Here is a 111602-nt window from a genome sequence, read left to right as displayed (position 1 = left end):
CTGTTATGGGCAAACCACAAATCGCCGTCCGAATTCCCCCACCTCTCCTCGCCGAACTCAACCAGTACGTCGAGCGGGTTGGCACGTCCAAGACGAATGTGATCATCAGCGCGATTGCTGCTTACTTGGGCTGTGCCGAGACTGTGCCGTTGAGTCAGAGGATGGCTGAGGTTGAGAGAAAGATAATGGAATTAGAAAGTTTGGCTAAAGGTAAGCGAGATAACATTTAGGGGAAATCAACACAATGACCGAAGATATCGCGACTCCCAGCAAAATATGGATTATTACGGGTGAATCTGATCTTCAAAAAACGCCCGCCGGCGCTAGAAGTAGCAGTGATATCGGGGGACGGCTCGGTGAACAGGAAAGATCGCCCGAAGTTGCGGCCACCGAAAGAAGTCAAGTGGATGTGTCCAAACTGAAGCTAGAAATGCAGGGCTTTCTCAAAGCGATGCGGGAAATGCTCGATGAAGCCGATCCTCCAAGCGCTAAAATCCGGCTCGATGAAGTGGAACTGTCTGTAGAAATTAATGGGGAAGGACAAGTTAGCCTGTTTGGGGTCGGGGGCAAAGCAGGAGGGAAAGGAGCGATGACGTTTAAGTTCAAGAGAAAAGATGGCTAAAAACTGGGTGATAGCGATCGGCATCAACGAGTATGACAACCTCAAGCCGCTGAAATACGCCAAGAAAGATGCGGAAGCGATCAAAGCTTGGTGTGAAGGGGAGGGAGGATTCGATCGCAGTGGGATATTTCTCTTTACCGAAGATTCTCCACCCATTCCTGCTAGTCCCCCCATTCCCACGCAGCCAACCTACGGTCGTCTCAAGCGGTTTCTTCAGAAGCAGTTCGAGACTCCCCTGCTTAAGTCTGGAGACAATCTCTGGTTTTTCTTTGCTGGTCATGGCAGGCGCTATCAAGACAAAGACTATCTGATGCTGCCGGATAGTGATCCGGGTAATGTAAGAGAAACGGCTGTATCGGTGGATTATGTCACCGAGCGGCTGCGGCGGTCTGGGGCCGATAACGTCGTACTATTATTAGATGCCTGTCGAGATGAAGACAGCCGAGGCGGTCTGGGCATTGGAGAAGAGGAGCATCAGGGAGTCATAACCTTTTATTCCTGTACTGCCAATCAGCAATCTTGGGAGATCGATGAGTTGCAACAAGGCTCATTTACTCATGGGCTGCTGGAAGGATTGCGGCGGCAAGGAGAAGCCAATTGTGCTACGGTCGAGCGTCTAGACGAATATCTGCGCCGTCAAGTCGAGCAAACTAACGCTAGATATGGGAAACCGAGACAGAATCCCTATCTAAAAGCAGAACCGCCCCACAAGCTCTATTTTATTTTGTTAGAACAAGTTGCCACGCTTAGGGACGTGCAACCCCTAAAATATCAGGCTTCCTTAGCAGAAAATAGGGGCGACCTTGACTTAGCTGAACAGTTATGGATTCGTGTCTTAGGAGCATCTCGTGGCGATTTAGAGGCGATCGAAGCTATCAAGCGCATCGCTCTAAGACAGTCTTCGATTCCTGCTACGGGTCGCGAATACGTCACGGGGTCCGAGGGAAATAGGTCATCGACCCCTAAACCTTCTCAAGAAACTGGACTCAAGGTATTTAACTTTGAGATCGTGGGAGTAAATGCGAAGGGTGAGCAAATCAAAAAAGAGTCGAAACAGTCCCAATATTTCAGCGAAGATTTGGGCAACGGCATCACCCTAGAAATGGTCGCCATCCCGGGGGGTACATTCACGATGGGAACAGAAGACGAGGAAATCGAAAGACTGGTTAAAAAATTTAATTGGGAAGGATTTAGAAAGGAAAGACCACAACATGAAGTAACTGTCCCACCCTTCTTTATGGGCAAATATCCCATCACCCAGGCTCAGTGGAGAGCGATCGCCTCTCGTACCGATTTAAAAGTTAAACAAGACCTTGATCTCAACCCGGCCCATTTTAAAGACCGTCCCGATAGCGATCGCCGGCCCGTGGAACAAGTCAACTGGTACGATGCCGTCGAATTCTGTGCGAGATTATCTAAATTAACGGGAGGGGAATACCGACTTCCCAGTGAGGCGGAATGGGAGTACGCCTGTCGTGCTGGAACCACCACCCCGTTTTACTTTGGGGAAACCATTACGGGGGAATTGGCTAACTACGATGCCAGCTATACCTATGCCGATGAACCCAAAGGAGAATGTCTGAACGAAACAACTCCCGTGGGACAATTTCCCCCAAACGCCTTCGGACTGTACGATATGCACGGCAATGTCTGGGAGTGGTGCGCCGATACCTGGCACGATAACTATGACAGTGCGCCCACCGATGGCAGTGTCTGGATAGAAAATGGGGATGATAATCGTTCTTCTCTGCGGGGCGGTTCTTGGTACAACAATCCAAATGTCTGCCGTTCTGCTTTCCGCAGCAGCTACAACCGCCGCGACTACAACTTCAGCAGCGGTTTTCGGGTGGTGTGCGGTGCTGGGAGGACTCTGTAACCCTTTTTCCCTTTTTTTCCCTTTTTACCCTCATTCCCTATTTTTTCTTTTTCCTTTTCTTTCCCGCCCTTAGGCGGGTCGATTTTTTTGAGAAAATGGCGTTAATGTTAAATTTTATTAAGGCAATCAAAGAATTAGCTGAAAATTCACCCGATCTCGCGTAGCGAGCGCGTTGCGACCAAAAGTCAACTTTTTGCCACTAAATACGGTGCTAGTTTCCTCGGTTTTCGTATTCTACCCGACCGAGTTCGCGTCAGGAATAGTAACCTTCATCGGGGTAGGAGAAGACTCAGACGATTGCAACAAGATTATGCGATCGGTACAATTGAATGGCAAGATGTAGAACGATCTCGCGTAGCGATGTTCGGTTGCTTTATCTTCAAAAAATTGAGGAAATAAATACAAGGCCCGGGAGACAAATCCCAATCCGTTCAGGATAATTGCTTTGACGACTTGCCCCGCTGTGACAATTTCTCCTCGCTCAATTGAGACTTGTTCGTTGATAATTTCAACGATTCCTATTTCATCGATAATTCCGGCTACTAATCCCAGATGGTCTAGATTTTTGACTTCAATTTCTGTTGATTGATTCCTGGTCGAACAGTCCACTCGCCTCAGTTTTCCAACAATTCCTATTTTTTCATAATTAGGGGTTTCAAGACCCCCCTAGCTGGTGCCGAGAAAACCTTCACCAGCTAAGTATTTTTACTCAAGTCTCTGGAGGGGGACAGCTTATGTGACAGTTGAAGGTGCGGAATGTGGGTTAAAAAACCTAGAAATCAGTTTTTAGGATGGTAAACAAGTTGAATATCGATTTTATTTTTCTTGAATTCCCACTCTTGATCTCTCAGCCTTCTGATCTTCCAGAAATTTTCCTTGTTGCCAGAGAACTATGATACAATGGCATCAAAAAATAGAGAAAAAATTTTTTTATCATGGACAAGGTGTCAACACCAAGCCTATCAATTGTTATTCCCACTAGAGAAGGATTCGCTGACCACTGGTTTAATGCGCTGACCGAGGTCAAGGGAGAAGTAGAATTTATCTTGGTTCATCCACCGGGAGCCCCTAAGTATCCCACTTCCGACCCTAGGGTACAGCAAATAGTCAGTCCCTTGCGGGGAGAAATTATTCAACGTGCCACAGGTTTGATCAATGCTACCGCTCCCTATACATTGACAATTAATTGTGATGAGTATATCAATCCCGACATTTCAGAAATTAGCCGTCAATACTTTTCCCGATTTCCTGATAGTTGGGTCATGAGACTTAGCCGGAAAGATGTTGAATTTGGTAAAAAAGAAATTCTAGAAGCTCCTTGGCTTTCACCAAAACTGATCGAAAAACTAGAAGTTTGTGGTAGGTCTCAAGGTAACTCTAAGCTATACGAACAAGGCAACTACCTATTGGAAATTCCCATTACTCCTATCGATAATAAATTTGACGTAATGTGTATTTTTAGAGGAAGAAGAGATCATCGAGGTCCGCATACAGAGAATTTTGACAAGAAGGTTTGGAAAACTTCTATAGCACAGGAAACCCTGAAGGATCTGGTGGGGTTAATGCCTTTTATGGGTCCGTTTAAGTATATTCCCTTTTGGTGTCTTGATCGAGTTTTGGGACTAGCTATACAAGCGAAGTTTTTTGAGCAAGGAAAAGGCAAAATTATTGGTCATCTCTTACCGATGCCAGAACAAATTCGTATTGAAAATAATCCACCTGAATACATACGATTTAATCGTTATGGTGTACTTTCTGAACTTTACTTAATCAGACGTTTTCCCCAGTACGGATATATGTGGAATCTCGTTATTCCCAACATCTTAAATGTGCCGCGAATCTTTATTCGTTCTCGCTTGGGTAAAGAGGTATGAAATATCAGTCTATCTGTAATCTGTCAAGGAAGTAAGTATTAAGACTTGCTTCCTATTTTTTAGCTGTTAACCTTAATTTAGCTTTTTAAATATTTGCCTAATTTTAATTTTCACACCGTTGTAAAATTCTTCAAAAAATAGATTCCAAAAGTAGCCATACTGGGGAAATTGTTTCACTAACAACATCTCTACCAACACTAACAATCGCACTGTTTTTAAGGAATAAGGCCTAACAATATATCTGATTTGACCAGGTTCGGGCATCCAATGACCAATACAAGCACCTGTTTGAAAAAATTTAGCTTGAATATATAGTCCGATTGCCCTATCTAATCCCCAAAGAGGCAACCAAGTTAAAAGTTCCGCCATTCTTGTCCCTTGAAACATTTCTGTGAGAGCTTCTTTAACTGCTGGACTTTTCCAAATGGTATTATTAAAAGGTTCCACATGACTTCCATGAATGTCTTTTCTCTTAGCGTAGGGCCAGAGAGCAACTTTTATATCAAAATGATTTTCTAGAGGAGCAATGGGAACCTCTATCAAATCCTGATAGGAATCTTCTCTTTTTCTGGCAATCCTAAGTTGCTCAAGAGATGGCAATTGCTGCCAAGGTCTTTTAATTTTTTCTTCATCTAAGTAGTTTATTTTTTCTTTAAACAAACGCAGCATCCAACTCTGAGGAAATTTCTCAAAGTATTCAAGAGTTAGAGATACAACATCCGGATGCACGAAGTCATCATCATCTAAAGCCAGTATATACTGACCGGTGGCGTTCATTAAACCGAAGGCTCTTTGAGGTGTTTCTCCTTTGTAGAGACTGTATAAAATTTTTACTCGTGGGTCAGCTATGAAGGCTGCAGTTGCGCCAGGAGGGTAAACTAAGATAAATTCTACGTTTCCCTGTACGGATAAAAGTTGTTGCAACCAATATCCGGAAAAATTTCCGATGGTCGGGCTAACAATAGATAATATCGGTTGATTGAAACTAGCAAGCATCTCTGGTGAATTTATTTAGAAATAATTTGACGATACAAACATAAATTTGCTGAACTTAGGTGACTACCAAGACTCTCTCAAAAAAATACTTTTCAGATGAGAGATGGTAATTCTTGTTGACTCTTATTGTAATCTTGGGGAATGCCTATGTCAATAAAATATTCGTCAGAAATCAAGGCATACAACCGAGTCGGAATTGAGGATCGACCAGCGATTGCTGAAGAAAAAACTGAGATTGGTCATTGGGAAGGAGATACAATCATCGGGGGCAACCATCTCGGGGCGATCGCTACCTATCTATGTAGATAAAACCTCCAAGTTTTTAGTGGCACGAGTCATGAAGACTCAGACTACCGCCGAACTCAATAGCACCACTGAAGTGGCTTTTGCGGGCCTACCAGCCTCTCATCTCAAGACTTTCACCTTCGATAATGGCCAGGAGTTTAGTGGGTACGAGCAGGCGGCTGGCTTAGGGGTTGAATAGACATCTCCAAAAATTATAACCCAGTCATAGCTTGCTTTTGGTCTGCGTACTAACCGAATGGTTCGATGGCTGGAATGTATATCTATCGTTGCTAATTCAATTTCACTGAAAAAATATGCGGCAATTAAAATAATTTTTATTCGGGTAGATTCCTTAACTAGAAAGACTTTGGGTCTTGAGATAATATTAGGTTGAGGTCTAATGTTATTTTGCCAATCTTTATCATTTTTGGGAGCGAGGACTGAAAAGACCTCTTGCAAAAGTCTTAAGTCGATCCTTGTACAGCAACATTTTTGAAGATTATCAACTACTAATAAATAATTAACTGAAAGTCCCTCCCATTATTGTTTCTATCGTTTGTTTTCGGATTTATGCAAGAGGTCTAAAGAACACACCAACGATCTCATGCGGCAGTTTTTCCCGAAAGGGACAAATTTCTCTCATCATCAAACAAACTCAGGTAGACCAAGCGACGGACTTAATCAACCATCGACTGCGAAAAGCCCTTGACTATAGCACTCCGTCTGAGGTATTCTTTAGTCAGACAGGTACTCGTACACTTCAAACTTGAGTTAGCCCTTGTTTGGCTCGTCGCTACGGGCAAATGCTCAAACAGTCACTGACTCACAAAGTTTTTTGGTATCATGTTTACAAAAACATCTAGAATTTTGCTTGAGTGAAGGAATCTATGTTTGACACAACAAAACCAATCAATCAAAAACAAATTATACACATTGGTCCAAGGTGTCATGAAGATTTTAACGTTACTTTAGCTGAAGCAATTAGGTCGGAAACTGGTATAGTAAGCCGCTTGATCGACTATCAATCTCTCAAGAATATGGACGCTTCCAGTGTTTTGTCTTCATTGATAACTCCAGATTGTTTAGGGGTTCTCTTACATTATAACTGTAGATACTACGATGTTCCCGATTGGCTCTTGAGAGTATTACAAAATCTCACAAGAACTAGAGACTTTAAATTAATTATCCTAGTCCATGAGTTCAACGCAACTTACACAAGAAAAGGGATAATTTTCCCCGCTTTCAGATTTTTAATAACTTCTTATCAAATCTTCAGATTAGCTGATTTAATCGTGACTACTACTTCCAGAATTAAAAATATAGTTTCACGATTGACTGGAAAAACCGAAGTTATTTGCTTACCAAATTTTTCTACTATGGGTGAACCTCAATGTATTCTTCCTCTCAAGGAACGCCCACCCTACTTTATTGTTTTCGGTTCCAAGTACACTCGTCCCCTAGTTTATACAAAATTCAGTAAAAACCTCCTAAAAGCCTGTCGAGCTTTAGGCATTGAACGCATTTATGATGTTGGTTATCCCTGTGATTTGAGTACCACAGAAGGTCAATTCAAAGGAATAGAGATAGTCCCTATGGGATTTCAGTCTAATCAGGTTGTTAGTGAATTGATGTTAACTTCACGGGGGGGGGTTCTGGATTATAGCCATTTTCCAAAAGATTTAGGCAAATCCACTGTCTTTGCCGCCTATGCCGCCCACGGTTTGGTTCCAGTTCTAACAGACTATAACCCTTCTGAAGCGGATGGAGTAGAAAATAATAAACATTATTTAGTAGCTGATGAAAATCTGTCTAGTCTCGATTTGAGTCAACTTCAGCAAATTGCTGACAACGCTCACAGATGGTATCAAGACCATAATTTGATCAAAGTCGCCAAGTTTTACGGTTCGTATTTTAATCCTGAGGTTAAACCTGATTTCGGAAATTAAAAAGTTCAGGTAATTCAATCTGACTTTTTTCGTAATCTTGGGGAATGCCTATGTCAATAAAATATTCGTCAGAAATCAAGCCATACATGGGAATTTTCTCGGTATAAACTTTGAGAAAGTCGTCCTCAAAAGAAAATTTTGATGGCAGATCAAAGCTGGATAATATGTTTTTCCCTGCACAATATATGCCGCCATTAATATAGCCCTTATCTTGATATTTTTTGGATTCAAACCCGATAATTTTTTGGTCATCGTCTAGCAGAACATTATTATAACGATCAAAGTCAGTTAGGGGCTTCAGAGCAACAGTTATCAGGGATTTCTTTTGACTATGTAAATTAATTAAGGCGGATAAATTGACATTAAACAAGGTATCTCCGTTAACAATTAATGCTTGTTCGGTTTCAATTTTATTGAGTGCCAACCGGATTGCTCCTCCAGTTCTCAAGGGTGTATCTTCTATCAAATAAGTTAGCTCGTATTCCTTGTATTTATAACCAAAATGATCGATAATTTTCTGATGTTCATAGCCCACAGAAACTAAAAATTTGTTGGTAATTTTTTGAGAGATTAGGTAATCTAATAGATATTCTAAAAAAGGCCTGTCGGCAACGGGAGCCATAGGTTTTGGTAAACTGTTGATGACTGATCGCAACCTAGTTCCTAACCCACCCGCCAGAATAATTACATCCATAGATACACCTCAAAAATTTGAATTATTGCCAATCTTTTAAAAACTATTTTTAGGGTTACAGGGATAATCCTTCCCCGTTGATGCTTGGTTTGCTATAATGTCCATGCTTGGGTTCCGTATTTGGTAAAATGAAAATTAATCACTTGGCCTCCTTCTGATTTCAAAGCTTTTATTACTTCGATTTTCTTGGTAGGATCGACCATAAAGATAATAAAACCACCGCCACCAGCTCCTGATATTTTGCCTGAATAGGCCCCGGTTTCCCTAGCTACCCGATAAATGCGATCAATCTGCGGATTACTAATTAATTTGGATAATTTCTTTTTCGCTTCCCAAGAAGTTCTCAGAATTTCTGCTATCCCCATAAAATCTGATTTAAGCAGTGCTTCTTTAAAGAGAATTGCCTCTTTTTTGAGTTGATGGGTAGCGGCGATCGCTTGTTCATTTTTTTCTTGGACATTCTGAATTTGATCCTCAATTACTTGAGATGAGTAGCGAGAAATGCCTGTATAGTAGAGGATCAGAGAGACTTCCAATTCATTGATCACCCAATTTTTAATCCGCAAAGGATTAACTATGACTCGATCTTGTTCATAAAATTCCATAAAATTAAAACCGCCAAAAGTGGCAGCGTACTGATCCTGTTTGCCCCCTAACCAGCTTAGATCAATTCGTTCGATCTCGTAGGCTAAATGGGCGATATCATACTCACCTAGGGGTAATTTTAACAGTTCCACAAAGGCTTTAACCATGGCTACCGCTAGGGTAGAAGAAGAACCTAATCCCGAACCAGCCGGCGCATCGGAAAAGGTAGTGATTTGCAGCGGCAAAGGTTGCCCTTGATTAAAGTCTTTAATCAAACGATTATAGACCGCTTTATGCAGATCGAGAACGCCGTTATAGGGGAGAGGAAACTGGAGGGTTTCTATTTGTTGTTCTCCTCGATCGGCGGCAACAAAAATGACTTGTTTGTCAGTAATTTCCGTGACTGTACAGTAGGCATAGAGATCGATAGTAGCGTTGAGAACGTAACCCCCATAAAGACTACAGTAGGGCTCCACATCGGTACCACCACCACCTAAACCTAATCTTAAAGGAGCTTTGGTTCTGATGATCATAGGTAGGCTGTTTAGGTTGATTTTTTGCTAGGAGATTTTAGTTAGGAAAGAGCGCTTCTTCGATCGCTAAACAAATAGTATGGAGAACAAAACCATGACCTTCTTGAATGCGCGGGGTACTGATACTAGGAATCATCAAACAATAATCGGTTTTTTGCTCTAGAGCTAATCCCTTCGCCCCAGTTAAACCGATGCTAGTGAGACCTTTTACTTGACAAACTTTGAGAGCTTGATGGATATTAGCGGAATTTCCCGAAGTGGAAATACCGATAAACACATCGCCAGGGTTTCCTTCCGCTTCTATCTGGCGGCTAAAAATATATTCGTAGCCATAATCGTTGGCAATCGCTGTTAAACTGGCGATATCGCTATTGAGGACGCGAACTGGCAAAGACTGTCTTTCTTTCAGAAATCGGCCGTGCAGCTCACCGCCAAAATGGATAGCATCGGCGGCACTGCCTCCATTACCAGCCACTAATACTTTGTGGTTATTGCGATAAGCATTGATACATACTTGGCAAATCTCTTGGATTTTTTCTAGATATTTTGTCTCGGTTAGTAGGTTTTTTTTCAGGACATAAGCTTCCTCCAATTCAGTCTTGATTAAAATTGACAGAGACGGATCACTCTGGAAACTATCCAATTTTTTGTTTGATTTTTCCACCATTGGCATAGGTTTGATTTTCCAATTTTTATTAGTTGAATAAATTTAACTCTCAATCATTCTGTCATTATATTGAATAGTATCAAAAGACGAGAATCGCTCTCCATTAATTGGGTATAAAACCCCTAGCACGGTAGAATTGATCACGGGACAGGAAAAACAGGCCAATGATAGTTCTAGAAAAACCTAGAGCGATCAAGTCAAAAGAGTGATTTTTTGCCAGTTATTCTGGGAATATACCACAAACGCCCCAACCCTAGCACAATTTGTTTTGTTTGTGAATAAACTTTTGATCTATTCTGGCCGAGACGAGGGATTTCTGAGCGGGGGTTCAACCTTTGCCAGTCTTGGCCTTTTGTTTGGCTGGACAAAAATGTTAACAATTCCTGACAATACCGCCGATATAATCAAAAGCCCAAAGGCCTGACAGCGTATAATATGCCCTGATTGCTATACCCTGACATCTAGATAGTAAAGAGAAGCAATTTAGCCGAGAAAACTAGCACAAATCGCGACAATCCCTCGAATTTTGTCTGTCCATCGGTTCAAGCTCTCGTTTCTGACAGAAGAACTGAGAATTCTAGTCCCCGACTCGAAAAAGTCCAACATCAATGAATCCTTTCCCCGCAATTTCCGTCAATGACGGCCACCAGAAATATCCGTCTCCGCCACATCTTGGCAATTCTGACCGCGAAAGCGAAGATAGAGCAAAAAAGAACAAAGCCTTATTTCTCGATCGAGATGGGGTAGTTATTGACTATATTCCCTATCTGAGTAAACCAGAACAGGTGAGCATTCCCGCCGGGGCAGCGGCTGCCTTAAAACAGTGGCAGGATGCGGGTTATCTGCTGATCATCATCACCAATCAATCGGGACTTGCTAGGGGCTATTTCACTTGGGACGATTTGGCGGCGATTCACGGGCGTATGATTGAGGAATACCGACAATTGGGCGTGCATTTTCACGATCTTGCCATCTGCCCGCACCATCCCGACGAAGGTTGTCCCTGCCGCAAACCCTCCCCCTATCTGCTGCTGACAGCCGCCCAGCAATACGGAATTGACTTAGCCGGCTCGTTGTTCATCGGCGATGCGCCCAGTGATCTAGAATGCGCCCTAGAAGCTGGTTGTCAGCCCGTATTACTCTTAACAGGGCGAGGAAAAGTCACTTTTGGGGAGATCGAGAAATACCCAGTTGAGATTCCCGTATATAGCCAACTAAAGGAAACGGTAGAATTATTGTCAAAAACCGCTGCCGAACCAGAATTATGAGAATATTAGTCCTTTTTTGCAATAACTTTCCCTATCCACCTAGTCGCGGGGCAACGGAGGGGAGAACTTTTAACCTGATCAAATGTCTTCACCAAAACCACGATGTCACCCTGTTTGCTCGTCGGGTAGAAAATGTCACGGAAACTCAGATCGAAGAATTAAAAACCTTTACCAATCATCTTGTCTTATTTCCGCCCCAGGAAATTCCCGAACCAGGCAAGGGACTGACAAAACTAATCGGTCAAACAGGGCGCTTTCTGGAGGCAATAGTACAGATGACCCCTGCTAGTGTTCTTAGTTATCGTTCGCCGCTAATTCAAGAGCGAATAGATGAATACGTCGAGCAGCAAAAATGTGATGTAATTATCTGCGCTCAGAGTATCAGCGAGATTTTTATCCGGCCAGAATACCGTCAGCGAGTCAAAACCGTAGTAGATATTCACAGTTCCGTGTATGGTTGGACACGCAATCATTTGGATAGAGGAGCCTCCACCTATCCCCTGCGGGATTTTCTCTATCTGCCCCTACTCTATCAGTACGAAAAACGTTACTGTGCCAAGTTTTCGCAATTGGTGGCCACTACCGATTATGATCGCGAACAATTATTAAAAATCCTCCCGGATGCACGGGTGGATATCGTGCCTAATGGCGTGGATTTAGCCCTGTTTCCCTATCGTCCTCGGGATCCCGGCGGTCATAAATTGGTCTTTGTCGGTGCCATGAGTTCCACCCATAATATCGATGCCGCCCGTTTTTTTGTTTTAGAAGTCCTGCCAGTCATTCAACAGCGATATCCCGACACCACTTTAACCCTAGTGGGGGCCAACCCAGCACCGGAAGTTCTCGAACTGGCCAAGTATCCCGGTGTGAGGGTGACGGGAACCGTTCCCTCGACAGTGGAATATTTACACCGAGGAACCGTTTGTGTGGTTCCCCTGCGGGTGGGATTGGGAATCAAGACTAAAACTCTAGAATCCATGGCCGCGGGGATTCCGATTGTCGCCAGCGATCGCGGTTTAGAGGGTTTAACGGTGGCAGCAGCGGGAATTCCCCCTAGGGCGCTGCGGGCTAATAGTGTTGCTGAGTACGTTGCAGCGATCTCTAGGTTGTTCGATGATCCTTCTGTGCGAGAACAACTGTCCCATAATGCCCGGGCGATGGTGGAATCGGAGTACACCTGGGAGCGAGCGGGACAAAGATACGAGGAAATTTTGCAGGACTAATATTATTTCTTAACCCCGAAATTTCCCTCGAGACTGTTAGAGGGTTTTACCGCTATAAAAATTGATTTTTTGGAGCCTAATCATGAAAGTTTTAATAGTAGGAAATTACGTCAACGATCGGCAGATTAGTATTAATCGTTTTGTCGGTTTAGTGGAGAAAGGACTCAGACAAAAAGGACACGAAATTCGGCGAGTGCAAGCACAGCCTATTTTCGGTCAACTGAAGCCTTCTCCCCAGGGAATCGGCAAGTGGTTAGGGTACATCGATAAGTTAATTATTTTCCCAGTGCAGTTACGTCAGCAGCTTGATTGGGCTGATATCGTCTGCATTTGTGATCAAGCTTTATCCTATTTAACTCCCTATCTAAAAGATCGCAAATATTTTATCATCTGTCATGATCTGCTGGCCATCCGTTCCGCCCTAGGAGAAATTCCTGAAAATCCCACCAGTTGGACGGGAAAACAGTATCAGGCGATGATTTTGCGAGGATTAAAACAGGCTAAATATGTTGTCTGTTCTTCCGAAGCTACTCGTGCCGATGTTCTCCGTTTAACTAAAATTGCTCCCGAACAAACGGAAGTAATTGAGGATTGCTTGAATCAGGGATACAGTCCGATGACAAAAGCAGCAGCAGTAGCTCTGGTGGGCAAATTTAATATCAACCGTGATTATCCTTGGCTAATTCATGTTGGAGGCCGCCAATGGTATAAAAATCGATTGGGATTGCTGAAAATATTCAAGAGGTTAATCACTTTCTCTGGTCTGGAAAATTGCCGATTGATCCTGATGGGAAAACTTTTGCTGCCAGATATGCGAGAATTTGTTAATCAGAATAACTTGTCCGCACAAGTAATCGAATTAGGAACCGTCTCTGATGATGACTTACGCGCCTTTTATTGCCTAGCAACTGCTTTAATTTTTCCCTCCTTTCAGGAAGGATTCGGTGTTCCCGTGATTGAAGCTCAATCCTGTGGTTGTCCCGTCTTTACCTCCAATCGTCTCCCCATGACTGTTATCGCTGACGATGCGGCAGTGTATTTCGATCCCACCGAACACGAGGCTGCCGCTACTATTATTGCAGAAAATCTTCTCGCTCCCGATCGCCTGGAAGATTTGAGGCAAAAAGGTTTTATCAATGCCACTCGCTTTACTTACGAAAGAATGATCCAATCCTACGACCAATTATTGCCAAAATTGTAGTCTAGAGCTTTTTGGCGACTCATTAAGTACCTAAGCAAAATTAATTACACATTTCGATAAAGCTTTTGCCTTTTGCCTATCCTAACCAAGAAATTAATTTTGCACGACTACTTATCATCATTCCTTACATCAAAACAGCACAATTACCTGTTATCTCCCGAAATAACAAACTACCATCGGTCAAATTGAGCAGCGGATCGGCAGCCCGTTCGGGATGGGGCATCATTCCTAGCACATTTCCTGCTTTATTGGTAATTCCTGCAATATTATTTAACGATCCGTTAGGATTTCCTGACTCATTTACCTCTCCTGTGGGAGTGCAGTAACGAAAGAGAATTTGACCGTTATCCTCCAGGGATTTTAACGTATCTTCTGCGGCATAATAACGCCCTTCCCCGTGAGCAATGGGCAAATTAAGCACCTGTTGTGGTTGATAGCCTCGCGTCCAGACAGATTGATTATTTTCCACTTTTACCGGCACTCGATCGCAAATAAAATGTAAATCGCGATTACGAATTAACGCACCGGGTAGCAGCCCAATTTCCGTTAATACCTGAAAACCATTACAGATGCCTAAAACTAATTTACCTTTTTCGGCTTCTTCTCGGACAGTTTTCATCGCTGGCGAAAATCGAGCGATCGCACCACAGCGCAAATAATCGCCGTAACTAAATCCCCCCGGCACCACAATCACATCCACATCCCCTAGATCCGTCTCTTGATGCCAAATATAGCGGGTGGGTTGCTGAAAAATACCCTCTGTCACCGTTGCCACATCTCGATCGCAATTCGATCCGGGGAAAACAATAATCCCAAACTTCATAATTTTTAACTTGGTTAAGTTTTTTAGCAGAAGGTGACAGATAAATTTTAATTATTTGCCCTACCTCCCGTCTTCTGACTTCTATCTACTGACAATGCAAATCAAAGCGATAATTTTCAATTACAGGATTAGCCAATAGTTGATCGCACATTTGATCCAATTGTTCGCGGGCGCTGGTTTCGTCTGCTGCTGTCACGGTAAGCTCAATATACTTACCAATTCGCACCCCGGCCACAGTATCATAACCTAATTGCTTTAATCCCGACTCTACCGCTGTACCCGCCGGATCGAGAACCGAAGGGCGCAGGGTAACATAAATAAAGCACTGATAATTTTTTGGCATAGAATTAACTTTGATCGCTGACCTTTTTGATATGAAATCCCAACGCACCCGATCGCAAGAGCGCATTATCCACTTACTCAAAACCTTAAATCGGGCAGTATCCGCTCAGGAATTGTTTGTGGAACTCCGTCAGCGTGACCAAAATATGGGGTTAGCCACTGTTTACCGCGCCCTAGAATCCCTAAAATTACAGGGTGCAGTGCAGGTGAGAACCCTAGCCACAGGAGAATCCCTCTACAGTTCCGTTCAGCAGGATCAACACCATCTTACCTGTATTCATTGCGGTCGGTCTATCGTCTTTAATGAGTGTCCCGTTCATGAATTGGAAGAAAAACTCGAAAAATCCCACCAATTCAAGGTTTATTACCATACTCTCGAATTTTTTGGACTTTGCGATCGCTGTCAACCCAGCTAAGTGTGGTGTGTACTACATTTAAACTGCTGATCGGGAAAATTTTAGTACAAATGCTCGGGCTGGCAACTCCAGAGCCGTCTTAGAACAGTTAAACTGTTGTTTGTCCCTGGGCTGTTTTCAGGGGGATTAACTCCGGTTGACTGTATTGATGATGACTGTTGAGGGGGGATAACAAGGGGAAAAAGAGCTGATGTAAACTAATTAATTGAGCGAGGGTTTTCTTGAGATGGGTACGGGGAACGATCGCATCGACAAACCCGTGTTTTAACAAGTATTCCGATGTTTGGAAACCTTCCGGTAATTTCTCGCGCAAAGTCTGTTCAATTACCCGTTTACCAGCAAAACCGATAGTAGCCTTTGGTTCAGCAATAATAATATCTCCCAACATGGCAAAACTGGCCGTGACTCCTCCCGTGGTGGGATTAGTCAAGACGGGAATATAAAGTAACTTTGCTTCCCGATGCCGGTTAAGAGCGCCAGAAATCTTGGCCATCTGCATTAAACTTAACATTCCTTCCTGCATTCTCGCCCCACCGGAAGCGCAGATGATCACCAGGGGCAAACTTTCATCGGTAGCTCGTTCCGTCAAACGACAGAGTTTTTCTCCCACCACCGATCCCATGCTACCCCCCATAAAACGGAAGTCCATCACCCCTAAAGCTAAGGGTAAACCATCGATCGTCCCCGTTCCCGTCTGGACAGCATCCGTCAGACCAGTTTTTTCTTGGGTTTCTCGCAGGCGATCGCTATAACTTTTCCGATCGCGAAATTTGAGCGGATCCGTCGGTCGAATCTGTTCATCAAGGGAATTCCAAGTATTAGCATCCACTAACTGGCGAATTCTTTCTTCACTTTCCACCCGATTATGATGACCGCAATCGAGACACACCAGTTGATTAGCTAATAAATCCTTCGTATAGGCCAAAACGCCGCAATTGGGGCATTTTGTCCATAAACCGTCGGCTATTTCCCGCTCCTGTTGTTGTTGAACCTTGGGTTCTGTTTTTTGGCGATTTGCAAACCAATCAAATAGAGACATAGTTTAAAATAAAGATAATTTATCGACTTTCTTCTAGAGGACTTAATAACAAAAGTGCTGTCCAGCGATCTTGGGGACGTACTTGTAGAGCGGACTGATGACCCTGGCCGCAATAAATACCAGGGCCAATAGCGATAACGCGACTGGGGATGTCGTGAGCTTTGAGCATTTCCTGCAGCCAATCGGCTTCCCAACTACTGGGGGTTGTTCTAATGGTGATCCAAGACACGGAAGACTATTGTATCAAGATTTAATTACAGGATAACTTTTTTACAACAAAGGGAAAAAAATGGTTTGATAGGCTGAGATGATCTTATCACTCCAAAAGACACTCATCAGAGCGCCGAGGGCAAGAAATGGCCCAAAGGGTATAGCTTGTTTTTTCCCCATTTTACCAAGAAAAATGCCCATAATACCGATCGCCGCCCCAATAGCGCAGGCCAGAAAAGCGGTGACTAATAATGCTTGCCATCCTAACCAAGCACCGATCATGGCCGCTAATTTCGCATCTCCTCCCCCCATGGCCTGTTGTCCGAGAGCAAAACTCCCCCCCCACCGGATTAGATCAAATAACCAGACTCCTAAAACCGCACTAGCGATCGCTGAAAAAAGATAGACAACACTTTGATTATTTTGCCAACCTAAAAGAGTCTGAAAAACTATCCCTAAAACTAATCCCGATTGGGTGAGGGAGTTAGGAAGCGTCATCGTGTCAAAATCAATCAAAGCTAAAGCTAATAACCAACTGAGGAGAATCCAATAGCCGAGGGTCTGCCAAGAAAAGCTAAAATCTCCTAAAACCAGACAAAATAACAAACCGGTAAAAGTTTCGACCGCTGGATAACGGACAGAAATCGGGGTTTTGCACCAGCGACAGCGACCCCCTAGCCATAACCAGCCGAAAACGGGTATATTCTCGCTTTTCCCCAACCTATGGTGACATTTCGGACAGTGGGAAGGGGGATAAACTAGAGATATCCCCTGAGGTAATCTATAGATGACCACGTTTAAAAAACTGCCCACCGAGGCACCCAAAGCGAAGACAAAGGCAAAAGTAACTAGATGAAAGAGGGTTTCCATCCTTAAACTGGCAGATAATTGATTAGTTTGTCATCGCCTATTATAGGTGATAAAGATGCCACTATCTCCCCTCTTAAGCATCCAGTAATAATATTTCAGGTTCATCCCTAAAGGTGAATTTTCTTCTGGGCTTTTTTAGTGGATAATTAGCGGGGATAACCCTACATAATGGGTGTAAAACCGCACTATCAGCCCCAAGGGGAACCTGACAAAATTAAACTATCGCAGTCAACGAGGACAAATTAATGAAACCGATTGTTGAATCTTTTTACAACTGGTACAGCAGCAAAATTACTCACCCTAAATATCGTTGGATTATCATTCTGGGAACTATGGTTTATCTTTTTAGCCCCCTCGATATTTCTCCTGACATTTTCCCGATTATTGGTTGGATCGATGATGGTATTGTCCTCACCCTTTTAACCACGGAATTATCGCGATTAGTTCTTGATTATCGCACTCGCCGTCCCGGGAGAGTAAATAATCAAACTGAAGTTTCTTCCCCAACCAATACCGTTGATACCGATGCTGTGGAAGTCAGAAGTTAGAATTCGGAAGTCTCAATTTTGACTTCTGAATTCAGGAGATTGCTGTTATTTACTCTCCCCCCGCAACGCCCACGAATTGGTCTCCTCACACCCCACAGCCCATCGGGAGCATCTCACCTTTGTAACCCCTAAATCAGGTTTTTATGTCAAGCTATTTTGAAAGCATTGCTAGAAACCAGTTTTATGGATAAGTATAATTACTCGCTTGCATAAATGAGATGCTCTCCCCTCGCCCCGCGTTCGGTCAGCTTTTTTTAGTTCGAGCAATGCCATACGCCAGTGTGGAAATTTTCTTACCCATCGCATCATACAGGTTCAATTCATCGCCAGCGTCATTCCAAATAGCCGTTTTACTGGCAAAAGAAAAACCACCAGTTTCAGAATGTACTTCGTTGGTATAAACCCGAAAAGTCTTGCCAGACGCTAAAACAGTATTTGCTGGGAAAGTAAATTGCTGCCTGGCACTGCCGACCGAAGTGATTTTCCAACCTGAAATATTGACGGGATGATTGCCGCGATTGCTAAGCTCAACATATTCGTCAGATTGTGTTTTCTTAACCAGTCCTTTATAAACCAAGTTAGACATAAACACGTCATCCTCTGCGGTGATGCTAAACTCTTCTGTTTCGATGGTCTTCGGTTTAGGTGGCTCAGAAGTTGCTGGCGAAGGCGTAGGTTCAGACCGTGCTGGTGCATTTGGATTAATATAGTCTGCGGTTGCAATCAGCCCTTGATTACTACCAGTCATTACAATGTTGGCAGTGGCATTTGGTAATAAACTGATTGAATTGCCGTTGTTTTGATAAAGGGTTTTCACATTGCTAAACAATGGATGGCTTGGGCTGGTAACCGCTAGGCTACCACTGATGTTGTTATAAACGCCGTCAAATTTCAAACCAAAAGCTGTCAAAAACGTATTCCATTGACGCGCCTCTGCTTGGCTGCCACCATGCCCTGTGCCTGCGCAAAGATAGACTTTACCGCCGTTTTTGACATAATCAATTAATACTTGATTATCAACTGGGTCGCCACCTACAAAAATGGCATCATATTGAGCCAATGCTACCGCATTAATGGCAATGTTCATGCCTTTTGTCCAAGTATGCCCAGCACCAGTCATGGTACGCTCAAGCGTTGCGCCGACCAATCCAAAGTTATTGGACAAAACATGAAATTTTCCCTGTGTCGTTCCTACAAAATATGTGGCAACATTCAACGCAAAAGTCGCGGTATCAGATACCGATTGAAAACCAGCATCGCTTAAAACCCACTCGTCATTATGAACAATAATTCGACCATTGGCTGGTTTTTCGATTGGTACAAACACGGGGGCATCATCGCCGCCCGTAATGGTTGATTTTGATTTTGTCATAATAATTTTCTCCAATGACTAACTGCATAATATACGGAAAAGTGGCTCTTCGGTAATTTTTATCCTACATTCCGCACCTAGTCATTGAAATCAACAGTTGCTCTAGCCCTTGTATAGTAAAACTTTTAGCGATTACTAAGAATTATGAAGTGTCACACTCTAGTCAGCGATCGCTGGTTTAATGAGAGTTTATCTAGCCCATCTCCCTAAACTGAAATCAAAGAACTATCGACGGTGGACAAAAGTGTTTGCACCTCCTCATCGCTGGTTTGGGAAAAGTCCTCGTACCAAAGAGAAATTGATCTCAATTCGTAGGGTTTATGTAGGCAAATTACTCGATCAACTAATTTTTCTAATTGATCACAGACTTCCGGCGGGGCAACAGGAACAGCAATAATAATAGCAGCGGGATTTTCAGCCTTAAGGGTCAGAATCGCCGCTTTAATCGTTGCTCCCGTAGCGATCCCATCATCTACTAGAATAATCGTTTTTCCCGTCACGTCCGGAAAGGGGCGTTCACCTCGATACAAACGATCACGTCGCTCTAATTCGATCATTTCTTCCTTTGCTACCCGTTCCATCATCGCCTCCGATAGGTGCAAGTCTTCAACAACACTTTCATTGATTACCCGCACCCCATTCTGACCGATCGCCCCAAAAGCTAACTCTTTGCGCTCCGGTACACCTAATTTTCGCACCAAACACAGATCTAGCGGTAAATGTAACCTTTGGGCAATTTCAAAGGCGATCGGAACCCCACCCCGGGGCAAAGCCAACACTAGCGCTCTAGCACTATTGGTATATTCTGTCAAGTAAATAGCTAACAGTCTCCCAGCCGACCGCCGATCTTTGAGCAGATAAGTCATAATGCCCTCCTAGGGGCTAATCCCCATGGGGATCCCTAGTTTCCCCTGCCTTTATTCTATATTTCTCCGCTCATCTCTAGGGGAAATGTTAAGAAATTTAGCGAAGGCTTGACATTTTTTCAGCTAACCGCAGTTTTTCCAGGCTGGAGATCGGCTAAAATCTTAGGCAAAAGGGTTTTGTAAAGTTAGGTAACAAACATGAATCAAAGTTTAAGTGATGCGCTAGAGCCGATCGCCGCTGCCTTTCGCAGTCTCGGAACTCCCGAACCGATCGTTCATTGGGGACATCCAGTCATGATGGGGATCGTGGTTTTAGTTATGGGTAGTTATACTGCCTATGCCGGTTGGCAAAGCCGTTTAAGCCAAGATGGGGAAGTAGTAGCCAAAAATCGGGCTGATCACCGCAAACTCGCCCCCTGGCTGTTTTTATTTATCACTCTCGGTTACACCGGCGGTATTTTATCCCTAGTCATGCAGAAACATCCCATCCTCGAAAGCAGCCATTTCTGGACAGGATCGATCGCCATCGGTTTATTAGCTTTTAATGGATTATTGTCCCTAACTGGCTTCGCTGGCGGGAAAAAAGAACTTTTCCGGACTGTTCACGCCTATATCGGCAGTATTGCCCTAATTTTACTGCTGGTTCACGGTGTTTTTGGTCTTCAGTTAGGATTATCTCTCTAGTTGGTTTATTTATGGCTGCGGGTGGGCCAATTCCCACCCAGAAATTTTTCACGGTGAAGACTGTGGCCAAGGCCAATAATTGAAGAAATCATGACTTTAAGCGCTATTGTCGGGATTCTGCGTTTAGAATTAACAGTTAATTCACCAAGAAGGTATCGTCACGCAACGAGGAGATAGATATTTTGAAGAAAGTAGAAGCGATTATCCGACCCTTTAAACTGGAAGAGGTGAAACTCGCCCTAGTTAACGCGGGCATTGTCGGCATGACTGTCTCCGAAGTTAGAGGTTTCGGTCGTCAGAAAGGTCAATCGGAACGTTATCGCGGTTCCGAGTACACCGTCGAATTTCTCCAAAAACTCAAGATCGAGATCGTCGTCGAAGATAAGCAAGTCGATATGGTCGTCGATAAGCTGATTTCGGCAGCCCGTACCGGTGAAATCGGAGACGGTAAAATCTTCATCTCCCCCGTGGAACAGATCGTCCGCATCCGTACCGGAGAAAAAGACCTGCAAGCGATTTAACGTCCAAACAAGGGATGATAGTACAATCCTGTCATCCCCCCCATTGAAACTAATCCCCATCAAGCAGTGTAACCTAATTTGATAGCGACCACCAACGACCGATTCCCCCAAACCAAAACTTTGTACCTCACCATTAAGATAAATACTATAATTGCAATCTGCTGAATATCAGTTTAAGCCTTGCTATAAAAGAGTTTTGCGAATTTTTTGGCTAAAAAAGTGCCAGAAACCTGAAGGGGTGACAAGCAGATTGAAAGTAAGACAGGGTGTGGGGGATAGGGAAAAACCTTGAGACTTTCCCCGCAATGAAGACGAGAGAATTAAGTTAATCAATTTCAAGGGTGACAGCGAGGAGATTTTCCCAAAAAACCACAGGCTAGACCCTGCACCCAGCCTAGACTTCAACCTCATTGTCCCCCCTTCCTTCAGCCAGACTAGATAGGATCATTGCCGGTGACTGAAAAAACCTCTTGCCTAAAAAGTCACAAATGTTATATAATGTTTGATCGTGGCCAAAATCGGTCTTAGGTGGTGCTAAAGGCACTACTGAGCAGAACCGCCTTGGTCGCTCGGTCTTCGCCGGGATACTGAAGATAAACCCTTTAAGTCCCCAAGAAACAAAGACCAGCAACAATCTAGGCAGAACCAGCAACCCTGTCTAGTCCTACTTACGAATTTAACGGGATGCCAGCTTAAATAACTCCAAAAAAGTCATTCAAGTTGGGCAGGCTGATAAAGCGGGAAAGATTTTTCTCGCTCCTATAGCCACGGCCACGTTATTTTTGATTGTCGTCTAGTAAAGATAAAGAGAACAATCCGTGTCTATCGGTATCCTCGGTACAAAACTGGGCATGACCCAAATCTTCGACAACAAAACGGGAGTCGCCATTCCCGTCACCGTCGTTCAAGCCGGTCCGTGTCCCGTCACCCAAGTCAAAACGAAAAAAACCGACGGTTATGAATCCATCCAAGTGGGATACAAAACCGTCAAAGAAAAAGCCCTCAACAAACCGCTACTCGGTCATTTAGCCAAAGCCGGTGTCTCCCCCCTGCGGCATTTAATCGAATACCGCCTCGAGGACGCATCCGCTTACACTTTAGGCCAAGAAATTACCGCCGCTATCTTCCAAGAGGGCGATTTAGTCGATGTGGCTGGAACCACCATCGGACGGGGTTTCTCCGGCTATCAAAAACGCCATAACTTCAAGCGCGGTAACATGACCCACGGTTCCAAAAACCACCGTCTCCCTGGTTCCACCGGTGCCGGTACTACCCCCGGCCGGGTTTTCCCGGGTAAGAGAATGGCCGGACAATACGGAGCCACCCAAGTGACCATCCGCAAACTGTCCGTGGTCAAAATCGATAGCGAACGCAACCTAATCCTGATCAAAGGAGCCGTCCCGGGTAAACCAGGAACCCTGTTAAACATCACCCCCGCCAAGAAATTTGGTAAATAGGGCAAGGAAAGATTAAAGCCATGGTTAACTACACAGTCAAAAATTGGCAAGGGGAAGAAGCGGGAACAGGCACCCTGGAACTGAAAACCGCTAAACCCGAAACCGCCAAACATCTAATTCACCGCGTCGTCGTCAGCCATCTAGCGGCGGCCCGCCAAGGTAATGCCTCCAGCAAAACCCGCTCGGAAGTGCGCGGCGGTGGTCGCAAACCCTGGCGGCAAAAAGGCACCGGTCGCGCCCGGGCCGGTTCGATCCGTTCTCCCCTCTGGCGTGGTGGCGGTGTCATATTCGGACCAAAACCGAGAGATTTTGAGGTTAAGGTGAATCGCAAAGAGAAAAGATTAGCCCTGAGAACCGCTTTGATCAGCCAGGCCGATAACTTTATCGTGGTGGAAAGCTTCGCCGAACAATTCTCCCAACCCAAAACCAAAGAACTCACCGCTGCCTTAAGTCGCTGGGGAGCCAGTCCAGAGGAAAAAATTCTGCTGATTTTGACGGAAATTCCCGAAAATGTCTATTTATCGGGACGTAATATCTGCAATCTCAAAATTATTCGCGCCGATAGTCTCAACGTCTATGATGTCATCCTAGCCGATCGAGTTATCGCCACCGCCGCAGCCCTAGCTAAAATTGAGGAGGTCTATGGTGCTTAGAACTGAAGCCAGACAACTCGCCGATCTGATCCTAAAACCGATCGTGACCGAGAAAGCCACCCTACTCCTAGAACAAAATAAATACGTTTTCGATGTCGCCTTGAAAGCGACCAAGCCGGAAATTCAAGCGGCGATCGAATTGCTGTTTGACGTGAAAGTAACGAAAGTGAACACCAGCCGCCCCTCTCGTCAGAAAAAACGCGTCGGCCGTTTCCTCGGTTACAAACCCCAATACAAACGTGCGATCGTGACCCTAGCAGCTGGCGACTCGATCGCCCTCTATCCCGACGTATAACCACCAAGAAACCCGATAACGGAAAACTAAACTATGGGTATTCGTTCTTTTAGACCTTTAACCCCCGGGACAAGGCAGGCGGCCATCTCCGACTTTAAGGAGATCACCAAAACCGAACCGGAAAAGTCCCTAACTCATCGCAAACACAGCAAACAAGGGCGTAATAATCGCGGTGTCGTCACCAGTCGTCACCGGGGCGGCGGCCATAAGCGCCTCTACCGGATTATCGATTTTCGTCGCGATAAACGGGATATTCCCGCCACAGTAGCGGCGATCGAGTACGATCCTAACCGTAACGCCCGCATTGCCCTACTTTTCTACAAAGACGGGGAAAAACGCTACATCATCGCCCCCGCCGGTTTAGGCGTTGGTGATACCGTCATCGCCGGAGAAAACGCTCCCTTCGAGGTCGGTAATGCCCTACCCTTAAGTCGCATCCCCCTAGGGACAGAAGTTCATAACATCGAACTCGTCCCCGGTCGCGGTGGTCAAATGGTGCGGGCTGCCGGTGGTTTCGCCCAAGTGGTAGCCAAAGAAGGCGATTACGTTACCATCCGCCTCCCCTCCAAAGAAGTACGCATGATCCGGCGTGAATGCTACGCCACCATCGGAAAAGTCGGTAACGCCGAAGCGAGAAACATCAGTCTCGGTAAAGCCGGCCGTACCCGTCACCGCGGTCAACGGCCTCATGTTCGGGGTAGCGTCATGAACCCAGTCGATCACCCGCATGGAGGTGGAGAGGGTCGCGCTCCGATCGGACGTTCCGGCCCGATGACTCCCTGGGGTAAACCCGCCCTCGGTCGCAAAACTCGCAACAAGAAAAAACGCAGTAGCGATCTGATCGTGCGCCGTCGTACCCAGGGTTAGAAATTATTACTTTACTTTTGACTGAAAATTATGGGTCGTTCACTGAAAAAGGGGCCATTTGTCGCCGGCCACCTGATGGAAAAAATCGAAAAACTCAACGCCCAGGGCAGTAAACAAGTGATTAAAACTTGGTCCCGGTCCTCGACAATCATTCCCGATATGGTCGGTCACACGATCGCCGTTCACAACGGCAAACAGCACGTTCCCGTCTATGTTTCCGAGCAGATGGTCGGTCATAAACTCGGTGAATTCGCTCCCACCCGCACCTTCCGTGGCCACGCCAAGAGCGACAAAAAAGCAGGACGGAAATAAATCAGCCGCTACTCCCTCAGTCGTCAGCTAGATAGTCGTGATCATAAACCACCAAGTTAGCTAATTTTCAAAAAATAAAAGCTGATAGCTGATGACTGATAACTGATAACTGATAACTGATAACTGAAATGACCATCGATACCTCTAACGAAGTCAAAGCGATCGCCCGCTATATTCGGATGTCACCCCTGAAAGTCAGACGGGTACTCGATCAGATCCGCGGTCGCTCCTATCGGGAAGCCCTAATTATTCTCGAATTTATGCCCTACCGGGCCTGTGATCCGATTCTGAAAGTCCTGCGTTCCGCCGTTGCCAACGCCGAAAATAACGAAGGACTCGATCCCGCCACTTTGGTGGTTAGCCAAGCCTTTGCCGATGGCGGACCGACCCTAAAACGTTTTCGACCCCGGGCCCAAGGCCGCGCCTACCAAATTCGCAAACCCACCTGTCATATCACCGTCGCCGTCGCTCCTAGCAACAAAGACTAATCACCTTAACTAAAAAAACCACAATGGGACAAAAAATCCATCCCCTCGGTTTTCGTCTCGGCGTTATCAAAGATCACAAATCTTGCTGGTATGCCGACGCGAAACGTTACCCCGAATTAGTGCAAGAAGATCGCCGCATTCGTGAATACGTCGAAAAAAACCTCGCTAATGCCGGTATCGCCGATATTCGCATCGAACGCAAGGCCGATCAAGTAGATATTTCCATCCACACCGCTCGCCCTGGAGTCGTCGTCGGTCGTGGTGGCACGGGAATCGAACAGCTGCGCCTAGGGTTGCAAAAAGCCCTCGGTGGCCAGCGTCAAATTCGCATTAACGTCATCGAAGTGGCTCGCGTTGATGCCGATGCCAACCTGATCGCCGAATACATCGCCCAACAACTAGAAAGACGGGTTTCCTTCCGTCGTGTAGTCCGGCAAGCTATCCAACGGGCGCAAAGGGCCGAAGTCAAAGGGATCAAAATTCAAGTTAGCGGTCGTCTCAACGGGGCAGAAATCGCTCGGACTGAATGGGTGCGGGAAGGACGAGTTCCCCTCCATACCCTGCGGGCCGATATCGATTACTCCTATAAAACCGCCAGCACCATCTACGGGATTCTAGGGGTGAAAGTTTGGATCTTTAAGGGCGAAATTATCCCCGGCCAAGAAGAAATTGCCGCCGCCGTTCCCGCTCAAGCACCGCGCCGTCAACAGCGTCGTCGTCAACAGTTTGAAGATCGCTCTAGCGAAGGCTGATCCCTAATATTTATCAGTGGTAAATAGCTCATGTTAAGTCCCAAAAGAACAAAATTCCGCAAACAACAGCGCGGACGGATGCGCGGGCTGGCCACCGGCGGAAATACGATTAATTTCGGCGATTTCGCCCTGCAAGCCACCGAACCCTGTTGGATTACTTCCCGTCAAATCGAAGCCGCCAGACGGGCAATGACTCGTTATATTCGTCGGGGTGGCAAAATCTGGATTCGCGTTTTTCCCGATAAACCCGTCACCCAACGGGCTGCAGAAACCCGGATGGGTTCCGGGAAAGGTTCCCCCGAATTCTGGGTAGCCGTGGTTAAACCGGGGTTCATTATGTTTGAAATTGCCGGGGTAGCCGAACCGGTAGCCCGGGAAGCAATGCGTCTAGCCGCCCAAAAATTACCGATTAAGACCAAATTTATCACTCGCGAGGAGGATTTTGTCTAATGGCTCTACCGAAAATCGCCGAAGTGAGGAAGATGAGCGATGACGACATCGCCGACGCTATCCTCGATGCCAAAAAGAAACTGTTTGAATTGCGTTTGCAACAGGCCACCCGCCGCTTGGAAAAAACCCACGAATTCAAACACACCCGCCACCGTCTTGGCCAATTATTGACCGTAGAACGAGAGCGCCAACTAGCCCAGTCCACCCCGGAGGCATAACCCGCTATGGCAGTTAAAGAAAGAGTTGGGGTAGTGGTCAGCGACAAAATGGATAAAACCGTAGTGGTAGCCATTGAAAACCGCTCTCCTCACCCTAAATACGGCAAAATCGTCGTAAAAACCCAGAAATTTAAGGCTCACGACGCAGAAAATCAAGCCAAACAAGGCGATCGAGTTCGCATTCGTGAAACCCGCCCCCTCAGTAAAACCAAACGTTGGGAAGTGGCGGAAATATTAACCGATAGTTAAATTTCACCTAGGTAAAAACCGTGATTCAACAACAAACCTACTTAAATGTCGCTGACAATAGCGGGGCGCGGAAACTAATGTGTCTGCGGGTGCTGGGAACAGGTAACTGTACCTACGGTGGCATCGGTGACAAAATTATCGCCGTGGTTAAGGACGCTATCCCCAATATGCCCGTGAAAAAATCCGATGTGGTCACTGCGGTGATTGTGCGGACCCGTCAAACCGTCCGTCGCGATAGTGGCATGAGCATCCGTTTTGATGATAACGCCGCCGTGATTATTAATAATGACGGTAATCCCAAAGGTACGCGGGTTTTTGGTCCGGTCGCTCGGGAATTGCGCGATAAAAACTACACCAAAATTGTTTCCTTAGCCCCAGAAGTTCTCTGATCAAAGTGAAAAGTATCAAGGCAATTGGCTGATGGCTAGTCTAAAACTTTTCACACTTTGAGGTCAAAAAAAATGAGTAAGAAAAACATTCAAACCCCGCCCCAAAGGCAAAAAATGCACGTTAAAAAAGGGGATGTCGTTCAAGTAATCGCCGGTTCCGATAAGGGCAAGGTGGGCGAAATTTTACGCGCTCTACCCCAAGAAAGTACCGTGGTGGTCAAGGGAGTTAATATCCGCACCAAACATACTAAACCCCAACAGGAAGGGGAATCGGGTCAAATCGTTACCTACGAAGCACCGATTCACAGTTCCAAAGTGATGCTTTATTCCGAGAAGAAAAAAATCGCCAGTCGGGTGGGTTATACCTTTACCGAAGACGGTCGGAAAGTGCGGATACTGAAGAAAACTGGCGAAATTATCGATTAGTTTCCCATCAATTCTAGTTCCTGACCAAGCCCAGGAAAAGCAAGCAGCAAAACTATGAGCCAAAAACTAAAAACCACCTATCAAGAAACCATTGTTCCTAAACTGAAAGAACAATTTGGTTATACCAATATCCACCAAGTACCTAAAGTTATCAAAATTACTGTTAACCGCGGTCTTGGGGAAGCTTCACAAAACGCCAAAGCTTTGGAGTCTTCCAAGGAGGAACTGTCCACCATCACCGGACAACAACCGGTAGTGACTAGAGCTAAAAAAGCGATCGCTGGCTTTAAAATTCGCGAAGGAATGCCCGTGGGTGTCATGGTGACATTGCGCGGCGATCGAATGTACGCTTTTTTAGACCGTCTCATTAATCTGGCCTTACCACGCATTCGCGACTTTCGCGGTATCAGCGGTAACAGTTTTGATGGTCGTGGTAACTACAGTTTAGGCATTCGTGAACAGTTGATCTTCCCTGAAATTGAATACGACAAAATCGATCAAATTCGCGGGATGGACATCTCAATCATCACCACCGCTAAAAACGACGAAGAAGGACGCGCCCTCCTCAAAGAGATGGGAATGCCCTTTAGATAAATCAATCAAGAGAAAAGTAAACAGTGACCAGTAAATAAGTGAACAGCAAACAGTAAACAGTAAACAGTCAACAGTGAACAGTCAACAGTGATTGAGTGAAAAGACAGCAGGAACCTGCTATTTAATACTACTCACTTAATACTCAAATCTGATAACTGACCTACTGATAACTGATAACTGATAACTGATAACTGACCACTGATGTTGATCCCAATTTAGGAGAAAAACAGGTAATTCATGTCTGCTAACGATACCATCTCGGATATGCTGACCCGCATCCGTAACGCTTGCGCGGTTCGGCAGACCACTACTCAAATCCCCACCACGCGGATGACGCGCAGTATTGCCCAAGTTCTCAAGGACGAAGGCTTTATTGCTGACTTTGAGGAAGTGGGTGAGGGGATTAAATCTCAATTAGTTCTTTCCCTCAAATATAAAGGCAAAAACCGTCAACCGATCATTACTACCCTCACCAGAGTCAGTAAACCGGGCCTGCGAGTTTATTCCAACAGTAAAGACTTACCTCGCGTCCTCGGTGGCATTGGCATCGCCATTGTTTCCACCTCTAAAGGCATTATGACCGATCGCGAAGCGCGTAAACAAAACGTTGGCGGCGAAGTCCTTTGCTACATCTGGTAAACAAGGATAAGCTATCAGCCGTCAGCCTTTCCCAGTTTAAACCCGATAGCTGACCCACTGATAACTCTTCCCTGATAACTGATAACTGATAACTGATAACTGTTATGTCTCGTATTGGCAAACGCCCGATCCCTATTCCCAATAAAGTCACCGTCGATATCGATGGTGCTACCGTGACGGTGAAAGGACCTAAAGGAACTCTCCAGAGAACCCTACCCACCGCCGTCGCCATCAATAAAGATGGCGAAACTCTGCTCGTTACCCGTCAAGACGATTCCCGTACCGCCAGAGAACGCCACGGACTCTGTAGAACTCTAGTAGCCAACATGGTGGAAGGAGTCGCTACCGGCTTTCAAAAACGCCTAGATATCCAAGGGGTGGGCTACCGCGCCCAGGCGCAGGGTAGTAAATTAGTTCTTAACGTCGGTTACAGTAAACCCGTGGAAATGGAGATGCCCGATGGTGTTTCCGTCGCCGTAGAAAACAACACCCAAGTTATCGTCAGTGGCATCGACAAAGAAGCCGTCGGTAACATTGCCGCTAAAATCCGCGAAGTTCGTCCCCCCGAACCTTATAAAGGTAAAGGGATTCGCTATCTTGGTGAAGTCGTCCGTCGCAAAGTTGGTAAAGCTGGCGGTAAAGGCGCTAAAGGCGGTAAAGGAGGTAAAAAATAAACCATGAAACTTAGTCGCAAAGAATCAGTCCGTCGTCGTCACCAGCGTGTGCGTCGCAAAATTAATGGCACTGCTGAACGGCCGCGTTTATCCGTATTTCGTTCTAATAACCACATCTACGCCCAAATTATCGACGACGTAGCCCAACATACCCTCGCGGCCGCTTCTACCCTAGAGGCCACCTTGCGCGGGGAATTGGCATCCACCGCTACCCAAGAAGCCTCGGCTGCCGTGGGTAAACTGGTGGCCCAACGGGCCCTAGACAAAGGCATTGAACAAGTGGTTTTTGATCGCGGTGGCAATCTCTATCACGGTCGCGTCAAAGCCTTAGCAGAAGCGGCTCGGTCAGCCGGCTTAAACTTCTAAAATATCCTTTCAACACTGATAAAACTATGGCAAAACGTCGCAAAGGCAACCGCGAAAAAGAAAAAGAAACCACTTGGCAAGAGCGGGTTATCCAGATCCGCCGGGTTAGTAAAGTGGTTAAGGGTGGTAAAAAACTCAGCTTCCGGGCTATCGTCGTGGTCGGTAATGAAAACGGCCAGGTGGGAGTGGGAGTCGGCAAAGCAGGGGACGTTATCGGGGCCGTCCGTAAAGGCGTGGCCGATGGCAAAAAACAACTAATTGAAGTCTCCTTAACTAAGGCTAGTTCTATCACTCACCTCACCCGGGGTGCTTCCGGAGGCGCTCAAGTGATTATGCGTCCGGCTGCTCCGGGGACTGGGGTTATTGCCGGGGGTGCTGTCCGTACCGTTTTAGAATTGGCTGGGGTAAAAAATATCCTCGCTAAACAACTCGGTAGCGATAACCCCCTCAATAACGCTAGAGCCGCCGTTAACGCCCTGGAAACTCTCCGCACTTTCTCGGAAGTTGCTAAGGATCGAGGCGTATCTATAGAACATTTGTACACATAGAGAAATCACCATGAAACTCCACGAAATCGCCCCCCAACCGGGGTCAACTAAACGCCGTCGTCGTGTGGGACGGGGTGTCTCGGCCGGCCAGGGCGCTAGTTGCGGTCTGGGAATGCGCGGACAAAAATCTCGCTCTGGGACGGGGACTCGTCCCGGTTTTGAGGGGGGACAAATGCCCCTCTATCGTCGGGTACCCAAATTAAAGCATTTTCCTTTGGTTAACCCCCGTCAATACACGATCGTTAATCTGAGAAAATTAGCTTCTTTACCCGCTAATACGGAAGTTACCTTGGAAAGTCTCCTAAAAGCTAACATTCTCACCAGCAACGACGGCCCTTTAAAAGTTCTGGGTGATGGTGAAATTACCGTTCCCCTCAAGGTGAAGGCCGCCGCTTTTAGCAATAGTGCTAAAGAGAAAATTACCGCCGCTCAAGGTACTTGGGAAGAGATATAAATTTCCCAGCAGATTAGGAGGCAGGAGACAGGAGACAGGAGACAGGAGGCAAAAGGCAAAAGGTAAAAGGTAAAGGGCAGCTTTGTTCTCCCCACACCCCACACCCCACACCCTAACACCCAATCCCCACACCCTAACACCCAATCCCCAAGACCAGATTGCTATATCATAAGAAACACAGGGGAAATCTTAAAAAAATCGAGAAAGTTTTCCCCCTCGATTACTTTTTCCCATAAAAAAAACTGCACTAGAGGTAACTGTTAATGGTCGTCAGTCGTGATAAGGCTCCCACGGCACAGGAAACGTTTATGCAAATGGCACAAGCGGCCGGTTTACGCGGTCGCTTGTTGATTACATTGGGTTTACTGGTTCTGCTCCGTTTTGGGATGTTTGTACCGATCCCCGGTTTGGATCGGGCAAGATTAGCAGAAATTATTCAAAGTAACGCCGCTTTGGGAATCCTTGACCTGTTTACTGGGGGAGGATTATCGACGTTAGGGATTTTTGCCCTCGGCATTCTTCCCTATATCAACGCCTCAATTATCGTGCAACTACTCACCGCGGCCCTTCCTTCTTTGGAAGATTTACAGAAAAATGAAGGAGAGGCAGGACGGCGAAAAATTGCCCAAATTACCCGTTATATTGCCTTTGCTTGGTCAATTATTCAAAGTATCGGTATTACTCTCGGTTTATTGGTGGCTAACGGCGTTGTGGCTGGAACTTTACCCTCGATCGCCGCTACGGTTCTCGCTTTAGTGGCCGGTTCTATGTTCGTGATGTGGATTTCGGAACTGATTACGGAACGCGGTCTGGGAAATGGAGCATCTTTGCTGATTTTTGTCAACATTGTCGCTGTTTTACCAAAAACCCTCGGTGATACGATTACTTTTGCTCAACAGGGTGGCCGACAAGCGATCGCTCAAGTGGTGATTCTCTTGCTGGTTTTCTTGGTGATGATTATCGGCATTGTTTTTGTTCAGGAGGGAACCCGTCGGATTCCGATTGTTTCTGCCCGTCGTCAAGTGGGTCGTCGTCTCTATCGGGAAAGAACCAGTTATCTACCCCTACGACTCAATCAAGGGGGCGTGATGCCGATTATTTTCGCCTCCGCAGTGTTGGTCTTACCTTTTCAATTGGTGCAAGCTTTACCCACGGATAACCCGGTCGGTCAGGTTTTAGTCCAGCTGGTTAATGCCCTGCGTCCCGATAGTTGGGGTTATGTGGCTTTTTATAGCTTACTAATTCTCGGTTTTAGTTTCTTCTACGCTTCCCTGATCGTTAACCCTAAGGATATGTCCCAAAACCTGAAAAAAATGGGGACCAGTATTCCGGGGATTCGTCCGGGGACCGCTACTACTAATTATCTGGAAGGGGTGCTGAATCGTCTCACCCTTTTGGGCGCTCTCTTTTTAAGTTTGGTGGCTACTGTGCCGACTGTAGTAGAAAGCGCCACCGGTGTCACCACTTTTCGCGGTTTGGGGGCAACTTCCCTGTTAATTCTGGTGGGGGTGGCGATCGATACGGCGAAACAAATTCAAACCTATGTCATCTCTCAACGCTATGAGGGCATGATTAAACAGTAGTTAGATATTCAGCCAGTGACCTTTTAGCGGTTACTGGTTGTTTTTTCCCTTAAAACCCTATATTTAATCCATGAGCAAACGGATCGGTGTGATATTTTTGGGACCGCCCGGATCGGGAAAAGGGACCCAAGCGGCAAAATTAGCGGAATCTCTGACGATTCCCCATATTTCTACCGGTGAAATTTTACGTCAAGCAATTACAGAGAAGACAGAACTTGGTCAGCAAGCACAAGCTTATGTGGAAAAGGGCGAATTAGTCCCCGATGAGTTGTTATTGGGTTTAATTCAGGAACGTTTAAAACAGCCTGACAGTGCTAAGGGTTGGATTCTTGATGGGTTTCCCCGCACGGTGGCACAGGCGAGCTTTTTAGACGCATTACTGGAAGAATTGGCCGATAGTTACACATTTGTGGTTAATTTGGCTGTACCGGATACGGTCTTAATTGAGCGTCTCATGCAACGGGGTCGTCAAGATGATACTAAAGAAACGATCGCCCGTCGCCTACAGGTTTATATCGACCAAACTGCCCCCGTTTTAGATTATTACGGTCAAAAGGGGACTCTTAACCATATCGACGGTAATCAACCGATGGACGCGGTTACTGCCGCTTTAACAGCAGTTGTCATTCCTGGGTAAAGTTTCCCTCAGTCAGTCATCAGTTATCAGTTATCAGTAATCAGTTATCAGTGATCAGTCAGTAAAAATTACCACTTTTTATAAGTTTTTTATATCAAACAAGCTTTAATAGTTGAGAATATTTAAATTTACATTTCGCAATATTTATCTTTTCTTAAGAATTTATTGAAAATAATTCTCATTTGTTTACGAGGTTGCAATACTTCCAGCGATTATGGTATAATTTCGCAGTATGAAATGATGGGTTCCTCTGTGCTTTTTGGGGTTTTTAGCTGTCTGTTGATCCTGAAAACCCTTGCTAAATCTACACTCACCTATTCAGCAACAGCAATAAATGGCAGTTAAAGAGCCTTTTTTCAGCCAACCCGTTGATCAATTAATTGTGTAGTTTTGTTGCAAAGAGAAAGTTTTTTTGACAAAAAGAACAAAGTGTGCTACTGAGTGATCTATATATTTGTTCTCCCCACACCCTACACCCCACACCCCACACCCCACACCCCACACCCCACACCCCACACCCTACACCCCAATCTCCTATAGGGGAAACTTTACCCTTGCCCCTGCGTCTTGAGCCTCTAAGCAAATAAGTGTCAAGCTTGCGATAGAATAGATCGGACTTAGCCTAAATGGGGTGAGCGAAAGAATGTGCGGAATTGTTGGCTATATCGGAACCCAAACAGCGATCGATATTCTCCTAGCTGGATTGGAACGTTTAGAATATCGGGGTTATGATTCGGCAGGGATTGCCACAATTCTCGAAGGTGAATTACATCGAGTCCGCGCCCAGGGAAAACTCTACAATCTGCGAGAAAAATTAGAACAGGAAGTTAATCCCTCCCAAATTGGCATCGGTCACACCCGTTGGGCAACCCACGGCAAACCCATAGAAAGTAATGCCCATCCCCACACGGATAATAGTCAACGGGTGGCAGTGGTACAGAATGGCATTGTCGAAAATTTTCAGGCATTAAGAACAGAATTAAAGGAAAAAGGCTGTATATTTGACTCGGAAACCGACACAGAAGTTATTCCCCATCTAATCGCCAGTTATCTACCCAAACCTACCGATGAAGAAGACTTAGGGGTGAGTCCTTTCCTCAAGGCAGTTTTAAGGGCGATCGAACGTTTAGAGGGTGCTTTTGCCCTAGGGGTGATTAGTCCCGATTATCCCGATGAATTGATTGTCGTGCGGCAACACGCCCCTTTAATCATCGGTTTCGGTCAAGGGGAGTTTTTCTGTGCCTCCGATGTTAGTGCTTTGGTTCCCCATACCCGGGCAGTGCTGTCCTTGGATAATGGCGAAATCGCTCGGTTAACACCCTTGGGAGTAGAAATTTATAATTTTGAAGGGAAAAGAGTCCGTAAAAGCCCCAGAGTCCTCGATTGGAGTCCGACCAACGTAGAAAAACAGGGCTATCGTCACTTCATGCTCAAGGAAATCCACGAACAACCAGGAGTGGTGCGCGACTGTTTAGGGACCTATCTGCATCCCCATTGGACAGCACAAAATGGTGATAATGTCAACCCGATAAATCTTAATTTTTCTGAGGAAATTTACGAAAATTTAGAACATATTCAGATTTTAGCCTGTGGAACCAGTTGGCACGCTAGTTTAGTGGGTAAATACTTGATTGAGCAGTTGGCAGGTATTCCCACAAGAGTACAGTACGCCTCGGAATTTCGCTATGCACCCACCCCCCTGATGCCCAATACTTTAACCATCGGGGTGACGCAATCGGGGGAAACAGCCGACACTTTAGCGGCTTTGGAAACGGAAAAACAGCGTCGTTTAGGATTAGAAAAAAAATATCAGGCCCGGATTATCGGGATTACTAATCGCCCCGAAAGTACCCTAGCACAAATGGTCGATCAGATTATTAATACCCAAGCGGGGATCGAAATCGGGGTGGCGGCAACTAAGAGTTTTACCGCCCAGTTATTGGGTTTTTATCTCTTAGCTTTGGATTTATCCTATCGTCGTCAAACTCTGTCTTTAGAGAGAATCGAGGAAATTATTAATCAAATGCGATCGCTGCCAAGATCGATCGAAACTGTCTTAGAAACACAGGAAAAAGCGATCGAAGAATTGGCCCATGAATTTAATGACACCCAGGACTTTATTTTCTTGGGACGGGGGATTAATTTCCCCATCGCTTTAGAAGGGGCCTTAAAACTCAAAGAAATCAGTTATATTCATGCGGAAGGCTATCCCGCCGGAGAAATGAAACACGGACCAATTGCGCTTTTAGATGCAAAAGTTCCCGTAGTAGCGATTGCGATGCCGGGGATAGTTTATGATAAGGTTCTCTCCAATGCACAGGAAGCAAAAGCAAGGGATGCGCGGTTATTGGGAGTAGTTGCTGACAGCGATACGGAAGCACCAAAAGTCTTTAATGATTTGTTGTATGTGCCGGAAATTGAGGAATTATTATCGCCAATTTTAACAGTAATTCCCCTACAATTGCTCTCCTATCATATCGCAGCCCGTCGCGGTTTAGACGTGGATCAGCCGCGCAATTTAGCCAAAAGTGTCACGGTGGAATAGGGTTCGGTTGGGGGAGATTCAGCTAATCTAAGGATAGGCGGTTAAAATGCGTCTTAGCTTACATGGGCATTTTAATTTTTTATTCTTGATAAACATCTTGTCGGTGTCCGATTCTAGTAACCTTTATTATTTTATCATTATCCTCTATTGTGTAAACAATGCGGTAATCACCAACACGAAGCCGATACATTTTATCTTCTCCTTTTAGTTTTACAACACCAGAGGGACGGGGATCTTGCTGTAATTTCTCAAGACTGTCACTCACCCGTTGCCTAATCGAAGAAGGTAATTTTTTAAATTCTTTAGCCGCAGAGGTTTTCAATCGAATTTGATAATTACTCATCGAATGTATTTTCTGTTTCTAATTCTTGTTTTAATTCATCCCAAGAAATTTCTGATTCATTTTCTCGACTACGAGAGACTAAAATATCAGAAAAGTCTTCCCAAAGCTCTCCCCATTCTTCTAAGTCAATGAGAACAGCTTTCTTTTCCCCTTTTTCATTAATCACAAAGTTAATTCCTTTCATAATTGTTTGATAACTTGAACTTATATAGGAGCGATCAATCTTTGTGTCCTTTGTGTCTTTGTGGTTTGTTCCACCTCCTCGCCAGTTTTAAGTAGGTAGGCGTTAAAAATTATCAGATGCCCCCCTTATCAAGGGGGGACTAAGGGGGGATCGGCACTCCCCTTATCAAGGGGGGCAGGGGGGATCGAACCTAAAATCCATCTTTAATTCAATTATAACCAGCTACTTAGAATATATTTTACCCAGAAAACCTAAGAGATCCCCCGATTTTCAGTACAATATTACTGCAATATTAAAAGCAGTGAACAAATAAACAGCGATGATCACCGGCGAATTAAAATCCAAAATAGATAAACTTTGGACAACCTTCTGGAATAACGGCATTAGTAACCCGCTTTCGGTAATCGAGCAGATTTCCTATTTACTCTTCATCAAGCGCCTAGATGACCTAGAACTAGCTAAGGAGCGTAAATCCCAAAGATTAGGCGAAAACCTCGAAAATCCCACCTTTACCCCCAGCCAACAGCATATCCGTTGGTCCCACTTCAAAAATCTCGATGATGCCGAGACAATGCTCCAGATTGTCCGGGATGAAGCGTTTCCCTTTATCAAAGATCTGGGGCAATTGTCCAAGGGTAGCACCTACGCTAAACACATGAAGGACGCGGTGTTTCTCATCGCCTCCCCGGCCCTGCTGGGGACAGTAATCGAACAAATTGAAAAAATCCCCATGGAGGATCGGGACACCAAAGGCGACCTTTACGAGTATATGCTCTCGAAACTGAGTACAGCCGGGACTAACGGACAGTTTCGCACACCGCGCCATATTATCAAAATGATGGTGGAGTTATTAGCGCCGGGACCCCGGGAGGTTATCTGTGATCCGGCCTGTGGCACAGGAGGCTTTTTAGTGGCGGCTGCCGAGTATGTGCGGGAGTTAAAGGACAGCGAGGGGGGACGTTTGCTCCATGAACGCGGCAACCTAGAGCATTTCAATAACCAAATGTTCCACGGTTTTGATTTCGATGGGACGATGTTACGCATCGGCAGCATGAACCTGATGTTACACGGTATCGAGCAGCCGATTATCGAGGCCCGGGATTCCCTATCGGAGGATCACGCCGGGGTAGAGGATAGTTTTACCATGATTCTGGCTAATCCACCGTTTAAGGGTTCGCTGGAGAAGTCCACTATTGCCAAGGATTTATCGAAAATCATCGACACCACTAAAACCGAGTTATTATTCATGGCCCTGTTTTTGCGCTTGCTGAAGACGGGGGGAAAAGGTGCGGTAATTGTGCCGGATGGGGTGCTATTTGGCTCGTCCAAGGCCCATAAGGACATCCGCACCATCTTGGTAGAAGAACATAAGCTAGAGGGGGTGATATCGATGCCGTCGGGGGTGTTTAAACCTTATGCGGGGGTATCTACCGCGATCCTGATTTTTACGAAGCTGGGGGTAAGGGAAAAGGGGACTGACTTCGTTTGGTTTTATGACATGGTGGCGGATGGTTTCTCTCTCGATGATAAGCGCCAACCGATTGCCGATAATGATATCCCAGACTTGCTGCGCTGTTGGCAGCAACGCGACTCCGCTAAGGATACCAATCGCAAAGGGAAGGCGTTTTTTGTGCCTCGCGAGGAGATTCAGGCCAATGCTTATGATCTATCAATTAACCGCTATAAGGAGATAGAGTACGAGGAAGTGAGCTATGAGCCGCCGAAGGTGATTTTACAGAAGTTAAGGGCTTTAGAGGCTGATATTCGTCAGGATTTGGACGCATTAGAGGAGATGTTAGGAGATTAGGAGATGAAAAATCTACAGCCATTAGACCTACATCCTCTCAAAACCGAATCCGAGTATGAGGCCGCTTTACTGGAGATTGAGTCGCTTCTGGAAGTACCTCCGGGGACACCGGAAGCAGCGCGCTTAGATTTGCTTGCCACACTGGTTGATGCCTATGAACAGGAACATTTTCCCATCCCTCTACTAGATCCTATCGAAGCGGTCAACCGAAAGGATATTTGATTTATGTTTGAAAATAAGATTTGTCGGCATTTAGAGGGGATGTGATGACTGTAACGACAAAGCAACAGGTAATCAGTCTGCTAGAGCAAAATCAAGCCGAATTACGGCGATTGGGAGTTAGTCGCTGTGGTTTGTTTGGCTCTTTTCGGACAGAGCAGACGACAGAGAAGAGCGATGTGGATATTTTGGTGGTGTTTCAACCCGGGATGAAGACATTTAATAATTTTATGGATTTATGTTTCTTTTTGGAGGACTTGTTTGGTCGGAGTGTGGATCTGGTTACACCTGAGTCACTGAGTCCTTTTTTTGGACAACGAATTCTCGATGAGGTGGAATATGTCCCCTGTAGTTCGTGAGTTTTAGTCAACCGAAAGGATGTTTGATTTATGTTTGAAAATAAGATTGATCAGGTTTTACACGCGTTAAAGGAGATGTTGGGATGAGCAAAAATATGATTCAGTGGCTGGAAATTGGTGATCTTGATATTCATATATCTGATGGAAACTATTCGTCTAAATATCCGAGATCAGAAGAATTTATAGAAAGTGGTGTTCCTTTTATACGGGCTAATAATTTGGTTAACAAAAGTATTTCGGATGAGGAAATGTACTTTATATCGCCCCAAAAGCATGGTCTTCTTAAAAAAGGGCATTTGAAAACGAACGATGTTCTAATTAGCACTAGAGGTGATTTAGGGAAAGTTGCCTTAGTACCCAAAAGATATAATGATTCTAATATCAATGCTCAACTTGTTTTACTACGCCCAAATCCCCACAAGATAGATCCACTTTATTTACTTTATTGTTTTGAAGGGGATCGAGTTAAAGGACAAATAAGTCAACTTCAAACTGGTACAGCACTCAAACAGTTACCAGTGGGGAACTTGAAAAGGATAAAAATCCCCCTCCCACCCCTCGAAGAACAGCGAAGAATTGCGGCAATTTTAGATAAAGCGGATGGGGTGCGACGCAAGCGCAAGGAGGCAATACGGTTAACTGAGGAGTTGTTAAAATCGACTTTCCTAGAGATGTTCGGTGATCCTGTTACTAATCCGAAAGGGTGGGAGATAAAGAAACTAGAGGAAGTCACCACTAAAATCACCGATGGTGTTCACTCTCGACCAAATTATACTGAGCAAGGAGTCCCTTTTATTTCTGTTAAAGATATTACAACGGGCGAATTAAAGTTTGATGATTGCAAGTTCATCAGCGAAGAAGATCACAAAAAATATAAGAAAAGATGTAACCCCGATCTGGGCGATATTTTATACACAAAGGTCGGGGCAACATATGGTCGTCCAGCCCTTGTGAATGTAAAGAGTGAATTTTCACTATATGTGAGCGTTTGCCTTATTAAACCCCAAAGAGATTTGATTTTCCCCGAATTTCTGAAAGAAGCATTGGCTACACCAGCACTTAAACGTCAAGCAGATCGATCTATTAAAGGTATTGGAGTTCCTGATTTGCATCTCAATATGATAAAAGATTTTATTGTTCCAGTGCCTCCCATCTATAAACAAAAAGAATTTTTAGAAATAGCCTCCAAAATACAGTCTTCAAAAGAAAGTTTAACATCTTGTTCTCAAGAATCCGAAAATCTCTTTAATTCCCTTTTACAAAGAGCATTTAGGGGGGAACTGTAGCCATGGCAGCCGGCGGATTACTGCCATAATCTTGTGGGAAATACCATTAAAAAAGACCGTTGGACAATTAACCAAGATTCCTATCATCTCACACTGTCACTAGGGAAAACCCTAGATAAAATAACCGAACTTGCTGTTTTTTTATATAACTGTTAAACAATAATCAGGTAAAATATAGAGATAGCCAAAACTTTGGGAATAATAAAGTTATAGACTGGGGAGCGCAATATGGACTCAAACTTCTCCTTCCTGCGAGATCAATTCCCGACAATCTACGATCATGCCAGCCAAGCGGAGGGATTAGTCTTCAGCAACCCCCGGGCCAGTTGCTTCTATACCCGTTTTGTCCTAGAGCAAATGGTCTGCTGGCTCTATGAAAACGACCCCTACCTGCAACCGCCCCGGGACAATAGCCTAGGCGCTCTCATCCACGAGCAAACCTTTAAAGATAACCTTAAACCTGGACTTTTCGGCAAAATTCGCACCATCCACAAAGTCGGCAACAACGCCGCCCACCATACCAGCCCCATCAGTGAACGGGACTCCCTGCACCTGATCGAGGAACTATTTCATCTCACCTACTGGCTGGTGCGCTACTATGGGCAGAATGGGCGAAAATTGGGCGATATTAGCTTTGATCGCCAGAAGATACCCCCGGCCGCACCCCCCGCTCCCAAACAACTGCAAGACCTGGAAAAACGCCTGTCCCAAAGCGATGCCCTGCGCCAATTGGCCGAAGCAAAACAGCGCCAAACCGAGGCCGAACTCGCGGCCGCTAGGGCCGAACGGGATGCCCTCCTCGCCCAAAATCGAGCGATCGCTGACCGGCACGACTACAACGAAGCCGACACCCGCCGCTACCTGATCGATGTACTACTCCAAGAGGCCGGCTGGGATACCAAAGCCCCCAACGCCACAGAGTTCGAGGTGTGGGGGATGCCCATCCAAAAGCCGGGGGATACTGGGCGCGGTTTCGTCGATTATGTACTATGGGGTGATGACGGCAAACCCCTCGCCCTCGTGGAAGCAAAACGCACCAGCAAAAGCGCCGACATCGGACAAGATCAGGCCAAACTCTACGCCGACTGCTTAGAAAAAAACTACAACCAACGCCCCGTTATTTTCTACAGCAACGGCTATGAAACCTATCTCTGGGATGATCTCACCTATCCCCCCCGTCCCGTCCTCGGTTTCCTGCGAAAAACCGAGCTAGAACGGCTAATTTTCCGCCGTTCCCACCGTAAACGCCTCAGGGACACCGCCATTAACGAGGATATCGTCGGCCGTCCCTACCAGAAAGAGGCCATCCGCCGCATCACCGAAACCTTTGAAGAAAAGTGCGCCCGTAATTCCCTCTTGGTTATGGCCACCGGAACCGGCAAAACCCGAACGGCGATCGCATTGGTGGAACTGCTCAAGAGCGCCAATTGGGTAAACCGAGTCCTGTTTCTGGCCGATCGCAATGCCCTATTAAAGCAAGCCTATCGAGCCTTTCAGCGTCATCTACCCAGCGTTACCGTCCTGCATCTGACCCGCAGCAAGGACGTGACGGGGGCTAACGTCCTCTTCTCCACCTATCAAACCATGCTCAACGCCATCGATCGCATGGATGGAGAGGGGCGAATCTTTGGGGTGGGTTATTTTGACCTAGTGATCATCGATGAGGCCCATCGCTCCATTTATCAGAAATACGGCGAAATCTTCCATTATTTCGATGCCCTGCTGGTGGGGCTAACTGCCACGCCGCGCTCGGAAATAGACCGGGACACCTACCGCATTTTCCAGCTACCCCAGGGCGTGCCTACCTTCGCCTACGAGTTAAATGATGCCGTTAGGGATGGCTACCTTGTCCCCCCCAAGGGCGTTACTGTGCCGTTTAAGTTTCTGCGTACTGGGGTTAAATACAGTGAGCTAACCCCACAGGAGCAGCTAGACTACGAGGAGAAGTTCCGGGACGAGGAAAGCGGCGAACTACCGCAGGCAATTAACGCAGCTGCCTTTAATCACTGGTTGTTCAATATCGACACCGTGGATCAAGCATTAGAATTATTGATGCAACGGGGGCTAAAGGTCAACAGTGGCGATCGATTGGGTAAAACGATTATTTTTGCCCGTAATCACCGACACGCCCAATGTATCTGCGATCGCTTTAACAGTAACTATCCTCACTACAAAGGTCATTTCGCCAAAATTATTGACAGTCACGACAAATACGCCCAGAGTCTGCTCGATGACTTCAGCGAGGTCAACAAAGAACCGATTTTGGCCGTCTCGGTGGATATGCTCGATACCGGCGTAGATGTGCCGGAAGTGGTCAATTTGGTCTTTTTTAAGCCCGTATTCTCCCGGGTGAAGTTCAATCAGATGATCGGGCGCGGGACCCGTCTCTGTCAGGATTTGTTTGGGTCTGGCAACCATAAAACCGAGTTTCTGGTCTTCGACCTCTGCGGGAATTTCGAGTATTTCGAGCAGGATATCGATGAAACAAGCCAGAAAATACCCGAAAGCCTCACCAGTCGCCTAGTTAAACATCGCCTCGAGTTGGCAACCCGTCTCGCTCCCGCCCAGCCAAGCGCGACACCTAGGGCAAGAGAGCAGTCCTCTACTTACAAAGTCGAGCGGGCCGACGACCTATACACGAGTTTGCTCGATGCACTCCATCAACACATCGCCACCATGCCCCGGGATAATTTCCTCGTGCGTCGTCGCTTGCCGCAGGTGGAAACCTTTAGTCAGCGCCAGCGTTGGAACAACCTCAGTCAGGAGGACGCGGCCACCATTGCCGACTCCTTGGCCGGTTTACCCAATAGTCTGCCCAATGAGGATCCCCTGGCCAAGGAATTCGACCTTCTCTGTGTGAAACTGCAATTAGCCATTCTCAAGGCCGACCGTAGTTATGAGCGATTGCGGGACAAAGTGCGGGATATTCTCGGTCAACTGGAGACTAAGCCCGATATCCCGATGATTAAGGGACAATTGGCCTTTATTCGCGAGGTGCAGGACGAAAGCTGGTGGATCAGAGCAACGCCGTCAATGGTGGAGGGGATTCGGGTGCGTGTCCGGGATCTGGTCAAGTTTATCGATCGCCAAAAGCAGCAGATCGTGATCACCGATTTTGTCGATGAGATGGGGGAGGTGCAGATTGTCGATATTCCCACCCATCAGACCGGTTTTAGTCGCGAACAGTATCGCCGGAAAGTGGAGGCCTATATCCGTCAGCATCAGGATCACCTTGCGATCGCTAAGTTGCGGCGCAATATCCCCCTAACGGAGACGGATTTATCTGCCCTAGAGGAGATGCTATTTTCGGCCGCAGAAATTGAGAGCCGTCAACGTTTTGAGGAGGTCTTTGGCCAGACAAAAAGCCTCAAGCTCCTGATCCTGGAAATCGTCGGACTTGATCCCGCAGGGATCCGCGTAGCGGCACGCCAAGCGGCTAAACAAGCTTTTGCCCGTTATTTGCAGGGGACAAACTTCTCGGCCAATCAAATCCGTTTTATCGAAAATATCATCGATATCCTCACTAAAAACGGAGTTATCAATCCGGGGGCGCTCTACGAGCCTCCCTTTACTGATAACCATCCCGAAGGGCTAGATGGGATGTTTAATGATCAGGAAGCTGATCGGATCGTCTCGATTGTGCGATCGTTTAATGAGTCCGTTGATGCGGTTTAAGAACAAGCGCGGATGAAGAAATAAAAGCATGAAAACTGACACGATTTTTTATCAACTCTTTCAATCATTCCCCTCTATCTTCTTTGAATTAATTCAACTCCCTATCAGCGAAGCCAATAACTACCGCTTTGACTCAGTGGAAGTCAAACAACTTTCTTTTCGTCTTGATGGAGTCTTTCTGCCTCAAAATAATCACCCCCAGACTCCTATCTACTTTTGTGAGGTACAATTTCAAGAGGATGAGGCTTTTTATCAGCGCTTTTTCACCGAAATATTCTTATATCTCAGTAAAACTGACTTAACCAATGATTGGCGGGGTGTGATTGTCTATCCTAACCCTCAAGTAGAAACCGATAAAGTTCAACGCTATCGGGAACTCCTCAACTCCGAGCGAGTGAGACGGATTTATCTGAATGAATTAGAAAACATTCCTCAAACTTCGATTGGTTTAGCCACAGTCCAATTAATCACCCTATCTAAAGCAAAAGCGATTGATAGCACCCGAAAATTAATCCAAAGAGTGAGAGAAGAATTAACCCCCGACCAAAAACCGCAAGAACTCTTACAATTAATAGAGACGATTCTCGTTTATAAGTTACCGCTTCTCAATCGTCGGGAGATAGAAACTATGTTCAGTTTAGATGAATTAAAACAAACTCAGTATTTTCAAGATGTGCGCGAGGAAGCGCGTCAGGAAGGTCGTCAGGAAGGTCGTCAGGAAGGCAGACTAAACAAAGCATTAGAGGCGGTCCCTCGTTTGTTAGCCCTAGGGTTAAGTGTTGAGCAAGTCGCATCCGCGTTAGAGTTAGAGGTTAAACAGGTTAGAGCTATACAAAACGGGACATAAAAAAAGCGATCGCCTTATAAAATAAGAGCATGAAAACTGACACGATTTTTTATCAACTCTTTCAATCATTCCCCTCTATCTTCTTTGAATTAATTCAACTCCCCATCAACGAAGCCAATAACTACCGCTTTGACTCAGTGGAAGTCAAACAACTTTCTTTTCGTCTTGATGGAGTCTTTCTACCTCAAAATAATAACCCCCAGACTCCTATCTACTTTTGTGAGGTACAATTTCAAGAGGATGAGGCTTTTTATCAGCGCTTTTTCACCGAAATATTCTTATATCTCAGTAAAACTGACTTAACCAATGATTGGCGGGGTGTGATTGTCTATCCTAACCCTCAAGTAGAAACCGATAAAGTTCAACGCTATCGGGAACTTCTCAACTCCGAGCGAGTCAGACGGATTTATCTGAATGAATTAGAAAACATTCCTCAAACTTCGATTGGTTTAGCCACAGTCCAATTAATCACCCTATCTAAAGCAAAAGCGATTGATAGCACCCGAAAATTAATCCAAAGAGTGAGAGAAGAATTAACCCCCGACCAAAAACCCCAAGAACTCTTACAATTAATAGAGACGATTCTCGTTTATAAGTTACCGCTTCTCAATCGTCGGGAGATAGAAACTATGTTTAGTTTAGATGAATTAAAACAAACTCAGTATTTTCAAGATGTGCGCGAGGAAGCGCGTCAGGAAGGTCGTCAGGAAGGTCGTCAGGAAGGTCGTCAGGAAGGCATTGAGCAAGGCAGACTAAACAAAGCACTAGAGGCTGTTCCTCGTTTGTTAGCTTTAGGGTTAAGCGTTGAGCAAGTCGCATCCGCGTTAGAGTTAGAGGTTGAACAGGTTAGAGCTATACAAAAAGGGAGATAATCTCCTTCTGTCCTTATGTCTAGGAAGTCCTGTTAATCCTATCGTCGGGAGATAGAAACTATGTTTAGTTTAGATGAATTAAAACAAACTCAGTATTTTCAAGATGTGCGCGAGGAAGCGCGTCAGGAAGGTCGTCAGGAAGGCAGACTAAACAAAGCACTAGAGGCGGTCCCTCGTTTGTTAGCTTTAGGGTTAAGCGTTGAGCAAGTCGCATCCGCCTTAGAATTAGAGGTTGAACAGGTTAGAGCTATACAAAAAGGGACATAAAAAAAGCGATCGCCTTTTAGAATAAAAGCATGAAAACTGACACGATTTTTTATCAACTCTTTCAATCATTCCCCTCTATCTTCTTTGAATTAATTCAACTCCCTGGTTTAAGTATTCTCAATGTTAGTAAAATCCAATAATCCCAGTAATGCTAGTATATTCGAGTAATACCCACAAATTTCGATAATGTAATTGTAATAACTGATCACTGATCACTGATCAGCCATTCCGATGCCCTTTCACCCAGATCTAGGGGCAGACTAACCGCTTTACCGAGACGGGGACGCTCGCGGGTTTCGCGGATAAAAGCTTGAAATTGACTAACACCACCCCATTCGTGGAGATAATTAGCGATCGCATTGAGATGTTCCAGATATTCAGACTCGGAGAGGGGAAAAGAAGCTTGTTCGAGATATTTCCACATTACCTGGACATGAACCTTATCTTTGATGCGTCGTAGCTGGATATCGTAGGAACGACCCCATTTTTCTAGTAATAATTGCTGTAAGTCCACACCCGTCATGGTTAATATCGCTTCTCAGATGTCAGTCAGTCAATTAATTCTAACTTACTTTTAGCTGCCGCCCCTAGGTTAGTCCACCGCGCTTCGATTCAGACCAATTCCCATAAAAAAGTTTTTTTCGGTACGGCGAGTATGTAAAATGGAATGTTGATCTTTCTTGGCCTAAACAGCATTTCATGATTTCGAGTAACGACTTTCGGAGTGGTACGACCATCCAGATCGATGGCTCTGTCTGGCGGGTGGTGGAATTCCTGCACGTTAAACCGGGTAAGGGATCGGCCTTCGTGCGAACCAAGTTAAAAAATGTCCAGACGGGCAACGTGGTAGAACGGACGTTCCGGGCCGGGGAAACCTTGCCCTCAGCCACGATCGAAAAGCGCACCATGCAGCACACCTACAAAGAAGGCGATCAGTTTGTCTTCATGGACATGGAGACTTTTGAGGAAGCAACTCTCACCCCAGCACAAATGGGCGATCGAGCCAAGTATCTGAAGGAAGGGATGGAAGTCAATATTCTCTTTTGGAATGAGCAAGTATTAGAGGTAGAATTGCCCACCTCGGTAATCTTGGAAATCACCGATACAGATCCGGGAGTCAAGGGAGATACGGCCACCGGTGGCACGAAACCGGCGATCGTAGAAACGGGAGCGCAGGTGATGGTTCCCCTGTTTATTTCCATCGGTGAAAGGATTAAAGTGGACACCAGGGATGGTTCCTATCTGGGACGGGAATAATTGTGATCAGAAGCCCAGAAATGAGGCCTTAGGGACGGATTTAGGACTAAAGCCAGTTTTCTCTAGCCTGTTTCCCAAAACTTAGCCGCTAGATGTCAAAAATCGACGGTTTGGTGGGTGCGAATTTGGATTTGTTGCTTTTTATTTGCGGGGGGATTTCAGAGCGGTGACTATTGATTACAACGAAATTCGAGAACTGATCAAAACATTGGCAGCCACGGATATCAGTGAATTTAGCCTAAAAAGTGCAGATTTGGAGCTAAATATCCGCAAAGGAACCGTTAATACCGTCCTTGGTTCTCTCCCCGCTCCCTTGCCGGTGGTGACAGCCCCGGTTGCCCCTCCAGTGGTAGCCGCCGGTACCACCCCGGCCCCGGAAACCCCCACCCCCGAACCCGTGGCCGCCGCTATTGATAAAAAATGGCTGGCGATTACCTCTCCCATGGTCGGCACTTTTTATCGCGCTCCCGCTCCCGATGAACCGTCTTTCGTGGAAAAAAACGATCGGATCCGTGTCGGACAAACGGTCTGTATCATCGAAGCGATGAAGTTGATGAACGAAATCGAAGCGGAAGTAGCTGGGCAAATCGTCGAAATCGCCGTCGCTAACGGTGAACCAGTGGAATTTGGCCAGACGTTAATGTGGGTTAATCCCGAATAGATAGAATGAAAGCTATCCTCATGACCGCCGTGGATGTGCTGCAACTTCAGCAAGTCCCCACCCCGAAAATTAGTCAACCGCATCAGGTTTTAGTAGCATTAAAAGCCGCTGGTGTCAACCCTATTGATACAAAAATTCGTAAACGCGGCACTTTTTATCCCGAGCAAATGCCAGCGATTTTGGGCTGTGACGGGGCGGGAATTGTCGAGGCCGTTGGGTCGGCGGTGCAGGATTTTCGCCCCGGGGATGAAGTGTACTTTTGTAGCGGCGGACTGGGCAGGACCGGCACGGGAAATTATGCCGAATATGCCCTAATCGAGGCGGATTATCTAGCCCACAAGCCGAAATCTCTTTCTTTTGCCGAGGCGGCCGCTGTACCTTTGGTTTTAATCACCGCTTGGGAAGCACTCTACGATCGCGCTCGTCTGCAATCGGGACAAAGCGTCCTGATCCATGGCGGGGCCGGGGGTGTTGGTCATGTTGCGATTCAATTGGCGAAACTGAAAGGGGCTAAAGTTTATACAACGGTGGGAAATAGCGATAAAGAGCGTTTAGTGCGGCAATTAGGGGCAGATTACCCGATTTTATACAAACAAACCGATTTTGTCGCGGCGATACTTGAAGAAACCGCAGGGAAAGGGGTAGATATCGCTTTTGATACGGTGGGAGGGGCAACTTTTGGGCAAACTTGCCGAGCGGTGCGAGTATACGGCGATATGGTGACGATTTTGGAACCTACGGGCAGCTGGAAAGAAGCCCGCGATCGCAATTTGCGGATTAGTTTAGAATTAATGTTAACCCCGGCTTTGATGGGACTGCCAGAAGCGCAAAAATATCAAACAGAAATTCTCAGGCAAGGGGCGCGTTTAATTGATGAGAAAAAGTTAACTATTCATCTCTCCCAAACCTTTCCTTTAGCGGCAGCTAGCAGCGCCCATCAATTGCTAGAAACTGGTGCGGTGACGGGGAAAATTGCCCTAATTATCGACTAGAAATCTGCTTGTTACTACTGGTGAGCAGCAGAAGTTGTTAAAGCAGGGAGAGGGCAAACCACCGCTACACTTTTGCCAATCGGTCAACCTGATTACGTTAAAATCAAAAGCAGGATACTGTGTATGACGGAAAAACTCGATGAACTCAGTGATTAAAGCGGTACAAACTGCCTATTATGGGGATGCAGCCTATCGGACACCACCACCGGACTTAGAATCTCTCCTGCTCAAAGAGAGAATTGTCTATCTGGGGTTGCCCTTATTTTCCTCCGATGATGTCAAGCGCAATATCGGGGTGGACGTGACGGAATTAATTATCGCGCAACTGCTTTACCTGCAATTTGACGATCCCGAAAAACCGATTTTCTTCTACATCAACTCTACCGGCACATCCTGGTACACCGGCGACGCGATCGGCTACGAAACGGAAGCTTTCGCCATCTGTGACACCCTCAACTACATTAAACCTCCCGTTCATACTATCTGTATCGGGCAGGCCATGGGAACTGCAGCGATGATTCTTTCCGCAGGAACCAAGGGTTTTCGCGCCTCCTTGCCCCACGCTACCATTGTTCTCAACCAAAATCGCACCGGGGCCCAGGGACAAGCCACCGATATCCAGATTCGTGCCAAGGAGGTAATCGCCAATAAACAGACGATGTTGGAAATTTTCTCGAAAAATACGGGTCAAACCACCGAAAAACTGGCGAAAGATATGGATCGCACCTTCTATCTCACCCCACAACAGGCGAAAGACTACGGATTAATCGATCGCGTTCTCGAAAGTCGCAAGGAACTACCGAAACCCCTCGCCCAAGTTAGTTAAGATTTATTACAAATTAGCAGGAGTTGTTACCAATTATGCCTATCGGTGTGCCAAAAGTTCCCTACCGTCTGCCGGGTAGCCAATACGAACAGTGGATTAGCATTTACAGCCGTCTTTCGGTGGAACGCATTCTTTTTTTGGGGCAGGAAGTCACCGACGGGTTAGCCAATGCCCTTGTGGCCCAAATGCTTTATCTCGACTCGGAAGACCCCACTAAACCTATCTATCTCTATATCAACTCGCCGGGGGGTTCCGTTACCGCCGGTATGGCCATCTACGACACCATGCAGTACATCAAAGCGGAAGTGGTGACTATCTGTGTGGGATTAGCGGCCTCTATGGGGGCATTTTTACTGGCTTCTGGTAGTCCGGGTAAGCGTCTCGCTCTTCCCCACGCGCGGATTATGATTCACCAACCCATGGGCGGAACCGGGCGCCGGCAAGCGACGGATATCGACATTGAAGCTAAGGAAATCCTGCGTATTCGCCAGCAATTAAACGAAATTATGGCTAATCGCACGGGACAAACCATCGAACGCATCGAAAAAGACACGGACCGCGATTATTTCCTCTCCGCCGAGGAAGCTGTCGCCTACGGTTTAATTGATAAGGTGGTGGAGGGAAGACCGGCTTAAGTCAGCCAGAGGTTAGAACAGGCGAGAAACCTGTTCTAACTGCCATTGGACAAACTTCCTTAGATGGTAGGTTGGTTGATCGGATAATCCCATAAGAGGATATCTGTTGGGTATGGAATTTTTAGCAACTTTAGAAACAGGCTTGATCTCTGCGGTGGCAATCATCAAGTTTTGCCTAGAAAGTATTTCGATCGCTTGTGTGGTAATCGGACTAATTAAAACTCTACAATTAGCTTGGCAGTCTCATCGTCACCGTCGCAGTCTTCCCCCTTTTTCCTTCAATCAAATTCGCATTCGTTTCGGTACTTGGCTATCTTTAGCCCTAGAGTTTCAGTTAGGTGGAGACATCGTGGCTACTACCGTCACACCTACTATAGAAGCCTTGGCAAAACTCGCCCTCATCGCTATTATCCGAACTTTCCTCAACTATTTCCTCAGCCAAGAATTGGAAACGGAATTGTCCATGGAAAAAGAGCGATCGCAACTAGCAGCCCAGGACAATCTCAGGGATTTTTAATGCCAAAAAAAGGTGAGTTGACAATCACCTGACCTAACCCCTGATAAGCTGTTGACTATTGAGGGTATGCTAAAAAAGTTTTTCAGCAAGCTCTAGATAGTCAACAGCTTATTACTTTCGATCGCCCACTGGCTCAATTCCGTGCGATTATGAAGACCGGTTTTATGAAGCATATTCGACACATGACTTTCGATTGTCCGTTGACTAACATTGAGTTTTGCGGCGATTTCCCGATTAGCCAGACCCTGGGCGACCAATTGTACTACTTTTAACTCCGTTGGGGTTAATTCCACATTACCCGGAACCTGAACAGGGGTGACATCCGGGGAATGGATGCGGGTGCTGCGTTTCGGCAACTGGCCCGCTTGTTTGAGGGAAGACTCCACCAGGGCCACTAATTCTTCCGGTTCAAAGGGTTTGACCATATAAAAATCGGCCCCGGCGGTTAAACCTGTCACCTTGTCCTGACTTTGCCCCTCAGGGGAGAGAAAGATCACGGGAATGCCACTAAAACGACTGTCCCGACGAATTTTTTCGAGGAAAGCATGACCGTCCATTTCTGGCATGATCAGATCACAGATAATCATATCGGGGATTTCTGCTGCTTTGGCAGTATTTGCCCCGCGTTCGAGGATTTCTAGGGCTTCGGGACCGTTTTCTGCGGTTGTCACCCTATAACCACGAAACTCTAGATAATCCTTCACCAAAAGTATTAAATTCGGGTCATCGTCGATTAATAAAAGTTGTTTATTGTCTTTGTTGGTCTCTTTCATCGCTATTTTCTGGGCTACAGGGTTGGGGGAATGGAGACGGACAAAGGATCGACAGGCACTCATGCAACAGGTAGTTAGGGTTTCCTGAATAAATCTAAAAACCTTATCCAACAAGGTTTTTAGACTTTTTTTCTCTCAAAAAGTGCCGACCATTGGAGTGATTGGGGGGAAAATTCTGAGACTTTTTCCCTAAAAATTAGGTAATTGACTCCCTCAAAATCGGTAAAACCCTACACCCCACACCCCACACCCCACACCCTGCCCCCACGAAAAACTTTTTGCCGCAAACCCTAATTAATTGTGTTTCAGCTAGTTTTAACGCTGTTTTCCTCTATTGTTTCGGGTTCTTCTTCTGGACAGTTCAGGGAAATTGCCGGTAAATCGTGGCGAAGGAAAGCATATTCGGTGACGATTTGATTACCGATTAGGTGTTCTTGGATAATTCTTTCGATCGCTTCCTTGTTGACCCTTCCATACCAGACTCCTTCCGGGTACACTAATAAAATCGGGCCTTGGCTGCAAACCCGCAAACAGTTGGCTTTAGTGCGAAAAATACAGCCCAGACGGTCGGTGCTAGGGCGATCGAGTTGTAATTCACTTAACCGCTTCTTTAAATAATCCCACACTTCTAACCCTTCTTCCTTGTCACAACATTTTGGCTTAGTCTGATCGCAGCAGAGAAATAGATGACGCTGGATCTGGGCCAGTCCTAACTTAGCCACATTTTCCCCCAAGATATCTCTGGTGTCTGTTTTTTCCATAAATTTTTTTTATCAATTAAACTCTTGACATTGAACAGAAAATGTGCATGGCCGACTAAAATTTCGGTTTGAGGATGTAACGATAGATGAGATAAACGATAGCGGCAAGGATTAAAGCACTTAAAACTGCGCTAACTAGCCGTAAAATCGCCGTTAAAATCGAAAAAGTCACAAAAACCCCCGCCACTGCCACGACTACCTGTGCTGGTGTGGACAGGCTGCCGTACCAAGTTTTCACTTTTTCGAGGGTGGCAGCGAAACTAACCGGGGTAGCAACGGGGGGAAAATCGTCGGTTTCGATTTCCACTTCCACTTCCTCTGGGGTATATTTAGTATCGAACGGTTCGGGAGACTGCATAAACACTCAAGCTACTTAACACTTCATCCCTATTTTATCGGTGATTGGGGTTGATAGGGATTGAGACAGAATTAATGTAACAATGAGTTTATCCATAGCTAAACGATCGGAATCTATGAGCCTATCGACTCCCACCGTTACCGCCATCAATTATCCCGATGCTACCATTACCAGGGCCGAACGGGCCCTCTGTTGTTCTCCTTTCCGTGTCACCCTATTCGCCGCTATGCTGGAGCAAAGTGTATCACTTTTGAGCATTCCGGGTGCTGGGGGTTTAGAGAAAGGTTATACTTCCAGACTGCTGACGGAAGCAGCAGCGGAAAGCTATCTTCTCTGGTTGATTAAAGTGGGAATTTTGCGACGCGAAGTAGATGGACAGGGGATAACCGATAGTTTTCGTCTCACTCCTTTGGGGAGGAAATTAATAGAAAAATGGCAACCCCAAGGGGACTTTTTCCCTCAACCCACTTTCTGGCAAAGATTTTTAAATACTCTGCAACGTTGGTTTTCTTTTTAATGCTGTTGGGAGTCAGTTATCAGTTATCAGTTATCAGTTATCAGCTTCTGAAGGCAAGAGGCAACAGGCAAGAGGCAAGAGAAAGAATCTGGCAATTCTCCTACCCAAAAAAGGTTATAAACTAAGTACATCAAAGCTTTTAGCTTAACAAATTAGGTTGTAGATTCGGTCATTGTTATCAGTTATCAACTGATTACTGTTTACCGATTACTGTTCACTGAAAATGCTCAATTAAAAAAACTAGATGAAAGCAATTATGGTAGTGGGGACAACATCCCACGCGGGTAAATCTTTTTTAACTGCGGCTTTATGTCGTTTATTCAACCGGAAAGGTTGGCAGGTAACACCCTTTAAAGGTCAGAATATGGCTCTTAATGCCTATGTTACCGCCGGAGGGGGAGAAATGGGTCACGCCCAGGCGGTGCAAGCATGGGCTGCGGGGACAGTTCCCCGGGTAGAAATGAACCCAATTTTATTAAAACCCCAGGGAAATATGACCTCTCAGGTGATTATTAAAGGTAAGGCTGTTGGTGTCACCACGGCAGCGGATTATTATCAGAATTATTTTGACCAAGGTTGGCAAGCAATTAAAGAATCTTTAGCTAAATTATCAACAGAATTTGATCTAGTTGTCTGTGAAGGTGCGGGAAGTCCGGCGGAAATAAATCTCAAACATCGGGATTTAACTAATATGCGGGTGGCTAAATATCTCGATGCCGCTACTATTTTAGTGGTGGATATTGATCGCGGGGGGGCTTTTGCTCACGTCGTCGGTACGTTAGAATTATTAGAACCGGAGGAAAGAGCTTTAATTAAAGGTATTGTGATCAATAAATTTCGCGGACAAAAATCTCTCTTAGATTCGGGGATTACTTGGCTAGAAGATTATACAAAAATTCCCGTGTTGGGAGTTCTTCCCTATAGTGATATCTTTTTAAGTGCCGAGGATTCTCTCAGTTTACTCGATCGCCCCGCCCAAAAACCCAAAGCTGAACTAAATATCAGTGTCATTCGTCTGCCTCATATCGCTAATTTTACGGATTTTGACCCTCTCTGTGGTGAAGCAACGGTTAATCTACGTTATCTAGAATTACAGGAATCTTTAGGTGATCCCGATGGGGTAATTATCCCCGGTTCTAAAACCACTGTCACTGATTTAATTGCTCTTAATCAAAGTGGTATGGCTAATCAATTACAAGCCTATCACCAAAGGGGAGGTATTATCTTTGGCATCTGTGGTGGTTTGCAAATGTTAGGGCGATTAATCCTGGATCCTGACCATCGAGAAGGTCCCGAAAGTGAGGCAGCTGGCTTAAATTTACTGCCGTTAAAAACGGTAATTACTGCCGAAAAAATTACCCGTCAACGACAGGTTTTATCTAATTTTCCCCAAGGGGGTTTACCAGTAACAGGATACGAAATTCACCAGGGAATAAGCGCATGGGAAAGTGAATCAGGTTATCAAAAAATGTTCGAGGAAGATGCTAGTCTAGGAATTGTCAGTGATTCTCTCTCAATTTGGGGTTGTTATTTACATGGTATCTTTGATAATGGTTCTTGGCGAAGAAATTGGCTAAATCATCTGCGTCAGCGTCGCGGTTTATTATCTTTGCCGACGGGAATTGCTAACTATAGTGAACAAAGAGAAATAACCCTAGATAATATGGCTAATTTATTGGAAGAACATTTAAATCTTAACCCTATTTTTGCTCATTTGTAAGGAGAAATTATGACTATTGCAGTGCGTTTTTTACCCGATGATATTATCATAGAAGCGGAAACGGGAGAACTATTATTAGATGTAGCCAAAAAAGCAGGAATTGACATTCCTACTGGCTGTTTAATGGGTTCCTGTCACGCTTGTGAAGTAGAATTAGATGATGGTACTCAAATTTGCAGTTGTATTACCGGTATCCCCGGCGATCGAGATTCTTTAACCGTTCATTTATACTCCGATCCGCTCTGGTAGTTGCTCCCTTATATCTAGTCAAACTTGGGAACAATCCAAGCCGCTATAATAGCCAATAAAACAACAATTTCTAAGACTTTATATAAGTTAAGAGATTGTAGCCACTGCAAAGTATTAGCTAGACGCAAACTTAACCCCCATTGACGTAATTGAGATAACCATAATTTCGGACTATCTTGTTCACGAAAACGCCATTTAAGGATAGATAATAACAGGGGAACTCCTCCCACTTTAGCAGTCATGAGCAGGTGCAGCACCAGACCTACTGCCATAATTAACCAACTGAGCAAATGGGCATAATACCAAAAGTGATTTAATTCCCCTTCTGGTAGCCATTTGGAATCCATCATCCGACCACTATACAAGGCAAAAGTTAGGGCAAAAAGAATCAAAGTATTGACTAAACGATGGAGACTATACCACCAAATCGGCTTACCAAATTGGGTTAATTTGTTAAGAGAATCACTTTGAATTAATCTTTTGTTGCCGCGACGAAAAGCATAGATAGCAAAAACGGGAAAGATAATCAGAGTATAGAGGCCAAAAGTACCATGAATACTTTCAATTTCTTGATATTCTGGTAGGGGCAGTTTCAACCAACGACCGTCAAAAGTATCATAAGTCCAATAGGCCGTAACCATGGCGGCAATGAGGACAATTCCCGTTAATCCGTGCAGAATTCGCAGTAAAAGAGGTTGATAAGGTTGATTAGTTTTCATAAACTCGATCGATACAATAGGGTATATAAACTTGGCCAGATACTATGTTAACTAATCCTTGGCTCGTCGCTGTTCTTCTCAATACCGTCCTCCTCGGAATCGCTGCAATTGCCCCAAAAAAGCTCTTAACTCGGATGGGTTATCTCCATGCTTGGGTTTTAGGGGTAATTGTCTGGGGAAGCTTGGGATGGCGCGGTTATCTGATTGTTTTATTCTATTTCCTCGTCGGTTCTACTGTCACCCGCATCGGTTTAGCGCGCAAGGAAGCGGAGGGAATCGCCGAAAAAAGAGCGGGGGTACGCGGTCCAGAAAATGTCTGGGGTTCCGCTTTAGCAGGGGCAATTTGCGCTATCCTCAGTCTTTTTGCCGCTTCTTCCTGGGATTACCTGTTAATACTCGCTTATGTGGCTAGTTTTAGCACTAAATTAGCCGATACTACTGCCAGTGAGGTGGGTAAAGCTTACGGTAAAACTACTTATCTAATCACTAATTTTAAATCCGTCCCCCGGGGAACAGAAGGTGCTGTTAGTTTGGAAGGAACGCTCGCCGGTTTGCTGGCAGCCACGGCGATTTCCCTGTTAGCATGGACTATCGGTGCGATCGATCTTCTTGGTGTGTTATGGTGTGTAATTGCAGCCTTTATCGCTACCAATATCGAAAGTCTCATCGGTGCTACCCTACAAACTCGCTTTCTGTGGTTAACTAATGAATTGGTCAATGTGATCAATACGGTTATCGGTGCGATCGTGGCTATAATGTTAAGCTTGCTCTGGTCTTTCCGCTAAAGTTAAGTGACTAAAAAAATTTTTCAGAGAATATCTATGCTAAAGTGGCGTTTTTGTGCATTGTCCCTGCTGTTACTGCTAATTACTGCCTGTGGGACGGAAAATCAACCGAATTCTAGTTCTAACACTGCAAATAGTCCCAGTGCTGACCGCTTGCAAACGGTGAAAAATCGCGGTAAGTTAATTTGTGGCATTAACGGAGAAGTGCCGGGGTTTAGCTTTGTTAATGAAAAAGGCGAATATTCGGGCTTAGATGTGCAAATTTGTCGAGCTATCGCGGCGGCTCTCTTTGATGATCCCGCCAAAGTCGAATATCGTAAACTTAGTCCCCAAGAGAGATTTACTGCCGTACAGACGGGAGAAGTGGACATTCTCAGTCGCAACACCACCTGGACGATTAACCGGGATACCGCTCTGGGGATGGAGTTTATCACCCCGGTTTTCTATGATGGTCAAGGAATTATGGCCACGAAAGCCAGTAATATTAAGAAATTAGAAGATTTGAGCGGAAAGTCCATTTGTGTGCTATCGGGAACCACCACGGAACAAAATCTGGCCGATGCCATGGCAAAAGCGGCAGTGCAAGGTTATAAACCGATCGTTTCCGATGATGTGGAGGCTTTATATACAGCTTATCAGGCGGGGCGCTGTCAGGCTGTCACCTCCGATCGCTCCCAATTGGTGGCCCGGCGCTCGGTTTTTCCCCGACCGCAGGATCATCAATTATTAGAAGTGGTAATATCGAAGGAACCCTTGGCCCCGGCCGTGGCCGATGGTGATCCCGCTTGGTCGAATGCCGTCCGCTCGATCGTTTTTAGTTTAATTCAAGGGGAAGAATTCGGGATTAACTCCCAAAATATTGCCACTTTTGCCGATAGTAAAGACCCCAGTATTCGGCGCTTTTTGGGTATTGATGAGAAATTAGGCGAAGATATGGGTTTACCCAATGATTTTGCCCAAAGAGTCTTAAAACAGGTGGGTAATTACGGTGAAATTTATGATCGTGAAATCGGTAAACCCCTGCAACTCGATCGAGGTTTAAATAATCTTTGGACAAAGGGCGGTTTATTGTATTCTCCTCCTTTTCGTTAATTTTAAGATTGTGTTTTCTGGCGGGGAATATAGACCCCTATGGCTGCTGGAATAACCCGAAATATGGCGGGAGTAGTGCTAGTAATTTCGCCATCGGTGTTGATACTATGGGGTTTACGAGTCTCAATTTGAATTTCTTTACCGTTAAGAGTTCTCACCCAAGATAATAAACCCTGTTGTCCTCGCGGTAATGTCCACAAAAGCGGGAAAATTTGCCACCAGTGTTCAATTTCTAGGCTATATAAATCTAACCTTTGATCGTCGATTTGGGCATCGTAAGCGATCGGCATTCCTCCCCCATAATAACGACCATTTCCGATCGCTATTTGTAGGGTTTTAACTTTGATATTTTCTCCATCAATACCGATCATAGCGGTAAAAGGACGGGTTTTACTTAATACCTGTAGGGCTGTCCAAGCATAGGCCAAAATTCCCAAACGTCGCTTTAAACCCTTGCTCAGTTTCTGGGTAATTTTCACACTTAATCCTAAACTAGCCACGTTGAAAAAGTATTTATTATTTACCCAACCTAGATCGATATATTTTAAATTACCTTCGGCAATAATTCGACAGGCTTCGGCAATAGAATTCGGTATCCCTAAAGTCCGGGCTAAATCATTAGCGGTTCCCAGAGGTATAATGCCTAGGGGCAGTTGAGTTTCTACCAACACATCCGCCATAGCATTAAGAGTCCCATCGCCACCACCGACGATAACTAAATCAATACTAGAGCGATATTTTTCCAGCAAAAAAGGTATATCTTCTACCTTTTTCAAAGGGACGCTGATAATTTCAAAATCCCAATGATTGAGCAGATCAACAGTTTGAGCAAAGTTTTCTTTACCCTTGCGCGAGTGACGATTGATTAGTAGTAAAGCTCTTTTAGTCATAGGTAAGTTTCTCAGTAGCATCAATATCTGAAGATAAACCAAGTTGGATAAGGCTTTTAGACTTTTTTCTCCTCAAAAAGTGCGGCTCTCTTATTCTTTGTGTGATCTCGCGTAGCGAGCGCGTTGCGACCAGTTTAACTTACTATAGAAGCGATCAATCTTTGTGTCCTCTGTGTTTCTGTGGTTCCTTCCACTCGCTCGCCAGCAGGACTGTATCTTAGAATACATTTTACCCACCAAACCTAAGAGAGCCAATGGAGGCGGCTCTAAATACTGGGACAAGAAATATAATGGTACTGGAAACACGTCGGTAAATTATGCTCCTCTCAGTGGAGGAGTTGGATATCTAACTGATGGCATAATTCCTACACAAAACTGGAATGATGTAGAAGTTGCAGACGGTACAGGACCTTATGTTGGTTGGGAAAACCGGAATCCTGTCATTACTTTTAACTTTGCTGGCACAGTAAATATAAACACAGTTACTTTATATGTGGATGACGCAAATGGTTTTGGTGCTGTTTCCGTACCGCAAAGTATATTATTAAGTATGGGTGGCTCTAATTATAATTCGGGATCTCTTACTGATCCTCCTACTGCAGCGCCAACATCCTATACTTTTTCAGGATTAAATTTTAGTGGTAGTTCCCTACAACTTACTCTAAATCGGCGCACTGCCTGGGTCTTTGCCAGCGAAGTTACTTTTGATGGCGAACTTTTGGGTGTCCAACCAGTTCCCGAACCCACCTCAACCCTCAGCCTCCTCGCTCTCGGTGCAGCTTCAACCCTGAAACGCAAACTAAAACCCTCCCAATCCACCGAAAAAGAAACCACAAAAGTGGGCTAAATTGTTTCTAAAATACCATAAATGCCCCTTTATTCAGTCAATTGAGTAGGGGCATTTATATCATATTTTTATGTTATCTTGAGGGTATTTATACCGCTTTGCGGAAGGCAAAAGTCTTATACCACAAGCTTTTCATGTTCCTAATTTTTACAATCCAAATCAATCATTAATGCTACCAGTATAAAATAATTAAAAAATAAGTCCACATCCCTATAACTTTGACAACTTTACTCTTCTGGAATAAACTGATAAACCAAACGATGCTGACAGAACAAATTAAACCTTTAGCCAAGCAAAAATATCCACTGCTGATATTGACCAACGTTCTAAACCTTTAATCACTGCTAAAGGCTCATTATTTCCTTCAGTTGCAATATGTACTTTCGGTAATCCTGTTTGAAAAACGGTGACTGACTTTGCTGAAGGATCAATCAACCAACCTAATTCTGTTCCTTGTTGTAAACAGAAAATAATCTTTTCCATCCCTAAGGTAACAGATTGTTCAGGAGACATAATTTCAATAATCCAATCGGGATAACGTAAAAATTGATCGGCCATTTCTTCATCTAGATCTCTTGGCAAATTCTCCCAACGAATCACCGCAATATCTGGCACAATTGAACGTTCTGCAAAAGTACAACGCAATTCAGGTAGAGCATAAGCTAATTTTTGAGGTTTAGTCTGTTGATTAATGGCAGAGGCTAACTCAAATTGTAAGATGCTGTGTTTTCCTTTGGGCATAGGTTTTTGAGTGACAATTCCATGATAATATTCCCTAGCAGGTTTAGTTTCTGGAAGGGCAAGAAATACTTCGAGGGAAAGAGCTTGTTTATCTTCTATTGTGGCAAACATTAATTGATTTCTCCGCTCTTGAGTTGTTTTCTATTATAAGCTCCTGACTCCTTACTCTCAGGACAATTTTTGATTTTTGCCATAAGTCCAATCTAAAAATACGGGTTTTTCTTTAAGCTCTAGCACGAAAAATTTGATTAGCCGTGAGGTTTAACTCTGGAAAAACCCCTGAAATAAGACGTTGATCCTGTTTAAATAAATTACCTTGATATTCTCCATCGATTAATTGATAGATAGAAATGGTGGGTTCTTTGGGGCTGCCGATATATCGGGCCGAACCTTTGGCTAAATAATCGATAATCCAATATTCGGCAATTCCTAATTGTTCGTAGTCGTCGAATTTTTTCAGATAATCATCTCGCCAATTGGAACTGACAATTTCGATAATTAATTTAGCTGATGTTGCCAAAGAAATTGAGGAAGCGGTTTCCCAATAGGGATCATTAACTAGATTTTCTCTGTCTAAGACAATAATATCGGGTAGATAACCTGTATGGGGGCGAAGGGGTTTTACTGCCGCAGTATTGGGGATAAAATAGGGTAATTGCTGCCGATTTATCTCTAAGAATAGGGTTCCAGAAACAAATCCGCCAATTTCTTCGTGTTTTCCGATCGGTCGCATCATAGCCAATAATTTTCCTGCGATTAATTCGTATTGTTGTCCATCATCGGGATATTGATTGATATAGTCATCAAAAGTCAACAATTGGGGGATGGTTTGGGTTGTGGTCATGGCAGTTAGGGGAATTAAGAGAGATGATTTTTCTAGATTCTAACTCGATTAACGACGTTGCCACCAAGTCAATCCAGCTAGGGTAAATCCTACTAAAGGCATCACTACCATCGCTATCCAAAAAATAGCGTTAGCTTGCAGGGGATTTAAATTGATTCTTCTATTTTCTGGTTCCTTAGCTCGGATAGATAAGGTGGCTGTTTCACCACTGGCTAACCACTGCACAGAATTTAAAAATATATCTCCGTTTAACTGTTGTTCAAACAGTCCATCGCTGGCAAAGCTGGCATTACCAATCACGATTAATTTACCTTTTTTTCCAGTCAGAGCAACTCCTAGATCAAAGGGGCCAGCTAAATCTTTTTCAGGGTTAAACTGGAGATTCTGATCATTTAAATCACTCTCAGCCCACATTTTATCATTAGTAATCATTAAAGATACGGCTTCAATTCCTTCGATGGGAACGGTAGCGATGGGACGAGCAAAGGGAAAGATAGAAATACCGTTAGCAAAATCCCGGGTAATGGGATGATTACCGTAATTGGTAATAATGGGACTAGCCGGACCTAAACCGATGATTTCCCCAGCACCGGAAGCATCAATAATAATCCGATTATCTAGTTTCACACCCCAAGGGGTTAATAAGGGTTCTAATCCGGTTTCGGTTTGAGGGTCAATCATTAATAAAATTTTGCCCCCTTGCTCAAGATAGTTTTTTAACGCGGTGACTTCCTGGGGAAATATTTTTCTTTTGGGACTGGCAATAATAATGACATCGGCATTATTGGGAATGGTGGAACGTTCCACTAGATTAAGTGGTTTTACTTGATAACCTTTTGCTTCTAAACTATTGACTGCTTGCACTAATCCACCTTGAGGCTCTTTGATGGCATTTTCTCCATGACCTTGCAGAAAGTAAGCGGTTAAAGTGCGATCGGTTTTAGCGGTTTCGATGGCGTTACTCAGTTTCACTTCCGTGAGACTTTCCTCTTCACTAATAGTTTTCAGAGGCTGTTTTTTGTCACCATACTGTAGATAGACTCTGGACAGATTATCATCGGCTAGTTTTTTGAATTCTTGAGCGATATTGGGTTTTTTCTCCGGGTTAACTATCTCGTACTGAAATTGGGGGTTTTTGCGTTGATAATTGGCTAAAAGTTCCTGTTCGTTGCCACTGATTCCCCGGGTTGAAAAAATCCAGACTTTGACTGGTTTTGACAGATTGGTTAATAGTCTTTCGGTTTGGGGGGATAAACTAAAGATTTGGTTTTCGGTTAAATCAACTCGATAGGGATAACGGAGGGCGAGAAAGTTAATTAAACCGATAACACCGAGGACAATAATAGTAGTAATGAGGGTTTGAGTGCCAGTGCGGGTACTTCTTTTTTGCCAAAAGTCTTTGGAAGTGATTACTAATAACAACAGCCACCCTAGAAACAGAATAGCCCCGGCAATTAATAACCCCAGAGAGAGGGATGACCATTGACCGGAGATTAACCCCACGGTTAAGCCGGCACTAGCCAGAAAGAGGGCGGGTATATAGAGAAATTTACCGTATTTTTGCCAGGATCTCATAGTTAGTTTCTTTGATAACGGTCCGCTTCGATCGCTTGAGTAGTTAGGAAGATTCCCAGCAGAATATAACTGAGGAGGATGACTAAACTACTACTGTCAAAAATTCCCCGCACGAAATTGTTAAAGGGTTGATACCAAGATAGATGGGAGAGCAATTCTTTCAAGAAAAATCCGATCTGTTCTCCCACTTCTCCTCCAATGCGATCTCGAAAGAAGGTTTCGGCATTGTTAGCAATTACATCCAGTATCCAGATAAATAAGATGGTGATAAAGGTGATGATGTAAGCAAGAATAGAACTATTGGTAAGGGAAGAAATAAACATCCCGATGGCTAGGATGGCCGCTGCCAGTAAAATTAATCCTAGATGAGCCATTAAAACACTGGCTATATTCACCGGGGGAACTGCGCTACTAAAAACTACTATTTCGTAAATCCAGAGGGGGGTAATCATCACGGTAAAAAAGGCCAGCACTCCCAATAATTTACCGATGGCTATACTCCAATTAGTCAGGGGGGAAGTGGCTAAAAGTTCTAGGGTTCCCTGTTTTTTTTCCTCTGCGTATAATCCCATAGACAGGGCCGGCAAAATTACCAACAATAAGGAGGATAAGATAATGCCGATGAAAGTGGTCAGAAATTCAGATACCGTATCTCTGGCTACTAGAAATCCCGATTGTTCCTGAATACCAATATCGAGAATAATGCCGTAGAGAAGGGAGTTAAAGAAAAATCCCGCTACTAACCAAAATATCCCCATAATGATATAGGCATTGGCGGCGGTAAAATAGCTTTGAAATTCCTTGCGAAAAATCGCCCAGATATTATTGATCATGCCTCTCCTCTTGGTGGTTACTTTCCCCGCTGCCGATTACTTCCAGAAAGATATCTTCTAGGGTTTTGCGGGTGCGACGCATTTCTAATAGGTTATAACCATTGTTGACAACTATTCTAGCAAGTTCTGCCCCTAGGTTTGTCCCCGCTTGACCAACAATTTTGAGCAGGTTATCGCCGACTTTTGCTGCTTGCTCGACTTGCGGCAGTTGTTGAAGGATTTCTAGCAGGGAATCCCTATCACCTTCGATCTCAATTTCATAACTGGAACCAGCAGGGGTAGCGGTAGTAATATTATTGGCTACGATGCGACCCCGATTAATAATTGTCGCTCGATCGCAGGTAATACTCACTTCTGGTAAAATATGAGTGGAGAGAATAATTGTATGTTCTCCCGCTAAACTTTTAATCAGATTTCTTACCTCGATAATCTGTTTCGGATCCAATCCTACTGTCGGTTCATCTAAAATAATTACCGGTGGATCGTGTACAATCGCTTGGGCAATTCCCACACGCTGTTTATAACCCTTGGATAACTTGCGGATAATAACTTTTCTTTTTTCTAGTAACTGACATTTGCCTAACACTAAATCTACCCGCGCTTTTCTATCCCCCGATGAGATGCCTTTAATCCGTGCCACAAAATCAAGAAAACCTTCCACGGTCATCTCTGGATACAAGGGGGGATTTTCGGGAAGATAACCAATGCGACGACGCACTTCTAAGGATTGTTGATGCACATCGTATCCTGCTATCCTTGCTGTTCCTGTCGTGGCAGGAATATACCCAGATAAAATCCTCATAGTTGTGGTTTTTCCCGCTCCATTCGGTCCCAGGAAACCGAGTATTTCTCCTTTTTCTACGGTAAAGTCCACGTCACTAATTGCCGTGGTCGAACCATAAATTTTACTCAGATGTTCCACTTCAATCATAAGCTTTATCAGTTATCAGTTATCAGTTATCAGTTACCAGATGTGAGTTTTCAGTCAATAGTGTTAAGTGACAAGTTCGGAGCTTTCTTTTCACTGATTACTGATTACTGCTCACTGATAACTGATTTTTCCCAGACTATGATCGCGATTAATTTCTACCACTATATCCGCTTGTTTGAGCAGGGGGGGCAGAAATAATTGCGGATGTAAACTTTTCCAAAAATACTTGACAAATTCCTCGATTTCTGATGGGGTCATACCTCCTTTTGTTTCGGCCGCCTGTCGCCATTGTAAACTGTAACGGTAGTCAAGGGGATAAAGAATCAGTAAGCGATCGATTTTTGACCAGAGGGGTAGATATTCTCGCAATCTTTGATTATTATCCCTGGCGAATTGTCGGTCTTCCTCGCTATTAATCGGATCAGGGGCATGATCAAAGACTGTTTCTTCTACTGGATTCATGCCCACAAACCAACCCTCGAAAAAAAGAACATCAACTCGTTCCACTTGTTCCGCTGCAATTCTATCTCCTTGTCCTCGATGCAGGGACTTGTCAAACCGCGGGATTAAAATCGGACTTTCTTGCTGACAAACCTGTTCTAAAACTTTAATTCCTAATGCTATATCATGAGTACCCGGTGGACCACGCCAGCGCAATCTTTCATCCTTTTGACGCAATTTTATTCGCTCATTATAGGTCTTATAAATATCATCTAAAGAGAGATTATTTACTTTTAAATCAAAATAGGCTAAAATAATCGACATTATGGATGTTAAGGTGGTCTTTCCCGTGCCTTGGGGAGCCAAAATGCCTTGAATCAACGGTTTTGCGTGGCTGCGTAGCTCTAGCGCCCAGGGAATCCACAAGCGCCAACAGCTGATCAAAATCTGATTTGGCTGATTTATCCCTAACTCCTGACATTTTTGCCAGACTCGCGGCCAGAGAATCGTTAATAGTTCCGCCCTTTCCTGTAGGATGAGAGGGTTAGTCTGCTGAAAATTTAAGGATTCGATCGCTAGTAATTCTTCTAGATCCGCCTCAGTTAAGGGATTTTTGTCGATTAATCCCTGTAAAATCGTCAAAATCTTCATAGCTGTTATCAGAATTAGCAAAAAACTGTCCCTGTTATTCAGGAGTAATTATCTAGGGTTAGCCACCCATACTAGGAGATTAATCCCGCTCAAGATTTTTTTGAGAGTGTTTTTTAGGGTTATTTGCCCAAAAATGAAGGGTTTGCAGGCAGGCACGGATTCCCATTATGTATGTAAGTATATGTCAAGTTCCGTTTTTGGTCAAGGGGTTTGGTCAAAAATCTCTAGCTTTGTCTCCAGTTTCTCAATCGGTTAGACTAAGAATTATTAACATTACTTAACAAAACACCAGATGAATACAGATGCTCTGACGATAAAGCAAAATTGGCAATGGCAAGGAAATTCGATACACTATGTGCAAGCGGGTACTAGAGTCGCAGGAAAACCCCCTTTACTATTAGTCCACGGTTTTGGCGCTTCCACCGACCATTGGCGAAAAAATGTGCAAGGTTTAGCCTCAGAATGGGAAGTATGGGCGATCGATCTGTTAGGATTTGGTAGATCAGCTAAACCGGATCTTGTCTATAGTGGCAATCTTTGGCAGCAACAATTAAACGATTTTATCAAGGAAGTTGTGGGGCAACCGACGGTTTTAGCGGGTAATTCTCTGGGGGGTTACGCTTCTCTCTGTGTGGCTGCTAATCACTCTGAGAATGTTCGGGGATTAATTCTCCTCAATAGCGCAGGTCCCTTTAGCGATACAGAAAACAATCGTCAGCCTAATTTAGCACAAAAATTACTGCGATCAGTCTTGCTGCAACCCTGGGCTAGTTATCTCTTATTTCTCTATACCCGTCAACCCAAAACTATCCGTAAAACCCTAGAGAAAGTATATCTCGATCGCAGTGCCATTACCGAGCAGTTAATAGAAGATATCCGTCGTCCTTCCCTGGATGCGGGAGCAGCCAAAGTTTTTGCTTCTGTGTTTAAATCTCCCCGGGGGGAAAATGTGGATATTCTCCTGCAAAAGTTAAGTTGTCCCCTGTTGATGTTATGGGGTGAGGGGGACCCTTGGATGAATACTAGGGAACGCGGGGCCAAATTCCGTCAATACTATCCTTCTCTCACAGAATATTATCTAACTGCCGGTCATTGTCCCCACGATGAAATTCCCACAGAGGTTAACCAGTTGATTAGTGATTGGATGAAAAGCTTATAGAACCGATTTGGTATCTTTTATAATGTAGATGCTAGGCTGAAAAGGTGAAGCGAAAACCTTGTCCATTATTAGGTTGCAGGGAAGAGAGTCTGTAGCCTATTTAACGGCAATAAGTACCTAAGCAAAATTAATTACACATATCTAACCACCTCTTGCCTCTTGCCTTTCTTCACTAGGAAATTTATTTTGCACGACTACTTACTGGCTCTTCGTTACTTGTTATGGTTCGATAGGGGGGCATAAATTGACTAAATCCTTCTCTGGCAAGAGACTTAATTGATGAGTTCGCTCTAGATAAAAAACAATTGACAAAAATCGCCAAATGCCTTTCTAAATAAGGTTTTCATCCCTTATAACCCCAGTCCATTGCATAACACAAACCGAAGAACCACATTTCTTGAGCAGAGGTGAAGCGATCGCGGGGGTGGAAACGGACAGCGCGATCGATAACGGCGGCTAAATTCGAGGGTCGGTGGGGCGCATCTTTTCGCCAGAGGATTTCACCGGTGTTGGGGTCGCTGGTGAGAGCTTGAGGAGTTTTGCCCGTCAGCAGGAAAATTGCGGTTAGACCCAAGCTGTAGAGGTCGCTGGAGCGAACTGGATGGCCAGCTGCTTGTTCTGATGCCATGTAGCCAGGGGTTCCCAATGGGACTGTTTTATTGCCGCCATTGATGTTGTTCACCTCTTTGACAATACCAAAATCAATGAGAACTGGTTTACCGTCGCTGGCCCGCAGGATGATATTGTCGGGTTTGATGTCCCGGTGGATGATTCCTTGCCCGTGGATGTAGTCGAGGACGGGTAGGAGTTCTCGCAAGATTTTTTCTACTTGCGCTTCCGAGAGGTTGCCTTCTTGTTGGTGTTTTTGACTGAGGGTGATCCCTTCAATCCATTCTTGGACGAGGAAAAAATTTTCTCCTTCTGAAAAATAGTCGTAAAGTTGGGGAATTTGTCGGTTATTTCGCCCTAATTCTTCTAAAATAGCGGCTTCTCGCTGGAAACGTTTTTCAAACCAACCGGGAGTTGGTGCTGTGTTAGTTGTATCATCTGGCTTTAGTTGCTTGATTACACATTTACGGCGGGAGGGCATACGAGTATCGATCGCGAGGAAAGTTTCGCCAAAACCGCCTCTACCTAGTTGTTCCAAGATTTCATAGCGATTGTTTAGCATTTAATAGCGACTCTCTAATAGGAATGCTGTCATTTTAAAATGGATAAACTTCGTGGGGGTGATTTTCTTTTCAACCCTCGCTGCCCGCTGCCCTTGAGCTATTGGTTAGATTAGCAAAAATGGTAAGTAGCTGGTTATAATTAAATTGAAGATAGATTTTGGGTTTGATCCCCCCTGCCCTCCTTGATAAGGGGGGCATTTGATAATTTTTAACGCCTACGTACTTAATTAAGTCCAGAAAACAAAAACTATCAAAAAGTCCCTCCTATCTCCTGCTGTCAACCCATTGATTAGGATTTTTCTTAGCCAAAAACTTTTTTGGCAGCGATCAAAGATTTTAGGCAAGGATGTGGAACGCTTCAGCTGATTTGGTGTAACAGAAAATTGCTGTAGATTTTACAATCTAAGACTTTAATGAGATAGTCAACAACTTACCCCGTCATAAAATTAGGGGGTTTTAAACTCGAATTTTTGATAACCTGAGATGCCTCGATACGGAAAGACTTCACCCCCAAACCTCCCCACTACCCCCTAGCTTTTACCTAGGGATAAAAAACCAAATAGAACAGACAAAAAGCCTGTTCTATTTCTTAGGAGAAAAAAACTTAAACGGTCATGATATCTTTTTCTTTTGTCGTTAATAAATCCTCGATTTTGGCGATAAATTTATCGGTGGATTTCTGGACTTGATCCTGTAAATCCCTGGATTCATCCTCAGAAATTTCGTGACTTTTTTCCTGTTTACGGATAGCATCGATCGCATCCCGACGAATATTGCGGACAGACACCTTTCCCTCTTCGGCCAATTTCGCCGCTAATTTGACCAAGTCCTTGCGGCGATCGCTAGTGAGGGGAGGGATATTCAAACGAATGGTCTGACCGTCATTACTGGGGGTTAAACCCACGTCCGAGAGAGAAATCGCCTTTTCGATCGCCCCCATACTGGTACGATCGAAGGGTTGAATGGCGATCGTGGTTGCGTCGGGAGTGCTAATAGTGGCCAGGGACTTGAGGGGAGTTTCCATGCCATAATACTCCACCACGATTCGATCTAAAAGAGAAGCATTTGCGCGGCCGGTACGAATCGTATTAAAAGCTCTCTGGGTTGATTCGACGGTTTTCTGCATATGGTCTTGAACTTCAGCTAACTTCACAGAATCCTCCTACCAATGTTCCAACGGGTTCACCTTTGACAGCGCGAACAATATTACCTGCTACCGACAGATCGAAAACGACTATCGGAATATTATTTTCCTTGCACAGAGCGATCGCAGTTCCGTCCATCACCCGCAGATCATGGGTCAGCACATGACCGTAGGTGAGACTTTGAAAGCGTCGCGCGTTAGGGTTGTGAGAGGGATCGGAATCATAAACCCCATCCACTTTCGTCGCTTTAAACACCACTTCCGCATCGATTTCGGCAGCGCGTAGGGCTGCCGTGGTATCGGTGGTAAAGAAAGGATTACCCGATCCCGCACCGAAAACCACCACCCGACCTTTTTCCAGATGACGGATGGCCCGCCGGCGGATGTAGGGTTCAGCTAATTCCTGCATCGCAATCGCCGTTAATACCCTGGTCGGTACTTGCGCTCGTTCTAGGGCATCCTGCAAGGTCATGGCGTTCATGACTGTTGCTATCATACCAATATAATCGGCCGTGGCCCGATCCATGCCGGCCGAGGCGGCTTTCACCCCCCGAAAAATATTGCCCCCACCGACCACGATCGCCAATTGGATGCCTTGGTCAACCACTTCGGAGATTTCCTGAGCGATAGCGGAAACCACCATCGGGTCGATCCCATAGCCGAGATTGCCCATCAGGGCCTCCCCACTCAGTTTTAATAATACCCGCTTGTACGCCATGCCCTTACTACCACTCGCTAAAACAAGATCTAGATAATTTTTGTCTCCCCATAAGATAGCAGGTTTTGGCCTTGATTTAAGTTGACCAGTCCACTCTCCCCCAGGGCCAACAAGTTAAGATTAATAAATCTTTTCGTTGGGAAATTAGTATTTAGTGATACCTTTGTTATTAAGGGAAGCTTAGTTTTATAGAGAATTAATAACCGTGGTCAGCGATCGATTACTATTGGTTAACAAAAACAATCAAAAGGCCGCTAACATCGATACCTTTGATTGGGTCTATGGGTTTCAGGATGGAACTCGTCTGATGGGCAAGGTTTGCGGTTACTTAGATCCCGATAGTAATCGTCTTCTCGATCCCGAAAACTGCAGCGCTATCTACCAGAATGCCCAGGGACAAGTCCTTAGTCGTTGGCAAGGTGGAGATTTTATCGCTTTTGACCTAACCACCACTGGGGAAGATCTCCTGATCGTGGCTTCCAATGATAATTGTATCGGGAATAGTCTCTGTTTGGTTTCGGGCATTAGTCGCAGCTGCGCCCAAGTTAGCGATGAAGGAAAATCCCTCGTCCGGGAGGTTTTTCAATACCCTGCTTGGTCTTTGCAAGACGATAATAGCAGTTCTAAGCCGGCTTTCAGTTGGAATTGTTCCGTATCTCCCTTTTTCCCCTTTGTTTCCCTGCGTTTTAATCTTCAGTCCACCAGCAGCAAAAAATTCTATCGTTGGACGGTTTCTCCCTATTTTCCCTTTTGTCCCCTCTTAGAAGTGGGAGAATCCCTTGCCTAATTGGCTTTTTCACTACGATAGTTTTAGAAGATTTCAACACATCAGGAATGGTTAAAACCGTAAGCTATCCCGTGCTATATCAGACTTAGGATGGCGTTCTTTTCGAGATATGCTATCGGCTAAATCCGCTTAATATGGTCGGGATTTTCGCTTAATTTCTCGATGAAAGTCTGACCGTTGCCCAGATATAGGGTCCAAAAAGCCTTAAATGTCCCTAGAGATGTTAGAGCAGTTATCTTAATAGTGAGGTACGAAGTTTTCCAGCTCTCTTATTCTTTGTGTGATCTCGCGTAGCGAGCGCGTTGCGACCAGTTTAACTTACTAGAAAAGCGATCAATCTTTGTGTCCTCTGTGTCTGGAGTGGTTCCTTCCACCCCCTCGCTGGGAGGAATGTATCTTAGAATACATTTTACCCACCAAATCCAAGAGAGCCATAATTCATAATCCCTTCCCAAAATGCCTTCGCCAGAATCTGCTCCGTTGTTAGCACAACTGCAAAAAAAAGTCAATAGTTTAGATGTACCATTTTATGCGCCAGGGCATAAGCAGGGGGAAGGAATCGGGGAAGATTTAAGTAATTTACTAGGAAAAAGCGTCTTTAAAGCCGATTTACCCGAATTACCCGACCTGGATAATTTGTTTGCCCCGACGGGAGTGATTAAAGAAGCGCAAATTTTAGCAGCCGAGACATTTGGGGCAGATAAAAGCTGGTTTTTAGTCAATGGTTCCAGTTGTGGCATTATTGCGGCGATTTTAGCCACTTGCGGCGAGGGAGATAAAATTATTTTAGCGAGAAATATTCATAAATCGGCAATTTCGGGCTTAATTCTCTCCGGAGCGCAGCCTATCTTTATCAATCCCGAATATAATCCCACTATCGATCTAAATTTAAATATAACCCCCCAATCCCTCGCAAATGCCCTGAAACTTCATCCCGACGCAAAAGCGGTAATGGTAGTCTCTCCCACCTATCAAGGGGTTTGCTGTGACTTAAAAACTATCGCCCAGATTACCAATCATTATTCCATCCCGCTGCTCGTTGATGAGGCTCACGGGGCTCATTTTGCCTTTCATCCCGATTTACCTCCGGCTGCCCTCTCTCTCGGCGCTGATATGGCTATTCAGTCCACCCATAAGGTTTTAGGGGCTTTAACTCAAGCATCAATGTTACACTTAAAAAGCGATCGCATTAGTTCCGAAAAAGTCGATCGAGCCTTACAATTAGTTCAAACCACTAGCCCTAGTTATCTACTTCTCGCTTCCCTTGATAGTGCTAGAAAGCAAATGGCGACGCAAGGACTAGATTTACTGACCAAAACCCTCGATTTAGCCGCTTCTGCCCGAAAAGAACTCGATAAAATTCCTAATATCTCTGTTTTAGACTTTCCCCATTCTATCCCGGGTTGTCACTGGTTCGATCGCACTCGTTTAACGGTAATTGTCAAAGATTTTGGCTTAACTGGTTACGAAATAGACGATATTTTGCGAGAAAAATACGCTGTCACGGCAGAATTACCGACTTTAAGCCAACTTACTTTTATTATCTCCATTGGCAATCATCGCGAACACATCAATCGCCTCATTACTGCTTTTCAATCCCTTCAATCCCCTTCCTCTACCAGTTTACCCCTGACTCCTGCCCCAGTCACGGGAAATCTGGCTATTTCTCCTAGAAAGGCTTTTTTTGCCCCTACAGAGATAGTATCCCGGAAAAATGCCCTCGATCGTCTTAGTGCCGATGTTATCTGTCCCTATCCCCCCGGTATTCCCGTTTTGATGCCGGGAGAGTTAATTTCTCAGGAAGTCCTCGACTATCTGCAAACTATTTTAGACCTCGGTGGCACGATTACCGGCGGTAGTGATGATAATTTGGCAACTTTCAGGGTTTTAAAATAATCGCAAAATTATCCGATATATTAGCCCGAAAAAGGCGGTAATAGTAATTGCTCCGATGGCTGCCATCACGGCAATGATAGCAATTTCAGGAAAACTTAGGGTTCCTTGCAGTTGCGGAATTAACAGGAAGGCGAGAGTAATTGCTGCTAGAATCGGTAAATCTTTTCCTTCAATCACTTTTTTAAATAATGCCAAAACTAAGCCACCTAAGATCATAAAGGCGATGACAATTCCTGCCGAGGGAACTAAACTATTTAAGGCAATTACTAATAATGTCCCCTCAAATCCTGTAAAGGCAGCATTAGCGAAAGTTTCCCCAAGAGAAAAGCGGGAAGTTTTTCTCATCACCGGAGAAGCTGGGGGAATTGGAGAGGGTGGAGGAGATGGGGGAGGAGGATTTAAAGCGGTTAAAACTTCTTCACAGGATTGAAATCTATCCCAGGGATTTGCTAGTAACATTTTATTGAATACTTGGGCTAAATCTGCACTGATATTAGGGGCATAATTTTGCCAATTCCAGATCTGTTTTTGCGGATCGTATAGCTCATCAGGATCGCGATTAGTTAAGAGTATAACACAGGTAGCTGCTAGGGCATATAAATCTGTGGCTGCCGATACCTGATTGCCTAATTGTTGTTCGGGAGGAGCAAATCCGGCTGAATAAATTGTTGTGGATTTCTCTTGTGTATTACTAGGGTTATTAGTTGCCTGTTTTACTGCCCCAAAATCGAGTAAATAGAGACGGCTATTTTGGGATCGCATGATGTTAGATGGTTTTATATCCCGGTGAATGGAACCATTTTCATGGATAAATTTGAGGATAAGAAGTAATTCTTTGAGAATGTTTTTGACTTCACTTTCTTGAAAGGGTTTTTGTTGCTGTTGGAGAATTTCTTCTAAGTTTTTACCATCGATATATTCCTGGGCCAGATAGAAAAATTGCTCTTCTTCTCCCGTTAATTGATTCTTGACTTTTAAAGGGAAAAAAGCATAGAGATCGGGGATTTGAGGATGTTCTCGTCCTAAATCTTCTAAAACGTGCGCTTCTTGAAAAAATAAGTTTTTCGCTTTTTCTAAAGCTTGGGGACTTAAATTACCAGAGGGTTGAAATTGTTTGATTACACATTTAGCTTTTTTGGGACTATAACGATCTACTGCTAAAAATGCCGCCCCAAATCCCCCTTGTCCCAATAGACGTTCTGGTAAATAACGTCCCCCCAAAATTAATGGCATCCCGCAAGTAATACAATATTTCTGCTCGATCGAGGTTAAGCGATTGCTATCGTCTAGGTCTAGGCACTGATTACGCGGTCTCGGACAGTGGGGACGCGTGCAAATAACTTCCATAATCACCGTTTCCCGTGGTACTGCTCTTAGTTTAGCTACTACCGGCAATTCGGGTTAAAATTTTTATTCTTGAGAAAGATTTAAAAAGAGGGTTCGTAGGCCGACACGAATTCCCATTCTACTACAAGGTTAGCAAAAATTTTAGAGTTTGTCAAGTCTTTGGCCGAAAAAAATTCAGCCAGATAAGGGCGGTTATCAATCGGGTCACGCATATCAGCCAAGGCAAGGGTTCTGGCCGCGGCGTTTTGATGTGCTTGAAAATATTGCTTTTTTTTCCCAAAGGCAGTAAACTCAAATGTATCGTAAATGTATTTCAGATGAATTATGACTCTATATCTAGTAGAGGATGATCGACAAGAAAGGACAAAAGAAGAGGTGAGCGAGATATTGGAGCGCATTGCCACAGTCGCATCAAAATCCCAGGGAGAGTTAATCGAAGCCCTAATCGGTGAAACAGAGGGGCGGTTATTCCTGATTATCAAAGCGATTGATCGCGCCTCCCTCGAACAAGTACTAGAAAACGCTGGGCTCAGTTGGCAACTAATCAAGGAAATGCGCTTGATTGGGCAGGACTTAGCCACTGTGCGAGAGCACAAAGACAAAGCCAACTATCTAGTACAGTGGAATTTACCCCCGGGGCTAACGATGGAAACTTACCTGCAACGAAAAGCGGAGAAAACCCCCCTTTATGCTCAAGTGCCGGAAGTCAGTTTCGAGCGTACATATATTTGCGAAGACTTGAGTAAATGTCTCTGTTTCTACGATAGTCCCGATGAAGCGGCGGTAAAAAGAGCCAGAGAAGTGGTCGGCGCACCTATAGATAGTTTGACCTCGATTGAAAATATTCACCCCTAGGAGAGAACAATTATGCTCGATCGAGGCTCCGAAATCCTTTCTTTTCTGGAAGAAAGAGCCACTGACCTCAACAACGGTACAGCTAATCTCAACGTCGGTTCGGCCCTAACCAAGCTAGGAGAATCGGGCTGGTTCGGCTATGCTATACCTGAAAGCTTAGGAGGCCGGGGTGGCTCCTTATTACAGGCAGTAGAGGCGATCTCCTCTGTGTCCCAATGCTGCCTCACCACCGGTTTTGTTTTCTGGTGTCAGCGCGTCTTCATCCAATATCTGGCCGCCAGTAATAACACTTATCTACAAAACAAAATTCTACCTGCTGTTCTCAAGGGAGAGATCGCCGGGGCGACAGGACTCTCCAACGCCATGAAGTACCTTGGCGGTATCGAGGAGCTGCGTTTACAAGCAAAGATCGAGGGGGAAAACGTCACTGTTAATGGCTTCCTGCCCTGGGCCTCTAACCTCGACTCTAAGGGAGAATTCATAGTAGCCGTTGCCGCTCAAACCACATCGGGAGAAACTCTTATCCTCGCCCTTCCCTCCTTCGCAAAAGGGTTAAAACGGGGTGAAGACCTACAATTATTGGGTTTACAGGCTTCCCGCACCAGTACCCTTGAATTCGATCGAGTTCAGTTATCTCACGACTGGATTATCAGCTTGGAAGCAGCAAAATTTTTACCCTCAGTCCGCCCCTGTTTCTTGCTGTTACAATGCGGACTGGCCCTTGGCATTACGCGTAAATCCCTTGGGGAGACGGAGAAAAATTTAGGGGGAAAGGCCGCGGTAGCCAGCGATCGTTATTTCTTCGCCCGGGAGCGTCTGACTCGTCTAGAAAAGACAATCGAGCAATTCAGCACCCTAGAAAGCTTCGATCTCGGACGAACACGCCAACTATTCACCCTCAGAGTGGACATTACCCGGTTAGCGGTGGAATCCGTAGGGTTAGAAGCGGAAATTAAGGGAGGAAAAGGCTATTTCCGTAATAGCGACACGGCCCGACGGCTGCGGGAGGTCGCCTTTTTACCGGTGTTAACTCCGAGCCTGATTCAACTAGAAAGAGAGTTACAACGTCAGTCCTCTAGCGATAAAATTCTCCCTGGCGAACTCGATCGAGCGGGGGTGAGGGAATGAGCGTCGCCACTGATTACCCCGTCCTCAGCCTAAAAAATCTCCACAAACGCTATAAAACCCGCCATGGCTACCGTACCGTTTTTGAGGATATTAACCTACAGGTGCGCTCCGGTGAGGTGGTTTGTTTGCTCGGGGCCAGTGGTTGCGGTAAATCTACCCTCCTTGCTACCGCCGCTGGTTTGCAAAGTGCCGATGGCGGAGAAATACAATTGCACTCACGACCCCTACAAGCCCCAGACATCCGCAGCTCGATCGTCTTTCAATCCCCCGCCCTTTTACCTTGGTTAACCGTTTGGCAAAACGTGGCTTTTGGTTTGAAATTAAAGCGGATGCCCCGCCTCGATCATCAGCAATTGCGCGAAAGGGTTCACACCGCCGTTAAAAGCGTCAAACTAGAGGGCTTCGAGCGTGCCTATCCTCATCAACTATCCGGCGGTATGGCTCAGAGAGTTTCTCTAGCCCGCGTCCTCGCCCGGCGCCCCTCTCTCCTCCTCCTGGATGAGCCGTTTAGCGCCCTCGACGCGATCACCCGTTTCGAGATGCAAAAACTCCTCCTAGAAGTCATAGCTCTCTATAACAGCACGGTTCTCCTCGTTACCCACGACATCGACGAGGCCCTATTAGTGGCTGATCGAGTTCTTCTCATGGGCCGTCATCCGGTGGGCATCCGCCGAGAATGGACCATCTCGATGCCGAAACCCCGTTTCGAGTCAGCCAAGCTTTTGAGTGATCTACGCCAGTCAATTTTTCAAGAATTAGCCCTTGTCATGACACTGTAAATCCATGAACCTACACGATAATTGTGCTTGTTGCGGCATGAGCCGTCGAGATTTCCTGAAACTTTCGGCACTGTTTACCAGTTCCTTCGGGGCAGCGATCACCGCCGATAATTGGAATCTCCCCGTTAACGCCAATGCCAACGATCAGCCTGTGAAAATCGGTTATCTACCGATTACGGATGCCGCCCCCCTATTGGTGGCCCACTCGCGAAAACTTTATCAAGCGGAAGGTTTAACTGCCGAACAACCGCGCCTATTCCGCTCTTGGGCGCAGATTGTTGAAGCCTTTCTCGCCCGGCAGGTGAACGTTATTCACGTTCTTTTCCCCACCTCGATCTGGATTCGTTACGCGCGCAATTTCCCCGCTAAAATCGTCGCTTGGAACCATACCAACGGTTCAGCCCTCACCGTCCTTCCCGATATTGAAAATCCCAGGGAATTGGGAGGCAAAACGATCGCGGTTCCTTTCTGGTATTCGATTCATAATTTGGTCTTGCAACAACTCTTACAACGTAACGGGCTGAAAATAGTTCGCAAAGCCAAGGACGCGCCGATCGCGTCTAACGAGGTTAATCTAGTGGTTCTCCCGCCCCCGGATATGGTATCAGCCCTCGCCAATAAGAGCATCGGTGGTTATATCGTTGCTGAACCTTTCAACGCGGCGGCGGAAAATCTAAAAACCGGTAGGGTTCTCCGTTTCACCGGCGATGTCTGGAAGAATCACGCCTGTTGCGTTGTCTTTGTTCACGAGGAGGATATTAGGCAACGGAAACAATGGACGCAGAAGGTGGTAAACGCCCTCGTTAAAGCCCAACTCTGGTCCCGGGGCAATCGCTCGGAAGTGGCCCGGATTCTCTCTAAAGATGGTGGAAAATATACGCCTCACCCGCTGCCGGTATTGCAACGGGCGCTTACTTACTACGATCGCAATTTCTATAAAAAAGACGGGGCGATCGAGAATCCAGCTTGGCAGGTCAACCGGATCGATTTCCAGCCCTATCCTTTCCCTTCCTATACCGAGGAACTGGTACGCTTGCTCAAAACCACTCAGGTAGAAGGAAATACGGATTTTCTCCAAAAACTGCAACCCCGACAGGTGGCGCGGGATCTCGTGGATGACTCTTTTGTCCGTAATGCCTTGCAACAGGTGGGCGGACCGAAAGCTTTCGGCTTACCGAATAATCTCTCCCGCATCGAGACGATCAAATTTTAAGGGTCCGAACCTATGAAGTCACAATCTTTGACCTCCCCGCCAAGAGCTTTACTACCCTTATGGGGTATCGGTTTTGGATTATTGCTCTGGTGGCTATTTACCAGTCCTCTATGGCACTCAAACCCGATTTTAAATGATTTTTCCCCTGAGCGATCTTTTGTCGCTTTATTACAGCTTTTTGTTGGGGGGGAGATTATGCCCCATATCCTCACCAGTTGCCGCCGGGTTATTGTGGGCTTGGTTCTCGCTAGTGCCATCGGTGTGCCTTTGGGGGTATTAATCGGGTTGTATCGCTCCCTTGAATCGGCTTTGTCGGCCCTATTTCAATTTCTACGCATGATCTCGCCCCTTTCTTGGATGCCTTTAGCGGTGATGGTTTTGGGAATTGGTGATCTACCCGTGTATTTTTTGCTGACGGTGGCGGCCATCTGGCCGATCCTTCTCAATACGGCTGCTGGGGTTAATGCGGTTGATCGCTCTTGGTTGACTTTAGCCCACAGTCTCTGTGCTACGCGAGGGGAAACGGTTTTCCAGATTATTCTGCCTGCGATCCTCTCCCATCTCTTAACTGGTTTCCGTTTGGCTATAGGTATTATCTGGATCGTTCTTGTCCCGGCGGAAATGCTGGGGGTTAGTGCGGGTTTGGGTTATTATATTCTCGATACACGCGATCGACTCGCCTATTCAGAGTTGATGGCAGTGATTCTCGTTATTGGTGCGATTGGTTATCTGCTCGATTGGGGTTTGCGTCTGGCTCATCGCTCTTGGACGCATCAAGATTAGCCTATTGGTTCAACTATGTGGGAAGTGGGAAGTGGGAAGTCTTGGCGCTGTTCCTTAGTTGAAAGAGCGGGCCAGACGACTAACCCCAGTATGTAATAACTGTTCCAAACTTTGGCGATCGCTGATGGCTTGAAGATTGATCACAAAACAGGTTAAACCCAGTCCAAAGAGGATAAAAGTGGGGGCCATAACCACACCAATCATCAACCAGGTGGCGACGTGGAGAAACATGGTGATGGCGAACAACAAAGCTAGGGAAGCAATGGGGAAGATTTGACGGGTAGGACGACCGAAATAGAGAAAAAGAACCGTTAAAAGGGTGGTTACTAAGTTAGCGGGTACTAAAAAGGCACAAATCGAGACGCAATAGTTGCGGGAAAATTCAGCGAGGGTATTAAAATCTACCATTAATATTACTTTACAATTGCCTGAGTCTTAGTACTCTCGATTGTAGCGGAAAATTTAGATGATCGGGTTGAAGGTGACCAAAGAGGGATGAAGCTGTGGTGCCATAGATTTTCGAGAGGGAGCTAAAACGAGGATCGGGGTATAGATCCTCCGGTTATAATGAAATCTGGGAAAATGACACCGCCCCATCCCGAAAACTCTCACCCCTTGCTAGGTATAATCGATCGCAGGAAGAATTTTATGAGTAAATTTGTCTTTGTCACCGGGGGAGTTGTCTCCAGTATTGGGAAAGGAATTGTCGCCGCTAGTTTGGGAAGATTGTTGAAAAGTCGGGATTATTCCGTCTCAATTCTGAAATTAGACCCCTATATCAACGTGGATCCGGGTACAATGAGTCCTTTTCAACACGGAGAGGTATTTGTCACCGATGATGGGGCCGAAACCGACCTCGACCTTGGCCACTACGAACGTTTTACCGATACGGAACTCTCCCGTCTCAATAGTGTGACTACTGGCTCGATTTATCAAGCGGTATTGAATAAAGAGCGCCGTGGTGCTTATATGGGGGGAACCGTGCAGGTAATTCCCCATATTACCAACGAAATCAAGGAAAGGATTCTCCGGGTGGCCAAAGATACCAACCCCGATATTGTCATCACAGAAATTGGTGGTACGGTGGGAGATATCGAATCTTTGCCTTTTTTAGAAGCAATTAGGCAATTTAGGAAGGATGTGGGTCGAAATAACGTAGTTTATATGCACGTTACCCTAATTCCTTGGATTCCGGCCGCTAAGGAGATGAAAACTAAACCGACGCAACACTCGGTTAAGGAATTAAGATCGATCGGTATTCAACCGGATGTGTTAGTCTGTCGTTGTCATCTACCCCTACAACCGGGGTTAAAAGAAAAACTCTCAGCTTTCTGTGATGTGCCGGTAGAATCGGTGATTACTGCTCAGGATGCCAGCAGTATCTATGAGGTTCCTCTCAATCTGGAAAAAGAGGGATTAGCGCAACAAACCCTAGAATTATTAAACCTGGGTCCCCGATACCCCCATCTGGAGGAGTGGGAAAATCTCATCCGACAGATGCAATCCCCTAGTCAAAAATTAGAGATAGCTATCGTTGGTAAATATGTGCAATTGGGGGACGCTTATCTCTCGGTGGTGGAGGCCCTTAAACACGCTGCTATTGCCCTTGATAGCGAGATAGAATTGCGTTGGGTAAGTGCTGAAGATGTGGATAACGATTCGGCCGAAGCTCATTTAAGCGGTGTTGACGGTATTGTTGTACCAGGTGGTTTTGGTATTAGGGGTGTGGATGGCAAAATTAAGGCGATCGAGTATGCTAGGGTCAATAATATTCCTTTCTTGGGTCTCTGTTTAGGGATGCAGTGTTCGATTATCGAATGGGGTCGCAATGTGGCCCGATTAGAAAGGGCCAATAGTTCCGAATTTGAAGAGGATACACCGAATCCAGTGATTAATTTACTGCCAGAACAGGCGGATGTGGTAGATTTAGGGGGAACAATGCGCTTAGGTCTCTATCCCTGCCGTTTAAATCCCGATAGTCTGGCTTTCTCCCTCTACGGTCAAGAGGTTATCTATGAGCGCCATCGTCACCGTTACGAGTTCAATAATGCCTATCGTAGTCTCTTTTTTGAGACTGGTTATCTGGTGAGTGGCACTTCTCCCGATGGTCGTTTGGTGGAAATTATCGAACTACCAAAACATCCTTTCTTTATTGCTACCCAATTTCATCCCGAATTTCGCTCTCGTCCCAATAAAGCTCATCCTCTCTTTTCTGGTTTCATGAAAGCGGCCCTCAAAGGTAGAGAGGAAAAGTTCTCCCTTAGTAGTCAGCATTCAGCTATTAGTTAGGGTTTGCTGGGTTTTATTGGCTCAAAATTTGTTTTTTTTGGGGGGAAACCCCCGAAAATTTGTCATCTTAACCCCAGTCTGGCCTAGGGTTTCCCGAATTGACGTTGATAAACTACTTCTTCCTTGCCAGATTCCAGTTTAATATCCGAGCGAGGATAGGCCACACATAACAAAGCATAGCCCTCTTTTTGCAGGTCGGGGGATAATCCCATGCCCTCACCTTGTTCGACGCTACCCTGGGAAAGTTGAGCGGCGCAGGTAGTACATACGCCCGCATTGCAAGAACTGGGTAAGTCAATCCCCGCATCGTAGGCCGCTTGTAGTATAGTTTGATCTTCCCTAACTTCGATCGTTTGTATTTTTCCTAAATGAGAAATTTCTACTTTGTGGGTTGTGGTCATAGCTAATGAATGATGCTTTGAACTTCACCTATTTTATCATTCTAGATTGGGGGCTCTTCTGGTTTCTGTGTGGAAACGAGGTCTATACTGATAGTTTTTTTCCAAAAATAGTCCTAAAAGTGTTGCCTAGTAAGCATTTCACGATTCTATAAGCAAAAATTATCGACCCTGGTATGTACTCCCGTCACGAGCGTCTCTAGTTGCGCTTTTCCTCCCGGGACTGCCGTGATTAACTTTGTCCAAGCTGTCATCCTTTTAACCACATTATAGCCGCGACTGCGGGCTAACTCATCCAAATGAGCGATCGCACTGTCCACCTCTACCCCCATCACCCGTTCTGACAGGTGTAGGTTTATTACAAAGAGGTGAGCAGTCACACACTCAAGGTGAGAAAATCAAGCTAGAGAGGCTCTTCTAGGTTCTGTGTGATAAGTTTAACTTACATTATGATCGATCGATCTTTGTGTCCTTTGTGTCTTTGTGGTTCGTTCCACCCCCTCGCTCTTGAGAATGTATCTTAGAATACATTTTACCCACCAAACCTGGGAGAGCCAAAATTCTTTAACCTTGTCACAAGTAAAGGTTTTTCTTTTGTCAGGGTGAATCTCTTGGAAAAGTTTTTCTGTGACTCTATTGATTTCCGATGCGGTTTTGTTTTTGGCTAATCCTGCTACTAAAAATTTCGAGGCTTTGTCCATATATGTAACGAGAACTCCTAGATGATTGCCTCCAATCATTGTGTCACTTTCCCAATGACCGATTTCGGTTTTCTGGTCAGCAATTGCTGGTCGCTCGCTGATATCTACACGCCCTGGAATCTCTCCACGCTTACTTTTTGCTCCATTTCGACTCTTTCTTTTTCGGTTCTTCCGAACTTACACTGTAGAAAATTCCTCAAGCTCCCTCTCTGCACAGCAATGCTCTAAAGTTGATAAATATCAATCTAACAAAAATTCAAAGCCTTAGTGTACAAGCTTTACAAGCATAAGTTGTTGATAGTTTTACATGACAGGTTCGGTAGAGCCAAATCTTGTCTCACCCAGGGCAATAGTCGTGAAGTCGTGATCGCTTCGGTAATAGCACTCGACATAAAAATTAGCTCACCAATCTAGATAAAATTTCTCGATGAATTAAAGCTCGATCGATTAAAAAATGTTTGCGATCGCTGGTTAATCCCTCTCCATTGGCATAAAAATTAATCCAAGCATTACTAATATCATTAACTGTTTCTGGTAACTGATCTAATTCCCAACCCTGCATCGGTACTTCGGCAATTAATCGCGACACTTTCGGATCATAACTAAGGGCAAAACAACGACAATCTTCTGCTGCGGCCATAATTAAACTATGAAAGCGCATTCCGATCACCATTTCTACCCCGCGAAATAAGCCTTTTAACTGTCTTGGATCCTCTAAGCTAATGATTTGATAATTTTCCCTTAATTGACGTGCTACAGCTTCACAGAGAGGCAAATCCCGCGACTTTTGAAAAGGGACTAAGAGAATAAAAGCCCCCGTACTGGTTTGCAAATGAATTAAAGCTTGGGTTAATTTATCTAATTTTGCTGGGGTTAATAGGGGATGGGGACGTAAATTGACGGCGATTCTTGGGGCGGGTAAATCCGATAACCCCTTGACTGATTGAGCTTCTAAAGCCCATACTGGATCGGGGGCAACAATGGGACTAATACCCCAATTGGCGACTAAATGAGCCGAAGTATCATCGCGCACACTAACTAAACTACATTGTTTTAAGACTTTTTTGGTTAACCAACGGGTAAAAGGTCTATTTAATGGTCCAATTCCCTGCCCCCAAGCAATAGTTTTTAAGCCCAATAATTGAGCAAGAGCCATTAAACCACCGTAATAAATTGGACTGGCAAAACTGGTGACATCCTGCATTAAACTGCCACCACCCCAGATAAATATATCGGCTTTTTTAAGAGTTTGAAAAACTTGCCACCAATCCCGACTAGGACAGGTTTCCACCCCATAACGTTGACTGGTTTCTTTGGGATTATTTGACAAAACAATAGGTTTAATTGCTGAGGGTAACATCTGCAATAGAGACACTAATAATGCCTCATCTCCTCCGTTTCCTCTCCCATAATATCCACAAATTACTGCACGCATATATTCAGTTATCAGTTATCAGTTATCAGTTATCAGTTATCAGTTATCAGTTTATAGTGCTTTTCACGTTACTGAGGTATCGACAAGTTTTGCCAACAAAGGGTTTAAGCTCCTTGCTCATACCTCATTCTGATGAAAACTGCTATATCTATTTTCTTGTTCCCACTCATAACTAATAGCTTAAACCTGATCAGTGATCAGTGATCACTGATCACTGATTTAGTCGTCCATTTGCCAGGGTTCGGTGATGTTGTTTTCATCGAGGATATTTTTGGCTCTTAAAATCAAGATCAATTCACCTAGTATGGTGACATCGGGGGAACTATCAAACCATTGTAAAGAGACAGAATTATCCCTCTCCACTAGATAATAATTGTTCACGTCCCATTCGGCCAAAACTCGATCGATTACTAATAACACTTCCTCAGACCTAGTGGCAATCGATCGAGGTAATTGATCACTAGGCCATAAAATAGCTACAGGATCGATCGCCTTGAGAATTGCTTGCCAACCGGGGAGAGGCACAATCGTTTGTTTATCCCCCACCGTTACCAGTCGAAAAGGTTCCTCGACGCTCAAACTTTCTGTGTGTTTTATATCAGTTACCGTCACCGGAAATCTTCCTACTAAAGGGATAATTCTGGCTAATTCGTCCTCATCCTGTAAACGATGGACGGGTAGCAACGGTGCGCTACGGGAGGGAGTAACGGTAAAATCTTGTAGTAAGGACTCGATCGCCTGTCTGGCCGAGTCAGAATGGGCAAATTTCAAACCTTTAGCGATTAATTTCGCTCTTTCGGCTAAATCCCGCTTTTGTTTGCCCCGTTTCCAACACTGATAAGCGATCGCATCTCCAGGATGACGGGTAAATTCACTGGGAATCTGGGATAAACGGGAAAAATCTTGGATAGCTTTGGCGATATCGTGTGCTTCGGCCACCTCAATCCTTTTTTCTGCCGCTAATTTCGCTGCCCCCAATCTTTGTTCTTGGTTGAGAATCCGTAATTCGTATAGCACATCACTGCGCGGCCCGATGTAGTAACTTAATAAATCTTCAGCTGCCCCCGCTTTGATTAAACTCTCAAAAACTTGGGCAGCGACAATAATTAAATTTTGTTGGGCATTTTGAAACCCGGTTTGTTCAAAAATTAACTGGGAATCGTAGCCAGCTTTTTGCAGTTTTTGACATTTTTGCCCCCAATTCACCCAATTTCCTTCCTTATGAAGCAGCGAGCGCATTAATTCGGTCGCTTCCGTTTCGCTGATTCGATCATCTGTACTGCGAGGCTGTTCTGTCATAGACAACTTGGTCAAGCTACAATAACTAAAATTTATCTAATCCCTAAAAAATCTTCAATAGCAATTAAGGTTAACAGGATAGACTAGATAGTAACAGGATAGCTGACAATCACCCCCTTCGTACCTGTTAGGGCAAGTTTATCTTCAATGTCTAGATTAAGAGTTAATGGAAGCATTCCCCCCTCGTCCACAACTAACCCCGGTCAAAGGACGATGAAAACCAAGCGTCACCCCAAAGATAGTGCCTTGGGTTTAGTCTCTACCCTCAGCTTTCCGGCGATCGTCGGGACGGCGGATATGATGCTAAAATCGGCAGAAGTTACCCTCGTGGGTTACGAAAAAATTGGCGGTGGTCACTGTACGGCGATCGTGCGTGGTAATATTGCCGATGTGCGGTTAGCAGTGGAAGAAGGGGCAAAAACCGCCGCACAGTTCGGACAATTGGTATCTAAATCGGTTATTCCCCGACCGATGCCCAATTTAGAGGTAATTTTCCCCATTGGTAGCCGTTTAGCCGAAATTGCCCAAAGTCAACGGGGTTTCAGCAAACTGAGCAATATGTCAATCGGTCTCTTGGAAACCCGCGGTTTTCCTGCTATGGTGGGAGCAGCCGATGCCATGTTAAAATCGGCCGATGTGCAGTTAGCTTCCTACGAAACAATTGGGGATGGTTTGTGTACGGCCATTATCCGGGGTTCCGTCGCTAATGTGGCCGTAGCCATTGATGCGGGAATGCGGGAAGCAGAGAAAATCGGTGAACTGCACGCGGTGATGATTATTCCCCGTTTATTGGAAGATTTAGAACATACTCTACCGGTGGCCAGCTACTGGTTAGAAACTCCCGAACCTTTACCGATGTTGTTACCCAATACTGTCCGGGAAAAACAACGGGAATTGGTCGCTTTACCAGAATTGGAAAAAACCAAAATACCGATTCGTCGCCAAGAAATGCAGGAAAAAGTGTTAGAAGAAGTGATTCCCGTGGAAGTTATCACCGATGAGGACAATTATTAATTTTTATTTTCAGCTTTGCTCCTGTGCTGCTAAAAGTACAGGAGCAAAAGGTTGAATTAGGGTTTGCGGCAAAAAGTTTGTTGGTGGGTGTGGATTTCCAGGTAAAAAATCTTTACAGAGTCCCCCGACAGTTAAACGAATCGAATAATTATAAATTTTTATCAAGAGGTGCGGCCAGATCGAATAATCGTCGCTAGAATGCTGGGAAGATCGTATTATCCTAAGGGAGATCAAATTATGGGAGCTTGGGGAGAATTAGGAAAAGCCCTTTTAGAAGGTCTCGGTCAGGTGGCCGAAGGTATGAAACCAGCAAATCATTACCAACTGGGGTATAACCACGCCCTTAATGGTGAGGGTCGAAAGCAGTACATAATTTTTCCACCCACTGATCGGTCACAGATGCAGGTACAAATGTACGCAATAAATGTGCAGTGCCGTGATGCATATAATGAGGGATATAATGATGGTCTCATAGAACGACCTCGAGTTTTAGCCCAAAGAGAACAAAAGCAAATTGCGGATCGTCAACGTGGGGCTGCACAAGAGCTAGTATCTAAGGTTTCCGAAGCAGTTAGAGAACTTAAAAAGCTTGAACCAATTGATGCGCTGAATACCATGATTGATTTGTTACCTGCACTTGATGGTACAGTTCAAGAAGTATTTGAATTAACTATTAGAAATGAAGAACAAATCCTTGCCTTGTGGGAACTAGCAAAAAGTTCACACCAAAAAGCTGCACAATTGCTACAATACCCTACAAATGAAGCGATAGAAATCCTGTTTGCTGTGTCGCAACAGATGCCTGAAGTTCAACAAGTTGGTTTAGCTTTATCTTTGAAGAGGATATCTCAAAACAATATTAAAGCTGAAGCATTGCTGTCTAGAATTCAAAATGCATTAGGTAATTAAACTCATTTCCTTAAAAGACTATGAAATTATCAGAAGCAGCAGATTTACTTGGAATTGAATCTCCCAACCCAAGCATAGACGAGATTAAATCATCTTATCGTAAGCTTGCGCAAATCTATCATCCAGATGTTCAGGAAACTGGAAATGCCAAGTACTTCCTAAAAATTAGTGCAGCTTATGAACTATTGAAAAAACGTTTTCTTGATTCAAATTATATGGACATAGCAGAAGAAGTTGATCAAGAAGAACTAGAAACAAGACTTGCTTCTGTCAATCGAGCATATGAAAATATAGTAAAAGAATTTCAATCTAAGTATGAGAAAATAATTTCATCTCTGTATAAAGAAGCAGGTATTAAGTTAGCCTCCTACGAGATGGCTAGTAAACTTTATGAGAACATAGAAAAGGATATCGAAAGCATTATAAATTCACATATTTTTGAATTGACTTCTTGGTTTAATGACAATATTGCAAAGCTTGCTGAAGAATATGATGATTGGATCAATAGCTTTTTAAAAGATACATATGAGGAACTTCGAGATCGTGAACTCACTAATTGGTATCGTTCCCCATTCTTAATAAGACATCTTATAGTTGGAGGTATTCTTAATCTATGCTCTTTAACTCTTTTTTTCATATTAGGGCATTACTTTATAGGTGTTTCTACACTTGTCATAGGATGCATTGGTAGCTACTTTTTGTACAAAAGAACTGTAAATTTTGCATTTACTCCCAAAAAGCAAGCATTTGAGCTTAATACTTCACATATGGCTTTGGTAAGTAAATCATTTCAAGTGAAAATTGATGTTCAAACCTCTCAGGAAGATATGCAAGGACGGGGAGCATTGGGTGGACTTGTTGTTGGTGCTTCGCAAGCAGGTGTAGGGGGTGCTGTTGCTGGTTTTCTTATTGGATCTCTTGCTGGTAGTCTTTTTGGAGAGAAACTAAGTGATCTTAAGCAAAGAACAGCTACCCTTGTTCAAGACAAGATCACATCTATTGAAAGCCAAGTAGTATCCTTGTTGAATGAACAGATCCCAATTATTTATGAAAAAATTATTAGTGGAATTAAAGAAAATTATGAGAAAAATAAGTCTCGAACAGCAAAGTTGCTTGCTTCAACAGATAAAGATGATGTTTTTTCATTCTGGACAGATAGCAATAGTGATGCTCCTATTGCAAAGGTAGATTATATTGCAATGATTGGTATCTGGATTTTGTCCTCATTAGTATTGCTTATTTTGGTTTTAGCCTTCTAATTTTAGGTATAAAAAGCGCATCCTTGTGCTAGGCTAAAATCGTTGGGAAGTAAGGAAGTTCTTTTCCATTACCTGTTTGAGTCTGGGTCTTGTTTTTCAAGGCTTTAGTCGTTTTTCTGCCACTTCGTATTAATTTAAGCTACATTATGTCACAGCAATCCGAACCACCTAAAAGTTTCCTATTTATTATAGGATGCTCACTTGGTCTTCTTGGGAGCCTTTTCAACAAAGACCTTAGCCTATTTAACCAGATTGTGCAAAGCTTGTCTTTGGGATCGTTGATTGGAATTATATTACTATTTCTCTTATTCCGAGAAATAGCATGGATCATCATATTATCTCCTTTTTTATTTTTAATGAGTGAAAGTAATGAAGAAGTGAAGAAGCAGTTCCTTTTTTTGCTAAGTTGGATACTGCTTTTTAGTCTCACATTGTTCATTAGCATAAGATCACCAAATGCAATTATAGGAATAGTCGGTTCAGGCTTAATGTTCCATTTTGGTTGTCATCATGTTGTTGAATGGCCAGGTGGTCGGGGCTAGTGCGATCGCCATCGCCGTAGGGTGCGTTCCCTAAGGTGGCTCCTACTGCTCCAGCGCTCGATTTTGGGGAACGCACCATGTACATTGATTGAAACTGTGGGTTAAAGTGCGATACCGAAGGCACTGGGTAGCACCCCTAGATGTCGTTAGGCCTTCAATCTACTTACAGATCAGAGGCAGGCATTGACAATTAATGTAGGATTAGTTAGTATGATAATCTAATCCTACCAGGCTGTCGTAAACAGTTTATGGCAATGAGTAAGAAAGTTAGCATAACCTTAGACGACGAAGTTTTGGAATTTGTAGATCGACTAGCAAGCAATCGTAGCAGCTTTATAAATGATGTTCTCTGGCAAGAGAAAAGAAGGGTTTTTATGAAAGAGCTAGAAGACGCTTATAAAGATCAGGCCAATGATCCAGAGATGCAAGCAGAAATCTCTGTCTGGGATATTGCAGTGGGCGACGGTCTAAATGCCTAATGGAAGACTAACCTATAAACGAGGAGAGATCTGGTGGATCGATCTGAAACCCGTTGTTGGTCATGAAACCGATAAAGAACGTCCTTGCCTGATTTTACAAAACGATATTGGCAATCAAAATGGAACAACGACAGTAGTTGCTCCATTGTTGCCCGGGAAAAGGACTTATCCTTTTGTTGTCAATATTACACCGACAGTGCAGAATGGACTAGACGGAGATCGACACATCAACTTAAGTCAAATGAGGGCTGTAGATTCTCAAAGAATTAAGAATAAACAGGGTGTTTTAGAAGACGTTTATTGGGAAGAAATAGAGAAAGCAGTATGTATTGAGCTCGGTTTCAGCAAATCCCTATCGCCGTAGAGTGCGTTCCCTAATACCAAATTTCTAAATCCATGACAGACATCCACGCTCGAATGCTTGCCAAGCCTGCATTCGTTGTGACGCGAATAAAGAAAAATGGTATAATGTGGCTCCTACTGCTCCAGCGATCAATTTTGGGGAACGCACCATGCACATTGATTGAAGCTGTGGGTTAAAGTGCGATGTGGGCTAATCTGGCTAACACGCTTTTGGGCGTGATATAGGGAAAAGTTCTGGCGATTGCGCCTAAATAGAATAGCGAAAGTTGACCCATATCGTTACTCTGGAGAGTGTTATACATAAAGTTGGTGTATAATTTTTAGTTATACATACATTATCTGTAGCAGAAGGTGGAAGATTTAAGTAAAGAAAAGGCACAATATGACTAAAAAGAATCAATCAAAAAGATTAACGAATCAACATAAAGAGTCTAAAGGTGTAGTTGGTATATTTGGAGATGAAGCAAAATCACACGACAGAACTGTTGGAAAAATTTCACTTTTTGTAATTGAACAGCTTGAAAAGTAGTTTCCTCAATTATCTTTTCAATACAAAACGAGCATAAAAAAAGAAGAAATAAACGAAGCATTAAAGAAAATTGACCCAGAATTAGGACAAACACTTTTTGTATCAAATTCAAGTATTATACCCGATGGTGGAATAATAGAAGTAAAAGATGATAACGGTAATTGGAGAATCGTTTTAGTTTCGGAAGCTAAACATCAGGGGAAAGACATTGAAAACATCAAAGCAGGAAAACTTGTAGGAGCAAAAAATGATCAAGATTTGATGGCTGCTGGTAATGCGATAGAAAGATCCCATAAAAACATATCTGAAATCGCTAATTTGATGTTATCTGAATCTCATTTTCCCTATGTATTATTTCTAGAAGGCTCAAATTTTTTAACAGAAACTATTTCAATTAAAAGACCCGATGGAAGGGTTGTAACGATTGAATAAAATTCAGGAACGCTAAATAGATTAGATAGGTTAACTTCTGCAAATTATGGAATGCTCATTAATACCAATTTGTGTAAAAATAAGTTTGTCAAGCATAAAGATAAAACAATTATGCTTCAAGCAACTTCTATATACACACAAGGAAATGGCGAAAAATGGGATGTCAAAAAAATGTTTGATATTATGCTTGAAATTTCTAAAACCTCTCTTAAAGTATTAGGCAGTGAGATATTTAATCAGATAACCAAAAGTAAATAACTAAAACAAAGATTTATTAAATCAAAATAGGTTGAAAATGGCAAGAAATGCAACAAACGAATTATTACAAAAAGCTAAAAAATCAAAAAGTGACGAGTTTTATACACAGCTTTCAGATATAGAAAGCGAATTACAGCATTATAAAAGTCATTTTGAAAATCAAGTGGTTTATTGCAATTGCGATGACCCCCGAATTAGTAACTTTTTTAATTATTTTACCTCAAATTTTAATGAATTAGGTCTTAAAAAAATAATAACATCTTGTTATAGAGAGCAAGTAAAAAATTTATTTAATACAGAAGAAGATGAAAAAGGTTTTTTCTTTGAATATACAGGTACAGAAGGCGAAAAAAACAAACCAAGTTCAACTGACCTAGTTTACTTTAATGGAGATGGTGATTTTCGTAGTTCGGAAAGCATTGAACTATTAAAGCAGTCCGATATTGTTGTTACCAATCCCCCATTTTCATTATTCAGAGAGTATGTAGCTCAATTGGTTAAATACGATAAAAAGTTTTTGATAATTGGAAATATTAATGCAATAACCTATAAAGAAATTTTCAAACTTATTAAAGAAAACAAGGCGTGGTTAGGAATAAATCTTGGTAGAGGTATTTCAGGTTTTATTGTACCTGAACACTATGAACTATATGGAACAGAAACTCGAATAGATAACTCTGGTAATAGAATAATCTCACCGAACAATTGTTTATGGCTTACTAATTTAGATAATTTTAAGCGGCACGAAGATATAAAACTTACAAAAAGATATTTTGGCAACGAAGTTCAATATCCAAAATATGACAATTATGATGGAATTAATATTAATAAAACACAAGACATACCAATAGACTATAAGGGATATATGGGAGTGCCAATAACATTTTTGCATAAATTTAATCCCGACCAATTTGAAATAATTAAATTCAGGAAAGGGAATGATGATAAAGATTTATCAGTAAATGGGAAATGTCCGTATTTTAGAATACTAATAAAGAATAAACGAATACAAACTGAATATATTGATTTAACTGACAAAGAAAGATAATGTATAACAAATCGTTGTACCTGACATTTTTCCGCTACGATCCAAAATGTCGGTGAAATCGATCGTTATGCTCCAAACTTAGTGCGATGCCGAAGGCACTGCGTAGCAGTACGCCGCTCTGGTGGGTTAGGTTGACGGCAGACCCCCAACTGTGATCTTTGACTTCATGCCAATTTGTGCGGACTGTATTCAGGTGTTACCTGCTGTGATAGTTAGTAAGTGAGCCTGTTCGTTGAGTTGAGGAGTAAAATAGGAGAAGTCCTAATCTAAGATTTAGTAATGGATAGAAGCATTATAGAACGGCAACCGCTACTTGAAGCAGTCAAGGCTCTCCCTGATGAGGCTTTAGTGGAACTGTCTAATTTTCTTGACTATCTTCGCTATAAAGCAGCCTATCAAAGAGAACTGACCACTCATTCTTCTAGTTTTCTGCTTGCAGTTGCAGGTTTAGGCAACTCTGGTCAACAGGATATTTCAGAACGTGATGAAGAGATTCTAGGCAATGAGATTGATCCGGTGTCCGGCTGGAATCTTAACCCAAGCAATTCAGTATGACGGCGATACTTGACACCAGTTTTTTGTTTGCCTTAACCGATCAGGGCGATCGCAATCATCAGCGGGTGTTGGCTATTGCTCAAAGCGTGAATGAGCCATTGGTTCTACCTGTCGTTGTCTTGCCTGAGGTCTGCTATCTGATTGCATCAAGATTAGGCCACCAAGCAATGCGCCGTTTTGTATCCAGTATGACACCTGATGCGGTTCAAGTTGAACCTGTAATCCCAGAAGACTTGGTACGAGTGCATGAGATATTGGAACAATATGCTGACAATCAGCTTGACTTTACAGATGCAGCGATCATTGCCATAGCTGAAAGGCTTACTATTACTCGCGTTTACACACTTGATCGCCGAGATTTTTCGATTATTCGTCCAAGTCACTGCGATTACTTTGAGTTATTTCCTTGAACCACCAGCTAACACTGCGTGGCAGCGGACGGTCGCAATTCGTCGCTGCCGAGCTTGCTTTCTAATGCCGTCGCTGATTTGATCCGTTAGCGATCGAGCGCGCTACGCACCGATCGGGTTCTGGACTTCCCCGTTGACAAAAAGGCATAACCTGTGCTGTAGGGGGGATTAAGAGAATTTCCGATACCCTCTTACTGGGTACAAATTAAGGAAACCTCTAATAAATCTAACGCCGTACAAACTCCTCGTCAATAGCAAATCAGGTTATATTTCACACCCCACACCCCACACCCTACCCCCACGAAAAACTTTTTCAGCAGACCCTACCTATCGATCCCATGTTTCCCTATTCTAAGCGCACGATCTCTCCACCTCTGGCTAGAGATAATTCTGCTGCCTGGAGGATTTTGACTAATTCCGTCCCTACCGATCCCGAAGATACAGGAGAATCGACACCCGTAGCCACCGACTCTAAAAAATGTTCGCACAATGCTTTTAGGGGTTCACCATCGGCAATAGGGATAGATTCCGTCTCTTGTCCCCGGGGAATAAAATAGGCTTCCTGACGCTCAAAATCGCCCTTTTGTCGGGTTAAAGGCGATCGAGAGTCTAATTCATTAAAAATTAAAGTCCCTTCGCTGCCAACTATCCCTAAACGTCGCTGTTTATCGGGATTCAACCAACAAAGGTGAATAGTCGCTTGAAAACCATCGCCATAGATCAGGGTTAACCAGACTAAATCGGCTAGATTAGGTTGTAGCCAAACCGTTCCTCGTGCCTGAATTAATACTGGTGTACTATTCAACCAATGATTAAAAATCGAGATATCGTGAATAGCTAGATCCCACAAAGCGGACACATCCTGACGAACTGGCCCCAGGTGGGTGCGAGTGGCATAACCATAAAGAGGTTTACCGATACCCCCGGATTGTAGGACTTTTTGTCCAGTGATAACGGCGGGATGAAAAAGATAGGTATGATCAACTAATAAAATACGCTGTTTTTGCGCCGCTAATGCCGTTAATTCAGCACTTTCTTGGGGATTGAGGGTTAAGGGTTTTTCGGCGAGGACGTGATAACCTAAATTAAGAGCATCTTTAATCAGGGGATAATGGCTAATGGCAGGAGTAACGACGACCACAGCCGAGATTTCGGGGTGATTGCGAATAGATTCCCAGTCATTGGCTAAAATAACTTTATTAGTATCGAGATTAAATTGATCCCGACAGAGACGGAGTTTTTCAGGGGAGGGATCAACGATCGCCACTACTTGCGCTGAGGGATGTTGAGAAAAATGACGGACGTAATGCACTCCCCAACGTCCTACCCCTAAGATAGCGATTCCTGTGGACATTTTGCTTACTCAGATAAATCAATCTAGTTTATCTTAAAAGGATTAGGCACAATTGTTAATTGATTCTGAGACCTAGAAGGGATTATGTTAAAATTTTTTATCGATCGAGGGGGAACTTTTACCGATATCGTGGCGATAATCGATCAACCAGAAATTATTGAACGACTAGCTAGAGATGCCGCTAGATTTCTGATTGTTCCCCTTGCCGATCAACAGTGGATTGTTCTCTATAAACTGCTCTCGGAAAATCCCGAAAAATACCCAGATGCAGTCATTCAAGGGATCAAAGATATTAGCGGTTCCCTAGATAACATCGAAGTGATTAAAATGGGAACAACGGTAGCCACCAATGCGCTGTTAGAAAGAAAAGGAGAGCGCACGGTTTTGTTAATCACCAAAGGGTTTAAAGATGCCTTGAGAATTGGCTATCAAAATCGCCCCGATATTTTTGCCCGTCAAATTATTCTTCCTTCTTTATTATACGAACAAGTTATCGAAGTGGCCGAACGCTACGATAGTCAAGGACAAGAATTAATCGCCGTTAATCCCGCCCAAGTTAAAGCCGATTTAATACCAGTTTATCAAGGGGGTATCCGAAGTTGTGCGATTGTTTTTATGCACGGTTATCGTTATCCTGACCACGAAAAACAAGTGGCAGCCATTGCCGAAGAAATCGGCTTTACTCACCTAGCCATTTCCCACCAAGTCAGTCCTTTAATGAAACTGGTATCCCGGGGAGATACCACAGTAGTTTCTGCCTATCTATCGCCAATTTTACGCCGCTATGTTGATAGTATTAGCCAGCAATTACCGAAAACTAGCTTACTATTTATGAAATCCGATGGCGGTTTAGTCACAGCCGATAAATTTCAGGGTAAAGATAGCATTTTATCTGGTCCTGCGGGGGGAATAGTTGGGGCAGTACAAACCAGTTTAAGGGCGGGATTTAGTAAAATTATCAGTTTTGATATGGGAGGAACTAGCACCGATGTTTCTCATTTTCAAGGGGAATACGAGCGGCAAACAGATAACGAAATTGCCGGCGTAAGAATGCGAGCGCCGATGTTAAGTATTCACACCGTGGCCGCTGGTGGGGGTTCGATTTTAGTCTATGATGGTTATCGTTTTCGAGTCGGGCCAGAAAGTGCCGGAGCTAATCCCGGACCTGCCTGTTATCGACGAGGTGGACCTTTAACAATTACCGATGCTAATGTTTTGTTAGGAAAAATTCAAGCTGCCTATTTTCCCGCTATTTTTGGAGAAGAGGGAAATTTACACATAGATAGAGAGATTGTGCTGACAAAGTTTCAAGAATTGGTGGCAATAATGGGGGGTAATAATAGTCCTGAAATGTTGGCTGCGGGGTTTATTCAAATTGCCGTAGAAAATATGGCTAATGCGATTAAAAAAATCTCTCTACAAAAGGGTTATGATCTCAGTGATTATACTCTTTGTACCTTTGGCGGTGCCGGGGGTCAAGTGGCCTGTTTAATTGCCGATACTCTGGGAATGAAAAGTATTTTTCTCCATCCCTACGCTGGGGTTTTAAGCGCCTACGGCATGGGTTTGGCCGATTTGAGGGTAATTAAAGAAAAAGCGATCGAACAGCCGTTAAATGCCGATTTAATCGGGGAGTTACTCCCGGAAATGAACGAATTAGAAGTTTTAGCGGGTCGGGAATTAGAGGGTTATAATCGGGTGCGGCAGCAAGTTAGTTTAAAATATCAAGGCAGTGATGCCACTTTAGCGGTTAATTTTAGCGATCAAATGCGTCAGGATTTTGAACGGGAACATCAAAGACGTTATGGGTTTAAACAAGAACAAAAAGCTTTAATTGTTGAGTCGATTGCCGTGGAATTGATCCAGACTATGGACAGTCCCCAAGAAGCAATTTTAACTCGCACCCGTCCCATGGGAGAATTACCTCCTATCCTCGATCGAGTAGCGGTTTTTATGGCTAATCAATGGCGGGAAACGCCAATTTATCAGCGTTCAGATCTGGAACCTTTTGATTGTCTGGCAGGACCTGCAATTATTATCGAAAAAATTAGCACGATTGTGATCGAACCGGGTTGGATGGCAAAATTAACGGAGAAAAATCATTTAATTCTCTCCAAAGATTAGCTAATTGAACTACATAGAAATATCTACGGCAGTTAACCTAACTGATCAATTCTCATTTCGCCGAGGTATTTACGGAGATAGGGAGAAAAAACCTCGTAAATCAGGGTAAGGGGTTGGCGAGCGTGCCAAAATAGGTAATGACGACCCCAAAATGCTCCTTTTTCCCCAAAAGCTATTTCTAATTCTGGGGAATGACCGTAATAAAGTCCCTGCACATCGCGATACAATTCCGTGTGCAGCCGCGAGAGACTTTCCCAAATCGGTAGGGAACGATTTTCTAGATATTCGTCCACTTGATTGGCGGACCACCAAGAAGCGGCATAGGCTAACCTTTGACCACTGGCTGTGCGTAACCAGACTTGACGACGCAATCTCGGTCCTGGAATCAGGCTAATTTTCATCGGTGCGCCATCCTCATCGTCGCCGATGGGGGACATATCGATCACATCCACTTCCGTTTTTTCACCGGTTAAAAGTTGTAAATGACGGGTGGGAGAACCATCGCCGAGAATTAAAATCTGCCAAGGAGGCGCGAGTTGACTATGGGGTAAACCTTGTTTAACATTGGTTTCGTCTCCTTGCCAGAGAGGGGACAGGGAGTACCAAGGAGGATTAAGCAGGGGCTTTTCTTGGGGGTGGAGGATAGCAGTCAAGGTTTGTTACAAAACTTTATGATTTTTTCATTAATCATAACACGGGATTTTTGTCTGCTGGCGATAAAAGCGATCGCCCTACGCCAATCCTCTCTAAATTTTTCGGTTAGCAGATGCACTCTCGCCAAAGGAGATTGACTATTTTTATTTTAACGATAGAAAGGTATCAATATCTGGAGGAGTTTTTGTAATCTTCTAAGGGCAATTAATTGTCGAATCTTGGGATTAATTTGGGGGGGATAAATGCTGGTGGCTAATTGTTCTTCTAGTAAGGCATATTCTGCCGCAGTTAGGGGTTGATTATCAAGGGGCGAGCGAGCCGAGGTGATAATTTCTGCTCGTAAAACTTCTTCGGGAATATCTTCAGGAGAGGGCAAAGCAAGGGCTTTTAGGGGCGATAAGAAACCGATAGAGATGAGGATGATAATTTTTGTCGTTCGCTGCATTTAATTTAAACCGGGGGGCAATTTTTCTCGACACTGTTGATGAATTTCCCCGATTCTAGCAAACAACCAGGGATATTTTTGACGATAACTGGGAATTAGAGCCAGAGGACTGAGTAGGGCAGTGGCGGCAATATCGGCTACACTTAATTTATCTCCCACCAAATAGGGCTGATTTTGCCAATATTCTAGAATCTTGAGGGCATTTTCTAGGCGCTCTTCCGCTAGTTTTACCCTTGCTGGGGTGATTTTATATTGTTGTCGCACGATCTTAATAATTATTTGACTACTCAGGGAAGAATCGATCGCTTTTCCCTCTCCAGCGCGATAATCATAATAGACAAATCTCGTCGCTACTCCAATACTTTCATCTAACCAATCCTCTAGTAACCAAGCTTGATTTTTCTCCTTTTCCCCAGCGGGAATAAAAGAGGGGAAAGGAACTACTTTTTCTAAATATCTGAAAATGGCAGTAGAATCGGCAATAATCTCATCTGCTGCCATTAAAACGGGGACAGTGGTTAACCCTTTAGTTAGGGGACTGAGTTTGAGAATATGTAGTCCGGGGGTGAGATTTTCTACTTGGTAATCAATCCCCTTATAACCTAGTGCTAAACGAGCTTTGCGACAGTAATGAGAGGTGCTAAATTGAAGTAAAAGCATTAATTGTTATTGGTTGTTAGAGCAGTTATCAGTTATCAGTTATCAGATTTGAGTTTTAAGTTACCAGTTACCAGTTATCAGTTATCAGATTTGAGTTTTAAGTGAACAGTTACCAGTTATCAGTTATCAGATTTGAGTTTTAAGTGAGCAGTATGTATTAAGGGAGCAGTATTATTCCTAATGTGTTTTCACTGATTACTGATCACTGTTTACTGATTACTGTTTACTGATTACTGAATTGCCAATAAATATATACTATGAGCAAACCCTCCCTTTTTTCGGCTGTTTCTCGTCCTTATGCGACTAATTCACAAGCAAAAGATCCCTGGTTAGCGGTCAATCTCTCGATGTTTTTCCCCGGTTTGGGACAATGGTATGCTAACAAAAACCAAAAAGCAACCATTTGGGCGATCGCTCAAGTAATATTAATAATTGTGACAATTTGGTCAATTTTTAGCCCCAATGGCCCTGTAAGCTGGGGATTAGGGGGAATAGTTGCTCTGGTTATCGTTTACATTAGCAATATTTTTGACGCTCACTGGACTGTTTATGATTCCAGACAGAATAACAGCTTAGAGAAAATTCCCCGGAAACAAAAAAACCCATGGTTTGCCGTCTTCGCTAACCGGATTATGCCAGGTTTGGGGCAATTGTACGCTGATAAGGTGAGATTAGGGATAATTTTTCTGACTATATCCCAGATTAGCCTGAAAATGGATCATTTTTTCACCAATATCCTCTTTCTTACCCCTTTAGTTACAGTGATCGCTATTTATCATGTTTATCACACTTTCCCCCATCAATTCCATCCCCATCGTCACACCTATCGTTCCATTTTGGCGCTGATGGTGGCAGCAATTTTTACTTGGGGAATTATCTGTAATTATTTTCCCGATTGGTTACATCAAAGAATAGAATTTTTCCAGATTCCGAGCGAATCCATGCTACCTACCCTCGCAGTAGGTGATCGCATTTTCGTCAGTCAATCTGGTAATTATCAAGCGGAAAGAGGCGATATAATTGTTTTTAGAACTCCCGAAAAAATTAGGCAACTAGATCCTAATTCTGGAGATTTTTTTATCAAACGAGTCATCGCTATTGCCGGAGATACCATTGAAATCCGCAGGGGTAAAGTTTATCTCAACCGGCAAGTTATCGAGGAACCCTACACCGCCGAGTTGGGCAATTATGAAATAGAATTTATGACTGTACCCCCAAAAAATCTGTTTGTTTTGGGAGATAATCGTAACCATAGTTTTGATTCCCATGCTTGGGGTTTTTTGCCGGAAAGTTATATCATTGGTCAAGCCTATAAAGTTTACTGGCCTCTCGATCGTGTCCAGTCTTTGCTATGATGGGGATGACTATTGATTTTCAACTGTCTTCAAGGGGTAATTTTAATCCTATCTACTTATTAGCGAGGAAAAACCTAACCAGAAGAATTTTTCGGTGAATCCTAATTGAGACGCGAGTCTTTGGGAATAACATCCAAACCGAGGAGAACCTTTTGGGTATTGGACATATCGCCGATAATTCTTTGTAGGGGTGGGGGAAGTTGTTTGACTAAAGTAGGAGTTACGAGAATTTTATCCTGTTCCGCTAATTGCGGCTGTTCGAGAACATCAATTATTTCTACCGTATAAAGACCGGATAACTCCTCGCGACAGATCCGAAAAATATTGGCGATCGCCCTTTGGGATTTACTTGAATCACCCATAATGTAGAGTTTGAGAAGATATTGACTCATGATTGCGTGTTATTGAACAGTTTAATGTTGCTGAGACCGATATAGTATTTACGATAGAAAGAGACGAGATAACCCATCAATTCCAAGACCATGAGACGACCTTCGCTAACGTAGGCCTGCGCTTTGGCCAGGGTGACATCCTGATTTTTTTGGCGTAGGGTGGTGGTATGAATGTCCACCACATCGCGAGGACTAGCTTTTAAGAATCCTAGCTTATCAGCTAAGCTTCGCAGTCGTTCCGATAGATTATGTTCCACTTTATATGCTTGTTCTTCTAAAGCTAAATCTAATAAATCTCCGTAATTTTGGACTAATTCTTGAAAAATATCGGGAATACTCTGCCTTATTGCCTCAGAACCGAACATTTTCGCCGTGATGCTAGTTTGTCCTCCCTTGATTAACTGTTCCAGTTCGCGAAATTCTTCTTCCTGTTGTTGATGTTTAAGATTGAGAATATATTGCTGACGCTCGATCGCCACACGAATTTGATAGACTAAAAGACTACTATCGATATTATTTAACTGAATATAACCATCAGCACCGAGTTGAAAGGCTCTAACGACTAATTTCTCATCATTGCTAGTAGTTTGAACCACTATCGGTATAGCAGCGGCTAATTCTCTGGTTTTGACTAGGATATTTAAACCGGGGGGAACAGAGATTTCCAAGCTTAAGAGGATGAGATCAAATTTCTCCCCTGCCAGTTTTTCGGCAGTTTCCTCTAGATCCTGAGCTTGGGTGAGGGTAAAAGTCAACCCCTCAGCCAGAGAACATTGGGGGGCCTTTAACAGCAATCTCTGGATTAATTTAACAGTCGTCGGTTCGTCCTCTATCAATAAAATCCTACAGAGATCCCTAGTCATTGTTAATCGATCGCTAAAATTATCTTTTTTCCCCCTACTCTCATAGTAAGCCCATCTTTGGGAAACTCAAGGACAAAATCACAACATATCTCCGGCAAAAGTGAGATTTTAATGGCGACCTTGCCCTTAAAATCCTTAATTTAACGATTTTTCCTGAAAAAGATCGCTTTTCTACTCCAAGGAAACAATCTATTTCCTTTTTCTCCCCACTTCCCCACTTCCCCACCTCCCCACTTCCCTACTTCCCTCACCTATTTTGACTCAATTCGGCGAATTGCCACCACTGCCGGCCGGGGAGGTTGATTAACTTGACCACTGGGCCAATTCGACCCTAGGGGTACTTGTCGCATTTGTTCAAATTCCTGCCCATTAGTGGTTTTCAGGGCAAATTTTCGGTTTTCAAAGGCTAAATCCCGACGAATTCCCCCCGCTTCCCCCGGATGTTGTACTGCCAAAAATAACGTCTCTTGGTCGGGAGTAAAGTACAATCCCGTTAATTCCGCATCCATGGGAGCGATAGCAAAAGGATAGGGATGCTCTTGACCCTTGGCAAATACCCAAGCGCTATTATTACCAAAAATCCCCAATAAATCCCGTTGACTAACTGGGACTCCTTGGGGATAACGAGTTTTCATCTCTCGATTTAACCCACCCGTGGAAATATCGCTAACCATCCAGAGATTTCCCTGTTGATCGAACGCGAGGTTATCGGGATTAGAAAAACCCGCACCCTTCTCGGTCGGTTCCCCTCCGTAAGCGACCACATCCCAACGAAAACTTAAGGAAGCAGCATCGTTATTATCTTCCCTTAAGCTGATAATCCAACCAAATTCGTAGGGTATTTCGCCATTTGGTCCCTTAAATATCTCCCTATCGGCTCCTCCCTCCGCTTCACTGGGACTACCAGAGGTAAAGGTTATATATAAAGTGCCATTCTCGTCCACTTCCGTATCTTCTGGCCGACCAGTACAAGTGATCCCAACGGCGTTAGCGGCAAAATGAGCATCGATGAGAATTGCTCCCTGTTTTTCCGTTCCATTACCTTCATACAGGTCTGCGAGGGTCTTATATTTAGCTTTGTAGGCTAGAATCTCTTCATCGTCCTTAAATAGCAGTAATTTAGTCTCATTGACCGTTCTTTCGGGATTCGGCAAAGCTACCACCCCATCCCCGCGACTAGCGGCAATTTGACTCGGTAGGACGGGATTGATCTCCGTGTCGGGATTTAAGGGTATCCAATAACCGGTTTTATCGGGGTTGAATTTGGCCCCGTAGAGCATTCCCTTTTCTAGGAGTTTTGAGTTATTTTTGTCTTTAATATCGCTAATTTTGCCCTCGGAGACGAATTTATAGACATGACCGCCTCTGCGATCGCATCCTGAATAAACCGCCAAGGGTTGCCCCGTTTGAGCGAGAAAAGCGACCGCTTCATGGCGAAAACGCCCTAACCAAGTGTGTTTTGTGCCGTAATCGTCGGGATTGGCTGGATCCACCTCCACCATCCAACCGTATTTATTTCCCGCTAACCCAAAAACGTTACCCCGGCCATCCACTTCCCCACTATTGAGAATAAAGGGAGTAGTATCGGGATGCAAAGAGGAACCGTCTTTTAACACTACCTCCGTCACTTGGTCTTGAAAGTTTTCCTCGGCACTAAATACGGTCCCCCAGGGAGTTGTTCCCCCGGCGCAATTTTGAAATGTTCCGATAATTTTTGCCCCGAATCCGTCATCGTAGCCAAGTTTATTGGTTTTGGTAAAAATTGCTACAGCAGGGCCAGTCGCTTTCAGGTAGTGGCCGTCCTTTAGTCCAGAAATACCGGTAATGCGGCGATCGGCTTTACTATAGGTACGTTGCCATTTTCCCGTTTGATCTTTAGCTAAGGAAATTACGCCAATTCCCTGATCAATTAATCCTTCTAGGGAGATTTCCTCGATTTTTGCCCTTAAGGTGGCATCTTGCAGGTGATAGGCGGCAATTTCACCCTTTTCGTTCGTTTTTTCCCGTACTTCCTTGACGGGTAGGGTTTTACCGATCACTTGTTCAAAGGTTTGTAGCCAAGTACGACCACTGATATATTCAAAATTAACGGTTAGATAACCTTGACCCGGACTGGTTTCGATAAAAGATAGATAATCATTGTTATAACCGAAACGGGAATCACCCACTTTATCCCCCCACTGTGCCAGCACATCATAGGTGAATCCTTGCGGAAGAACGAGATCATCTAGGACTTTATAGGTTTGATAGGCACTTTTTTGGCTTTCATCGCTCATCCCGTCAATTTTTAAGGGAATTGGCAGTTTGACTGGAGAAAAGTTTAACCCAAAACTATTGGCAGCGATCGCAGGACTGCTAATCAGAGAGGAATATTTTTTCTCTTGCAGACTGAAAAAAGAGACACCGGCAGTGGCAGTTAAAAAGGTGAGGAAATTACGGCGAGAAATACTCATATTTTCAGGAATAAAGTCAAAACTGGTGTTCAGACCTTGATTAGGTTAAATTTTATTACATAAACTTGACATAGGTATTATATATTATCCAAGTTATGACTAAGTTAACAGCCAGTTAAAAGTAATCAGTAAACAGTAATCGGTGCAAAGACAGTAGAAAACTGCCATAATCAGTAAATAGTAATCGGTGCAAAGACAGTAGAAAACTGCCATTTAATACCGCTCACTTAAAACTCAAATCTGATAACTGAAAACTGAATAGGGGTTTAGCAAATGTCTAACGAAACTGTAACTTATTCCCTAGAAACCGTTCTGACAAGGATTGAGGGAAAAATCGATAACCTACAAAGAGATGTTACTCAAAAATTCGACAAAATCGATGAACGTCTCACAAAATTAGAAATCGGACAAGCAGAACTCAAAGGAGAGTTAAAAGGAGATATTAAAGCTTTAGATGAGCGATTGACCACGGAAATCAAGGGATTAACGGCACGGATTGCCTATCAGGAATTTACTAACCGGGGGATTTTAATCGCTTTAGTCGTCGCTATTTTGGGTGGTGCGGCTAAACTTTTTGGTTTTTTTCCTAATCCCTAGAAGTGGCTACCAGGCACGGCTAGGAGCAAGATTAATGTCATGAATATTTCGATAAAATTCCTTGTAAAAAAGCGGTAGTTTTTAAATCAATCCCTGTAATTGCCGTACCAACAACTACCGAATATGCACCAACTTCTAGGGCTTTTTTGGCTTCTTTTGGAGTCGATATTCCTCCTTCACAGATAACAGGAACTGATAAATTATTAACTAATTCTTCTAGGAAAGAAAAACTCGGCGGCTGCAGCTGTTTAGTTGCTTCTGTGTAACCGTAAAGAGTTGTACCGACAACATCAGCACCAGCTGCCACGGCATAAATAGCACTTTCGATCGAGTCTATATCTGCCATGACTAATTTACCAGTTTCCCGATGAATACGAGCGATAATTGTGGCTAAATTTTCATCATTAGGACGCTTTCTTGGGGTAGCATCCAAGGCAATTATATCGGCACCGGCATCGGCAATGGCCAGAGCATCTTGATATTTGGGAGTAATATATACCGAACAATCGGGATAATTGCGTTTCCAGAGCCCAATTATCGGTATATCCGGCAATTGTTGACGGGTGGCTTTCAGATGAGCGGGACTATCAATTCTTACCCCACAAGCACCCCTATCCACGCAAGCATGAGCCATGGCGGCAATAATTACAGGATCGTGCAGAGATGACTCCACTGGCGCTTGACAGGAGACGATTAAACCCGATTTTAAGGTTTCTATTCGCATAAATTGGGGTGTAGGGTGTGGGGTGTGGGGTGTGGGGTGTGGGGTGTGGGGAGACTTTTCAGTTATCAGTGAACAGTAAACAGTAATCAGTGAACTGATAACTGTTTACTGATAACTGATAACTAACCCCACCAGCAAACTTTTTGCCGCAAACCTTACTTATAAGCAGCAATACACTGTTCAACTAAAGCGGTTACTGCGTCCACATCTTTCCAACCGAGAATTTCTGTGACTTTTTTCTCTAGATTCTTATAGGTTTTGAAAAACTCGGCGATTTCGTCCAAGCGATGGGGAGAGACATCTTTGAGAGATTTTACCTCTGCATAACGGGGATCTTTAGCGGGAACACAGAGAATTTTTTCATCGCGATCACCACCATCGATCATTTCTAACATACCAATGGGACGCGCTGTAATCACACAGCCGGGGAAAGTAGGCTGATCCATGATCACCATACCATCTAAAGGATCGCCGTCATCGGCGAGGGTATTGGGAACAAAACCATAATCACAGGGATATTGTACCGAAGAATAGAGAACGCGATCGAGAGCAAAGGCGTTTAAATCCTTATCAAACTCGTATTTATTCTTACTACCAGCAGTAATTTCCACTAAAACGTTAATTAAACCGGGTTTCGGTTGGGCAGGAATGCGCGATAAATCCACAAGCTTTCTCCAAATACAAGACAATAGCGCCTTTAGAGTCACCTAAAAGCGCAGGCAAAATTAAAAGACACTTTGATTGACTCCGATCCAAATTTTACCCACAAGGGGGATCGGGACGAAGAAAAAAATTTTATCTTGGCAATCGTCTATCTCAATTCTGTCACCTCATTTGCCTCGTTAGGGAGTAGGATGTGTTACCGGTAAGGGGTTCTTCGGTATAGTTAGGCGTGGAGTTATATCCAATCGCTAACAAGGGTAACGTTAGGGTCAGAATTGCGATCATAGTTCCGAGTAAATTGGCCCACCTATGACTAGGAGGTTCGGAAGTCTTCCCTGACGGGTTGCTTGATTCCATAAAGGGGTCGTGTTGAACTCGACAAGTAAAGAATACGAGAGATATACAGAGCAGTCAGCCATCGGCCCTGAGCTTTTGACAAATTACTGCTATTTTTTGCCTTTGGGCTTGGTTAACGTCTCGTTAAAAAGCGAAACATTAACAGCAATACTCTCCCTACTAATTATATTTTACCAATTCTTTTCCAATAGTTCACTCTGATACTTTTCTTGACGATCTCTCCAGATCATGGTCTGTTGGTGTTTGTCCATGTCATACTAAATCAGTTTTTAATAACTGGATTTAGTATCAATCCACAAAAAAAATGTCTGAAAAGCCCAAATATTAAGCGATTCAAACATTTTCTCATTGCAATCGGAGGGTGATATTGACTTTATGTCTTAACTTCGAGCTTACGATAGAAACCTAGCTGTTAATGTAGCCTATTTAACCAAAATATCGATTTTTTGCTGATTTATCGGGATAGACAATCACCTTTTCTTAGAAATTATCCGAGTTTAGAGACAATTGGTTAGCTAATCTCCCAATAAGCTAGGTCTCAGAGACCAGCAAGGCATCCTCAAGCCTTGATTTGTCCTTACTTGTCATGGACAGCGATCAGGGCAAGTGGGGTCAATCTACCAATGTTTACATCATAACTCGATCGAGGGAGAAAAGCCAAGAACCTGGGAGAAAACTGCCGATTTATCCTGGCCAATATTATCGCTCAGATCGGCCTAGATGATGCCGTCAGTCATTCTTCAGCGAGAAACCACCCCGCTAGAGGATTCCGATTCTAGGGGGAGAGAGGGTTTAATTATCCCGTATTTTGTCTCCTCTGGGGTCACTTGACGGATAACCTCCAAAGCTTCCTTGATCATTACTGCCATGGGAACTGCGACAATCACCCCCAGTAAACCGCCCACTCGCGCCCCCGTCAAGACCGAAACCAACACCCAAAAGGGATTTAACCCGGTGACACTGCCCAAAATCCGGGGAGCAATGCCGTTTTCGACAATTTGCTGCACCACTACAGCTACGGCTAAAACTTGCAGAGCTAAACCAATATCGCGCAAAGCTAGTAAAGCTGTCACCGTGACAATGCCTACAGTTCCCCCAAAAGGGATTAAGGCCATGGTACCAATCAAGAGGCCGAATAGAAGACCAAAAGGGACTTTAATCGATAAAAATGCCGTGACTAATCCCAGGGCCATGCAAGTGGCACAAATCACCTGGCCGACAAAGTAATTCTGAAAACTTAAGCGTAGGGTTAGGGAAAAGGGTTGTTGGACGGGTTTGGGCAACCATTGGATAATACTCCTCCAGATATCGGGACTGTGGAGAAGTAGATAAAAGGTGAGGATAATGGTTAGCAGCACATCAAGCACTCGCACCACGGTAAAAACGGTGAGATTAAGGGCTAAATTAACGCTTCTTCCCGCTAAAATTTGCAATTCTGCCCCTAAACGACTGTTAAACTGAGCGATAACACCATCGAAACTGATCGGAATCGGTAGATTCATCGTGTCGATTTTGGTATCTAGTTGCATCAGTTGGCGCTGTCCCGAGTCTAACCATTCTGGCAATCTATTGACAAATTGCTGCGCTTGGGTAAAGACTAGGGGAACTAGGGTGATTCCCACGGCCACAAAAATTAAAATCGTGATCAGGGAAACCACGATCGCAGCTAAACCCCGTTTTAATCCCTGACGTTCCAACCAAGTCACTGGATAACCCAAGAGAAAAGATAGAACGGCCGCTATCAGTAAAATAACAAATAAAGATTCAAAATAGCCAAAAATTGCCGATAATGCCCAGGCATTCAGAACTATAAGTGGTGCAGCTAGAGCAATCACCAGTAAGCGAGATAGGGAATTCAGGGATTGCCACCACGTCTGAACCCAATTGCGTTTCGGGGGAACGACTTTAACTTCCACCATGAAGCCTCTTAAAGGGTTTGTTTCAATACTTGTATTCTGACAGATCGAAGCCGAACTCGCTAACTCAACCCGGGGAAGTGGGAAGATGGGGTGTGGGATGCTGACAGGTTTAGGTTTACTACAACAACCTTATGGGTGTAACGGGGCATCCTGCCGACATTTAAGGTGAACGGCTCCGTTAGGCTGTAGATCTAGTCACTCCATACTTGACAAGACAATGCAGTTGCATTACCATCAAGAGCTAGTTTTTATGGACAAGCTTAGAGGTCGCTATAGCTGCAACGATGGCCCCATGCCCAGAATCCACTCTTACTGATCGCTATCAGACTACAATTCCCGATTCTGTTCGCAAAGCCCTTGGCTTGAATAAGCGCGATAAAATCTGCTACAACATACAGGCCGACGGTAAAGTATGGATTTCCAGGGCTGATGGGACAGAAGAAAATGATCCACTGCTTGGGAAATTTCTGAATTTTCTTGCCCAAGATATGGAACAGAACCCTCAACACATACAGGCAATTAGTTCTAACCTAGTCAATCATGTTCAATCTTTGGTCTCTGGCGTTGATCTGGATCTTGATGAGGACGAATAAGGTTGTCTATAGATCAGCCGGATAGGTGCTAAGATAAGAGCAGGAGCAAAACTTTCAAATACAGGAGTGTATGCCATGCTTGAGGATCAGGGTTCTATCTTGAAGGAGCGAGATTACACATTGATCATTGACAAAAGTGGAAGTATGTCAACTAAGGATCAGCAAGGCGGCAGAAGTAGATGGGATGTGATGCAGGAATCCACTTTTGCTCTAGTCACCAAGTGCGAAGAGTTTGATCCAGATGGAATTACTGTCTACTTCTTCTCATCTAAATTTAGACGCATTGAAAATGTTACTTCTAGTCAAGTTTCGCAATTATTTAAAGAAATCTCTCTTGTTGGTCGCACTGAGATGGCACTTGTTTTAGAAGACGCTCTACAAAACTATTTTCATCGAAAACAAGAGAAGCAAACCAAGCTAAATGGGGAAACAATACTCGTTATTACTGATGGGCAGCCCGACAATAAAAAAGCGGTTGCTGAAACGATCGTCAAAGCGACTCAGCAAATGGAAAAAGATGAGGAGTTAGCAATCTCTTTCATTCAAATCGGAAATGATCCTGATGCAACAAAGTTTCTTAAGTTGCTAGATGATGAATTAAAAGGTGCTGGAGCTAAGTTTGACATTGTGGATACAGTTACGATTGAAGATATAGAAGACGAGAACCTTTCATTGGTTGATGTTTTACTGAATGCAATTCTTGACTAACTACAGAGAGAAGCTATGGGTGGAATTGATGAATTATTCGACAAAGAAAATCCAGCGTCTCGGCCAAGAGATTCTCAGCCTGGAAAAGGTTCAGATGATCAATCTAATCTGGATTGGCAGAATTGGTTAAGTCGGTTTGGTAGTAGTTTAGGTGAAACTGAAGCAGGAAAACAGTTTGAGCGCTGGACAAAATTGCAAAGAAAATGTGCCGAACTGCAAAAAGTCCTTTCACAATATCAAAGTTTGGATCTATCTAAAGCCAAAACGCTTCTTGACAGAGCGGATAATGTCCTTCGGCAAGATCGGGATTACCAAGTCGTAGTGATTGGTGAAACAGGTGCTGGTAAGAGCAGCCTTCTGAACGCTCTTTTGCAAGAAAGACTGCTTCTGACTGGTGGTGGAGCAGCAATTACTGGCACAGCTATCTATGTCTATCCCAATCAAAACGTGGATTTTGACAAAGCTGAACTTTCTATCAGAACTCAAGATGAATTCAAACCGCTACTACTTGGTGTAGCTAGTCATTACCTTGATGAGCAAACAAGGGCTAGTTTGTTTGGAGATGAAGCGAGTATAACTGCTGCTAAAGTTATCGATCTAGCAACTAATGGAGACATAGCTGAAAAGTTACCGGATAATTTTCCAATTGATAAACGACAACGTATTGTAGATGAAATTTTAGACATTGCAAATACATGGGAGAAAATTGACACTATTAAAAAATCGATTAAAATAAAGTTTAAACTTCCAGAAGATCAGAAAAAACTTAACACTTACTTAGAAGAAGGTGGTAGTCGAAATGGAAAGGACAGTGATCAAAGAGTGATTCCTGCCATCAAGTGTGCAAAGTACTATCTAAAGCCGAAAGATAACATCTATTTGAATGGTAAAACATCTAGCAATGTTGTTTTTATTGATGTTCCTGGATCGGCAGCAAAAACTCTAAGACACACGGAGATTTTACGACAGGAACTTAAGAATGCTAATGCAGTAGTGTTTGTGGTTAATCCCGATAGACCTGCTGAAGAAGAAGGTACTTCTATCGCAAACCTACTAGATAAGTACTTATTCAGTGGCTATACGGCTGAAGAAAAAAGCAAATTTGCTAATCGTGTATTCATTGTTGTAAATAAAGCCGATCAGATAAAGTCTGAGGAAGATGAAACTCGACTAAAAAAATCATTATCGGAACTCTGCGAGATTATTGGCGATACAAATTTACTGAAATCTAGATATTTTAGGATTGTCGCAGAAAAGTCAGTACTTGCTCTAATTCTTAGACAGAAGATCGAACTGACTGACGAGATTGAAAAGGACTTTTACGCAACTTTAGCAAAATGCCTCGCTGAAAATTTAGGAAAGGCCAATCCTAATAAGCTAGATGAGGAAAGTGGAATACCAAGTTTATTAAAAGAGCTGAATACATTCTTGAGTAAGGATCGTGTTAAGCTCATGCTTGATGAAGGAGAATTATTTTTAGAGAAGGCGGAAAACGATATCAAGCTAACCTGTCGTCAAATTCTTGGATTAGAGCATCAGGAAATTTCATCTGAACAACTAGATGGACTTGGATTGACAACGAAAGTTTTTTGCGATCAGACTCTAGAACAAGATCGAAAAGAACTAGAGAAAGCCAGGAAGGCTCTGATTAAGTTTGTGAAAGCTTGGATTGACAGTGAAGAGCATCAGGGAGAGGTTTCAAGCAAAGTTACAAGCATCTTTACTAAATTAAAAGACTCTATCAAGGAGCCAGCTAAACGCTTGCTAGATCCAGAAGACAGAGATGGTGCTCTTCATATTACCCTCTCACACGTTACTGGCAAATCATATCCAAATGTTGATTCTCCATTTCTTTTGCTGTCAACTGAAGAAAAATTTCATCGGGCTGTTGAGGAAAATAGTAGAGATTTAGCCGACTACTATTTTCATAAATTCGATGACAAAGTTCGAGATATAAAAATCGGTGAGCTAATTGAACAGAAATCTTATGAGCAGGAATATATCAAAAAACTAGCTCTTGACAAAGAAATTCAAGAATCCAAGCAGCAGGTTTATGGGAATTTTCTAGCTATCTGTAAATGGGTTCTCATGTACGAACTGGTCAAAATGCCTATTGATTTACCTCTTGATCCGTCTGCGGATGATGTGAGTCATAACCTTTCAGTACAAGTATTTAAAAAAACATTCAGTGAAATTGCACCTGAGTTAGTTTTACTGAGTAGTGACGCAATTCAAAGTATGATATATGGAATTCTACCCTTCCCTCTGAATAAGCTTATCGAAGTCTCTGCTCGTTTAGTTAAGCAGAAAGTTGAAGAGCCCACTGATGAAGATAGCGAGAAAAAGCCACCAAAATCCACAGAGAGCAAGCAAAATCTACCTGAAAAATTACTAGACAAGATAGATCTTGAAGAAAAAGTGGCTGAATATGGTAAGATTAACGATACAGAGAAATTAACTGAGCTTCTCCAAGAACAGTTTGCTTTTCGTTACAGCGTTGCTGTTAGTACGGCTTTGATTTATTTGGAAAGATTGTTTAGATATGAACTGGGGAAATATTACCAGAAATTAGGAGAAATCAACAATCGCCTAATCGGAATGCATCAGTCTGCTGTTAACTTGAATCATGAAGATATTCTAAAACAACTAGGTAAAAAACATACTGACATGAGCCAAAAGTTTGAAGATGCGTTAAACTGTTTGAAAAGGCTTTTGGAATTATCAACCATGTAAGTTTTGGGAAAGTGCAAATGCAGCCTAACAATCCTGTTGGAGCGGACTGTTTAGAGACCTCGGTTGTGTTGCTAAGGCTACTGGCATCCGCTCAACTGGAACGTTATACTGAATCAGTTTTTAATAGCATGATTAACTGCCAATCCAACTTGAAAAACCCGCTCCCTTCTCCCCACTGCTGTGACAAAAAACAACTATCCCCCGATAGCGATCGCAAAAGATTTGTGGTTCTTCGGTTTGTCTTATGCAAAGTACAGGATTATTAAGGAATGAAACTCTTATAGAGAAAGACATTTGGCGATTTTTGTCAATTGTTTTTGATCTAGAGCGAACTAATCAATTAAGTCTCTTGCCAGATAAGGATTTAGTCGATTTATGCCCCCCTATCGAACCATACCAAGTAACGAAGAGCCATATTTATTAATAAAAATAATTGGAACCCGATCAGTCTTTAAACCTCTAGCTTGATCATGACTTTTCTGATAAATATCTTTTTCTGGCTCCTGTCTGGCTTACTGAAATATCAGTCTAGCACCGAACAAAGTACCCCCCCTAGTTCACCTCCGTTCCCCTGTC

Annotated in this window: 124 protein-coding genes and 8 pseudogenes; 82 read left to right on the top strand and 50 right to left on the bottom strand. The window is 44.1% G+C overall.

Features of this window, described 5'->3' with window-relative positions; translation table 11 throughout:
* Window positions 1-5 precede the first annotated feature (5 nt).
* The 3 genes from H6G40_RS03545 to H6G40_RS03535 are packed head-to-tail and all read left to right on the top strand — an operon-like array spanning window position 6 to window position 2498.
* The gene (locus tag H6G40_RS03545; protein ID WP_069475515.1) at window positions 6-230 is read left to right on the top strand and encodes a DNA-binding domain-containing protein; all 225 of its coding nucleotides are present in this window, start codon (window positions 6-8) and stop codon (window positions 228-230) included.
* Between the two features lie 14 nt (window positions 231-244).
* Window positions 245-622 carry a Pepco domain-containing protein gene (locus H6G40_RS03540; protein WP_069475516.1) on the top strand — a complete coding sequence of 126 codons (378 nt, stop codon included), beginning with the start codon at window positions 245-247 and terminating at the stop codon, window positions 620-622.
* The gene (locus tag H6G40_RS03535) at window positions 615-2498 is read left to right on the top strand and encodes an SUMF1/EgtB/PvdO family nonheme iron enzyme (RefSeq protein WP_190537287.1); all 1884 of its coding nucleotides are present in this window, start codon (window positions 615-617) and stop codon (window positions 2496-2498) included. Before H6G40_RS03540 ends, H6G40_RS03535 begins: the two co-directional genes overlap by 8 nt.
* Before the next feature lie 360 nt (window positions 2499-2858).
* Here H6G40_RS03535 and H6G40_RS03530 read toward each other — a convergent pair.
* Window positions 2859-3074: pseudogene (locus H6G40_RS03530) on the bottom strand (DUF4277 domain-containing protein); the annotation flags it as partial.
* A gap of 359 nt (window positions 3075-3433) precedes the next feature.
* On the opposite strand from H6G40_RS03530, the gene H6G40_RS03525 reads away from it, so the two are divergent.
* Window positions 3434-4372, top strand: a complete 939-nt coding sequence (locus H6G40_RS03525; protein ID WP_002746562.1) for a hypothetical protein — start codon at window positions 3434-3436, stop codon at window positions 4370-4372.
* Window positions 4373-4444: 72 nt separating this feature from the next.
* Here the strand turns inward: H6G40_RS03525 and H6G40_RS03520 are convergent, their stop codons facing one another.
* Both H6G40_RS03520 and H6G40_RS23035 read right to left on the bottom strand, forming a co-directional pair.
* Window positions 4445-5368 (bottom strand): glycosyltransferase, encoded by a 924-nt coding sequence (locus H6G40_RS03520; RefSeq protein WP_069475519.1) that lies wholly within the window; start codon window positions 5366-5368, stop codon window positions 4445-4447.
* A 92-nt stretch (window positions 5369-5460) separates the two neighbouring features.
* Window positions 5461-5553 (bottom strand): annotated as a pseudogene (locus tag H6G40_RS23035) (D-glycero-D-manno-heptose 1-phosphate guanosyltransferase); the annotation flags it as partial.
* Between H6G40_RS23035 and H6G40_RS03515 the strand changes: the two are divergent.
* The 4 genes and pseudogenes from H6G40_RS03515 (at window position 5516) to H6G40_RS03505 (ending at window position 7599) form a co-directional block, all read left to right on the top strand.
* Entirely contained in the window at window positions 5516-5677 is a 162-nt protein-coding gene (locus tag H6G40_RS03515; RefSeq protein WP_199309343.1) for a hypothetical protein, read from the top strand. The pseudogene H6G40_RS23035 and the gene H6G40_RS03515 overlap by 38 nt on opposite strands.
* Window positions 5678-5705: 28 nt before the next feature.
* Window positions 5706-5852 carry a hypothetical protein gene (locus H6G40_RS03510; protein ID WP_176721689.1) on the top strand — a complete coding sequence of 49 codons (147 nt, stop codon included), beginning with the start codon at window positions 5706-5708 and terminating at the stop codon, window positions 5850-5852.
* 387 nt (window positions 5853-6239) lie between these two features.
* Window positions 6240-6423: pseudogene (locus tag H6G40_RS24095) on the top strand (IS30 family transposase); the annotation flags it as partial.
* Between the two features lie 117 nt (window positions 6424-6540).
* Complete coding sequence (locus H6G40_RS03505) at window positions 6541-7599, top strand: hypothetical protein (RefSeq protein ID WP_069475520.1); 1059 nt, start codon at window positions 6541-6543, stop codon at window positions 7597-7599.
* On the opposite strand, the gene H6G40_RS03500 is transcribed toward H6G40_RS03505, so the two are convergent.
* The 3 genes from H6G40_RS03500 to H6G40_RS03490 all read right to left on the bottom strand — a co-directional run bounded on the left by H6G40_RS03500 (window position 7577) and on the right by H6G40_RS03490 (window position 10084).
* Complete coding sequence (locus tag H6G40_RS03500) at window positions 7577-8293, bottom strand: nucleotidyltransferase family protein (RefSeq protein ID WP_069475521.1); 717 nt, start codon at window positions 8291-8293, stop codon at window positions 7577-7579. The two genes, H6G40_RS03505 and H6G40_RS03500, sit on opposite strands and share 23 nt — an antisense overlap.
* Before the next feature lie 92 nt (window positions 8294-8385).
* The gene (locus H6G40_RS03495; RefSeq protein WP_002734194.1) at window positions 8386-9411 is read right to left on the bottom strand and encodes a GHMP family kinase ATP-binding protein; all 1026 of its coding nucleotides are present in this window, start codon (window positions 9409-9411) and stop codon (window positions 8386-8388) included.
* Window positions 9412-9448: 37 nt separating this feature from the next.
* A complete protein-coding gene (locus H6G40_RS03490; protein ID WP_069475522.1) occupies window positions 9449-10084 on the bottom strand; it encodes a D-sedoheptulose-7-phosphate isomerase in 636 nt (211 codons plus the stop codon).
* Window positions 10085-10686: 602 nt separating this feature from the next.
* Between H6G40_RS03490 and H6G40_RS03485 the strand changes: the two genes are divergently transcribed.
* The 3 genes from H6G40_RS03485 to H6G40_RS03475 all read left to right on the top strand — a co-directional run bounded on the left by H6G40_RS03485 (window position 10687) and on the right by H6G40_RS03475 (window position 13770).
* A complete protein-coding gene (locus H6G40_RS03485; protein WP_002777674.1) occupies window positions 10687-11346 on the top strand; it encodes a D-glycero-alpha-D-manno-heptose-1,7-bisphosphate 7-phosphatase in 660 nt (219 codons plus the stop codon).
* Window positions 11343-12569 carry a glycosyltransferase family 4 protein gene (locus H6G40_RS03480; protein WP_069475523.1) on the top strand — a complete coding sequence of 409 codons (1227 nt, stop codon included), beginning with the start codon at window positions 11343-11345 and terminating at the stop codon, window positions 12567-12569. Before H6G40_RS03485 ends, H6G40_RS03480 begins: the two co-directional genes overlap by 4 nt.
* Window positions 12570-12651: 82 nt before the next feature.
* The gene (locus tag H6G40_RS03475) at window positions 12652-13770 is read left to right on the top strand and encodes a glycosyltransferase family 4 protein (RefSeq protein WP_002794615.1); all 1119 of its coding nucleotides are present in this window, start codon (window positions 12652-12654) and stop codon (window positions 13768-13770) included.
* Between the two features lie 124 nt (window positions 13771-13894).
* On the opposite strand, the gene purQ is transcribed toward H6G40_RS03475, so the two are convergent.
* Window positions 13895-14593, bottom strand: a complete 699-nt coding sequence (gene purQ, locus H6G40_RS03470) for a phosphoribosylformylglycinamidine synthase subunit PurQ (protein WP_002732490.1) — start codon at window positions 14591-14593, stop codon at window positions 13895-13897.
* A gap of 85 nt (window positions 14594-14678) precedes the next feature.
* Window positions 14679-14936 carry a phosphoribosylformylglycinamidine synthase subunit PurS gene (purS, locus tag H6G40_RS03465; RefSeq protein ID WP_002732994.1) on the bottom strand — a complete coding sequence of 86 codons (258 nt, stop codon included), beginning with the start codon at window positions 14934-14936 and terminating at the stop codon, window positions 14679-14681.
* A gap of 31 nt (window positions 14937-14967) precedes the next feature.
* Here purS and H6G40_RS03460 point away from each other — a divergent pair, with 31 nt between their 5' ends.
* Window positions 14968-15351, top strand: a complete 384-nt coding sequence (locus H6G40_RS03460; RefSeq protein WP_002734059.1) for a Fur family transcriptional regulator — start codon at window positions 14968-14970, stop codon at window positions 15349-15351.
* Window positions 15352-15439: 88 nt separating this feature from the next.
* Here H6G40_RS03460 and accD read toward each other — a convergent pair whose 3' ends face one another.
* From accD to H6G40_RS03445, 3 genes are read right to left on the bottom strand one after another with little or no spacing between them, the layout of a single operon-like run.
* The gene (accD, locus tag H6G40_RS03455; RefSeq protein ID WP_069475524.1) at window positions 15440-16390 is read right to left on the bottom strand and encodes an acetyl-CoA carboxylase, carboxyltransferase subunit beta; all 951 of its coding nucleotides are present in this window, start codon (window positions 16388-16390) and stop codon (window positions 15440-15442) included.
* 19 nt (window positions 16391-16409) lie between these two features.
* Window positions 16410-16619, bottom strand: coding sequence for a hypothetical protein (locus H6G40_RS03450; protein ID WP_069475525.1), 210 nt, complete (start codon window positions 16617-16619; stop codon window positions 16410-16412).
* Window positions 16620-16660: 41 nt separating this feature from the next.
* On the bottom strand, window positions 16661-17470 hold the full coding sequence (locus H6G40_RS03445) for a prepilin peptidase (protein WP_069475526.1): 810 nt from the start codon (window positions 17468-17470) through the stop codon (window positions 16661-16663).
* Window positions 17471-17715: 245 nt separating this feature from the next.
* Between H6G40_RS03445 and H6G40_RS03440 the strand changes: the two genes are divergently transcribed.
* The gene (locus H6G40_RS03440; protein ID WP_002732007.1) at window positions 17716-18018 is read left to right on the top strand and encodes a YkvA family protein; all 303 of its coding nucleotides are present in this window, start codon (window positions 17716-17718) and stop codon (window positions 18016-18018) included.
* Between the two features lie 244 nt (window positions 18019-18262).
* On the opposite strand, the gene H6G40_RS03435 is transcribed toward H6G40_RS03440, so the two are convergent.
* Together H6G40_RS03435 and H6G40_RS03430 are read right to left on the bottom strand one after the other, a co-directional pair.
* The gene (locus H6G40_RS03435) at window positions 18263-19390 is read right to left on the bottom strand and encodes a lamin tail domain-containing protein (RefSeq protein ID WP_002734271.1); all 1128 of its coding nucleotides are present in this window, start codon (window positions 19388-19390) and stop codon (window positions 18263-18265) included.
* 206 nt (window positions 19391-19596) lie between these two features.
* A complete protein-coding gene (locus H6G40_RS03430) occupies window positions 19597-20256 on the bottom strand; it encodes a phosphoribosyltransferase (protein ID WP_002732903.1) in 660 nt (219 codons plus the stop codon).
* A 198-nt stretch (window positions 20257-20454) separates the two neighbouring features.
* On the opposite strand from H6G40_RS03430, the gene H6G40_RS03425 reads away from it, so the two are divergent.
* The 23 genes from H6G40_RS03425 to glmS all read left to right on the top strand — a co-directional run bounded on the left by H6G40_RS03425 (window position 20455) and on the right by glmS (window position 36057).
* Entirely contained in the window at window positions 20455-20940 is a 486-nt protein-coding gene (locus tag H6G40_RS03425; protein ID WP_069475527.1) for a DUF4079 domain-containing protein, read from the top strand.
* A 182-nt stretch (window positions 20941-21122) separates the two neighbouring features.
* Entirely contained in the window at window positions 21123-21461 is a 339-nt protein-coding gene (locus H6G40_RS03420) for a P-II family nitrogen regulator (RefSeq protein ID WP_002732427.1), read from the top strand.
* Window positions 21462-22279: 818 nt separating this feature from the next.
* Window positions 22280-22918, top strand: coding sequence for a 50S ribosomal protein L3 (gene rplC / locus H6G40_RS03415; RefSeq protein ID WP_002734589.1), 639 nt, complete (start codon window positions 22280-22282; stop codon window positions 22916-22918).
* 20 nt (window positions 22919-22938) lie between these two features.
* A complete protein-coding gene (rplD, locus tag H6G40_RS03410; protein WP_002732765.1) occupies window positions 22939-23571 on the top strand; it encodes a 50S ribosomal protein L4 in 633 nt (210 codons plus the stop codon).
* Window positions 23561-23866: a 50S ribosomal protein L23 gene (locus H6G40_RS03405; protein WP_002753910.1), complete on the top strand. Its 306-nt coding sequence runs from the start codon at window positions 23561-23563 to the stop codon at window positions 23864-23866. The genes rplD and H6G40_RS03405 overlap by 11 nt, the downstream gene beginning before the upstream one ends.
* Before the next feature lie 33 nt (window positions 23867-23899).
* Window positions 23900-24733, top strand: coding sequence for a 50S ribosomal protein L2 (gene rplB, locus H6G40_RS03400; protein ID WP_002734317.1), 834 nt, complete (start codon window positions 23900-23902; stop codon window positions 24731-24733).
* 30 nt (window positions 24734-24763) lie between these two features.
* Complete coding sequence (gene rpsS, locus H6G40_RS03395) at window positions 24764-25045, top strand: 30S ribosomal protein S19 (RefSeq protein ID WP_002732809.1); 282 nt, start codon at window positions 24764-24766, stop codon at window positions 25043-25045.
* Window positions 25046-25173: 128 nt separating this feature from the next.
* Complete coding sequence (gene rplV, locus H6G40_RS03390) at window positions 25174-25533, top strand: 50S ribosomal protein L22 (RefSeq protein WP_002746605.1); 360 nt, start codon at window positions 25174-25176, stop codon at window positions 25531-25533.
* 23 nt (window positions 25534-25556) lie between these two features.
* Window positions 25557-26285: a 30S ribosomal protein S3 gene (gene rpsC, locus H6G40_RS03385; RefSeq protein WP_002733683.1), complete on the top strand. Its 729-nt coding sequence runs from the start codon at window positions 25557-25559 to the stop codon at window positions 26283-26285.
* Window positions 26286-26315: 30 nt separating this feature from the next.
* Window positions 26316-26735, top strand: a complete 420-nt coding sequence (gene rplP / locus H6G40_RS03380; RefSeq protein WP_002734310.1) for a 50S ribosomal protein L16 — start codon at window positions 26316-26318, stop codon at window positions 26733-26735.
* Complete coding sequence (rpmC, locus tag H6G40_RS03375; RefSeq protein WP_002746608.1) at window positions 26735-26953, top strand: 50S ribosomal protein L29; 219 nt, start codon at window positions 26735-26737, stop codon at window positions 26951-26953. The genes rplP and rpmC overlap by 1 nt, the downstream gene beginning before the upstream one ends.
* 6 nt (window positions 26954-26959) lie before the next feature.
* Window positions 26960-27202: a 30S ribosomal protein S17 gene (gene rpsQ / locus H6G40_RS03370; RefSeq protein WP_002734070.1), complete on the top strand. Its 243-nt coding sequence runs from the start codon at window positions 26960-26962 to the stop codon at window positions 27200-27202.
* 20 nt (window positions 27203-27222) lie between these two features.
* Window positions 27223-27591, top strand: coding sequence for a 50S ribosomal protein L14 (gene rplN / locus H6G40_RS03365; protein WP_002732358.1), 369 nt, complete (start codon window positions 27223-27225; stop codon window positions 27589-27591).
* A 72-nt stretch (window positions 27592-27663) separates the two neighbouring features.
* The gene (gene rplX / locus H6G40_RS03360; protein WP_002733835.1) at window positions 27664-28017 is read left to right on the top strand and encodes a 50S ribosomal protein L24; all 354 of its coding nucleotides are present in this window, start codon (window positions 27664-27666) and stop codon (window positions 28015-28017) included.
* A gap of 54 nt (window positions 28018-28071) precedes the next feature.
* Window positions 28072-28611: a 50S ribosomal protein L5 gene (gene rplE / locus H6G40_RS03355; RefSeq protein WP_002734750.1), complete on the top strand. Its 540-nt coding sequence runs from the start codon at window positions 28072-28074 to the stop codon at window positions 28609-28611.
* A gap of 237 nt (window positions 28612-28848) precedes the next feature.
* A complete protein-coding gene (gene rpsH / locus H6G40_RS03350) occupies window positions 28849-29250 on the top strand; it encodes a 30S ribosomal protein S8 (RefSeq protein ID WP_002734721.1) in 402 nt (133 codons plus the stop codon).
* A gap of 104 nt (window positions 29251-29354) precedes the next feature.
* Window positions 29355-29924, top strand: coding sequence for a 50S ribosomal protein L6 (gene rplF, locus H6G40_RS03345; RefSeq protein ID WP_069475528.1), 570 nt, complete (start codon window positions 29355-29357; stop codon window positions 29922-29924).
* Between the two features lie 3 nt (window positions 29925-29927).
* Window positions 29928-30290 (top strand): 50S ribosomal protein L18, encoded by a 363-nt coding sequence (gene rplR / locus H6G40_RS03340; RefSeq protein WP_002733383.1) that lies wholly within the window; start codon window positions 29928-29930, stop codon window positions 30288-30290.
* A gap of 26 nt (window positions 30291-30316) precedes the next feature.
* Entirely contained in the window at window positions 30317-30838 is a 522-nt protein-coding gene (gene rpsE, locus H6G40_RS03335; RefSeq protein WP_002733669.1) for a 30S ribosomal protein S5, read from the top strand.
* 10 nt (window positions 30839-30848) lie between these two features.
* Window positions 30849-31292: a 50S ribosomal protein L15 gene (rplO, locus tag H6G40_RS03330; protein ID WP_002731743.1), complete on the top strand. Its 444-nt coding sequence runs from the start codon at window positions 30849-30851 to the stop codon at window positions 31290-31292.
* Window positions 31293-31555: 263 nt separating this feature from the next.
* Window positions 31556-32875, top strand: coding sequence for a preprotein translocase subunit SecY (gene secY, locus H6G40_RS03325; protein ID WP_002753894.1), 1320 nt, complete (start codon window positions 31556-31558; stop codon window positions 32873-32875).
* Window positions 32876-32945: 70 nt separating this feature from the next.
* A complete protein-coding gene (locus tag H6G40_RS03320) occupies window positions 32946-33512 on the top strand; it encodes an adenylate kinase (protein ID WP_002777682.1) in 567 nt (188 codons plus the stop codon).
* A 643-nt stretch (window positions 33513-34155) separates the two neighbouring features.
* Window positions 34156-36057: a glutamine--fructose-6-phosphate transaminase (isomerizing) gene (glmS, locus tag H6G40_RS03315; protein WP_190537284.1), complete on the top strand. Its 1902-nt coding sequence runs from the start codon at window positions 34156-34158 to the stop codon at window positions 36055-36057.
* A 79-nt stretch (window positions 36058-36136) separates the two neighbouring features.
* Here the strand turns inward: glmS and H6G40_RS03310 are convergent, their stop codons facing one another.
* Together H6G40_RS03310 and H6G40_RS03305 are read right to left on the bottom strand one after the other, a co-directional pair.
* Window positions 36137-36400, bottom strand: a complete 264-nt coding sequence (locus H6G40_RS03310; protein WP_002733564.1) for a type II toxin-antitoxin system RelE family toxin — start codon at window positions 36398-36400, stop codon at window positions 36137-36139.
* A complete protein-coding gene (locus H6G40_RS03305; protein ID WP_002734734.1) occupies window positions 36393-36584 on the bottom strand; it encodes a hypothetical protein in 192 nt (63 codons plus the stop codon). Before H6G40_RS03305 ends, H6G40_RS03310 begins: the two co-directional genes overlap by 8 nt.
* 319 nt (window positions 36585-36903) lie before the next feature.
* On the opposite strand from H6G40_RS03305, the gene H6G40_RS03300 reads away from it, so the two are divergent.
* From H6G40_RS03300 to H6G40_RS03260, 9 genes and pseudogenes are all read left to right on the top strand, one after another.
* Window positions 36904-38391 carry a type I restriction-modification system subunit M gene (locus tag H6G40_RS03300; protein ID WP_190537282.1) on the top strand — a complete coding sequence of 496 codons (1488 nt, stop codon included), beginning with the start codon at window positions 36904-36906 and terminating at the stop codon, window positions 38389-38391.
* A gap of 3 nt (window positions 38392-38394) precedes the next feature.
* Window positions 38395-38613, top strand: a complete 219-nt coding sequence (locus tag H6G40_RS03295) for a hypothetical protein (protein WP_069475531.1) — start codon at window positions 38395-38397, stop codon at window positions 38611-38613.
* 44 nt (window positions 38614-38657) lie between these two features.
* Window positions 38658-38969 carry a nucleotidyltransferase family protein gene (locus tag H6G40_RS03290; RefSeq protein WP_002775244.1) on the top strand — a complete coding sequence of 104 codons (312 nt, stop codon included), beginning with the start codon at window positions 38658-38660 and terminating at the stop codon, window positions 38967-38969.
* Between the two features lie 83 nt (window positions 38970-39052).
* Complete coding sequence (locus H6G40_RS03285; RefSeq protein WP_190537280.1) at window positions 39053-40255, top strand: restriction endonuclease subunit S; 1203 nt, start codon at window positions 39053-39055, stop codon at window positions 40253-40255.
* Between the two features lie 228 nt (window positions 40256-40483).
* A complete protein-coding gene (locus H6G40_RS03280; protein ID WP_190537277.1) occupies window positions 40484-43930 on the top strand; it encodes a DEAD/DEAH box helicase family protein in 3447 nt (1148 codons plus the stop codon).
* A gap of 28 nt (window positions 43931-43958) precedes the next feature.
* The gene (locus H6G40_RS03275) at window positions 43959-44777 is read left to right on the top strand and encodes an Rpn family recombination-promoting nuclease/putative transposase (protein ID WP_190537275.1); all 819 of its coding nucleotides are present in this window, start codon (window positions 43959-43961) and stop codon (window positions 44775-44777) included.
* A gap of 29 nt (window positions 44778-44806) precedes the next feature.
* Window positions 44807-45649 carry an Rpn family recombination-promoting nuclease/putative transposase gene (locus H6G40_RS03270; protein ID WP_069475535.1) on the top strand — a complete coding sequence of 281 codons (843 nt, stop codon included), beginning with the start codon at window positions 44807-44809 and terminating at the stop codon, window positions 45647-45649.
* Between the two features lie 42 nt (window positions 45650-45691).
* Window positions 45692-45916, top strand: a pseudogene (locus H6G40_RS03265) (Rpn family recombination-promoting nuclease/putative transposase); the annotation flags it as partial.
* A gap of 29 nt (window positions 45917-45945) precedes the next feature.
* Complete coding sequence (locus H6G40_RS03260; RefSeq protein ID WP_223210947.1) at window positions 45946-46056, top strand: DUF2887 domain-containing protein; 111 nt, start codon at window positions 45946-45948, stop codon at window positions 46054-46056.
* Window positions 46057-46121: 65 nt separating this feature from the next.
* Here H6G40_RS03260 and H6G40_RS03255 read toward each other — a convergent pair whose 3' ends face one another.
* Entirely contained in the window at window positions 46122-46439 is a 318-nt protein-coding gene (locus tag H6G40_RS03255) for a DUF3067 family protein (protein ID WP_002732720.1), read from the bottom strand.
* Between the two features lie 176 nt (window positions 46440-46615).
* Between H6G40_RS03255 and efp the strand changes: the two genes are divergently transcribed.
* The 6 genes from efp to H6G40_RS03225 all read left to right on the top strand — a co-directional run bounded on the left by efp (window position 46616) and on the right by H6G40_RS03225 (window position 50804).
* Window positions 46616-47173, top strand: a complete 558-nt coding sequence (efp, locus tag H6G40_RS03250) for an elongation factor P (RefSeq protein ID WP_002732990.1) — start codon at window positions 46616-46618, stop codon at window positions 47171-47173.
* 166 nt (window positions 47174-47339) lie between these two features.
* Complete coding sequence (gene accB / locus H6G40_RS03245) at window positions 47340-47834, top strand: acetyl-CoA carboxylase biotin carboxyl carrier protein (RefSeq protein ID WP_002733878.1); 495 nt, start codon at window positions 47340-47342, stop codon at window positions 47832-47834.
* A gap of 5 nt (window positions 47835-47839) precedes the next feature.
* Window positions 47840-48826 (top strand): zinc-dependent alcohol dehydrogenase family protein, encoded by a 987-nt coding sequence (locus tag H6G40_RS03240; RefSeq protein WP_190537273.1) that lies wholly within the window; start codon window positions 47840-47842, stop codon window positions 48824-48826.
* A gap of 139 nt (window positions 48827-48965) precedes the next feature.
* Window positions 48966-49652: an ATP-dependent Clp protease proteolytic subunit gene (locus H6G40_RS03235; protein WP_002733425.1), complete on the top strand. Its 687-nt coding sequence runs from the start codon at window positions 48966-48968 to the stop codon at window positions 49650-49652.
* 35 nt (window positions 49653-49687) lie between these two features.
* A complete protein-coding gene (locus tag H6G40_RS03230; RefSeq protein ID WP_002734165.1) occupies window positions 49688-50287 on the top strand; it encodes an ATP-dependent Clp protease proteolytic subunit in 600 nt (199 codons plus the stop codon).
* A 112-nt stretch (window positions 50288-50399) separates the two neighbouring features.
* A complete protein-coding gene (locus H6G40_RS03225) occupies window positions 50400-50804 on the top strand; it encodes a DUF1622 domain-containing protein (protein ID WP_002734216.1) in 405 nt (134 codons plus the stop codon).
* 92 nt (window positions 50805-50896) lie between these two features.
* On the opposite strand, the gene H6G40_RS03220 is transcribed toward H6G40_RS03225, so the two are convergent.
* From H6G40_RS03220 to H6G40_RS03210, 3 genes are all read right to left on the bottom strand, one after another.
* Window positions 50897-51577 (bottom strand): response regulator transcription factor, encoded by a 681-nt coding sequence (locus H6G40_RS03220; RefSeq protein WP_069475536.1) that lies wholly within the window; start codon window positions 51575-51577, stop codon window positions 50897-50899.
* A gap of 305 nt (window positions 51578-51882) precedes the next feature.
* The gene (locus H6G40_RS03215; protein ID WP_069475537.1) at window positions 51883-52338 is read right to left on the bottom strand and encodes a (2Fe-2S) ferredoxin domain-containing protein; all 456 of its coding nucleotides are present in this window, start codon (window positions 52336-52338) and stop codon (window positions 51883-51885) included.
* Window positions 52339-52393: 55 nt separating this feature from the next.
* Window positions 52394-52696, bottom strand: a complete 303-nt coding sequence (locus H6G40_RS03210; protein WP_002733371.1) for a hypothetical protein — start codon at window positions 52694-52696, stop codon at window positions 52394-52396.
* Between the two features lie 115 nt (window positions 52697-52811).
* Here H6G40_RS03210 and H6G40_RS03205 point away from each other — a divergent pair, with 115 nt between their 5' ends.
* From H6G40_RS03205 to H6G40_RS03195, 3 genes are all read left to right on the top strand, one after another.
* Window positions 52812-53213, top strand: a complete 402-nt coding sequence (locus tag H6G40_RS03205) for an Npun_F0494 family protein (RefSeq protein ID WP_069475538.1) — start codon at window positions 52812-52814, stop codon at window positions 53211-53213.
* A 244-nt stretch (window positions 53214-53457) separates the two neighbouring features.
* Complete coding sequence (gene cobQ / locus H6G40_RS03200) at window positions 53458-54933, top strand: cobyric acid synthase CobQ (protein ID WP_190537271.1); 1476 nt, start codon at window positions 53458-53460, stop codon at window positions 54931-54933.
* A 9-nt stretch (window positions 54934-54942) separates the two neighbouring features.
* Complete coding sequence (locus tag H6G40_RS03195; RefSeq protein ID WP_002775208.1) at window positions 54943-55182, top strand: 2Fe-2S iron-sulfur cluster-binding protein; 240 nt, start codon at window positions 54943-54945, stop codon at window positions 55180-55182.
* Window positions 55183-55196: 14 nt separating this feature from the next.
* On the opposite strand, the gene H6G40_RS03190 is transcribed toward H6G40_RS03195, so the two are convergent.
* Complete coding sequence (locus tag H6G40_RS03190; protein WP_190537269.1) at window positions 55197-55901, bottom strand: cytochrome b/b6 domain-containing protein; 705 nt, start codon at window positions 55899-55901, stop codon at window positions 55197-55199.
* Between the two features lie 44 nt (window positions 55902-55945).
* On the opposite strand from H6G40_RS03190, the gene H6G40_RS03185 reads away from it, so the two are divergent.
* Both H6G40_RS03185 and H6G40_RS03180 read left to right on the top strand, forming a co-directional pair.
* Window positions 55946-56686, top strand: coding sequence for a TIGR00297 family protein (locus H6G40_RS03185; protein ID WP_190537267.1), 741 nt, complete (start codon window positions 55946-55948; stop codon window positions 56684-56686).
* 36 nt (window positions 56687-56722) lie between these two features.
* The gene (locus tag H6G40_RS03180; protein ID WP_024970446.1) at window positions 56723-57778 is read left to right on the top strand and encodes an amino acid ABC transporter substrate-binding protein; all 1056 of its coding nucleotides are present in this window, start codon (window positions 56723-56725) and stop codon (window positions 57776-57778) included.
* 2 nt (window positions 57779-57780) lie between these two features.
* Here the strand turns inward: H6G40_RS03180 and H6G40_RS03175 are convergent, their stop codons facing one another.
* The gene (locus H6G40_RS03175; RefSeq protein WP_002732954.1) at window positions 57781-58668 is read right to left on the bottom strand and encodes a lipid kinase; all 888 of its coding nucleotides are present in this window, start codon (window positions 58666-58668) and stop codon (window positions 57781-57783) included.
* Window positions 58669-58882: 214 nt separating this feature from the next.
* Here H6G40_RS03175 and H6G40_RS03170 point away from each other — a divergent pair, with 214 nt between their 5' ends.
* The gene (locus H6G40_RS03170; protein ID WP_339327440.1) at window positions 58883-59515 is read left to right on the top strand and encodes a PEP-CTERM sorting domain-containing protein; all 633 of its coding nucleotides are present in this window, start codon (window positions 58883-58885) and stop codon (window positions 59513-59515) included.
* Window positions 59516-59791: 276 nt separating this feature from the next.
* Here the strand turns inward: H6G40_RS03170 and H6G40_RS03165 are convergent, their stop codons facing one another.
* From H6G40_RS03165 to H6G40_RS03140, 6 genes are all read right to left on the bottom strand, one after another.
* Window positions 59792-60367 carry a Uma2 family endonuclease gene (locus H6G40_RS03165; protein ID WP_002733473.1) on the bottom strand — a complete coding sequence of 192 codons (576 nt, stop codon included), beginning with the start codon at window positions 60365-60367 and terminating at the stop codon, window positions 59792-59794.
* Window positions 60368-60479: 112 nt separating this feature from the next.
* Window positions 60480-61100, bottom strand: coding sequence for a Uma2 family endonuclease (locus H6G40_RS03160; protein WP_002734167.1), 621 nt, complete (start codon window positions 61098-61100; stop codon window positions 60480-60482).
* A 48-nt stretch (window positions 61101-61148) separates the two neighbouring features.
* Window positions 61149-62675, bottom strand: a complete 1527-nt coding sequence (locus H6G40_RS03155; protein WP_190537263.1) for a GldG family protein — start codon at window positions 62673-62675, stop codon at window positions 61149-61151.
* A gap of 2 nt (window positions 62676-62677) precedes the next feature.
* Window positions 62678-63508 carry an ABC transporter permease gene (locus H6G40_RS03150; RefSeq protein WP_002733321.1) on the bottom strand — a complete coding sequence of 277 codons (831 nt, stop codon included), beginning with the start codon at window positions 63506-63508 and terminating at the stop codon, window positions 62678-62680.
* Window positions 63498-64439, bottom strand: a complete 942-nt coding sequence (locus tag H6G40_RS03145; protein ID WP_002746691.1) for an ABC transporter ATP-binding protein — start codon at window positions 64437-64439, stop codon at window positions 63498-63500. Before H6G40_RS03145 ends, H6G40_RS03150 begins: the two co-directional genes overlap by 11 nt.
* 111 nt (window positions 64440-64550) lie before the next feature.
* Window positions 64551-65531 (bottom strand): ABC transporter ATP-binding protein, encoded by a 981-nt coding sequence (locus H6G40_RS03140; RefSeq protein ID WP_069475544.1) that lies wholly within the window; start codon window positions 65529-65531, stop codon window positions 64551-64553.
* A gap of 292 nt (window positions 65532-65823) precedes the next feature.
* Here H6G40_RS03140 and H6G40_RS03135 point away from each other — a divergent pair, with 292 nt between their 5' ends.
* Window positions 65824-66690 carry an alpha/beta fold hydrolase gene (locus tag H6G40_RS03135; RefSeq protein WP_069475545.1) on the top strand — a complete coding sequence of 289 codons (867 nt, stop codon included), beginning with the start codon at window positions 65824-65826 and terminating at the stop codon, window positions 66688-66690.
* A gap of 391 nt (window positions 66691-67081) precedes the next feature.
* Here H6G40_RS03135 and H6G40_RS03130 read toward each other — a convergent pair.
* The 3 genes and pseudogenes from H6G40_RS03130 to pyrH form a co-directional block, all read right to left on the bottom strand.
* Window positions 67082-67861, bottom strand: a pseudogene (locus H6G40_RS03130) (serine/threonine protein kinase); the annotation flags it as partial.
* 605 nt (window positions 67862-68466) lie between these two features.
* Complete coding sequence (frr, locus tag H6G40_RS03125; protein WP_002734034.1) at window positions 68467-68988, bottom strand: ribosome recycling factor; 522 nt, start codon at window positions 68986-68988, stop codon at window positions 68467-68469.
* A gap of 13 nt (window positions 68989-69001) precedes the next feature.
* Window positions 69002-69724, bottom strand: a complete 723-nt coding sequence (gene pyrH, locus H6G40_RS03120) for a UMP kinase (RefSeq protein ID WP_002732255.1) — start codon at window positions 69722-69724, stop codon at window positions 69002-69004.
* 205 nt (window positions 69725-69929) lie between these two features.
* Here pyrH and H6G40_RS03115 point away from each other — a divergent pair, with 205 nt between their 5' ends.
* The 3 genes and pseudogenes from H6G40_RS03115 (at window position 69930) to H6G40_RS03110 (ending at window position 72407) form a co-directional block, all read left to right on the top strand.
* Window positions 69930-70511, top strand: a complete 582-nt coding sequence (locus H6G40_RS03115) for a hypothetical protein (RefSeq protein WP_002734101.1) — start codon at window positions 69930-69932, stop codon at window positions 70509-70511.
* Between the two features lie 14 nt (window positions 70512-70525).
* Window positions 70526-70641: pseudogene (locus H6G40_RS23030) on the top strand (RNA-guided endonuclease TnpB family protein); the annotation flags it as partial.
* A 326-nt stretch (window positions 70642-70967) separates the two neighbouring features.
* Window positions 70968-72407, top strand: coding sequence for an aminotransferase class I/II-fold pyridoxal phosphate-dependent enzyme (locus H6G40_RS03110; protein WP_069475546.1), 1440 nt, complete (start codon window positions 70968-70970; stop codon window positions 72405-72407).
* Here the strand turns inward: H6G40_RS03110 and H6G40_RS03105 are convergent.
* Together H6G40_RS03105 and H6G40_RS23620 are read right to left on the bottom strand one after the other, a co-directional pair.
* A complete protein-coding gene (locus H6G40_RS03105; protein ID WP_069475547.1) occupies window positions 72399-73754 on the bottom strand; it encodes a serine/threonine-protein kinase in 1356 nt (451 codons plus the stop codon). The two genes, H6G40_RS03110 and H6G40_RS03105, sit on opposite strands and share 9 nt — an antisense overlap.
* A gap of 80 nt (window positions 73755-73834) precedes the next feature.
* Window positions 73835-73966: a hypothetical protein gene (locus tag H6G40_RS23620; protein WP_272072007.1), complete on the bottom strand. Its 132-nt coding sequence runs from the start codon at window positions 73964-73966 to the stop codon at window positions 73835-73837.
* Between the two features lie 112 nt (window positions 73967-74078).
* On the opposite strand from H6G40_RS23620, the gene H6G40_RS03100 reads away from it, so the two are divergent.
* Genes H6G40_RS03100 through H6G40_RS03080 form a run of 5 tightly spaced genes read left to right on the top strand, consistent with a single transcriptional unit; the run spans window position 74079 to window position 78512 of the window.
* Entirely contained in the window at window positions 74079-74609 is a 531-nt protein-coding gene (locus tag H6G40_RS03100) for a DUF4242 domain-containing protein (protein WP_042790421.1), read from the top strand.
* 12 nt (window positions 74610-74621) lie between these two features.
* Window positions 74622-75737 (top strand): acyl-CoA dehydrogenase family protein, encoded by a 1116-nt coding sequence (locus H6G40_RS03095; protein WP_190537262.1) that lies wholly within the window; start codon window positions 74622-74624, stop codon window positions 75735-75737.
* Window positions 75734-76516, top strand: coding sequence for an ABC transporter ATP-binding protein (locus tag H6G40_RS03090; RefSeq protein ID WP_069475550.1), 783 nt, complete (start codon window positions 75734-75736; stop codon window positions 76514-76516). Before H6G40_RS03095 ends, H6G40_RS03090 begins: the two co-directional genes overlap by 4 nt.
* Window positions 76517-76520: 4 nt before the next feature.
* Window positions 76521-77729, top strand: a complete 1209-nt coding sequence (locus H6G40_RS03085; RefSeq protein ID WP_069475551.1) for an ABC transporter substrate-binding protein — start codon at window positions 76521-76523, stop codon at window positions 77727-77729.
* Between the two features lie 12 nt (window positions 77730-77741).
* The gene (locus H6G40_RS03080) at window positions 77742-78512 is read left to right on the top strand and encodes an ABC transporter permease (protein WP_069475552.1); all 771 of its coding nucleotides are present in this window, start codon (window positions 77742-77744) and stop codon (window positions 78510-78512) included.
* A gap of 54 nt (window positions 78513-78566) precedes the next feature.
* On the opposite strand, the gene H6G40_RS03075 is transcribed toward H6G40_RS03080, so the two are convergent.
* Entirely contained in the window at window positions 78567-78920 is a 354-nt protein-coding gene (locus tag H6G40_RS03075) for a hypothetical protein (RefSeq protein WP_069475553.1), read from the bottom strand.
* Window positions 78921-79160: 240 nt separating this feature from the next.
* On the opposite strand from H6G40_RS03075, the gene pyrG reads away from it, so the two are divergent.
* Complete coding sequence (gene pyrG / locus H6G40_RS03070; protein ID WP_069475568.1) at window positions 79161-80801, top strand: glutamine hydrolyzing CTP synthase; 1641 nt, start codon at window positions 79161-79163, stop codon at window positions 80799-80801.
* Window positions 80802-80884: 83 nt separating this feature from the next.
* On the opposite strand, the gene H6G40_RS03065 is transcribed toward pyrG, so the two are convergent.
* The 5 genes and pseudogenes from H6G40_RS03065 to H6G40_RS03045 form a co-directional block, all read right to left on the bottom strand.
* Complete coding sequence (locus H6G40_RS03065; protein WP_002732025.1) at window positions 80885-81202, bottom strand: 2Fe-2S iron-sulfur cluster-binding protein; 318 nt, start codon at window positions 81200-81202, stop codon at window positions 80885-80887.
* 146 nt (window positions 81203-81348) lie between these two features.
* Window positions 81349-81579 carry a DUF3352 domain-containing protein gene (locus H6G40_RS03060; RefSeq protein WP_238142312.1) on the bottom strand — a complete coding sequence of 77 codons (231 nt, stop codon included), beginning with the start codon at window positions 81577-81579 and terminating at the stop codon, window positions 81349-81351.
* Between the two features lie 177 nt (window positions 81580-81756).
* Window positions 81757-82062 (bottom strand): annotated as a pseudogene (locus tag H6G40_RS03055) (IS30 family transposase); the annotation flags it as partial.
* Window positions 82063-82297: 235 nt separating this feature from the next.
* Window positions 82298-83335, bottom strand: a complete 1038-nt coding sequence (gene csaB / locus H6G40_RS03050) for a polysaccharide pyruvyl transferase CsaB (protein WP_069475554.1) — start codon at window positions 83333-83335, stop codon at window positions 82298-82300.
* A 219-nt stretch (window positions 83336-83554) separates the two neighbouring features.
* Entirely contained in the window at window positions 83555-84634 is a 1080-nt protein-coding gene (locus H6G40_RS03045) for a RuBisCO accumulation factor 1 (protein ID WP_069475555.1), read from the bottom strand.
* Between the two features lie 213 nt (window positions 84635-84847).
* Between H6G40_RS03045 and H6G40_RS03040 the strand changes: the two genes are divergently transcribed.
* The 3 genes from H6G40_RS03040 (at window position 84848) to H6G40_RS03030 (ending at window position 87816) form a co-directional block, all read left to right on the top strand.
* Entirely contained in the window at window positions 84848-85648 is an 801-nt protein-coding gene (locus tag H6G40_RS03040; protein ID WP_002753877.1) for a beta-carboxysome assembly protein CcmO, read from the top strand.
* A gap of 237 nt (window positions 85649-85885) precedes the next feature.
* Entirely contained in the window at window positions 85886-86557 is a 672-nt protein-coding gene (locus H6G40_RS03035) for a hypothetical protein (protein ID WP_141705486.1), read from the top strand.
* A gap of 20 nt (window positions 86558-86577) precedes the next feature.
* Entirely contained in the window at window positions 86578-87816 is a 1239-nt protein-coding gene (locus tag H6G40_RS03030; RefSeq protein WP_069475557.1) for a DnaJ domain-containing protein, read from the top strand.
* A 462-nt stretch (window positions 87817-88278) separates the two neighbouring features.
* Here the strand turns inward: H6G40_RS03030 and H6G40_RS03025 are convergent, their stop codons facing one another.
* Window positions 88279-88437: a hypothetical protein gene (locus H6G40_RS03025; protein ID WP_176721688.1), complete on the bottom strand. Its 159-nt coding sequence runs from the start codon at window positions 88435-88437 to the stop codon at window positions 88279-88281.
* Window positions 88438-88612: 175 nt separating this feature from the next.
* Here H6G40_RS03025 and mazE point away from each other — a divergent pair, with 175 nt between their 5' ends.
* The 6 genes and pseudogenes from mazE to H6G40_RS02995 all read left to right on the top strand — a co-directional run bounded on the left by mazE (window position 88613) and on the right by H6G40_RS02995 (window position 92432).
* Window positions 88613-88837, top strand: coding sequence for a type II toxin-antitoxin system MazE family antitoxin (mazE, locus tag H6G40_RS03020; protein ID WP_002746763.1), 225 nt, complete (start codon window positions 88613-88615; stop codon window positions 88835-88837).
* Complete coding sequence (locus tag H6G40_RS03015) at window positions 88830-89201, top strand: type II toxin-antitoxin system PemK/MazF family toxin (protein WP_069475559.1); 372 nt, start codon at window positions 88830-88832, stop codon at window positions 89199-89201. Before mazE ends, H6G40_RS03015 begins: the two co-directional genes overlap by 8 nt.
* Window positions 89202-89582: 381 nt before the next feature.
* Window positions 89583-90419, top strand: a pseudogene (locus H6G40_RS03010) (EcoRI family type II restriction endonuclease).
* Between the two features lie 37 nt (window positions 90420-90456).
* On the top strand, window positions 90457-91467 hold the full coding sequence (locus H6G40_RS03005; protein WP_002775122.1) for an adenine-specific methyltransferase EcoRI family protein: 1011 nt from the start codon (window positions 90457-90459) through the stop codon (window positions 91465-91467).
* Between the two features lie 279 nt (window positions 91468-91746).
* Window positions 91747-92022, top strand: coding sequence for a hypothetical protein (locus H6G40_RS03000; protein WP_069475560.1), 276 nt, complete (start codon window positions 91747-91749; stop codon window positions 92020-92022).
* On the top strand, window positions 92019-92432 hold the full coding sequence (locus H6G40_RS02995) for a type II toxin-antitoxin system VapC family toxin (RefSeq protein ID WP_002758126.1): 414 nt from the start codon (window positions 92019-92021) through the stop codon (window positions 92430-92432). Before H6G40_RS03000 ends, H6G40_RS02995 begins: the two co-directional genes overlap by 4 nt.
* A gap of 346 nt (window positions 92433-92778) precedes the next feature.
* Here the strand turns inward: H6G40_RS02995 and H6G40_RS02990 are convergent, their stop codons facing one another.
* Window positions 92779-93786, bottom strand: a complete 1008-nt coding sequence (locus H6G40_RS02990; protein ID WP_069475561.1) for a Gfo/Idh/MocA family protein — start codon at window positions 93784-93786, stop codon at window positions 92779-92781.
* A gap of 84 nt (window positions 93787-93870) precedes the next feature.
* Between H6G40_RS02990 and H6G40_RS02985 the strand changes: the two genes are divergently transcribed.
* Window positions 93871-95910, top strand: a complete 2040-nt coding sequence (locus H6G40_RS02985) for a hydantoinase/oxoprolinase family protein (RefSeq protein WP_069475562.1) — start codon at window positions 93871-93873, stop codon at window positions 95908-95910.
* Between the two features lie 32 nt (window positions 95911-95942).
* Here the strand turns inward: H6G40_RS02985 and H6G40_RS02980 are convergent, their stop codons facing one another.
* The 3 genes from H6G40_RS02980 to H6G40_RS02970 all read right to left on the bottom strand — a co-directional run bounded on the left by H6G40_RS02980 (window position 95943) and on the right by H6G40_RS02970 (window position 97669).
* Window positions 95943-96563: a chorismate lyase gene (locus tag H6G40_RS02980; RefSeq protein WP_069475563.1), complete on the bottom strand. Its 621-nt coding sequence runs from the start codon at window positions 96561-96563 to the stop codon at window positions 95943-95945.
* A 149-nt stretch (window positions 96564-96712) separates the two neighbouring features.
* Entirely contained in the window at window positions 96713-97009 is a 297-nt protein-coding gene (locus H6G40_RS02975) for a hypothetical protein (protein WP_002733251.1), read from the bottom strand.
* Window positions 97010-97669, bottom strand: a complete 660-nt coding sequence (locus tag H6G40_RS02970) for a glutathione S-transferase family protein (protein ID WP_002734265.1) — start codon at window positions 97667-97669, stop codon at window positions 97010-97012.
* A 257-nt stretch (window positions 97670-97926) separates the two neighbouring features.
* Here H6G40_RS02970 and lepB point away from each other — a divergent pair, with 257 nt between their 5' ends.
* Window positions 97927-99024, top strand: a complete 1098-nt coding sequence (gene lepB / locus H6G40_RS02965; RefSeq protein ID WP_002734848.1) for a signal peptidase I — start codon at window positions 97927-97929, stop codon at window positions 99022-99024.
* Window positions 99025-99125: 101 nt separating this feature from the next.
* Here the strand turns inward: lepB and H6G40_RS02960 are convergent, their stop codons facing one another.
* The 3 genes from H6G40_RS02960 to H6G40_RS02950 form a co-directional block, all read right to left on the bottom strand.
* Window positions 99126-99416, bottom strand: a complete 291-nt coding sequence (locus H6G40_RS02960; RefSeq protein WP_002734286.1) for a circadian clock KaiB family protein — start codon at window positions 99414-99416, stop codon at window positions 99126-99128.
* Window positions 99413-100279 (bottom strand): response regulator, encoded by an 867-nt coding sequence (locus H6G40_RS02955; protein WP_002731846.1) that lies wholly within the window; start codon window positions 100277-100279, stop codon window positions 99413-99415. Before H6G40_RS02955 ends, H6G40_RS02960 begins: the two co-directional genes overlap by 4 nt.
* A gap of 251 nt (window positions 100280-100530) precedes the next feature.
* Window positions 100531-102732 carry a PhoX family protein gene (locus H6G40_RS02950; protein ID WP_069475564.1) on the bottom strand — a complete coding sequence of 734 codons (2202 nt, stop codon included), beginning with the start codon at window positions 102730-102732 and terminating at the stop codon, window positions 100531-100533.
* A 273-nt stretch (window positions 102733-103005) separates the two neighbouring features.
* Here H6G40_RS02950 and H6G40_RS02945 point away from each other — a divergent pair, with 273 nt between their 5' ends.
* Window positions 103006-103329, top strand: coding sequence for a DUF4164 family protein (locus H6G40_RS02945; protein WP_002734910.1), 324 nt, complete (start codon window positions 103006-103008; stop codon window positions 103327-103329).
* Window positions 103330-103366: 37 nt separating this feature from the next.
* Here H6G40_RS02945 and H6G40_RS02940 read toward each other — a convergent pair whose 3' ends face one another.
* The 4 genes from H6G40_RS02940 to H6G40_RS02930 all read right to left on the bottom strand — a co-directional run bounded on the left by H6G40_RS02940 (window position 103367) and on the right by H6G40_RS02930 (window position 106992).
* Window positions 103367-104053: an N-acetylmannosamine-6-phosphate 2-epimerase gene (locus H6G40_RS02940; RefSeq protein ID WP_069475565.1), complete on the bottom strand. Its 687-nt coding sequence runs from the start codon at window positions 104051-104053 to the stop codon at window positions 103367-103369.
* A gap of 155 nt (window positions 104054-104208) precedes the next feature.
* Window positions 104209-104718, bottom strand: coding sequence for an inorganic diphosphatase (locus tag H6G40_RS02935; protein ID WP_002732961.1), 510 nt, complete (start codon window positions 104716-104718; stop codon window positions 104209-104211).
* 160 nt (window positions 104719-104878) lie between these two features.
* Complete coding sequence (locus H6G40_RS24250) at window positions 104879-105073, bottom strand: TLTLP motif-containing protein (RefSeq protein WP_012267246.1); 195 nt, start codon at window positions 105071-105073, stop codon at window positions 104879-104881.
* Between the two features lie 740 nt (window positions 105074-105813).
* Window positions 105814-106992, bottom strand: coding sequence for an AI-2E family transporter (locus H6G40_RS02930; RefSeq protein ID WP_069475566.1), 1179 nt, complete (start codon window positions 106990-106992; stop codon window positions 105814-105816).
* A gap of 284 nt (window positions 106993-107276) precedes the next feature.
* On the opposite strand from H6G40_RS02930, the gene H6G40_RS02925 reads away from it, so the two are divergent.
* From H6G40_RS02925 to H6G40_RS02915, 3 genes are all read left to right on the top strand, one after another.
* Window positions 107277-107585 carry a type II toxin-antitoxin system PrlF family antitoxin gene (locus H6G40_RS02925; RefSeq protein ID WP_002733815.1) on the top strand — a complete coding sequence of 103 codons (309 nt, stop codon included), beginning with the start codon at window positions 107277-107279 and terminating at the stop codon, window positions 107583-107585.
* Between the two features lie 75 nt (window positions 107586-107660).
* Entirely contained in the window at window positions 107661-108293 is a 633-nt protein-coding gene (locus tag H6G40_RS02920) for a VWA domain-containing protein (RefSeq protein WP_002775082.1), read from the top strand.
* Window positions 108294-108308: 15 nt separating this feature from the next.
* Window positions 108309-111026, top strand: coding sequence for a dynamin family protein (locus tag H6G40_RS02915; RefSeq protein WP_190537260.1), 2718 nt, complete (start codon window positions 108309-108311; stop codon window positions 111024-111026).
* The last annotated feature ends 576 nt before the right edge of the window (window positions 111027-111602 follow it).

The organism is Microcystis viridis FACHB-1342 (assembly GCF_014698335.1).
In the GTDB taxonomy this organism is placed as follows: Bacteria; Cyanobacteriota; Cyanobacteriia; order Cyanobacteriales; family Microcystaceae; genus Microcystis; species Microcystis ichthyoblabe_A.
This window is presented reverse-complemented; position numbering and strand designations above follow the sequence as displayed.

Excerpts from the sequence above, each read along its gene's own strand:
- H6G40_RS03545 (WP_069475515.1), top strand. The coding sequence starts at position 6 with ATGGGCAAACCACAAATCGCCGTCCGAATTCCCCCACCTCTCCTCGCC.
- H6G40_RS03540 (WP_069475516.1), top strand. The coding sequence starts at position 245 with ATGACCGAAGATATCGCGACTCCCAGCAAAATATGGATTATTACGGGT.
- H6G40_RS03535 (WP_190537287.1), top strand. The coding sequence starts at position 615 with ATGGCTAAAAACTGGGTGATAGCGATCGGCATCAACGAGTATGACAAC.
- H6G40_RS03525 (WP_002746562.1), top strand. The coding sequence starts at position 3,434 with ATGGACAAGGTGTCAACACCAAGCCTATCAATTGTTATTCCCACTAGA.
- H6G40_RS03520 (WP_069475519.1), bottom strand. The coding sequence starts at position 5,368 with ATGCTTGCTAGTTTCAATCAACCGATATTATCTATTGTTAGCCCGACC.
- H6G40_RS03515 (WP_199309343.1), top strand. The coding sequence starts at position 5,516 with ATGTCAATAAAATATTCGTCAGAAATCAAGGCATACAACCGAGTCGGA.
- H6G40_RS03510 (WP_176721689.1), top strand. The coding sequence starts at position 5,706 with ATGAAGACTCAGACTACCGCCGAACTCAATAGCACCACTGAAGTGGCT.
- H6G40_RS03505 (WP_069475520.1), top strand. The coding sequence starts at position 6,541 with ATGTTTGACACAACAAAACCAATCAATCAAAAACAAATTATACACATT.
- H6G40_RS03500 (WP_069475521.1), bottom strand. The coding sequence starts at position 8,293 with ATGGATGTAATTATTCTGGCGGGTGGGTTAGGAACTAGGTTGCGATCA.
- H6G40_RS03495 (WP_002734194.1), bottom strand. The coding sequence starts at position 9,411 with ATGATCATCAGAACCAAAGCTCCTTTAAGATTAGGTTTAGGTGGTGGT.
- H6G40_RS03490 (WP_069475522.1), bottom strand. The coding sequence starts at position 10,084 with ATGCCAATGGTGGAAAAATCAAACAAAAAATTGGATAGTTTCCAGAGT.
- H6G40_RS03485 (WP_002777674.1), top strand. The coding sequence starts at position 10,687 with ATGAATCCTTTCCCCGCAATTTCCGTCAATGACGGCCACCAGAAATAT.
- H6G40_RS03480 (WP_069475523.1), top strand. The coding sequence starts at position 11,343 with ATGAGAATATTAGTCCTTTTTTGCAATAACTTTCCCTATCCACCTAGT.
- H6G40_RS03475 (WP_002794615.1), top strand. The coding sequence starts at position 12,652 with ATGAAAGTTTTAATAGTAGGAAATTACGTCAACGATCGGCAGATTAGT.
- purQ (WP_002732490.1), bottom strand. The coding sequence starts at position 14,593 with ATGAAGTTTGGGATTATTGTTTTCCCCGGATCGAATTGCGATCGAGAT.
- purS (WP_002732994.1), bottom strand. The coding sequence starts at position 14,936 with ATGCCAAAAAATTATCAGTGCTTTATTTATGTTACCCTGCGCCCTTCG.
- H6G40_RS03460 (WP_002734059.1), top strand. The coding sequence starts at position 14,968 with ATGAAATCCCAACGCACCCGATCGCAAGAGCGCATTATCCACTTACTC.
- accD (WP_069475524.1), bottom strand. The coding sequence starts at position 16,390 with ATGTCTCTATTTGATTGGTTTGCAAATCGCCAAAAAACAGAACCCAAG.
- H6G40_RS03445 (WP_069475526.1), bottom strand. The coding sequence starts at position 17,470 with ATGGAAACCCTCTTTCATCTAGTTACTTTTGCCTTTGTCTTCGCTTTG.
- H6G40_RS03440 (WP_002732007.1), top strand. The coding sequence starts at position 17,716 with ATGAAACCGATTGTTGAATCTTTTTACAACTGGTACAGCAGCAAAATT.
- H6G40_RS03435 (WP_002734271.1), bottom strand. The coding sequence starts at position 19,390 with ATGACAAAATCAAAATCAACCATTACGGGCGGCGATGATGCCCCCGTG.
- H6G40_RS03430 (WP_002732903.1), bottom strand. The coding sequence starts at position 20,256 with ATGACTTATCTGCTCAAAGATCGGCGGTCGGCTGGGAGACTGTTAGCT.
- H6G40_RS03425 (WP_069475527.1), top strand. The coding sequence starts at position 20,455 with ATGAATCAAAGTTTAAGTGATGCGCTAGAGCCGATCGCCGCTGCCTTT.
- rplD (WP_002732765.1), top strand. The coding sequence starts at position 22,939 with ATGGTTAACTACACAGTCAAAAATTGGCAAGGGGAAGAAGCGGGAACA.
- H6G40_RS03405 (WP_002753910.1), top strand. The coding sequence starts at position 23,561 with ATGGTGCTTAGAACTGAAGCCAGACAACTCGCCGATCTGATCCTAAAA.
- rplB (WP_002734317.1), top strand. The coding sequence starts at position 23,900 with ATGGGTATTCGTTCTTTTAGACCTTTAACCCCCGGGACAAGGCAGGCG.
- rpsS (WP_002732809.1), top strand. The coding sequence starts at position 24,764 with ATGGGTCGTTCACTGAAAAAGGGGCCATTTGTCGCCGGCCACCTGATG.
- rplV (WP_002746605.1), top strand. The coding sequence starts at position 25,174 with ATGACCATCGATACCTCTAACGAAGTCAAAGCGATCGCCCGCTATATT.
- rpsC (WP_002733683.1), top strand. The coding sequence starts at position 25,557 with ATGGGACAAAAAATCCATCCCCTCGGTTTTCGTCTCGGCGTTATCAAA.
- rplP (WP_002734310.1), top strand. The coding sequence starts at position 26,316 with ATGTTAAGTCCCAAAAGAACAAAATTCCGCAAACAACAGCGCGGACGG.
- rpmC (WP_002746608.1), top strand. The coding sequence starts at position 26,735 with ATGGCTCTACCGAAAATCGCCGAAGTGAGGAAGATGAGCGATGACGAC.
- rpsQ (WP_002734070.1), top strand. The coding sequence starts at position 26,960 with ATGGCAGTTAAAGAAAGAGTTGGGGTAGTGGTCAGCGACAAAATGGAT.
- rplX (WP_002733835.1), top strand. The coding sequence starts at position 27,664 with ATGAGTAAGAAAAACATTCAAACCCCGCCCCAAAGGCAAAAAATGCAC.
- rplE (WP_002734750.1), top strand. The coding sequence starts at position 28,072 with ATGAGCCAAAAACTAAAAACCACCTATCAAGAAACCATTGTTCCTAAA.
- rpsH (WP_002734721.1), top strand. The coding sequence starts at position 28,849 with ATGTCTGCTAACGATACCATCTCGGATATGCTGACCCGCATCCGTAAC.
- rplF (WP_069475528.1), top strand. The coding sequence starts at position 29,355 with ATGTCTCGTATTGGCAAACGCCCGATCCCTATTCCCAATAAAGTCACC.
- rplR (WP_002733383.1), top strand. The coding sequence starts at position 29,928 with ATGAAACTTAGTCGCAAAGAATCAGTCCGTCGTCGTCACCAGCGTGTG.
- rpsE (WP_002733669.1), top strand. The coding sequence starts at position 30,317 with ATGGCAAAACGTCGCAAAGGCAACCGCGAAAAAGAAAAAGAAACCACT.
- rplO (WP_002731743.1), top strand. The coding sequence starts at position 30,849 with ATGAAACTCCACGAAATCGCCCCCCAACCGGGGTCAACTAAACGCCGT.
- secY (WP_002753894.1), top strand. The coding sequence starts at position 31,556 with ATGGTCGTCAGTCGTGATAAGGCTCCCACGGCACAGGAAACGTTTATG.
- H6G40_RS03320 (WP_002777682.1), top strand. The coding sequence starts at position 32,946 with ATGAGCAAACGGATCGGTGTGATATTTTTGGGACCGCCCGGATCGGGA.
- glmS (WP_190537284.1), top strand. The coding sequence starts at position 34,156 with ATGTGCGGAATTGTTGGCTATATCGGAACCCAAACAGCGATCGATATT.
- H6G40_RS03310 (WP_002733564.1), bottom strand. The coding sequence starts at position 36,400 with ATGAGTAATTATCAAATTCGATTGAAAACCTCTGCGGCTAAAGAATTT.
- H6G40_RS03305 (WP_002734734.1), bottom strand. The coding sequence starts at position 36,584 with ATGAAAGGAATTAACTTTGTGATTAATGAAAAAGGGGAAAAGAAAGCT.
- H6G40_RS03300 (WP_190537282.1), top strand. The coding sequence starts at position 36,904 with ATGATCACCGGCGAATTAAAATCCAAAATAGATAAACTTTGGACAACC.
- H6G40_RS03295 (WP_069475531.1), top strand. The coding sequence starts at position 38,395 with ATGAAAAATCTACAGCCATTAGACCTACATCCTCTCAAAACCGAATCC.
- H6G40_RS03290 (WP_002775244.1), top strand. The coding sequence starts at position 38,658 with ATGACTGTAACGACAAAGCAACAGGTAATCAGTCTGCTAGAGCAAAAT.
- H6G40_RS03285 (WP_190537280.1), top strand. The coding sequence starts at position 39,053 with ATGAGCAAAAATATGATTCAGTGGCTGGAAATTGGTGATCTTGATATT.
- H6G40_RS03280 (WP_190537277.1), top strand. The coding sequence starts at position 40,484 with ATGGACTCAAACTTCTCCTTCCTGCGAGATCAATTCCCGACAATCTAC.
- H6G40_RS03275 (WP_190537275.1), top strand. The coding sequence starts at position 43,959 with ATGAAAACTGACACGATTTTTTATCAACTCTTTCAATCATTCCCCTCT.
- H6G40_RS03270 (WP_069475535.1), top strand. The coding sequence starts at position 44,807 with ATGAAAACTGACACGATTTTTTATCAACTCTTTCAATCATTCCCCTCT.
- H6G40_RS03260 (WP_223210947.1), top strand. The coding sequence starts at position 45,946 with ATGAAAACTGACACGATTTTTTATCAACTCTTTCAATCATTCCCCTCT.
- H6G40_RS03255 (WP_002732720.1), bottom strand. The coding sequence starts at position 46,439 with ATGACGGGTGTGGACTTACAGCAATTATTACTAGAAAAATGGGGTCGT.
- efp (WP_002732990.1), top strand. The coding sequence starts at position 46,616 with ATGATTTCGAGTAACGACTTTCGGAGTGGTACGACCATCCAGATCGAT.
- H6G40_RS03240 (WP_190537273.1), top strand. The coding sequence starts at position 47,840 with ATGAAAGCTATCCTCATGACCGCCGTGGATGTGCTGCAACTTCAGCAA.
- H6G40_RS03235 (WP_002733425.1), top strand. The coding sequence starts at position 48,966 with ATGAACTCAGTGATTAAAGCGGTACAAACTGCCTATTATGGGGATGCA.
- H6G40_RS03230 (WP_002734165.1), top strand. The coding sequence starts at position 49,688 with ATGCCTATCGGTGTGCCAAAAGTTCCCTACCGTCTGCCGGGTAGCCAA.
- H6G40_RS03225 (WP_002734216.1), top strand. The coding sequence starts at position 50,400 with ATGGAATTTTTAGCAACTTTAGAAACAGGCTTGATCTCTGCGGTGGCA.
- H6G40_RS03220 (WP_069475536.1), bottom strand. The coding sequence starts at position 51,577 with ATGAAAGAGACCAACAAAGACAATAAACAACTTTTATTAATCGACGAT.
- H6G40_RS03215 (WP_069475537.1), bottom strand. The coding sequence starts at position 52,338 with ATGGAAAAAACAGACACCAGAGATATCTTGGGGGAAAATGTGGCTAAG.
- H6G40_RS03210 (WP_002733371.1), bottom strand. The coding sequence starts at position 52,696 with ATGCAGTCTCCCGAACCGTTCGATACTAAATATACCCCAGAGGAAGTG.
- H6G40_RS03205 (WP_069475538.1), top strand. The coding sequence starts at position 52,812 with ATGAGCCTATCGACTCCCACCGTTACCGCCATCAATTATCCCGATGCT.
- cobQ (WP_190537271.1), top strand. The coding sequence starts at position 53,458 with ATGAAAGCAATTATGGTAGTGGGGACAACATCCCACGCGGGTAAATCT.
- H6G40_RS03195 (WP_002775208.1), top strand. The coding sequence starts at position 54,943 with ATGACTATTGCAGTGCGTTTTTTACCCGATGATATTATCATAGAAGCG.
- H6G40_RS03190 (WP_190537269.1), bottom strand. The coding sequence starts at position 55,901 with ATGAAAACTAATCAACCTTATCAACCTCTTTTACTGCGAATTCTGCAC.
- H6G40_RS03185 (WP_190537267.1), top strand. The coding sequence starts at position 55,946 with ATGTTAACTAATCCTTGGCTCGTCGCTGTTCTTCTCAATACCGTCCTC.
- H6G40_RS03180 (WP_024970446.1), top strand. The coding sequence starts at position 56,723 with ATGCTAAAGTGGCGTTTTTGTGCATTGTCCCTGCTGTTACTGCTAATT.
- H6G40_RS03175 (WP_002732954.1), bottom strand. The coding sequence starts at position 58,668 with ATGACTAAAAGAGCTTTACTACTAATCAATCGTCACTCGCGCAAGGGT.
- H6G40_RS03165 (WP_002733473.1), bottom strand. The coding sequence starts at position 60,367 with ATGTTTGCCACAATAGAAGATAAACAAGCTCTTTCCCTCGAAGTATTT.
- H6G40_RS03160 (WP_002734167.1), bottom strand. The coding sequence starts at position 61,100 with ATGACCACAACCCAAACCATCCCCCAATTGTTGACTTTTGATGACTAT.
- H6G40_RS03155 (WP_190537263.1), bottom strand. The coding sequence starts at position 62,675 with ATGAGATCCTGGCAAAAATACGGTAAATTTCTCTATATACCCGCCCTC.
- H6G40_RS03150 (WP_002733321.1), bottom strand. The coding sequence starts at position 63,508 with ATGATCAATAATATCTGGGCGATTTTTCGCAAGGAATTTCAAAGCTAT.
- H6G40_RS03145 (WP_002746691.1), bottom strand. The coding sequence starts at position 64,439 with ATGATTGAAGTGGAACATCTGAGTAAAATTTATGGTTCGACCACGGCA.
- H6G40_RS03140 (WP_069475544.1), bottom strand. The coding sequence starts at position 65,531 with ATGAAGATTTTGACGATTTTACAGGGATTAATCGACAAAAATCCCTTA.
- H6G40_RS03135 (WP_069475545.1), top strand. The coding sequence starts at position 65,824 with ATGAATACAGATGCTCTGACGATAAAGCAAAATTGGCAATGGCAAGGA.
- frr (WP_002734034.1), bottom strand. The coding sequence starts at position 68,988 with ATGCAGAAAACCGTCGAATCAACCCAGAGAGCTTTTAATACGATTCGT.
- pyrH (WP_002732255.1), bottom strand. The coding sequence starts at position 69,724 with ATGGCGTACAAGCGGGTATTATTAAAACTGAGTGGGGAGGCCCTGATG.
- H6G40_RS03110 (WP_069475546.1), top strand. The coding sequence starts at position 70,968 with ATGCCTTCGCCAGAATCTGCTCCGTTGTTAGCACAACTGCAAAAAAAA.
- H6G40_RS03105 (WP_069475547.1), bottom strand. The coding sequence starts at position 73,754 with ATGGAAGTTATTTGCACGCGTCCCCACTGTCCGAGACCGCGTAATCAG.
- H6G40_RS23620 (WP_272072007.1), bottom strand. The coding sequence starts at position 73,966 with ATGCGTGACCCGATTGATAACCGCCCTTATCTGGCTGAATTTTTTTCG.
- H6G40_RS03100 (WP_042790421.1), top strand. The coding sequence starts at position 74,079 with ATGACTCTATATCTAGTAGAGGATGATCGACAAGAAAGGACAAAAGAA.
- H6G40_RS03095 (WP_190537262.1), top strand. The coding sequence starts at position 74,622 with ATGCTCGATCGAGGCTCCGAAATCCTTTCTTTTCTGGAAGAAAGAGCC.
- H6G40_RS03090 (WP_069475550.1), top strand. The coding sequence starts at position 75,734 with ATGAGCGTCGCCACTGATTACCCCGTCCTCAGCCTAAAAAATCTCCAC.
- H6G40_RS03085 (WP_069475551.1), top strand. The coding sequence starts at position 76,521 with ATGAACCTACACGATAATTGTGCTTGTTGCGGCATGAGCCGTCGAGAT.
- H6G40_RS03080 (WP_069475552.1), top strand. The coding sequence starts at position 77,742 with ATGAAGTCACAATCTTTGACCTCCCCGCCAAGAGCTTTACTACCCTTA.
- H6G40_RS03075 (WP_069475553.1), bottom strand. The coding sequence starts at position 78,920 with ATGGTAGATTTTAATACCCTCGCTGAATTTTCCCGCAACTATTGCGTC.
- pyrG (WP_069475568.1), top strand. The coding sequence starts at position 79,161 with ATGAGTAAATTTGTCTTTGTCACCGGGGGAGTTGTCTCCAGTATTGGG.
- H6G40_RS03065 (WP_002732025.1), bottom strand. The coding sequence starts at position 81,202 with ATGACCACAACCCACAAAGTAGAAATTTCTCATTTAGGAAAAATACAA.
- csaB (WP_069475554.1), bottom strand. The coding sequence starts at position 83,335 with ATGCGTGCAGTAATTTGTGGATATTATGGGAGAGGAAACGGAGGAGAT.
- H6G40_RS03045 (WP_069475555.1), bottom strand. The coding sequence starts at position 84,634 with ATGACAGAACAGCCTCGCAGTACAGATGATCGAATCAGCGAAACGGAA.
- H6G40_RS03040 (WP_002753877.1), top strand. The coding sequence starts at position 84,848 with ATGAAAACCAAGCGTCACCCCAAAGATAGTGCCTTGGGTTTAGTCTCT.
- H6G40_RS03035 (WP_141705486.1), top strand. The coding sequence starts at position 85,886 with ATGGGAGCTTGGGGAGAATTAGGAAAAGCCCTTTTAGAAGGTCTCGGT.
- H6G40_RS03030 (WP_069475557.1), top strand. The coding sequence starts at position 86,578 with ATGAAATTATCAGAAGCAGCAGATTTACTTGGAATTGAATCTCCCAAC.
- H6G40_RS03025 (WP_176721688.1), bottom strand. The coding sequence starts at position 88,437 with ATGGTGCGTTCCCCAAAATCGAGCGCTGGAGCAGTAGGAGCCACCTTA.
- mazE (WP_002746763.1), top strand. The coding sequence starts at position 88,613 with ATGAGTAAGAAAGTTAGCATAACCTTAGACGACGAAGTTTTGGAATTT.
- H6G40_RS03015 (WP_069475559.1), top strand. The coding sequence starts at position 88,830 with ATGCCTAATGGAAGACTAACCTATAAACGAGGAGAGATCTGGTGGATC.
- H6G40_RS03005 (WP_002775122.1), top strand. The coding sequence starts at position 90,457 with ATGGCAAGAAATGCAACAAACGAATTATTACAAAAAGCTAAAAAATCA.
- H6G40_RS03000 (WP_069475560.1), top strand. The coding sequence starts at position 91,747 with ATGGATAGAAGCATTATAGAACGGCAACCGCTACTTGAAGCAGTCAAG.
- H6G40_RS02995 (WP_002758126.1), top strand. The coding sequence starts at position 92,019 with ATGACGGCGATACTTGACACCAGTTTTTTGTTTGCCTTAACCGATCAG.
- H6G40_RS02990 (WP_069475561.1), bottom strand. The coding sequence starts at position 93,786 with ATGTCCACAGGAATCGCTATCTTAGGGGTAGGACGTTGGGGAGTGCAT.
- H6G40_RS02985 (WP_069475562.1), top strand. The coding sequence starts at position 93,871 with ATGTTAAAATTTTTTATCGATCGAGGGGGAACTTTTACCGATATCGTG.
- H6G40_RS02975 (WP_002733251.1), bottom strand. The coding sequence starts at position 97,009 with ATGCAGCGAACGACAAAAATTATCATCCTCATCTCTATCGGTTTCTTA.
- H6G40_RS02970 (WP_002734265.1), bottom strand. The coding sequence starts at position 97,669 with ATGCTTTTACTTCAATTTAGCACCTCTCATTACTGTCGCAAAGCTCGT.
- lepB (WP_002734848.1), top strand. The coding sequence starts at position 97,927 with ATGAGCAAACCCTCCCTTTTTTCGGCTGTTTCTCGTCCTTATGCGACT.
- H6G40_RS02960 (WP_002734286.1), bottom strand. The coding sequence starts at position 99,416 with ATGAGTCAATATCTTCTCAAACTCTACATTATGGGTGATTCAAGTAAA.
- H6G40_RS02955 (WP_002731846.1), bottom strand. The coding sequence starts at position 100,279 with ATGACTAGGGATCTCTGTAGGATTTTATTGATAGAGGACGAACCGACG.
- H6G40_RS02950 (WP_069475564.1), bottom strand. The coding sequence starts at position 102,732 with ATGAGTATTTCTCGCCGTAATTTCCTCACCTTTTTAACTGCCACTGCC.
- H6G40_RS02945 (WP_002734910.1), top strand. The coding sequence starts at position 103,006 with ATGTCTAACGAAACTGTAACTTATTCCCTAGAAACCGTTCTGACAAGG.
- H6G40_RS02940 (WP_069475565.1), bottom strand. The coding sequence starts at position 104,053 with ATGCGAATAGAAACCTTAAAATCGGGTTTAATCGTCTCCTGTCAAGCG.
- H6G40_RS24250 (WP_012267246.1), bottom strand. The coding sequence starts at position 105,073 with ATGGAATCAAGCAACCCGTCAGGGAAGACTTCCGAACCTCCTAGTCAT.
- H6G40_RS02930 (WP_069475566.1), bottom strand. The coding sequence starts at position 106,992 with ATGGTGGAAGTTAAAGTCGTTCCCCCGAAACGCAATTGGGTTCAGACG.
- H6G40_RS02925 (WP_002733815.1), top strand. The coding sequence starts at position 107,277 with ATGGCCCCATGCCCAGAATCCACTCTTACTGATCGCTATCAGACTACA.
- H6G40_RS02920 (WP_002775082.1), top strand. The coding sequence starts at position 107,661 with ATGCTTGAGGATCAGGGTTCTATCTTGAAGGAGCGAGATTACACATTG.
- H6G40_RS02915 (WP_190537260.1), top strand. The coding sequence starts at position 108,309 with ATGGGTGGAATTGATGAATTATTCGACAAAGAAAATCCAGCGTCTCGG.